Genomic DNA, 114,385 nt, shown 5'->3' with positions numbered 1-114,385 from the left:
TGCTGCCTATCGGCGATCAGATTGCCCATCACAGCGGCCCGGTGGTTATGGCTGGCGATTTCAATGCCTGGAGCCGTCCGCGAATGAATGCGCTTTATCGCTTTGCGCGTGAGATGTCGCTGCGCGAAGTACGTTTTACCGATGACCAGCGGCGCAAGGCCTTTGGTCGTCCGCTCGATTTTGTCTTCTATCGTGGTCTGAACGTGAGTGAAGCCTCTGTGCTGGTCACTCGCGCATCCGATCACAATCCGCTACTCGTTGAATTCAGTCCCGGCAAACCTGAAAGATAGAGGTGCGTCAGGTCTGCCGTGGGGCAGGCCTGTACGGGTGCTGCCCTTTATTTTTCATCAACCGAAGGACAGCAAAATGACAACACAGTCCCATCATGACAACGTAGAAAAACAGTTTGGCTCTCAGGCTAAGGCCTACCTCACCAGTGCGGTTCACGCATCGGGGCGCGATTTGCAGCGTCTGGCTGAACGTCTGGCCGATTTTCCGAAAGCCAGCGTCCTGGATTTAGGCTGCGGGGCAGGTCATGCCAGCTTTGTGGCAGCGCAGCAGGTGGCTCAGGTGACGGCATATGACTTATCCAGCCAGATGCTGGAGGTGGTTGCCGCCGCAGCCAGCGAGAAGGGGCTGAGTAATATTGCCACCCGTCAGGGCTATGCAGAATCATTACCCTTTGACGATGAAATGTTTGATATTGTGATCAGCCGCTACTCGGCGCACCACTGGCATGATGTCGGCCAGGCGTTGCGCGAAGTTAAGCGGGTGCTGAAGCCGGGTGGGCTGGTTATCATCATGGATATCATGTCGCCGGGGCATCCGGTACGTGATATCTGGTTACAGACGGTAGAAGCGTTGCGAGATACCTCGCATGTCCGCAACTATTCCAGCGGCGAGTGGTTGTCCATGTTTACCGATGCCGGGCTGATCTCACGGTCGCTGCAGACAGACAGATTAAGGCTGGAGTTTTCTTCGTGGATTGCGCGTATGCGCACACCAGAGGCGTTGAGCCAGGCGATCCGGCTGTATCAGGAGAGTGCCTCGGCCGAGGTTAAAGCCTACTTTGAGCTGCAGGAAGAGGGCTCCTTTACCAGTGATACCCTCCTGGCTGAAGCCCAAAAGGCGGGATAAACAAAAAAGGCACCGAGGGGAATCGGTGCCTTTTTACATCAGGTCTCTGAAATCAGGAATCCGGTGTGGCGTTGTTTTTCACAAACAACGTTATCCGGTCGCCAGGCTGCAGATTGTCCGTATCGCTGTTCCAGCGCATCACATCTTTGATGTTCACGCCGTGACGCTTGGCAATACTGGAAAGCGAATCGCCTTTTTGTACGCGATAGGTAATGCTATCGCTATTATTGGCGAGACGCTGTGCGCTGTTACCCGCACCAATCGTCAGGTTCTGGCCCACTTTCAGGGTAGAGCCACGCAGCTTGTTCCACTGCTGCAGATCTTTCGTGCTCACGCCAAGGCGTGAAGCAATGCCTGAAAGCGTATCGCCTGTACGTACCCGATAGCTACGGCTATTTAGCGGAGTGTTATCCGCAATAAGCGTAGACTGAACCGCTGCAATCTCACCCGACGCTAACGATACCCGTAACTGTTCAGCGTGTTTCTGCGGCACCAGAACGTATTTTGGTCCGCTGCTACCCAACGTAGAGCCCTTCACACCTGCGTTGAAGGCTTTCAGTTTGGTCACCGAGATACCTGCCATATCCGCAACCTGTTTCAGTTCAACAGGGTTGTTGATACGCACTCTCGCCAGCGCGCGACTTTCGTCCGAAGTCGGCAGCTTCACGCCATACTGTTTGCTGTTTTTGAAGATTTCACTCAAAGCCAGCATTTTAGGTACGTATAATTTGGTTTCCCGTGGCAGTGGAAGCGACCAAAAGTCGGTAGGTTTACCCCGTGCTTTATTCGCTTTCATTGCCTTCAGTACACGACCCTCACCGCTGTTGTACGCAGCGACAGTCAGCAGCCAGTCACCGTCGAACATCTTGTTCAGACGTTGCATCATATCGAGAGCGGCAGTCGTCGAGGCGACCACATCACGACGCGCATCGTAGTTGCGGGTCTGTTTTAAACCATAATTGCGCCCTGTGCTCGGTATGATCTGCCAAAGACCTGCGGCCTTGGCGCCAGACGTTGCGTGTGGGTCAAAAGCGCTCTCCACTATGGGTAGTAGTACCAGTTCCATGGGCATGTTACGTTTCTTAACTTGCCCTGCTATCCAGTACATATACGGCTCTGCCCGTAAAGTTACATCGTGGAGATAGCTCTTATTGCTTAAATACTTCTGTTTCTGTTCGCGAATCCGGCTGTTTTCCGGAATTCCCATCTTTAGCTCGTCACCAATAGAGACCCACAAGTCTTGATCCTGTGCGAAGGACGTCCCATCGTCTGCCCATCGCGATTGACTTGTGAACTTCCCTGCTTCCCCTTGACCAGCTGCAGAAAGGCTCTGTGCGTGCTGTTGTACGTTGCCAGTGTTCTGTGACGACTGGCAACCCACAAGCAGGACAGAGGCGAGTAATATCGCTTTTGCCTTCATGTGTGTGTCAATAGTTGCTTAAAAGACGAGCGATGATAACGACGAATAGTTAAAAAGGCAACATGCAATTGTCAGAAGTCATCTTTCTTTGCCCTTAACCACGCGAAACAATCCTCAGGTTGTAACATATTTGTTTCTTCTTTAATTTTATTAACTAAATCAATGTCATTTGTTCTAAGAAATAAATTAATTTTACGTTCATTTTTCAGAATTACGGGCAGTGTTTTTTGGTTTTTTGCACGTAACTCATTCACTTTGCGGTAATAATCCTGAATCGCGCTATCCTCAGGCAGAACGTGCATCGCAAACTTCATATTCGCTAAAGTGTATTCGTGTGCGCAACAAATAAGGGTGTCGTCGGGGAGATCGTTAATTTTCTGGAAGGACTGGTACATCTGGGCTGGAGTGCCTTCGAAGAGCCTTCCGCAGCCGCCAGAAAACATTGTGTCTCCACAGAAAAGATAAGGGAATCTAAAGTACGAAATATGTCCAGAAGTGTGACCCGGTGTGGCAATTACAGAAAATTCCAACGCAAGAATGAGGATCTTTTCGCCATCTTTTACTACGCGCGTAGCCCCCTTATCTTGTGTCTCAGCAGGACCGTATACCACAAGATGAGGAAATTTTGCGCAGAGTGCCGCCACGCCGCCCACATGGTCATGATGATGGTGCGTGAGCAGAATGGCTTCCGGCTGCCACTGGTTTTGCTCGATGGCGTTTAACACCGGCTCCGCCTCGCCAGGATCGACGATCACGCAACGACCCTCATCATTGCTTAAAACCCAGATGTAATTGTCCTGAAAAGCAGAAATACTGTTAAGATTCATACATTACCTCTCATAGCGTGGCGGGTGTTTTGATGAAACCGGCAAGGATACCTCAGATTGTTACCGCACCGAAACACTGGGCAGAGTTGCCCTGGGGTGAATACTATCGTGAAGCGCTCGAGTTACAGCTTAAGCCCTGGTTTGCGAAAATGTATGGTTTTCACCTGCTTAAGATTGGCAATCTGAGCGCGGAAATCAACTCTGAAAGCTGCGCCATCTCGCATCAGGTCAATGTTTCGCTGGGCGGGGAACCCGTTCAGGTGAAGGCCAATCCGCTGCAGCTCCCTTTTGCCGAGAAGTCCGTTGATGCGTGCCTGTTGGCACATTCGCTGCCCTGGTGCGATGACCCGCACCGTTTGCTGCGGGAAGCCGATCGGGTTTTGATTGATGATGGCTGGCTGGTGATCAGTGGCTTTAATCCGATGAGTCTGATGGGGCTAAGAAAGCTGGTGCCGGTGCTGCGTCGCACCCCGCCGTATAACAGCCGCATGTTCACCCTGATGCGCCAGCTGGACTGGCTCTCGCTGCTCAATTTTGAGGTGATGCACCAGAGCGGTTTTCAGGTGATACCCTGGACGCGGCAGGGCGGGAAAATGCTCAGCACCCATTTTCCGGCGCTGGGCTGCATGCAGCTGATTGTGGCGCGCAAAAGAACCATCCCCCTGACGCTCAATCCGATGAAGCCAGGCAAAGCCAAGACCCAGTTGCGCCCCGCTGTAGGTGCCACGCGGCAGTACCGAAAGCCCTGATCAGGCTTCCGGTTTATACCCGACATCGTCATGCTGCGGATTGAGCGCAGCCGCGCGCGCCAGTTCGTCGCAGCGTTCGTTTTCGGGATGTCCGGCGTGGCCTTTCACCCATTCCCACTGAATTTTATGCTGGCTGAGCGCCGCATCCAGGCGTTGCCAGAGATCGACATTCTTCACCGGTTTTTTGTCCGCGGTTTTCCAGCCGCGTTTTTTCCAGTTATGGATCCACTGGGTGATCCCCTGGCGGACATACTGGCTGTCGGTACTCAGCACAATGTCGCAATGCTCTTTCAGTGCCTCAAGGGCCACAATCGCGGCCATCAACTCCATGCGGTTGTTGGTGGTCAGGCGAAAGCCTTCATTGAAGGTTTTTTCGTGCTGTCGATACCGCAAAATGGCGCCGTAACCCCCTGGGCCCGGATTGCCGAGGCACGAGCCATCAGTGTAAATCTCTACCTGTTTACGCATCCTGGCAGACATCCTGTAATCAAAACGGTAAGTCTGACATAAACGGTCTCCAGCAGCACGGCAAAATAAAGTCCGTGTGAATTAGCCTTTGAACGCCAGGTCAGGTTGATTACAATGTCGTCGTTAATAAGAACAGGCTGACAGAATGAGTATTGCAGACACACATAACGCCGACAGGATCATCGTTCTCGATACCGAAACGACGGGTATGAACCAGATCGGTGCTCACTATGAAGGGCATAAGATCATCGAGATCGGTGCGGTAGAGGTGGTTAACCGCCGTCTTACCGGCAATAACTTTCACGTTTACCTGAAGCCAGATCGGCTGGTGGACCCGGAAGCCTTTGGCGTTCACGGGATTGCCGATGAATTCTTGCTGGATAAACCCACCTTTGCCGACGTCGCCGATGAATTCATCGACTACATCAAAGGCGCCGAGCTTGTTATTCATAACGCCTCGTTCGATATCGGCTTTATGGATTACGAATTCAGCAAGCTCAACCGCGGCCTGCCGAAAACAGACGCCTTCTGCAAGGTTACAGATAGCCTGGCGATGGCAAGGAAGATGTTCCCCGGCAAACGGAACAGTCTTGATGCGTTGTGCTCGCGCTATGAAATAGATAACAGCAAACGAACGCTGCACGGGGCGCTGCTCGATGCCCAGATCCTGGCGGATGTTTATCTGATCATGACGGGTGGCCAGACCGCCCTGGCATTTAACGCCGATAACGAGACGCAGCAAGAGTCCGGCGAGAGTGAAATCCAGCGCATTATTCGTAAGTCCAGCGCGCTGCGCGTTATACTTGCCAGTGATGAAGAGTTAATGGCGCATGAATCCCGTCTGGATCTGGTGCAGAAGAAGGGCGGAAGCTGCCTCTGGCGAGGCTAAAAGCGGCTGAAATGCCGGTAAAATAACCGTTTGGATCGTTTTTGCAGCAAACGATTCAAAAGGTGAGAAAAAGCATTGACGGGATCGAGGGTAAACCGTAATATCTGCCTCGTTCCCAAGGGAACACAGCGGAGCGGTAGTTCAGTCGGTTAGAATACCTGCCTGTCACGCAGGGGGTCGCGGGTTCGAGTCCCGTCCGTTCCGCCACATTCAGGCCCATGTTAGCAATAACATGGGCCTTTTTTCGATCTCTTTTCTTGTGCAACAATTCCTCCCAGCATCATCTTCCGTCTGGCTTACGCCGTTAAGTCTGAAAATGTCCAGGGTCCGTTACTCTCATCCCGTACATTCGCACCAATAACTTCCCCCGTATCCTTATTCCGGCCAGCATAAAAAATCAATTCAACAACGCTCCAGTCGCCCAACCGGTTAACGGGAAAAAAGAAGAGGTTAAAAATGGTCTGCGTTCTTCTATTAAGGGGCAGGGCAATATCCTATTTTGCGGGGCAGAATTTCATTGTTAAACCCGGCGCAGGATTAAAGCGGGGCAGGACGAATGATTTCTGGACGCATGGCTTCAAAGGACGCCAGGTTATTACGTTTTAGAGGACAAGGATTATGCAAACTTCTTCCATTATTCCCGCACGTTACGATCGCTTTTCACGCCTTTTGCACTGGGTGGTTGCAGTCGTCATTATCTACGCCATGTGCACGGGCTACATTCTTCACGCGCTGGAAGGGACCCGTTGGTTTACCTTTTTTTCTGTGTTGAATATGTCGCTTGGCACCATTGCAACGCCAATCATGCTGGTGCGTTTTGTCTGGCGCTTCTTTCGCCCTTCAGTGCCTTATCCGGCAACAGTGGCGGGGCGGAAAAAGCAGATGGTGGTTTTTATCCATGAGCTGTTTTATCTGACCATTATGTTGGTGCTGGTCAGCGGCTTCCTGATGCTGCACAAAGATTACAGCCTGTTTGGGCTGCTGCCGATTACTCATCCGATTAACACGATTGAAGTTAATGAATTCTTCTTTAAAGTGCATCGCGTTAGCTGCATTTTACTGGGCCTGATTCTGCTAGGGCATGTCGCGGCGGTAATCAAATATACCTTCAAGGGACAGCGCGAAATCCTGCAACGCATGCTGTAAGAAAAAGGCTGACGCCTTTCATTAGATGAAGTAACAAACAGCAGAGCCGCACCGCTCCTGTCCCTTTATGCCGATGAGGTGAGGGGACTGGGACAGTGCGGCTTTACCCTTCAGCCAATACTAAACGGATCCGCATCCTGCCATGCAGGAAACTTCTCCCGATACTCCCTCAGCGCCGTCAGCGACAGCTCGGCATCAATCCGGGTTGCATGATGCGGCTCAGCGGTGGCAATAATCTCACCCTGCGGGTTGATCACCCGGCTGTCGCCCCGGTAGTGATGCCCGTTGCCGTCAGTACCGACCCGGTTGCAGCCAGCGACATAGGCCTGATTCTCAATCGCACGTGCCGTCAGCAGCGCCTGCCAGTGGAGAGAGCGGGGCGCTGGCCAATTGGCGACGTAGATCGCCAGGTCGTAATCATCGCGGTTGCGCGACCAGACCGGGAAGCGCAGGTCGTAACAGACCAACGGCAAAATGCGCCAGCCACGCCACTCAAAGACAACCCGCTCGTTACCCGCTTCATAATGCTGGTGCTCGTCCGCCATGCGGAACAGATGGCGCTTATCGTAGAAGTGCACCTTGCCCTCGGGCTCCACCAGCAGAAAACGGTTCACCGGTCCGCGTTCGGTCTGCAACGCTGCGCTGCCAGCGATTAACGCCTGGGTTTGTTGCGCTCTGGCCTGCATCCAGACAACCAGCTCGTCCTGCGGCAGGGACTGTTTAGCCGCCTCCATGGCGAAGCCAGTGGTGAACATTTCGGGCAGGATAATAATATCCCGTCCGGCGATCCCTTCCAGCTGACGATCAAAATGACGCAGGTTGGCCGGACCATCCATCCACACCAGCGGTTGTTGCAAAAGCGTAATCTTCAAACCAGGCACAGTTAAGACTCCTCGAATAACCCCATTTTGACACTGTAGCACGACAAGCAGAGAAACGGGTGGCAATAAAAAACCCCGCACGAGGCGGGGTTTTGGCGGGTTGAAACGGCTTATGCAGCTTCAGGTTTACGCACGATCTCTTTCAGCTTTACCGGCTGTGTCGCCAGCTCTTCTGCGTCAAAATCATCAACGTTAATACTGCGCAGACGACTCTCTTCGGCTTTGATCAGCAGGTCCGCTTCATCCTTATTGATGATGCCGCCCGCCAGCGCCTCTTTAGCCAGCTCATTCAGGCGGGTGAAGGGCAGGTTTTTACCCAGCTGCTTGCAGATCTTCTGGTGAATCGGGTCGGCCGCCATCACATCCAGCAGCGCCTCTTCCAGCAGACCGACCGGGTTATGCTCGCTTGGGGTCAGATACTGACCGCGGCCGATACGGGAGCGGGTTGCGCTTGGTATCTGCAGGATCTTCGCCACTTTATGATCCAGCTTATCGGACGGCGCCAGATAGTGGCGACCGGTCGGGAAAATCACCACGCGCAGAGCGCCTGCCACAAAGCGGTTCGGGAAGTTCACCAGTAGATCGTCGATGGCCTGTTCCGCCTGATACAGCGCATCCTGAACGCCCCAGTGAACCAGCGGCAGGTCCGCTTCATGACGGCCTTCATCGTCGTAGCGTTTTAGTACCGCCGAGGCGAGGAAAATCTGGCTCAGCACATCACCCAGACGGGCGGAGATGCGTTCCCGGCGTTTCAGGCTACCGCCCAGCACCGCCATCGACACGTCAGAGAGCAGCGCAAGGTTGGCACTCAGACGGTTCAGATGCTGGTAGTAACGACGGGTCGCGTCGCCGGTTGGCGTGGCGCTGGTCAGGCCGCGGGTCAGGCCCAGCCACAGGCTGCGCATTTTATTACTGCCGACATGGCCAATGTGTTTAAACAGCAGTTTATCGAAGGCGTCCACGTCGTTGTTCTGCGCGGCGGCCATCTCTTCCAGCACGTATGGATGACAGCGAATTGCCCCCTGACCGAAGATCATCATGCTGCGGGTCAGAATGTTCGCCCCTTCAACGGTGATGGCAATCGGTGCGCCCTGATAGCCACGCGCCAGGAAGTTACCTTCACCCAGCATAATGCCTTTACCGCCTGCAATATCCATCGCATCGATGATCGACTGCTGGGCACGGTGGGTACAGTGGTACTTCACAATCGCGGACAGCACGGCCGGTTTTTCACCCAGCATGATGCCATAGGTAATTAAGGAAGCGGCGGCATCCATTACGTAGGCGTTACCTGCGATACGGGCCAGCGGCTCCTCAATCCCTTCCATCTTACCGATAGAGATTTTGAACTGACGGCGGATGTGGGCGTAAGCGCCAATCCCCATTGCCACCGATTTCAGACCGCCGGTTGAGTTCGACGGCAGGGTAATACCACGGCCAACAGACAGACACTCAACCAGCATGCGCCAGCCCTGACCGGCCATTTTCGGGCCACCGATGATGTAATCGATCGGCACAAAGATATCCTGACCGCGGGTCGGACCGTTCTGGAACGGTACGTTCAGCGGGAAGTGGCGACGACCAATCTCCACGCCAGGCGTGGTGGTAGGGATCAGCGCGCAGGTGATGCCCAGATCCTCTTCGCCGCCTAACAGCTTGTCCGGGTCGGAGAGTTTAAAGGCCAGGCCCAGCACGGTGGCGATAGGCGCCAGCGTAATGTAGCGTTTGTTCCAGGTCAGACGCATACCCAGAACCTGCTCACCCTGCCACTCGCCCATGCAGACTACGCCGGTGTCCGGAATAGCGCCTGCATCGGAACCCGCTTCCGGGCTGGTGAGTGCGAAGCAAGGGATTTCCAGACCACGGGCCAGGCGCGGCAGATAGTGATTTTTTTGCTCTTCAGTACCGTAATGTTGCAGCAGTTCGCCCGGGCCTAATGAGTTAGGTACGCCGACGGTGATCGCCAGGATCCCGGAGACGCCGGACAGTTTTTGCAGCACCCGAGCCTGGGCATACGCAGAGAATTCCAGCCCGCCGTACTCTTTCTTGATGATCATCGCGAAGAAGCGATGCTCTTTTAAAAATGCCCACAGTTCCGGCGGCAGATCGGCCATCTCATGGGTGATCTGGAAATCGTTCGCCATCCGGCAGGCTTCTTCAACCGGACCGTCAATAAACGCCTGCTCTTCAGCAGTCAGGCGCGGCTGCGGATAGTTATGCAGCTTTTTCCAGTCAGGGTTGCCCTGGAACAGCTCGCCTTCCCACCAGGTGGTGCCCGCGTCGATCGCCTCTTTTTCGGTACGCGACATCGGCGGCATCACCTTGCGGAAACCACGAAAGACCGGTGCAGAAATCAGGGATTTACGCATTGAGCGCACGTTGAACGGCACCAGGATAATTGCCAGCGGAACCAGCACCCAGATGTTCCAGATGCCAGTCACGCCAAGGGCAGCGGTCCAGGCCAGTAAGATAAGACTGCTCAGCATTAAGCTGACCCGGTGATAGAACAACACCCCGAGCAGAACAACGGTTAACAGAATACTTAAAATCATCATAAAGAATTGCTCCCTGTCTTGTAGGAGGTCTGACCACTTGTGATGATATGGTTGTAGTGGATGTTATTTCTTTTAGCAATGCATTCACAAAATAATTACAACCTGGTTCACATTGTTCAGGTTTTACTCGGCACAAAAACGCAAAACGCCCGACGATTCCCATGGCTTTAGCTTCTCGCTTTTACCGCTATCCGGTAAACTTGCTCTGTTATTTCATCAATACTGAAGGATTATCCTCATGTACCAGGATCTTATTCGTAACGAACTGAACGAAGCGGCGGAAACGCTGGCCAACTTTCTGAAAGATGAAGCCAATATCCACGCTATTCAGCGCGCGGCGGTCCTGCTGGCCGACAGCTTTAAAGCGGGCGGTAAAGTGCTCTCCTGCGGCAATGGTGGTTCACATTGTGATGCCATGCACTTTGCCGAAGAGCTGACGGGGCGTTATCGTGAAAACCGTCCGGGCTACCCGGCGATCGCGATCTCTGACGTCAGTCACATCTCCTGCGTGAGCAACGACTTTGGTTACGATTATGTCTTCTCCCGCTATGTTGAAGCGGTAGGGCGTGAAGGGGATGTCCTGCTGGGGGTCTCCACCTCCGGCAACTCCGGCAACGTCATCAAAGCCATTGAAGCGGCGCGTGAAAAGGGGATGAAAGTCATCACCCTCACCGGCAAAGATGGCGGCAAAATGGCAGGCACCGCAGATATCGAAATTCGTGTGCCTCACTTCGGTTACGCTGACCGTATTCAGGAAATTCACATCAAAGTGATCCATATCCTGATCCAGCTGATTGAAAAAGAGATGGTTAAGTAAGACTTCGCTGGGGGGTAAATGCCCCCCGCTGTTGTGGAGGTGAGATATGTGCGAACTGCTCGGGATGAGCGCCAATGTGCCAACCGATATCTGCTTTAGTTTCACCGGGCTGGTGCAGCGCGGTGGAGGAACCGGGCCGCATAAAGACGGCTGGGGTATCACCTTCTATGAAGGAAAAGGCTGTCGCACGTTCAAGGACCCACAACCCAGCTTCAACTCCCCTATTGCCAAACTGGTGCAGGACTATCCGATTAAATCCTGCTCGGTGGTGGCGCATATTCGCCAGGCCAACCGCGGTGAAGTGGCGCTGGAAAATACCCACCCGTTTACTCGTGAGCTGTGGGGACGCAACTGGACTTACGCCCACAACGGCCAGCTGAGCGGCTATAAGTCGCTGGAGACCGGCAACTTCCGCCCGGTGGGCGAAACTGACAGCGAAAAGGCCTTCTGCTGGCTGCTGCATAAGCTGACCGAGCGCTACCCGCGTACACCGGGCAACATGACTGCGGTCTTTAAATACGTGGCCTCGCTGGCGACGGAGCTGCGGGAGAAAGGGGTCTTTAATATGCTGCTGTCGGACGGGCGGTATGTGATGGCGTTCTGTTCGACGAACCTGTTCTGGATCACCCGGCGGGCGCCGTTCGGCGTGGCAAAGCTGCTGGATCAGGATGTGGAAATCGATTTTCAGACCGAAACCACACCCAACGATGTGGTCACGGTCATCGCCACTCAGCCGCTGACGGGCAATGAAGCCTGGCAAAGAATCATGCCAGGCGAGTGGATCTTATTTTGTCTGGGGGAGCGCGTAGTTTGACGCCAGCTGTGGCTGGACGACTTCGTGGCTCAGCGGCTTGCTGACCACGTAACGTCCATCCACCACCGAAACGGTCGGCGGCTTGTGCGTCTGCTGGAAGTAGTCATAACCCGGCTTCAGCTGTTTCCAGAAATCGGCGTAGTATGAGCTCTTGTGACGCTGCATATTGGCATCGGTCATGCGGAACGGATAGATGCTAACCTGCACCGCAGACTGGCCAAAGACCAACGCGCCGGTTACAAACTGGAAGATCTCATCAATACCGCTGTCGGTCATGGCGTAACAACCGACCGACACACAGGCACCATGAATCATCAGATATTTACCGTCATAGCCGTGCGCACGGTCAAAGGCATTCGGGAAACCGATGTTGATCGCTTTATAGAAGCGGCTGTCAGGTTTTAGCTGGTTACGCTGAACGCTGTAGAACCCCTCCGGGCTTTTGAAATCGCCCTGACGCTGTTTCGGGCCAAGGCCGCCGGAGTAGTTGCAGATTTTATAGCTGTCGAGCAGCTGATACGTCTCACCCATCTTCACGAACAGGTCTAACGTGCGCTCTTCCTTATAGATCTGGATATAGACCGGAGAGCCCATCAACTGTTGTTTGTATTCTTTGCTAATCGGCGTTGTTGAGCTGTTGCTGCTGAGCAGCCCGGCAAACGAAACGCACGGAATAAGAAGCATCGCAATGAACAATGCGATTTTACGCATACTACATGTTCCTTGATAAAACCTAACCAACTTGCCAGGACGGCAAAAGAGACCCGAAATCAGATTAATCTGCATTAGGAGCGCTCACATTAGCACCACTGCATTTTTTCGCAAGCGTCAGCGCGTCGGTTTACAAAATAGTTTTCCTTATAACCTGGATTGGCCGTGCTGGCATTGAGAACTTTGCGTAATCGGTCGCATTTTAGCACCCGCCGCTGCGTTATCGCTGCCGCCTGATTGGCAGAAATGGTACACTCCCCGCGTCTTACGACCGAAGGTGAAGAAAGGATGCTTTTATCAGGGTCAGCCACGATCCTGCAAGTAATATGAGTGAGCATTCACCGCCTTTCTTCTCCTGTGAAACGACTTCTGACTCGTCCGGTTAACTGGCCGGAACGATATTTCATGGATAACAACTAACACTATGATTAGAATCAGAAAAGGACTTGATTTGCCGATTTCTGGCATTCCCGATCAGCAGATTTCGCCCTGTCCGATGCCTCGCCATGTTGCGCTTCTGGGGGACGACTACGTGGGCATGCGCCCCACCATGCTGGTACAGGAAGGCGACAGCGTCATCAAGGGGCAGCCGCTATTCGAGGACAAAAAAAATCCTGGGGTCTTCTTTACCGCACCTGCCAGCGGGACGGTGGTCGCCATCAATCGTGGCGAACGCCGGGTACTACAATCGGTGGTAATCCGCATCGAAGGGGAGGGTGAACGCGAATTTACCCGTCACGATGCGACGGCGCTCGCCACCCTCACCCGTGAGGCTGTGCAATCTCAACTGCTGGAGTCGGGACTGTGGACGGCATTTCGTACCCGCCCCTTCAGCAAAACCCCGGTGCCTGGCACCGTCCCGGCAGCCATTTTTGTCACCGCCATGGACACCAACCCGCTCTGCGCCGACCCGCAGCCGCTCATTCTGGCGCAGCGTCAGGCATTTGATGCCGGGCTGACCCTGCTCACGCGTCTGACGGAGGGCAAGGTGCATGTCTGCCAGGCAAGCGGCGGCAAACTGGGCGGACACCCGCAGGGGCAAGTCACCTTTAATACCTTTGCCGGGCCGCATCCGGCAGGGCTTGTGGGCACGCACATCCATTTCCTGGAGGCGGTCAGCCTGACCAAACAGGTCTGGCATCTGAACTACCAGGACGTTATCGCCATCGGCAAGCTGTTCACGACCGGCCAGCTTTGTACCGAGCGGGTTATCGCTCTGGGCGGCCCGCAGATGCGCAATCCGCGTCTGGTACGCACCTGCCTGGGCGCAGACATCAACGAGCTGCTGGTGGACGAAACCCTGGAAGGTGAAAACCGTCATATTTCGGGTTCTGTGCTGAGCGGCAGGCATGCCGTCGGAGTGCAGGCGTACCTCGGGCGCTTCCATTTGCAGGTCAGCGTGGTGAAGGAGGGGCGTGATAAAGAGCTCTTTGGCTGGGTGATGCCAGGTAAAGAGAAGTTCTCCATTACCCGTACGACGCTGGGCCATTTCCTGCGTAACAAGCTGTTCAACTTCTCCACCGATACCAACGGCGGCGAGCGGGCGATGGTGCCTATCGGCAACTACGAACGGGTGATGCCGCTCGACATCCTGCCGACCGTGCTGCTGCGCGATCTGCTGGCGGGTGATACTGACGGTGCTCAAGCGCTGGGCTGTCTGGAGCTGGATGAAGAAGATCTGGCGCTCTGCACCTACGTTTGCCCCGGCAAATATGAATACGGACCGGTGTTGCGCGAGGTGTTAACCCGCATTGAGCAGGAAGGATAACTGATGGGCCTGAAACATCTCATTGAAAAAGTGGAGCCGCATTTTACTCACGGCGGCAAGCTGGAAAAGTACTACCCGCTGTTTGAAGCGACCGCGACGCTCCTGTATACGCAAGGGCAGGTGACGAAAGGGGCCGCGCACGTGCGCGACGCCATCGATCTCAAACGTATGATGATCCTCGTCTGGTTCGCTGTGTTCCCGGCAATGTTCTGGGGCATGTACAACGTCGGTCTGCAAACCATCCCCGCGCTTAACCATCTGTACGATGCGCAGCAGCTTCAGCAGGTCATCGCTGGCGACTGGCACTACCGGGTGGCGCAGATGCTGGGCGTGAGCTTTGCGCCTGATGCCGGCTGGATCAGCATGATGACGCTGGGGGCGGTCTACTTCCTGCCCATTTACATGACGGTCTTTCTGGTCGGTGGCTTCTGGGAAGTGCTGTTTGCCATCGTGCGCAAACACGAAATCAACGAAGGTTTCTTTGTCACCTCCATTCTGTTTGCCCTGATTGTGCCGCCGACGTTACCACTGTGGCAGGCGGCGCTGGGGATCACCTTTGGTGTGGTGATGGCGAAGGAGATCTTCGGCGGTACCGGGCGCAACTTCCTTAACCCGGCCCTTGCCGGGCGCGCGTTCCTGTTCTTTGCTTATCCGGCGCAAATCTCCGGCGATCTGGTCTGGACGGCGGCGGACGGCTTTTCCGGCGCAACGCCACTCTCCCAGTGGGCCGCTCGCGGCGGTGAGGCGCTGGTCAACAACGCCACCGGACAGCCGGTTAGCTGGTTCGATGCCTTTATCGGTACCATTCCGGGATCAGTCGGCGAAGTTTCCACGCTGATGATCCTGATTGGCGGGGCCATCATTCTCTTTGGCCGTGTCGCCTCCTGGCGCATCGTGGCAGGCGTCATGCTTGGCATGATCCTCACCGCGACGCTGTTCAACCTGATCGGTTCGGCGACGAATCCAATGTTCGCCATGCCGTGGTACTGGCATCTGGTGCTGGGCGGGTTCGCCTTCGGCATGATGTTTATGGCGACAGACCCGGTTTCGGCGTCCTTTACCAATAAAGGAAAATGGTATTACGGGGCGCTTATTGGTGCGATGTGCGTCCTTATCCGCGTGGTGAACCCGGCCTATCCGGAAGGGATGATGCTGGCGATCCTGTTCGCCAACCTGTTTGCGCCGCTGTTCGATTACCTGGTGGTGCGTGCCAACATCAAACGGAGGAAGGCGCGTGGCTGAGATTAAAAATAATGACACTATCGGCAAGACGCTGATGGTGGTGGTGGTGCTCTGCCTGGTCTGCTCCATTGTGGTTGCAGGATCTGCGGTGGGCCTTAAGTCCCGTCAGCAGGAGCAACGCGCCCTGGATAAACAACGTAACATTCTGGCCGTCGCCGGGCTGATGAACGGCGAAATGAGCGCTGAGGATGTGGCGCAGACCTTTGCTTCACGCATCACGCCACGTCTGGTGGATCTCAATACTGGCGAGCTGCTGGAGACCGATCCGTCCACTTACAATCAGGCCCAGGCGCTGAAAGATCCGCAGCGCAGCACCGAACTGGACGCCAGCCAGGACCCGGCAGGCATTAAACGCCGCAGCAATACGGCGGAAATTTACCTGGTGCGCGATGAACAAAACCGTGTCCAGGAGCTGGTTCTGCCGGTCTATGGCAATGGTCTGTGGTCGATGATGTATGCCTTCGTGGCTCTCAACACCGATGGACGCACCGTCAAGGGCATCACCTACTACGATCAGGGCGAAACCCCGGGGCTGGGCGGCGAAGTCGAAAACCCAGCCTGGCGGGCGCAGTTTGTCGGCAAAAAAGTGCTGGATGATAACGGCCAGCCAGCGCTGAAAGTGGTGAAAGGGGGCGCGCGTCCGGGTGATGAGTACGCCGTCGATGGCCTGTCGGGCGCCACGCTGACCTCAAACGGTGTGCAGCATAGCTTTGATTTCTGGATGGGCGAGATGGGTTTTGGTCCTTTTCTTAAAAAGGTACGTGAAGGAGAGCTGAACAATGGCTGATGTGGGCGAACTGAAAGAAGTTAAACGGGTGCTTATTGGGCCGCTCATCGCCAACAACCCGATTACCCTGCAGGTGCTGGGAGTCTGTTCGGCGCTGGCGGTTACCACAAAACTGGAGACCGCCGTGGTGATGACCCTGGCCGTGACGCTGGTGACGGCGTTTTCCAGCTTGTTTATCTCAATGATCCGCCACCACATCCCGAACAGCGTGCGCATTATTGTGCAGATGGCGATCATCGCCTCGCTGGTCATTGTGGTGGATCAGCTGCTGCGGGCATTTGCCTACGAAATCTCAAAACAGCTGTCGGTCTTTGTTGGCCTGATCATCACCAACTGCATCGTGATGGGACGTGCAGAAGCCTATGCGATGAAAATGCCGCCGCTGGCCAGCTTTATGGATGGTATTGGTAACGGTCTTGGCTATGGCGTGATCCTGCTGACGGTCGGTTTCCTGCGCGAGCTTCTTGGCAGCGGCAAACTGTTTGGTATTCCTGTCCTTGAAACCGTACAAAACGGTGGCTGGTATCTGCCAAACGGCCTGTTCCTGCTGGCGCCCAGCGCGTTCTTCATTATCGGTTTGTTGATCTGGGCGGTGAGAACCTGGCGCCCTGAACAGCAGGAAAAGGAGTAACCGACAATGGCTCATTACATTAGCTTGTTTGTGCGCGCGGTGTTTGTCGAAAACATGGCGCTCGCGTTTTTCCTCGGGATGTGTACTTTCCTCGCGGTCTCCAAAAAGGTATCGACCGCCTTCGGGCTGGGCATTGCCGTCACGGTGGTGCTGGGGCTGTCGGTCCCGATCAACAATCTGGTATTTAACCTGGTGCTACGCGACAGCGCGCTGGTTGAGGGGATTGACCTGAGCTTCCTCAACTTTATCACCTTCATTGGGGTGATTGCGGCACTGGTTCAGATCCTCGAGATGATCCTCGATAAATACTTCCCGTCACTGTATACGGCGCTGGGCATCTTCCTGCCGCTGATTGCGGTGAACTGCGCCATCTTCGGTGGCGTATCGTTTATGGTTCAGCGTGATTACAACTTTACCGAGTCGATAGTGTACGGTTTCGGCTCTGGTATTGGCTGGATGCTGGCTATCGTGGCGTTGGCGGGTCTGCGTGAAAAAATGAAGTATGCCAACGTGCCGGCCGGTCTGCGCGGCTTAGGGATCACCTTTATCACCACTGGTCTGATGGCGCTGGGCTTTATGTCCTTCTCCGGTGTGCAGCTGTAAGGGCAAAATCTATGGAAATTATTCTTGGCGTAGTGATGTTCACGCTGATCGTGCTGGTGCTCTCGGGGCTGATTCTGGTGGCGCGCTCAAAGCTGGTCAATTCCGGCGATGTGATCATTGAGATTAACGATGAGGCAGATAAGCAGATCCTGACGCCTGCGGGCGACAAGCTGCTGAACACCCTTTCTGGCAATGGCATTTTTATCTCCTCTGCCTGCGGTGGCGGCGGTTCATGCGGACAATGTCGTGTGACCGTTAAAGAGGGCGGCGGCGATATTCTGCCGACCGAGCTGTCGCACATCAGCAAGCGCGAGGCGAAAGAGGGCTGTCGTCTGGCTTGTCAGGTGGCGGTTCGCCAGAACATGAAGATCGAACTGCCGGAGGAGATCTTCGGCATTAAGAAGTGGCAGTGTGAAGTTATCTCTAACGATAACAAAGCCACCTTCATTAAAGAGCTGAAGCTGCGGGTTCCCGACGGGGAAGATGTGCCGTTCCGTGCGGGCGGTTACATTCAGATTGAGTGCCCGGAACATACTGTCGCGTATAAAGATTTTGATGTGCCTGAGAAGTACCGCGGTGACTGGGATAAATTCAACCTGTTCCGCTTTGTCTCTGAGGTCAAAGAGCCGACGCTGCGCGCCTATTCAATGGCCAACTACCCGGAAGAGAAGGGCATCATCATGCTCAACGTGCGTATTGCCACGCCGCCACCAAACGTGCCGGATGCACCGCCGGGGATCATGTCTTCTTATATCTGGTCGCTGAAAGCGGGGGATAAGGTCACTATCTCCGGTCCGTTTGGTGAGTTCTTTGCTAAAGATACCGACGCCGAAATGGTCTTTATCGGCGGGGGCGCTGGCATGGCGCCGATGCGCTCGCACATTTTCGACCAGCTTAAGCGCCTCGGCAGTAAGCGTAAGATCAGCTTCTGGTATGGCGCCCGTTCGCTGCGCGAAATGTTCTATCAGGATGAGTTTGAACAGCTTGCGCGGGATAACCCGAACTTTACCTTCCACATTGCGCTTTCCGATCCGCAGCCGGAAGACAACTGGACCGGCTATACCGGCTTTATTCATAACGTCCTGTATGAAAACTATCTGAAGCACCATGCCGCGCCGGAAGACTGTGAGTTCTACATGTGTGGTCCGCCGATGATGAACGCCGCAGTCATTAAAATGCTGCAGGAGCTGGGCGTGGAAGATGAGAACATCATGCTGGATGATTTTGGAGGCTGATGATGATGACCTTCGTGCTGACCTTTGCCGTTTTTGTGCTGGTGATCTTCAGCATGTCCCTCGGCTGGTTGATTAAGCGCAAAAGCATTCAGGGCAGCTGTGGTGGCATCTCTTCCCTGGGTATGGAGAAAGTTTGCGATTGCCCTGAGCCATGCGATGCGCGTAAAAAGCGTATGGCGCGTGAGGCACAGCGCCAGCAAAACCGGATCCTCTAATAAACAGGCCGCATAAAGCGGCCTTTTTTTTACTTAAGCCACTCCCGCGCCTGGGCTGGGGAATCGACCATCACCCCATCGGCCCCCAGCGCTTTTGCTTTCTGGTAATCCTCCGCGGAATTTACCCCCAGCAGGATAATGTGACCATTACCCTGTGAGCGGAAACAGTCCATCGCCTCTTTGTCCCATGTCAGGGTTGCCGGAGAGATCCCCTCGCCCAGGGTAAATTTTTCCACCACCTCGACCTTGCGGTTCAGCTCCAGCCCGTACCAGTATGCATCCATTGTATTTGCTGGGGCCTGACACACGTGGTTCAGCGAGATGTTTGCCAGTCGGGTACGCGTTTCACTGCGGGTGACAAAACGCGGTATTTCTGCAGGCAGCGCATCCAGATAGCGATCTTCGGTAGAGTACACGCGCACACGGTTCAGGCTGTTGGTCTCTTTCAGCACGGTAAGCAACTGCTTGCCCATCCCGGCCGCATCAGCATCCGGGGATTTGATATCAATATAGAAGCGGGTCTCAGGCCAGCGTTCAAGCACGGCTTTCAGCGTTGGAATAGTGGCGCCGGTAACGCTCTCTTTCCATTTCGCACCTGCGTTAAATGTCGCCAGCTCTGCCTGAGTATACTGGGACACTTTTCCCTTCGCGGGGGTTAACGCGCTCAAATCGCTGGGACGATACAGAACGGGAACGCCGTCACGGCTGAGCTGCACGGTTATCCAGATAGCCTGAGCATGATTTTCCAGCGCCAACGAGATGGCCGGAAGCGTGTTCTCCGGCGCGTCGGCGGTTCCGCCGCGGTGAGCAATAATCTGCGGGTCAGCCCAGGCGTTAGAGGCGAGCAGCAGTGAGGCGATAATCATCTTTTTCATGAATAAATTTCCATTTTAAATGCATTAACTTGATGAATTTAAAGCGTTTATTGGCTCTATCTTGTACCACGGTTTAATGACAGAAGTGAGACAGTAAAACTGCTGACGCATTTTTTGTACTTTGTTATACTGGATGTAATTACAGGTGTGGTGAAGACGATGCGCAAAATCATCCATGTCGATATGGACTGTTTTTTTGCTGCGGTGGAGATGCGGGATAACCCGGCGCTGCGGGATATCCCCATTGCCATTGGCGGCAGTCGCGAGCGGCGTGGCGTGATCAGTACCGCTAACTATCCGGCGCGTAAGTTTGGCGTGCGCAGCGCCATGCCAACCGCCATGGCGTTAAAACTCTGCCCGCATCTCACCTTACTACCGGGGCGTTTCGATGCCTACAAAGAAGCCTCCAGCCATATCCGCGACATCTTTTCCCGCTACACCTCCCTGATTGAACCGCTGTCGCTGGATGAAGCCTATCTGGATGTCACCGACAGCCTGCACTGTCACGGCTCCGCCACGCTGATGGCGCAGGAGATCCGCCAGACGATTTTCAATGAACTGCAGCTCACCGCCTCGGCGGGCGTCGCCCCGGTAAAATTTCTCGCCAAAATTGCCTCAGATCTCAATAAGCCCAACGGTCAGTATGTGATCACCCCTGACGAGGTTCCGGCGTTTATCAAAACGCTGCCGCTCAGCAAGATCCCCGGCGTGGGTAAAGTCTCTGCGGCAAAGCTGGAGAAGATGGGACTGCGCACCTGCGAGGATGTGCAGAACAGCGATCTGGGCATGTTACTTAAGCGCTTTGGTAAGTTTGGCCGGGTGCTTTGGGAGAGAAGCCAGGGCATTGACGAGCGCAACGTTAACAGCGAGCGGCTGCGTAAATCGGTCGGTGTGGAACGGACCCTGGCGGAGGATATCCACGAGTGGGCAGCCTGTGAAACCATCATTGTCGAACAGCTTTATCCGGAACTGGAACGGCGGCTGGCGAAGGTTAAACCGGATCTGCTGATTGCCCGGCAGGGGGTAAAACTGAAGTTCAACGACTTTCAGCAAACCACGCAGGAGCACGTCTGGCCGCGGCTCAACAAGGACGATCTGATCGCCACCGCGAAGAAAACCTGGGAAGAGCGTCGGGCAGGGCGCGGGGTGAGGCTGGTGGGATTACATGTCACGCTGCTGGACCCGCAGCTGGAGCGGCAGCTGGTGCTGGGGCTGTAAAAAAGCCCGGTGGCGCTCGCGCTTACCGGGCCTACAAACTACTGCCCGGTGGCGCTTTGCTTACCGGGCCTACAAATGACAAACGACGTTGACCTTGTAGGCCCGGCAAACGCAGTGCCGCCGGGCATCAGTCGGCTGATTACTTCGCCGGGATCGCTTTCAGCAGTTCCGTCAGCAGGGTCCAGTAATGGCCCACGCTTTCGATATGAACCTGCTCATCCGGAGAGTGCGGACCGGTAATGGTTGGTCCGATGGACACCATATCCATATCCGGGTACGGTTTTTTGAACAGACCGCACTCCAGACCAGCGTGGATCACCTGAATGTTCGGCGTGCTGTTGAACAGACGCTGATAGGTTTCACGCACCAGCGCCATCACCGGCGAGCTCGCATCTGGCTGCCAGCCCGGGTAGCTGCCCTTGGCGACGGTCTGCGCGCCAGAGAGTTTGCCCAGAGATTCCAGCATGCTCACCACGTAATCTTTCCCGCTGTCGATCAGGGAGCGGATCAGGCAGATGATCTCTGCGCTGTCGTCAGCCATGGTCACCACACCGACGTTCAGGGAGGTTTCCACCACGCCTTTCGCCACGTCAGAGTTGCGGATCACGCCGTTTGGCGTGGCGTTCAGCAGCTGAATAAAGCGGTCGCGGGACTGTTCAGTCAGCGCGGCTTTATCGCTGGTGCTCGCTTCCAGAACCACGGTCAGGTTCTTCTCTTTGGCGTCCAGTTCGTTTTTCAGGATATCCAGATAAACGGCGGAGAGCTTTTTCAGCGCATCGGCTTTGTCTGCGGCAACCGCCACGGTCGCGAACGCTTCACGTGGGATAGCGTTACGCAGCGTACCGCCGTTAAAATCCACCAGACGCAGATCCAGCTCGGCAGCATGACCGGCCAGGAAACGGGCCAGCAGTTTGTTGGCGTTGCCTAAACCTAAGTGGATGTCACCGCCGGAGTGGCCGCCTTTCAGCCCTTTCAGCGTCAGCTTAAAGGTCTGGAACCCTGCCGGGATCGCTTCACGGGTCAGTGGCAGCGTGGAGATAAAATCGATACCGCCTGCGCAACCCATATAGATTTCGCCCTCCTCTTCGGAGTCGGTATTGATCAGGATATCCGCCTGCAGCCAGTTCGGTTGCAGTCCAAACGCGCCATCCATACCGGCTTCTTCGGTCATGGTCAGCAGCACTTCCAGCGGACCATGCTCAACGCTATCGTCAGCCAGCACCGCCAGCGCAGAGGCCATACCGATGCCGTTATCCGCACCCAGGGTGGTGCCGCGGGCTTTAACCCACTCGCCGTCGATGTAAGGCTGAATCGGATCTTTGGTGAAGTCGTGAACGGTGTCGTTGTTCTTCTGTGGCACCATGTCCAGGTGCGCCTGCAGCACAACCGGTTTACGGTTTTCCATGCCTGCGGTTGCAGGTTTGCGGATCAGAATGTTGCCAACCTGGTCGCGTTCGGCGTGCAGCCCTTTTTCCTTCGCCCAGCCCATGATGTGTTCGGCAAGCTGTTCTTCGTGATAGGACGGGTGAGGAATGGAGCAAATTTTGGCAAAAATATCCCACAGCGGTTGTGGCGATAGTTGAGACAGTTCAGACACAGTAAGTCTCCTTGTCGATCTCCTGCAGACAATCTTGCAGGTCACGGGGTTAGCAGGTTTAGAATTACCACAAGTCAGACTTGCGAGGTGGGTTTGAGAATACCACTTTCTCTGTCGGCTGGTAGGGGTAAGCAAGTAAAAACTCCCGCTGTAACCGCTTAGCACTGGTTTTTAGTGCTTCAGATCTCTATAATCTCGCGCAACCATTTTCCCCCTCGAACACTTTTTAAGCCGTATAAACACAGGCTGGGACAATTCACATGAGCGAAAAATACATCGTCACCTGGGACATGTTGCAGATTCATGCACGTAAACTGGCTGCACGCCTGATGCCATCCGAACAGTGGAAAGGCATCATCGCTGTCAGCCGCGGCGGCCTGGTACCAGGGGCACTGCTGGCACGTGAGCTGGGTATTCGTCATGTCGATACCGTGTGCATCTCCAGCTATGACCATGACAACCAGCGTGAGCTGAAAGTGCTGAAACGCGCTGAAGGCGATGGTGAAGGTTTCATCGTGATTGACGATCTGGTTGATACCGGCGGTACGGCAGTGGCTATCCGCGAAATGTATCCAAAAGCGCATTTCGTCACTATCTTCGCGAAACCGGCCGGTAAGCCGCTGGTTGACGATTATGTTATTGATATCCCACAGGATACCTGGATCGAACAGCCATGGGATATGGGCGTCGTATTCGTCCCACCTATTTCTGGCCGCTAATCCAGATTTTTTAACGCCCGGTGATGCCGGGCGTTATTGTTTTCGCCACTGGCGCGTTACAATGACCCTCTCTGACGTATTTATAGAGGCAGCGCGCAATGTCCCAGGCGAATCTCAGCGAAATTCTCTTCAAGCCCAAATTCAAGCACCCGGAAACGTCGACGCTGGTTCGTCGTTTTAACAGCGGTGTACAGCCGTCAGTGCAGTCGGCGCTGGATGGCAAAAATGTCCCGCACTGGTATCGCATGGTTAACCGCCTGATGTGGATCTGGCGCGGTGTTGATCCCCGCGAAATTCTCGACGTGCAGGCGCGTATCGTCATGAGCCAGGCCGAGCGCACCGACAGCGAACTGTACGACACGGTGGTAGGCTATCGCGGCGGCAACTGGATCTACGAATGGGCAAAACAGGCGATGATCTGGCAGCAAAAGGCGAGCCAGGAGGAGGATCCTCTGTTAAGCGGCCAGCACTGGCTGCACGCCTCTAATCTCTACAGCATTGCGGCTTACCCGCACCTGAAAGGCGATGAACTGGCAGAGCAGGCCCAGGCGCTGGCAAACCGCGCCTATCAGGAGGCGGCCCAGCACCTGCCAGGCCGGATGCGCGAAATCAGCTTTACCATCCCCGGTGGCCCGGCGGTCACCGGCTTCCTGCATATGCCCGCGGGCGACGGTCCCTTCCCGACGGTGATGATGTGCGGCGGCCTCGACTCCCTGCAGACCGATTACTACAGCCTGTATGAGCGCTACTTTGCGCCAAAAGGGCTGGCGATGTTGACCCTCGACATGCCTTCTATTGGCTTCTCGTCAAAATGGAAACTGACCCAGGATTCCAGCTTGCTCCACCAGCATGCCCTGAAAGCGCTGGAGCAAAACCCGTGGGTGGATCACACCCGCGTAGCGGCGTTTGGTTTCCGCTTTGGCGCCAATGTCGCTGTCCGTCTGGCTTATCTCGAATCTTCACGTCTCAAGGCGGTGGCCTGTCTGGGGCCGGTGGTTCACGCCCTGTTAAGTGAACCAGCCCGGCAGGGCAGCGTGCCGGAAATGTATCTTGATGTGCTGGCCAGCCGGCTGGGTATGCACGATGCCTCGGACGAGGCGCTGCGCGTAGAGCTCAACCGCTACTCTTTGAAAATGCAGGGGCTGCTGGGACGCCGTTGCCCTACGCCAATGCTCTCTGGTTTCTGGAAAAACGATCCCTTCAGCCCGGAAGAGGAGTCCCGCTTAATCACCTCGTCATCTGTGGATGGCAAGCTGCTGGAGGTGCCGTTCAGCCCGGTGTATGAAAATTTTGACAAGGCACTGCAGCAGATCACGCGCTGGATCCATCAGAGATTGAGTTAAGAGATTGCTAATTTTTTTGGGTTTGGTAAAACAGTGGCTTCACAAAAGGAGATCGCAATGACGTTACCGAGTGGACATCCGAAAAGTAGGATGATCAAGAAGTTTATGGCTCTTGGCCCCTACATCCGCGAAGAGCAGTGCGAAGAGAATCGCTTCTTTTTCGATTGCCTGGCTGTTTGCGTTAACGTAAAGCCAGCGCCGGAGAAGCGCGAATTCTGGGGATGGTGGATGGAAATGGAAGCAGAAGAGTCACGCTTCACCTACAACTATCAGTTTGGCCTGTTCAATAAAGAGGGTCACTGGCAGGCGATGGCCATTAAGGATCCGGAAGTGATCCAGCGCCTTGAGCACACCTTGCGTGAATTCCACGAAAAAGCCCGTACGCTGCTGGCAACGTTCGAACTGAAACTTGAGCCTGCTGATGATTTCACCAATGAACCGGTGAAGCTGACGGCATAAGCCCGGCGTAAAAAAGACAATAAAAAAACCCGGCGCTTAGCCGGGTTTTTTATCGGAATAAATCAGAACTGGTAGGTCATACCCAGTGCGACGATATCATCGCTGCTCACGCCCAGTTTATTATCGTCATCAATCTGGTTGATTTTATAATCAACAAACGCGGACATATTTTTGTTGAAATAATAGGTCGCGCCGACGTCGATATATTTCACGATATCTTCATCACCGATGCCTTCAATATCCTTGCCTTTTGACTGGACATAACCCAGGGATGGACGCAGACCAAAGTCAAACTGATATTGCGCAACAGCTTCGAAGTTTTGCGCTTTATTGGCAAAGCCACCGGAGATTGGCGTCATATTACGCGTTTCGGTGTACATGGTTGCCAGATAAATATTGTTTGCGTCATATTTCAGACCGGTACCCCAGGCTTCGGCTTTTTTACCTTCGCCGCGCGCCAGCAGGTTCTGGGCATTGGTACGGTCAGAGTTGGTGTAGGCGCCGCTGATGGCGAAATCACTGCCGCCGAAATCATAGGTCAGAGCGGTACCGAAACCATCGCCGTTCTGTTTTTTGGCTTCGCGGCCTTCGTTTTTACCCTGATATTGCAGGGTCAGATCCAGGCCATCGATGGCGCCGAAGAAGTCGGTATTACGGTAAGTTGCCAGGCCACTGGAGCGCTTGGTCATGAAGTTGTCGGTCTGCGCAGAAGAGTCGCCGCCAAATTCCGGGAACATATCGGTCCAGGCTTCAACGTCATACAGCGCACCGAGGTTACGACCGTAATCGAATGAGCCGAAATCCTTCAGCTTAATACCGGCAAAGGCCAGACGGGTTTTCTGCGTAGCGTCGCTTTCAGCTTTATTGCCGGAGAACTCAGCTTCCCAGCGGCCATAACCGGTGAGCTGATCGTTAATCTGAGTTTCGCCCTTAAAGCCGAAACGCACGTAAGTCTGGTCGCCATCTTTAGCATCATCATCACTGATATAACGCATCGCTTTCACTTTTCCGTACACGTCCAGTTTATTGCCGTTTTTATTAAACACTTCGGCTGCCTGTACAGATGAAGTTGCTACAACGCCCATTACCACTAATGCCAGAGTACTCTTTTTCATTTTCAATCCTGGTTTCTTATAAACGCGCTAATATTCGCTGAACAGTAAGCTCATGCTTTTGTTCCGTGAAAAAACAGGAAGGGTTTTAACGTGATGAAATGAACGTTTTATGACAAATACAGAATAAGTTTAAAAAAGGGTATTTTTTTATTTCAGTAATAAAACCGTCAAATTCTGCCGCTACGCTTCCTGATCCCGCGCAACAAAGTGGTTACCTCTGCGTTATGGCGGTTGGCAACGGGCCCCAGTCCTGATAAAAAGTCTGATTGATATCATTTCCCTTATTGTTAAATGGCAGAGAATCATGAGTGACAGCCAGACGCTGGTGGTAAAACTCGGTACCAGTGTGTTAACAGGCGGATCGCGCCGCCTTAATCGCGCCCATATCGTTGAGCTGGTGCGCCAGTGCGCGCAGTTGCACGCCGCAGGGCACCGTATTGTGATTGTCACCTCCGGGGCGATTGCCGCCGGGCGTGAGCACCTGGGTTACCCCGAACTCCCGGCCACCATTGCCTCCAAGCAGTTGCTGGCGGCGGTAGGACAAAGCCGCCTGATTCAGCTCTGGGAACAGCTGTTCTCCATCTATGGCATTCACGTCGGGCAGATGCTGTTGACCCGCGCCGATATGGAAGATCGGGAGCGTTTCCTGAACGCCCGCGACACCCTGCGCGCGCTGCTGGATAACAACATCGTGCCGGTCATTAACGAGAACGATGCGGTCGCCACCGCAGAAATCAAAGTCGGCGATAACGATAACCTTTCGGCGCTGGCCGCCATTCTGGCGGGCGCAGACAAGCTACTGCTGCTCACCGACCAGCAGGGGCTCTTCACCGCCGATCCGCGTACCAACCCGCAGGCGGAACTGATCACCGATGTAAAAGGTATCGACGATGCGCTGCGCGCCATCGCGGGCGACAGCGTCTCTGGCCTCGGCACCGGCGGCATGGGGACCAAACTGCAGGCCGCCGATGTGGCCTGCCGCGCGGGCATCGACACCATCATCGCCGCGGGCAGCCGTCCGGGCGTGATTGGTGACGTCATGGAGGGCATTTCGGTGGGTACCCGTTTCCATGCTGAAGCCACGCCGCTGGAAAACCGCAAACGCTGGATCTTCGGCGCGCCGCCCGCCGGGCAGCTCACCGTGGATGAGGGCGCCACCGCCGCTATTCTGGAAAGAGGCAGCTCATTGCTTCCAAAAGGAATTAAAAGCGTGACAGGCAACTTCTCCCGTGGTGAAGTGATTCGTATCTGCAATCTGGAAGGGCGCGACATTGCCCACGGCGTCTGCCGCTACAACAGCGACGCGCTGCGCCGTATTGCAGGCCACCATTCACAGCAGATCGATGCCATTCTCGGCTATGAGTACGGCCCGGTTGCTGTCCATCGCGACGATATGATCACCCGTTAAGGAGCAGGACATGCTGGAACAAATGGGCGCCGCCGCCAAAGCCGCCTCGTACAAACTGGCGCTCCTTTCCAGCCGCGAGAAAAACCGCGTGCTGGAAAAAATCGCAGAGTATCTGGAAGCCCAGTCCCACGAGATTTTGCTCGCCAATGAACAGGATCTTTTAGAAGCCCGCCGTAACGGCCTGAGCGAGGCGATGCTCGATCGCCTGGCATTAAACCCCGCGCGTCTGAAAAGCATTGCTGACGATGTGCGTCAGGTATGCAGTCTGGCCGATCCGGTAGGGCAGGTGATTGACGGCGGACTGCTGGACAGCGGCCTGCGAATCGAACGTCGCCGCGTGCCGCTGGGGGTGATCGGTGTGATCTACGAAGCCCGCCCGAACGTCACCGTAGATGTCGCCTCGCTGTGCCTGAAAACCGGCAATGCCGCCATCCTGCGCGGCGGGAAAGAGACCTGGCGTACCAACGCCGCCACGGTAAAGGTGATCCAGCAGGCGCTGGAAGAGTGCGGCCTGCCAGCCGGGGCGGTACAGGCGATTGAAAGCCCGGATCGTGCCCTGGTCAACGAGATGCTGCGTATGGACAAATACATCGACATGCTGATCCCCCGCGGTGGCGCAGGTTTGCATAAGCTGTGCCGCGAGCAGTCGACGATCCCGGTGATCACCGGTGGTATCGGCGTGTGCCATATTTTTGTAGATGACACTGCCGAGTTCGATCCTGCCCTGAAGATCATCGTCAACGCCAAAACCCAGCGTCCGAGCACCTGTAACACGGTGGAGACGCTGCTGGTACACCAGGGCATCGCTGATACCTTCCTGCCGGCACTGAGCAAGCAGATGGCGGAAAGCGGCGTGACTTTGCATGCCGATGCCAACGCGCTGATGCAACTGCAGAACGGCCCGGCGAAGGTTGAACCGGTGAAAGCGGAGCAGTACAACGACGAGTTTCTGTCGCTGGACCTGAACGTGAAGGTGGTGGCCGATCTCGACGATGCTATCGCGCACATCCGTGAACACGGCACCCAGCATTCAGATGCAATCCTGACTCGCACCCTGAGCAATGCCGGTCGCTTTATCAACGAGGTGGATTCGTCTGCGGTTTACGTCAACGCCTCTACCCGCTTCACCGACGGCGGTCAGTTTGGCCTCGGCGCCGAAGTGGCGGTCAGTACCCAGAAGCTGCATGCCCGCGGCCCGATGGGTCTTGAAGCGCTCACCACCTACAAGTGGATTGGCTTCGGCGACGATACCGTTCGCGCCTGATTGCCCTCGCGGGCAGCCTCAGCTGCTGCCCGCGCTATTCCTGATGTTATGACCTGCCCGTTCCTGTGCCGCCGAGTCCAGCGCGGCGATTTGCTGTTGTAGCGCTGTCAGGCTGAGCGGCCTGCTGATTAAATAGCCCTGGGTTTCATCGCACTCCATCATCATCAGTTTTTGCAGTTGTCCTTCGGTCTCCACTCCTTCAGCCGTAATACTCAGCGAGAACGCTTTACCCAGACCGATAATATTTTCGACGATGGTATTGGCGCTGTCGCTCTCTGGCATGCCGTCAATAAACGATTTATCCAGCTTGATGCCATCGAACGGGAAATTGCGCAGGTAACTCAGGGAAGAGTAGCCGGTGCCGAAGTCGTCCATCAGCAGCTTCACGCCCAGTTTCTTCAGTGCCAGCATGATTTCAAGGCTGTTTTCTGGATTCCACAGGGTGGCGTTTTCGGTGATTTCAATCTCCAGCCGGGAAGGATCTAACTGCGACATCTGGAGCGCGTCTTTGATGCGCTCCACGACCTGCCAGGACTGGAACTCGACGGCAGAGATATTCACCGACACGGAGAGACCGTGCAGTGACTGCTGTGCGTCCCGACAGGCGGTTTTCAGCACCCAGTCGCTCAGCGGAATGATCAGCCCGGTCTCTTCGGCCAGGGAGATAAACTGATCCGGCATGATCAGACCAAGCTCAGGGTGATCCCAGCGGACCAGCGCTTCCACGGCAATGATGCGCGAGGAGTCGTGACCATAGCGCGGCTGATAGACCAGACGGAACTGCTCTTTTTTAATCCCTTCGCGCAGACTCTCTTCCATCTCGCGACGCTGTACCATCTGTTCGGCCATTTCGGGCGTATAAAACATCCACTTGTTACGCCCGGTACTTTTCGCTTTGTACAATGCGATGTCTGAGAAGCGCAGAAGCTCGCTCGCGTCGACAGCATCGTGCGGTGCGATAGCCACGCCAATACTGGCGCCGATGACGATCTCATGCCCGTTAATCAGGAAGGGGCGCGTAATCTCGGCAATGATACGTTCGCACAGGGTATCAATGTACTTCCTGTCACGAATGTCGGAGATAATGAGGATAAACTCGTCTCCGCCCTGGCGCGCCACCAGATCGTAATCGCGGATACAGGCCCGTAGCCTGGTCGAGACTTCATGCAGTACGCTATCGCCGGCACTGTGACCAAACAGATCATTGACCGGTTTGAACTTATCGAGATCGAGGCTGAGCATCGCCAGCGGATGCATCTGCGTAGGCTGCGCCCGCAGCTTGCCCTCCAGGAACTCGCGCATCCGCACCCGGTTGGGCAGTCCGGTGAGATCGTCGTGCCGGGAGAGGTACTCCACGCGCGCCTGGGCCTCCACTTCGAGAGTGACATCCGTGGCGGTGCCGCGGTAGCCGGTGATCCCTTCCGGCGCGATAACCGGTTTAATCGCAATATGGCAGTAGCGCTGGTGGCCCATCGCCGAAAGATAACGGCAGTGCAGCAGGCGGCGATGGCCCGTCTGGCCGGGAAGGGTGATCCAATCCGCCAGCGACTGGTTTTCGGCCTCCATCAGCTCGCTGAGCGGGCGGCCAATCCAGGCCGATATGCTGTGCCCGGTGATCCCCGGAAAACGCTCTGAAAGCCAGGTAAAGCGCAGCTCGGTGTCCGTCTCCCAGATCCAGTCCGTGGTCGCCTCGGCAACGTCACGAAAACGCCGTTCGCTGGCAGTGAGCGCCAGACGGTTCTGCGCCAGCAGATAGGTGTTTTCATCATACATGCGCGCCTTTTTGAGCGCGTTACGTCCCAGCATCACGCCGGGAATCGCGGTGCAGAGCGCCAGCAGGATCAGCAGCGGCAGAATATAGCGCAGCAGTTCCCGCCCCGGATTTTCGCTTTTCCATTCAAATGTAACCTGCTGACCATCAACAGGAAGGGTGGCTACCCCGCGTCGTCCTTCCAGCTTTGGGGCGCCCGTATGCTGCACGCGGGTCTGGGCGATACCGTATTCTTCACCCAGCGCGGCGAGCTTGTGCTCATCCAGCACGTCTACAAACACCAGTACCGAGGCCGGACCAAGGGCAGCCGTGATGCTTGAGTCGTCACCCGTAGTGATGTTTGCCGCCGCCACCAGCGCCGGATAGCCTCCTTTCATCACCACCGTACTGGACACGGGCATAGCGTCCGGCTTGTTTATTTTCTGCATCAGCTCGGGCAGGGGATCGTCGCCCAGCCAGGCTTGCAGAGAGCGGGTCACCAGCTTGCCGTTGATGACGCTGTAGCGGGTCTGCCCACTGCTATCCAGTACGAACACCCCTTCGTACTCAAAATCGCGCCAGAGGGTCGCGCCCATATTCTGACGGGTGTACGCCCAGTCGGTATCCACCTTCGGGTGCAGATGCTGGTAGGCTTCGCCCCACCAGGCGTAATCTTTGATGTGGGTCGTGAGGGTATCGACGCGGTTATGGATGGCCTTTTGCAGCAGCATGGCGCTGTGCTTATCGCTGTCTTCATTGATATTTCGCACGATCGTCAGCAACGCGATGATGGCGATAATAAACAGCATTGCCAGCAGGGAAAACATCAGCAGCAGGGCGCGTTTGATAAAGCTGGCAGTTCTTTTCGGCTCAAGGTCCGTGCCGGCTATGTCATCGGTGACAAAAAATTTATTCATTATGTACCCACTCTCTCAGGCATTTCTGTGTTCCGATTAGAATTAGTATCGACCTGTTCTGGCGGGGCTTGATGTCAAAATGTAAAACTCAAGATAGCCGATTCTGAAGGGAAACGGGGAAAGATGGCATTTCCGATGGGGGCCAATAGCCGCAAAATGTGAAGAAAGACGAAAATAGCCCTTTTAGTTGCATGGTTTTTGCGCGGGTTGGTGTAAAAATCAACGACTAAAAGAGGAGGGGTTGACGAGGTGGGCACTTTTTCTTACCCTTTTACACCGCAGTACCTCTCCTGAAAGCCGATATAGCTCAGTTGGTAGAGCAGCGCATTCGTAATGCGAAGGTCGTAGGTTCGACTCCTATTATCGGCACCATTTAAATCAATAAGTTACCTCGCATTTAAGTAAACTACGTTCTCCTCTTGTGCCGTATTTGTGCCATTGCGACTTATAATCGCATCGATTTTGCTCGCGTGCTCGGTGAGATGCCCGGCTGAAAGGTGGGCGTATCTTTGAACCATTTCGAGAGTTTCCCATCCTCCCATCTCTTTAAGTGCAAGAAGAGAGACACCGGACTGAACCAGCCAGCTTGCCCAGGTATGCCTCAGGTCATGGAAGCGGAAGTTGCTAATGCCTGCCCGCTTTAACGCTCCCTTCCATGCCTTGTTGCTGTCGGTTCTCATCTTCCTTACCGCTGCTGTTTTTGTTCCGTCGTTTCGGTAGGCAGGTTTGGTGTGGACAAATACCCATCTCTTATGGAGCCCCTGCTGTTTTCTTAATATCTGGCATGCGGTTTCGTTAAGAGGAACTCCGATCGCATTGCCAGCTTTTGTTTCATCAGGGTGCATCCATGCCATTTTCTTATCCAGATCGACCTGTGACCACTCAAGGTCTGTAACGTTGGAACGGCGAAGGCCTGTCGTGATTGCAAACATGACCACAGGGAAGAAGTGAGGAGCAATTTCTGCAAACAGGCGCTTCGATTCCTCCTCTGTAAGCCATCTGATGCGTCCATTCTTAACGCGTGGTGTTGATATTTTGGGTGCCCTGTCAAGCCATCCCCATTCAACAGCCATATTGAGAATGGCGCGAAGTATTGCCAGATGCCTCGTCTTCGTTCCTTTGCTTGCCAGCTTTGGTTTATACTCCGGCACCGGATTGCCAAGTCGCAAACACCTGTCCCGGCTCATCTCCCAGTTCAGGCGATGGCGGCGGTTTTCCATCCCGTCTACCGCCTCCATTATTTTTTCTGTTGTTATGTCAGAGAGAATGGCTTCTCTGAAGTGCAACATCCAGAACGATATAATGCTCTTGTCATCATCAATGGACTTCTTATCCGATTTCTCACGCAGCCACCGTATGCAGGCTTCCTTGAATAGCTTTTTCGGTGATTCCCCGAGATTTTTTACTCTCCACGCTTCTGCTTTCAGACGATCGTGAAGTTCTTGCGCTTGCCTTTTGTCCGATGTTTCAAGAGAGCGTCTAACTCTTGATCCATCTGGCGCGACGAAATCGCAGTGCCACGTGCCACCGCGTAGTTTGATTGACATGCTTTAACCTCCTGCACATCAACCGCATTCACCGCGCTATTGTGTCTCACAGACTTAAGCGCCGCAATGCAGTCTGACTTGCAAATGCGATATGGGCTTTTAGGTTTATCTGGATTTATCTTTGCGGCCTGAAGTCGTCCACTTCGTATCCACTGCGTGATAGTGCCTTTGTCTACCTTCAGATACGACGCTGCCTCTTCACGAGTGAAGATTTCTTCTTCCACCTGGAATCTCCATTTATTGAATTGGTATTATTGCGGTAGGTCTGGATATCTTGATAAATGAAAATGCCTCATCGAGTGTGAGGTGGGTTAGTCCTTGCGTAGCTCGCTTGACCTGCTCCCCGTTGATTAGTACACCCCGATGTTAGTAATGTCTTCATAAGCCACATGAGGACATCCCCATGAAGAAGCGTTTTTCCGACGAACAGATCATCAGTATTCTCCGCGAAGCCGAAGCTGGGGTACCCGCCCGTGAACTCTGCCGCAAGCATGCCATTTCCGATGCCACGTTTTACACCTGGCGTAAGAAGTATGGCGGTATGGAGGTGCCTGAAGTTAAGCGCCTGAAGTCGCTTGAGGAAGAGAACGCCAGACTCAAGAAGCTGCTTGCCGAAGCCATGCTGGATAAAGAGGCGCTTCAGGTGGCTCTTGGGCGAAAGTACTGACGACAGACCAGAAGCGGGAAGCCGTGATGTTGATGTGTGATGCGACCGGTCTGTCGCAACGTCGTGCCTGCAGGCTTACAGGTTTATCCCTGTCGACCTGCCGCTATGAGGCTCACCGTCCGGCTGCTGATGCGCATTTATCAGGGCGCATCACTGAGCTGGCACTGGAGCGCAGGCGTTTTGGCTACCGTCGTATTTGGCAGTTGCTGCGCCGTGAAGGGCTTCATGTTAATCATAAGCGCGTGTACCGGCTTTATCACCTCAGTGGCCTGGGCGTAAAACGCAGAAGACGTCGTAAAGGGCTGGCAACAGAACGTCTGCCGCTGCTCCGTCCGGCGGCGCCCAATCTGACCTGGTCGATGGATTTCGTCATGGACGCACTTTCCACCGGTCGCAGGATCAAGTGTCTTACCTGCGTCGATGATTTCACAAAGGAATGCCTGACGGTCACTGTTGCCTTTGGGATTTCAGGCGTTCAGGTCACGCGTATTCTGGACAGCATTGCACTGTTTCGAGGCTATCCGGCGACGATAAGAACTGACCAGGGGCCGGAGTTCACTTGCCGTGCACTGGATCAATGGGCCTTTGAGCATGGTGTTGAGTTGCGCTTAATCCAGCCGGGCAAGCCAACGCAGAACGGATTTATTGAGAGCTTTAACGGACGATTTCGCGATGAATGTTTGAATGAGCACTGGTTCAGCGATATCGTTCATGCTAGGAAAATTATTAATGACTGGCGGCAGGATTATAACGAATGCCGCCCGCACTCCACGCTGAATTATCAGACACCGTCTGAATTTGCAGCGGGCTGGAGAAAGGGTCATTCTGAGAATGAAGATTCCGACGTTACTAACTGAGTGTTGTATCTAATCGTGGGGGCAGGTCAGTGGCGCAGCCAATAGTTATCAACGCTGCTGGTTACCCTGTATATAACGGACAGATTGCCAAGTTCGTAACTGTACAGAATCACTCCATGGCTGTATATGATGCGTATGGCGCACAACAATTCTATTATCCTGATCTACTGAAATATTCTCCAGATCAGTTAAGGGCTGAGCTTTCTGGCCCTGATGGCGCATCTCTGGTTGGTTATGGAGATGAAACTGTCAAAGATGCTCTTGACAATAATGCCCATAAAATAGACACATTGAGAAGTGACTTGGCTGCTGATGATGGCTTTCGCCACATAGGCAACTTTCTCAATTTAGAGGCGCTGAGGGATTCAATGCCATTAGTTGCTGGAGAAATTGTTTATGTAGCTTCAGCAGCAAGTGCTACAGCAACTGAAAAACATTATGGTGGTGGGTATTTCCAGTCTTTCGACAATAGCACATCACAGATTGCCGATGATGGAGGGATTGTTATTGTTCCATCAACTGGAACGTTGGCATGGCGTCGCATTAATTTCACGGCCTACGATATGCAGTTCTGGGGGGTGAAACCTGACGGAGTCACAGATAACGCTGAGGCTATTACTAAAGCGTGTGGTTATGCAAAGAACAATCATGTAGAACTAGTATTTCCTTCTGGAAACGTCAAGTCATCAGAAGCATTTCCATTCCATTCTAAAATGTCAGTTCGTGGTGCAGGGCGTGAGAGTTCATTTTTTAGTAAAACTACCAACAACAAGTATTTTGTTGATGCTTCATTACAAGTTGATGCTCTTTTAGTGATGCTGCCGGATGTTTACAATCCAGCAGGCCATGAGATGGATACCTTTTGTTTTAAACCAAAGATTGAGGGTATTACATTTCAACGAGATTCTCTTACGGTAGATAATCTTTGTAACTATGGGATGTGGGGGCAAAAACTTGCAGCACCTATAATTAGAGATGCCAATTTCTATGGTGCTTATATAGGGCTCTATGGAGAGACATGGTTTCTTTTCGAGGCTAAATCAGTGCAATGTTTTGGTGTTCCAGGTCGTTCCTATGCAGGTGTCAGTATTGCCAAATCTGTGAATGGGAAATATGTTTCATCTGGTACGTCACTTAATTTTGATTTAGTTAACGTTGTAGGTTTTGCAAATGCTTTCATTATAGCGAATATGAGCTATTCCTCATTAAGGAATTGTACTGGAGAGTATATATCAAGGCTAAATAGTGAACCTGGTGCATGTGTTTTCAGTTTTATTAATCCATATGGTATCAATATGACTGCATGCTCTTCTGAAGGTGCGGATGCAATTATTATACGGGTCATTGTAGCGGATAATATCAGCGGATCTGCAACGCTAGTTGTTGATAGTTATCAAATGGTTAACGATACTAATCCCGCTGTACCAACTAGACCATTTTATGTTGATTCCGCAAATGCAGGTGTAGTGAATGTTACATTTGTTGGTGGGGATATAAGAACTGGAGGTAGCAATTATTTACCACCTTTGGCGTCAGGATCAAACTGCAATATAAAGGTTGTTGGTGCGTCAACTAATGCGTGGGATATTTTGTCTGGTGCAACGTATAGAGAGCTTTGACCCATCTCCCGCCCTATGGCGGGAGTATTATTTGCGGTTGAAGAATGTATTGTATCCTACCTATTTGAGCAATCCCTAAATGAGAATGAAACCACAAGATCTCCATTGCTGAAATATGTTTTGTATAACCCTGCATCAGTTATAAGTTGCATGTTACATAATTGTGATATTATTTCAACTTGTCTGGATGGTATTGGTTGTTCTCTGCCTGAATAGATTTCAGTCATCTTTACAATACCCCAAGCAAGATACCCATCAAAATATGATGGTATCATTTGTCTGTATAATGGAGACTTTTGAATAGCTTTATCCGCTATAGGCGTATAGAGAGCTTTCCCATCTATAGTGATCGTTTTTACGTCCTTAAATCCAATCTTTACGATATCATTTGTTACACCAATAATTATTCTTTCTGCCAACCTATCTTGAGATTTCATCGCATTAGCAAATGTTCCTATATAAGAAAAAGATGAAATAAGAACAACGCAGTAAATAATATTTAATTTAGCTTGATGCTTTGTTGATATAAATGAAATCAATGCAAATGTAGATGACATAAAAAAACCGAATCCTATGAATACACGAGGTCCTATAGGCATCGATTTAAGCGCTAGCCCAGGGCCAGGGATGCAAAATATAAGAATTAGCAGGCACGATGGGATAAGTATGTAACTAATAGACGTTTTAAAATTAATTTTTCTGTACTGATATACACGCAGTATTAGTGAAATCAAGCCTAATGATGCTAATAAAAATACTACATTGTAAATTTTAGCAATATTTCCTGTGTAAAAAGTACTTAATACATCAGAAGTAATCTTGACGTTTTTTTGCAATTCACCAAAACTATCTATAATTTGATTATAGCCATTAGCATAGTCACTGGTCACAAATAAAGGGACAATTATCTTTGCATATGCTAAGTAACCTACAACCATTCCAAAAGATGCAATCGCGACTTTCACCACTAAAGAGTATGGCTCTTCATTGTTTCTGATCGCAAAGAGTACATATAAGCATATCACTGATATAAAGACACTTAGTGACGCTTGGTACAAAGAAAGTGAAATGAAAACACATAAAAAGGATGCAAAGAAAATTTTTCCTCTTCCTGTCCTCATATAAAAAAGTGGAACTGCTGCTATTGCGGCAGATAGCGCCATGGTTAGAGAGTCGAAACGAAACGATAAGTTTTGTATAAAGAATGGACTAAGAAATATTGGTGTGAAAACTAACCATCCATATTTATGTGATGGGTTAAGATAGATGTGCATTAAATAACACAAGCTACTCATTATTAAAATTGAAATAATTTGCGGGAAAGGTGATATATCTGTAGCAGGAGAGCCAAGGTCTAGCGTCTTAAATATAAAATCAGAAAGTGGCCTGCCATCGATACCCCATGAAAAATACCCATATACAGATCTACCTATATCATCATAATACGGGCTGTTATTAATAAGCAATGGAAGAATGTAAAAAATGCCAATTACCCATAGTGGTATTAGTGATCTATAATTTATTTTATTATACATCTTTTGTTTCCTTTAATAGGTATTTTGGCCTTTGCTTTGTCTCAATGTAAATTCGTCCAATGTACTCACCAAGAACACCAATACCAATGAGTTGGATACCACCAAGGAAAAGTATAGATACTAGCAGGGATGGATAACCTCTAACCGGGTTTCCAAACGCCAGAGTGTCCAGAATCATCCATGCGCCATATGTAAATGCTAAGCCAGCGACGAGAAGGCCGATGTAAGTCCACATACGTAGCGGAAAAGTCGAGAAGCTCGTAATTCCCTCAAGAGCAAGATTCCACAACTTCCATCCGTTGAACTTGGTACTGCCAGCAACACGTTCTGCGCGGGCATAATCAACGATATCAGTGCGACCACCAACCCAACTCAAAACACCCTTCATGAAAAGGTTGCGTTCTGGCATGAGCTTAATGTTCTCTACGACTTCACGAGACATCAGACGGAAATCACCAACATTTTCCTCGATCTGCGGATTGCTGATTTTATTGTGAAGCTTATAGAACCACTCGGCGGTTTTCCTCTTCAGTCTGCCATCCGTTGAGCGGTCAGATCGTTTAGCAAGCACCATATCAGCGCCTGCCTGCCACTTTTCAATCAGATGAGGAATAACCTCAATCGGATCTTGCAGGTCAACATCAATTGGAATTACAGCATCTCCTGTTGCATGGTCTAACCCTGCAAATAATGCTGGTTCTTTACCAAAGTTGCGTGTAAATGACAGCGGAACAACTAGCGGATCAGAAACAGCCAGAGCGTTAATGATTGACTCCGTAGCGTCTTTGCTTCCGTCATTTATGAAAACAATTTCCACTTCATATGACTTCAACTCTTCGAATTCACGTACCGTTTTATAAAAAATTGGTATTGCTTCTTCTTCATTGAAGACAGGAACTACAAGAGATATCTTCATTTCGCATCCCTAAAGACAATGAACTTTGAATAGACGAAACCGCACACCAGGCTGATGGCGGAGAAGGTGACAAGAGTGACAATTGGAGGAAGTGAACATCTATCAGCAGCCCATCCAACAGTTGCACTCAGTGTTCCCATGAACCCGACATATAACATGTAGCGCATCGTTGTAGTCGATGCTTTGAATGTGAATTTTGCATTCGCGAAGAAGCTAAAACTCACAGCCACAACGAAACCTGCGAAGTTTGCCAGAGCCTGATTGGTATGCGCGGCATAGATACATACACCAAAAACCACCCAGTGTATAAGTGTGTTCAGCACACCAATCGAGGTGTACTTTGCAAATAGCTTTAACATTTATTTAATCAATGAGTTCTGAAAGGCATGAAGTCTATCATCCAAGTCTCAATCGATCGATACTTGCTGTGGTTGATAAGACAAAACTGAGACAAACAAAGCTTTGCACTGGATTGCAAGGCTTTGTGCTCTTCTGTGAATGTGTGGCTATATGTTTGAAGATCGTTGTGCCGTATTTGTGACATATATATGGCAACATCATGCATCAACTTTCTGTTTGTGCCATCAACTATAGCTTAGTGAATGCGGTTAATGCTTGCTAAAACAGATAGTTATGATTGGTGCTACAGATTCGTAATGCGAAGGTCGTAGGTTCGACTCCTATTATCGGCACCATCTCAACTTTCTCAAATGTCCGTATTTATCCATAAACACCTTGGTTTATAACGAATTTACTGCTTTTTAGTCCATCGTCGTCCGTAACCATCCAGTAGAATCCGATACGGAATGTGTATAGAATTGTGTATATGTTCCTGTTCGGTCCTGGATTCCTATACATATGCCTTTAAACGATATGCAGATTCGCCGCGCTAAGCCTGAAGATAAACCCTATACGCTTGGGGATGGGCAAGGCTTGTCATTGCTTATAGAACCTAATGGAAGCAAGAGCTGGCGGTTCCGCTATCGCTATGCCGGTAAACCCAAGATGATCTCGCTTGGCGTTTACCCAACGATCACCCTTGCCGATGCTCGTTCCCGTCGTGATGAAGCTCGAAAACTTGTGGCAGAAGGAAAGAACCCTAGTGAGGTTCGAAAAGAGCAAAAGCTGGCTCTGCAAACAGAGTCAGAGAACGCGTTCGAAAAGATAGCCAGAGAGTGGCATCAACTTAAATCTGCTAAATGGTCAGCGGGATATGCATCAGACATCATGGAAGCGTTTAAGAACGACATTTTTCCTTATGTTGGAACAAGGCCTGTGGGAGAGATTAAACCGCTAGAGCTGTTGAACGTACTGCGTAAAATTGAGAAACGTGGTGCGTTGGAGAAAATGCGTAAAGTGCGGCAGCGTTGCTCCGAAGTGTTTCGCTACGCAATTGCAACGGGTAGGGCGGAGTACAATCCTGCGGCTGATCTCTCCAGCGCTCTCGAAGTACATCAATCAAATCATTTCCCGTTCCTTAAAGCTGATGAGATACCCGAATTTCTGCGTGCCTTAGAGAGTTACACCGGGAGTAAGCTTGTCCAAATAGCAACGAAATTACTGATGATTACGGGCGTGAGAACCATCGAATTACGCGCGGCATTATGGCAAGAATTTGATCTGGATAACGCTATTTGGGAAATTCCTGCTGAAAGGATGAAAATGCGCAGGCCGCATCTTGTGCCATTGTCGACCCAAGCGTTAGATTTACTCCATGAACTCAAGATCATGACAGGGAACTATCGTTATGTTTTTCCAGGACGGAACGATCCGAACAAACCGATGAGTGAAGCGAGTATTAATCAGGTTATCAAACGTATCGGGTATGGCGGGAAACTTACCGGTCATGGATTTCGACATTCCTTATCTACTATCCTCCATGAAAAAGGATACGATTCGGCTTGGATAGAAATACAGCTTGCTCATGTAGATAAGAATACTATTCGAGGAACTTATAACCACGCCCTGTATATTGAAAATCGGCGAGTTATGATGCAGTGGTATGCAACATTTCTTTACTCATAAAATTAGCATTAATTTGAAGCTAACCACCAAATATCATTGAGGTATAGCATGGATTTGAAGGATAAAATTGAAATATACAAAATCTGCATTGATATGGCGGATAAAACAAGCGAGAGAAGATTAAAAAGCAATGGCCTAATAATTACTCTTAATACAGGGTTGATTTCACTGAATAGCTATCTATCATTGTCAGGAGTAGGACAAACGGCATGGAATATAGTAATTTGCACAGTTTGTATAATAATAAATATTTATTGGGTGTTTTTGATATCAACGTATAAAAAAATCAATGAGGCAAAGTTTGCAACTATTAATAGGATTGAAATAGATAATAAATTCCCTTTTAAACCATTTAATGAAGAGCATGATTTCTTAGAATCCAGTAAATATTTCCACCTTAGTACAATAGAACGACTTATACCATACACATTAATATTATTGAATGTCGCCATAATTATTATAGTGTTAGTCTCCGAAGCCAAAGTCTTACCTTCAACTACAATAATAAATATCGTGCCTTCAAAATTTTAATTATGTTTAGTAATGGAGTTGAGTGTCTCAGCTCCATATTTTTTATTCATCGATGAAACAAAATTGATATCAATGTGCTTTGCGTATGAAATATATCCTTTCAACTTAAGGATGTCATCGTTATTTAACTGGTTGAGTGTGTAACGATGTATCAGACTGCTAATCATTCTTTTTTTATGACGTCCTAAGGATAAATCACCATTATTATTAATTATAATGCCAGTTACTCTACGGCTCACAGCACGAGACGCGTAGATGGTTTTTTTATCATTTATTTTAAGCTTAGGGGACTTCATCTTACGTAAAATGCGTACAATTTCTTTTTGAAATCCAATCAGCTTTCCCTTTTCATTACATGAAAAAGTTAAATCATCTGCATATCTTGTGTAAATTATATCTTGCCGCTCACATAATTCCGTTACTTTTATGTCAAAGTCGTATAATACTGCATTTGATATTAATGGTGAACTAGGAGCTCCGACACTTAATGATAAACCACTTTTTTTTGTTTTCTTATAGAAAAAGAGTTTGTCTATTAAATTTAAATTGACTGGAATAGTTTCAAAGCCATTGTCAGTCAATGTGTTTCGTAAATCTAACGGTTTAATGCTGTTAAAAAAATCAGAAAAATCCATTTTGAGAAAATACTCATTTTTATGATGCATTAAAGCATTTCGCTTTATACTTTTCCCCTCAACATATGCGAAAGCATTTTCATGTACAGGTAGGTATGGAACTAAAAGTTCTAAGATTAATTTTTGCATTATTTTTAGTTCACGTGAAGGCTGGGCTATTTCACGCACGCCACCGCTATTTTTCTTCAAATAATATTTTTTGTATCTATAAGGGGCCGTGTGAATAAAAGTAATCACATTAGAGGAGGAAAGCATTGTTTTTTTTGAAATTATCTCAATTATGTTCATTAATGATCTCCTTAATGCTTCTTAGTGCAAGTCTTCTTTTCTTATCGTCACTTCTGGTCTCATCGTTAATGAAGAACAACAAATCAGTTTTTATACCAACTTCATCAACAGTTACGCCATGCTTATTTTTCCCCATACGAACACTCCCTCTTGAATTTTTTGTATAATAATACTTAGTACCACCATACTCATATATTTCAATGTGGAAAAATGTCTCAAGAAGAAAAAGCATCCTTTCGACTTCGCTTTGTAGCGTCTCATTTATACCTATTTCTTTTAAACACATCATGATTTCTTTTAATCGGATAGGCATAGATATAGATATTATATGTGTGATTAAAAAAGCTAAATGCCCTGCGTTATTAGCATCGAACTTATAATCCTTACCTTCAGAAGGGGCCATCCCGTTGACGTCACTGAGTATAAACTCTAAGTGTTCATTATAATCTTGACCTTCTGCAGGTCCGGGGTAAATACGATAGGAGTTTTTGTTTATTTTTTCTCTAAGATAAGATAAAGGTCCCAGGAATATAAATGATTCCTTTTTATCACCTTTCACTTCATGTTCAGGAACAATAACTAAAAGTTTCTTGTTTATATCCACTAGATTACAAAACAATCCTAACTCTGCAATTGAGCCACTGCTTTCTAGGAATATTACAATTAGCGAGGAAATATTGGCAATATCTTTTTCGAAGGAAATTAAATCGGGGTAGTGACTATCTTTCAAATAATTCTTGAATGCTTCAGCCAAAAGAAGTTTATTAAACAATCTAGAATCATTATCTTTGCAGTACTTATAAAACATGCCTCTCATTGAGGTCTGAGCCTCATCTAAAGGAGCAACTTTCGCACCGCACAAAAATATTATCTGCTCATCATAGCAAACGCGGAAATTTTTAAGCTCCCACTTCGAGACGTGGCCCTTTAGTTTTTCCTCATATTTTTCTTTCTGCTTTTTTTCCATGAGTCAGGGGCTTTTTATCAACTATATAAAAGAAGCTTACGCCACATTGTGGCGTAAGCTTTCGAGCAGCTCTTACCTAGAGGAAGCGCTTGGTGTTCCTCTGGATTGCGCGACGACGTGCAGCTAGGAGTGCAATCCAGAGGCACACCAAGCGCAACCCTAATGCCGTTCAATATGAAAGTGTCTGGCTAAGCGCCCGACAAGCATAACTAAATATGCCACACACGTTTAGAGCTCACTGATTTATAACTGATCATATATTGATAGTCCAGACCTAAAACACTGACTTTGCGCGCAATGCTATCCCCTCCACACCTGCCCGCTTAAGAGGTTGCTTTTAATGCAGGGCGGGCTAAGGCCGTGTCGGAACTAGCGCTGGTCGGGAGTGTAGGAAAAGGAAAGCACATGCAAAAGCAAGCACCTTTTGGATGGATGCTTTAATGCGGGGAAAATGACGTGATTTATGTGTTTTTTTGGACAATCTACGCACAACAAGTTCAGCGCGTTGATGGAGGACAATTACATTCTCTTAAGCGGTGAGTTTTTCAAAATTATTCATCCAATCTGCAGCGCCAACCCTGTAACACTCCTACCGCGTAGTTCTGCCCCAGGCTTGCATCTCTTCGCCCTTGTTCCTTGCGTTTCAACAGTATACCAAATGGGGAGAATTAACCCCGTATTGACCCTGCCAGCTCCTCAAGATTTGCATGATCAGCACCATTTAATCCCACAGCGCGCGCTCGTATCCCCGCCACGCCTGCCCGCTTTATGTAGTAGTTTTCATGCAGGTGCATGATCGGCTCTCACCCATGCCGTATGCGGTCTTAGCGATAAAAATACCAGTGCATAAAGTCATGCGTTTTCATGCGGCATAGGCATGCACTCTCAACATCAACGGAAAATTCAGAAAGTTGGGGTAAAAAAAACCGGCATATAAGCCGGTTCTCGGATCGCATTGAGTCGTCAAACAGGAATTTGCTGACGGTTGGATAGCCTGGAGGCCGCGCCATATTTTCCGAGCGTGTGTGCTGACTTCTCTGATTGCTCGCTTGCGGTTTGATCTTTGGTCTCAACCTTGTTAGGCCGGGCAATAATCGTGTCCACGCTCTCCAGTGCGGTGAACGTGCATGAGCACTCCAGGTTTTTGCACTGATAGTAGGTTCGCTTTATGGAGGGGGCCTCATAAAAGCTGGAACGGGCATGTGAGATTGCGCCGCACTCAGGACACTGTAAAGCCATAGGCTTCCTCCGCAAGTTTCAGGCGTTTGAGCCTGTTCTGAAAAGTTTTATGCTTCGCCGGAGTGAATATCCTTGATGCATCCATGCGCATTGATGCATCAGGCGACAAACCTGATTCATCAAGGATTTCACAGCAGGACTCAAGCAGCTCTGGAGCATTTAGTTCCGCATGATGTGCTAGTGCCGAACGCAGCACACGTGCAGCAACATCAAGGCCAAAGGGGCCGTTCAGATAAGGCGCTAGTGCTGAGGTCAGAGCCTTGCCCGAATTTTCCATAAAGTCGCTTAAGGCATTATCAACACAGGCATCCACAACACTTCTTTGCGCGTAAAGGCCATCATTTGCCGCACAGCTGATCTGCCACTCAAGGACCTCGAGCTTTTCTCTGAGAGTTTCCACCTGCCAGGCATAATTGGAAGGCTTATCTGAAGACTGTAATAGTGCCTGCAGCCGCAGTTGGGCTGTGCTTTGTTCATTGCGAAGGGATAGCCAGCTCTGAGAAGCTTCCCGGTAGTGCTGCAGCGCTTCCTGAGGTGTAATTGTGATGTTCATAAGCTTTGATCCTTCTTCGCTTTTTCACGCTGTTTTTGTATGCGAATTTGGGCTGCTGGGCTGGGGGCGTTTTGAATATCCTGATAGGCACTATTATCAGCAAGTACACCAATTTTATTAAGGAAGGGGTCATTCTGCAGAGAGGCATTCTGTTTCAATGCCGGGTTAGTGATTGAAGAGGTAACGAAATCCCGTAATAGCGTTTCAGGATCATTCACAGAATGGACAACACCGATTACAGAGCTGGCACTTCTCCCTTTTGTCACTTTGAGAAGGCTTAAAAGCTGGATAAGGGTTTGACCATGCTGCTTCATAAAATCATGCCAAAGCTGTGTAACATGGGTTTCGATAAGATTGTCATGCGCCTGAATGTAACTACGGGCCAGTTCCGCCGTTTTCCAGGGGAGATATTCATTCTCTCCGGCATGGGCCGCAAGCAGATCATCAAACTCGTCAAGTGTTTCACGCCCCAGGGCAATCTCAGCCCTTAGCTTTTTCATTTTCGGCGTTACCTGTCCCTGGTTTTCATGAAACATCTGACGCCATTCTTCATTCTGCGCCTTTGCCTCCGTTTCCGTTTCTACACGGCGTTTACGGATTGTTGCGAGCATCGCAGCAGCATCAGTTTGTTTGCGACGGGCTTCCGTCCAGGCTGATTTGGCAGCATTCACTTTTTCAAGCGCCTGTTGCGTCGCAGCGGGGATAGAAAAATCAGCAGTCGATTTATTGCTCTGGTCTGGGATAGTCATGTCAGCACCTTGTTGTTTGTCTTGGTGTCAATTGTGCTGTGATGCATACAAAGCTGCCATTGAACGCCATTGTGCGAGCCACAAGACAAAGACCTCTTTTGGCTAGCCAGAAAAGGCCTCGTTTAACTAAGGCTGTTTCAGACTTGCTTTAACTATTCACTACTATTCACTTAAGTAAAAAAATAGATAATACAGTAGGTTATAAGGTGAAGGGTTGGCATGGCAGTATTCATCGACTGTTCATAACAGTTCACATGGGAATAAAATTATTTATGGTATTTTTTCATAATGGATGGTTTTTTTATTCCTCGTAGCTATTTGTTTTTTGCTCCTCACCACTATTCACCCTTATTCAGTACTATTCAACAGGCACATAAATAGACTGCATGTTTTTGCCGGGAAATAACATTTTCGCCTCTGGCCATGGTGTTGCATTTCATACTGATTTTTATAAAACTAGATCTGTCCGGTTCTTTATGGATTCATTCGTATATATTTTAAGATTTAAGGTGAGGTTATTTAATATCAAGGTTTTTATGCAGGCCCAATATTTATAAGTTGGATGCGATTCAAAAATATGCCCGGAAATTAGGGCCTGCAATGCAAGGCCTCTACAAAAGTTGTGAAGCCTTGCTGTGTGGACTCTGGAGGCAGCACCATTACGTGTAATGACTCATAGGGTAATAAATATTCTGATGAATGTTAGTTCCTATTAATACTCCTGTATTTATAGTTCTCTGGTATGGTGTTTATTATGTCGTTTTATATGGTTTTACCGGATTTTAAGTTCCATAAAATCAATATTTGACGCTAAATAAATAATGCGTGCGCAAGCGAGTTATATATACATAATAAGGAACTACCTGAATCCGGATGAATTTATCCGGACTGTTGTGGATATTAAAGAGGGTAGGTGATGCACAATATTTCTGTTTCTGCGCCAGCTCCGGCTGCGCCATTATTTCCTGTACCGAACCAGCATGAACGATTTTTACGCCTGCCTGAGGTGATGCACTTGTGCGGGTTGTCTCGCTCGACCATTTACGACCTGATCAGCCGCGATGCGTTTCCGAAGCAGATCCCGCTTGGCGGTAAAAATGTCGCCTGGGCACAGTCTGAGGTCAGCGCATGGATGGCGGACCGTATCAGCGCCCGTGGGCGGGGATGTGATGCATGATGATACCTGAATACAATAAATACCTTTTTTCTGGCTTGCTTACTGTCGTCATTTCCAGGTATAGTTTTTCCGCTGTCGCAAAATCGGCAGCCGGAATTGGCGTTCCGCGAAACTCAATGGCGACACCAGACGCGCCAGGCGTCTTTTTTTTCGTCGTAGCTCAGGCACACCCATTTTCCGGGCTGTGGTGTTTATGCTTACACCGTGGTTCTTTCGAGATAATGGCAGTCCGGGCGGGGCAGCCTTCGGGCTGGCCGGTATCCATTGAGGCCGGTTACGCCAACCCCGTTCGGGCTGCCACCAGTGAAATTGGCGTTTCCGGTGGTAGCAATAACCGCTACTCAATGGAGGCTGCCATCATGGCTACAATCCTCACCCCGTCATACCCGCAATATGTCTTTGTGTTTGCCGCAATCCGCCGTGCTGACACCCAACCCCGCATTTGTATGCTTCGTACTGTAGCCTGCGATGAGCGTTCCGCGCGTCTTTCGCTGGTCCGTGATTATGTGCTCTCCCTTTCTGCACGCCTGCCTGCCGGGGAGGTGACGCTATGAACCAGTTTGAGATTTCTTACGACGATGTTGTAAGGCTGAAACATTTACGCAATGTGGGTGAGTATGTAACTGGCATGGCAGCCCTGCAGGACTGTTATGAAAAGCCAGCAGGTGCCCAGTGCGAACAACTGGTTTCCCTCATTTATCTGATGACAGAGCAACTGAATGGAGTGGTGCAACGCTGCCATGACGACCTGATGAATGCGGAGGTGGCCTGATGAAATGCTGTGAATCTCATCTGGCACTTCGTGCCGCTCTGTATCGCCGTGCCGTTGCCTGTGCCTGGCTGGCTCTCAGCAATCATCAGGAACGTTATTCCGGCCTGACGCTCGCTGAACTTGAAGATGCCATAGCCCGCGAGCTGGAAGGGTTCTATCTGCGCCAGCATGGGCAGCAAAGAGGGCTGGAAATTGCCTGCGCGTTGCTTTCGGATCTGATGGAGTCGGGGCCGCTTAAAGCCTGTCCGGTTCTCTCACTGCTCGGAATGACGGTCATGGATGAACTTTGTTCCCGTCACCTCAACAAACCAGCGCTGCACTAAGGAGGGCCGCACAATGTCAGGAATGAAAGTTAGCCAGGCTGAGAAAGCAGCTCGTGGTCACTGGTCAAGAATTTTACCCGCGCTGGGCGTAAAAGTACTGAAAAATCGGCACCAGCCCTGCCCGGTCTGTGCCGGGAAAGACCGCTTTCGATTTGATGACCAGGAAGGGCGGGGAACGTGGTTCTGTAACCAGTGCGGGGCAGGTGATGGCCTGGCGCTTGTAAGTAAAGTACTGGATGTAGGCATTAGTGAAGCGGCAGACAGAATAAACGGCATTACCGGAAACCTGCCGCCAGTATCTCAGGGAATGCCTGAATCTGGTTCTCTTGAAAATGAGGACGGAAGAAAAGCTGCAGCAGTGCTGGCTGCCCGTTTGTTTGATAAATCCCGTCAGACCACTGGCAATGCCTATCTGACGGGTAAAGGGTTTCCTGCACTGCCTTGCCGGGAATTAACCGCCATGCATAAAGTCGGTGGTGTGGCATTTCGCGCGGGAGATCTTGTCGTTCCATTGTATGCAGATGGAGAGCTGGTAAATCTGCAGTTAATCAACGCTGATGGGGGCAAATGCTTCCTTAAAGGCGGTCAGGTTAAGAATGCCTTTTACCTGGTTGAAGGTACTGCCAAAGCAGCCAAACGGCTTTGGATAGCGGAAGGATATGCCACCGCACTCACTATCAACCATCTGACTGGCGATGCTGTCATGGTGGCTTTTTCTTCCGTCAATTTCCTTTCCCTGGCGAGCATTGCCTGCAGTCAGTACCCAACGCACCAGATAATTATTGCTGCTGACCGCGATCTCAACGGTGCAGGGCAAACAAGGGGCATATCTGCTGCCAGGGCGTGCAATTGCAAAATGGTACTCCCGCCAGTGTTTGGTGACTGGAACGATGCATTTACTCAGAATGGCGAAGAGGCAACCCGGCAGGCAATTTATGAAGCTATAAAACCAGTTATTGCCAGCCCCTTCGACACAATGAGCGAAGCTGAATTTACCGCGCTGAGCGTCAGCGAAAAAGCGCAGAGGGTAGTGGATCACTATAAAAACTCACTGGCAGTAGACCCGAACGGGCAGCTCCTTTCACGCTATGAGGCGGGGGCCTGGAAAGTTATCTATTACGCCGATTTTGCCCGTGATGTCGCTGCGCTGTTTCAGCGCCTCGACGCACCTTTTTCATCCGCGAAAATTGCGTCTCTCGTGGAAACCCTCAAACTGATCGTTCCGCAACAGCAGAATCCGGCGCGGCAACTTATCGGATTTCGCAACGGTGTGCTCGATACCCGAACGGGATTGTTCAACCTGCACGATAAGAAGCACTGGTTACGTACGCTGTGCGAGGTGGATTACACGCAGCCCGTTGACGGCGAGTCACTGGAAACCCATGCCCCGGCATTCTGGCGCTGGCTGGATCGTGCCGCAGGTTTTAAACCTGAAAAACGGGACATTATTCTGGCTGCATTGTTTATGGTGCTGGCTAACCGTTATGACTGGCAGCTGTTTCTGGAGGTCACAGGTCCTGGCGGAAGCGGAAAGAGTATTCTGGCTGAAATAGCAACCATGCTGGCAGGTGAGGATAATGCTACCTCCGCAACCATTGAAATGCTTGAGTCACCACGAGAACGAGCCGCATTAATTGGTTTCTCACTGATTCGACTTCCCGACCAGGAAAAGTGGAGCGGTGACGGGGCCGGACTAAAAGCCATCACTGGCGGCGATGCGGTATCCGTTGATCCCAAATACCAGAACGCCTATTCAACCCACATTCCTGCAGTTATTCTGGCTGTGAACAATAACCCGATGCGTTTCACTGATCGTAGTGGTGGAGTTTCACGCCGAAGGGTGATCCTGCATTTCCCTGACCAGATAGCCCCGGAGGAACGTGATACTCAGCTCAAAGAGAAGATTGCTAGCGAGCTGGCAGTGATTGTTCGCCAGCTTATGCAGCGTTTCAGTGACCCAATGAGTGCCAGGACATTACTTCAGTCGCAGCAGAACTCCGATGAAGCGCTCACCATCAAGCGTGATGCTGATTCTGCGTTTGATTTTTGCGGATACCTTGAAGTCCTGCCTGACACCACGGGAATGTTTATGGGGAACGCTAACATTGTCCCACGTCAGCCTCGTACATACCTTTACCATGCCTATCTGGTCTACATGGAAGCCAACGGCTATAAAAATACGCTCAGTCTGACCATGTTTGGCAAGGGGCTGCCGTTAATGCTGAAAGAGTATGGTTTGCAATACGAGAAGCGGCGGACCAATCAGGGAATGCAGACTAACCTGGCCCTAAAGGAGGAAAGCAATTCTGACTGGCTACCTAAGTGCGATGGCCCTATAGCAACTTAACGAATCATCGACCCGGCTAATGCCGGGTTTTTTATGCTCAACGGATAAATGTAGAGTTTGCTGTTCACTCTACACCATATTGTTAACTTCTATATTATTGATATTAAACGTAATAATATGGTGGTGAACAGTGTGCATGATTTTCCCAAGAAAAAGTATTTTGTTGGGTGTTGAGATGAGTGATTTTTGAACGCCTTCGCCAATGTGTATAGCCATGTGTATAGGATTGTTTTTCGATATTAATAAACCAATTAAAAACAATGAGTTGGTTGCTATTATTTATTCCTATTATCGCACCATCTCAATCCACGCGTTACCTCTGATATTCACCAGTCAGGAATGTTAGTCCCAGGTATTATCAACAGAACATATTCTTTGCATAATTTTTAGCCTGCACCGTTTACATAAGCCTGAGAAGGTGTTCGGGCAGCACCAGTAGCCTGGATACCGCCCAGCGAAACATAGAATGTTGCCAATCTACCCTGCGTGTTTTTACGTCCAGGCTTAGCTTATTTTGATGTCATCCAGATTAATATCTTCCTCTTCATCATCGTGGTTTATAACCACGTCGCGAGGAACATCCTTTTTGATGACGGCATAGACAGTAGCCGTGACAACGATATTCACCAGTAACGCCATAATACCCGCCATGGGGTGTGACATGGTTGGAATCATCAACACGCCGCCGAAAGGTACGGTTGCGTCAGCACCATATACCATGGTAACTGCACCACCACAGGCGCCACCGATTGCCGCAGCGGTGATACCACGAATGATATCGTTCATCACGATAGGTATAGAGCCTTCGACGATATTCACCACTCCCATCGGCACCGCAGATTTTAACATCTCGATCTCTTCGTTGTTATAGATGTTCTTGCGAAGAAGTTTGGCGATAAAAAATGCCAGCCCCAGGCCGATAGGGGTTGCGGTATTAACTAACTGAAGTGCAGTAATGGGCTCATTTATACCCTGCGCCTGGAGCGTTAAGACGAATGCGAAGCACGTTTTATTAATCGGCCCGCCAAAATCAACAATACACAATGCGCCAATCACAGCACCTAAGACTAAATTAGAGGAGGTACCCATACTTCTCAGGAAAGAGGTGAGAGCATCGGTAAAAATACCGATAGGCGTACCGATGATATAGACCATGATCAGGGCGCTGATGATAGAGGCAAAAAATGGCACAATCAGTGTAGGCATTAAGCCTCGAGCCCAGGCAGGAACCTTCACATTTTTAATGATGGCAAGCGCAATATACCCGGAAATGTAGCCGCCGATCATGCCGCCGATGAAACCTGCACCAATAGCATTAGCCGCCAGGCCCACAATAAAACCCGGCGCAATACCGGGTTTGCCAGCGATCGAGCCGGAAATCCCGATAGCGATAACGACGGGCAAAAGTCCGAGGGCCTTTGCGCCCATTGTTGCTAAGGCCTGCCACAGATCAAACTGGCCCGGCACTAAAGCGTCCTGAGCCGTACCCCCCAGGCCCATGCCGATGGCAATAATAAATCCAGCACCACAGACAATGGGAATTAAGAACGAGATAGCAGTAAGCAGATGACCTTTAGGGTTGGCTGCTTTCCATATTTCTTTTATATTCATAAGTTACGCCCTTTAATTTATAGGATACGCACAGGTAAAAGTTATGAATTCACTAATTCAGTGAGCTTTTCAATAAGCTTATTAGGAGATTTAACCGCCATTTCTGTTGGGACTTTAACTACTCTCTTTCCGGCGAAACGTTCTTCTCCAGATACCTTAACATCGGCGGCAAGCAGGACAATATCGGCCTGTGCAATTTCATCAGCGGTTAAGGCGTTCTCGATACCAATAGTGCCTTGCGTTTCAATTTTGACATTGTGACCCGCCTTTTTTGCTGCTGTTTCAATTTTCTTTTGCGCAATGTATGTATGCGCAATGCCTACAGTACAGGCTGTAATTCCAACGATATTCATGGGTACTCTCCATAATTTACTTTGAGATGTTCAAACTTATCAGGTAATAACAGGGATAATAATTTCCGGAATTAAACGGTCTGGTCTTCAGCTTCTGAGTTTAATAGTTCAATGATTCTTTGAGGATGAGTTTCTACCAGCAGCTTAGCGATAATATCCTCGTCGGCTAATGAGCCTGATACATGTGATAATAAACGGATGTGAGTTGTATTCTGATCTGCCAGACGAACGGCAAATAAAATAATACAGCGGACATCGCTACCATCCATCGTTTCCCAGGGAATATCATGTTGGGTACGTCCAATGGCCAATGCCGTATGGGCGACACCCGATGATTTACCGTGCGGGATTGCAATATGATTTTCGAATCCCGTTGATCCCTGTTCCTCGCGCAACCAGACATCCCGAATAAATTCATCTTTATTAATGACCGCGCCATCCTGCACCAATAAGTCCGTTAACTCTTCAATGGCTTCTTCCTTACTTTTCGCACTCATGTTTAACTTGATATTTTTTACGTTAAGAACTTCCCAAATATCCATAATTCACCTTCGATAATAAACAAGCACTGAAATAAGAGGGATACAAAATGCTTCTTGCTTTGGCAATTACGCGCTAAGAAGGTTACAGCGCCCTCAACCGTACTAATCAAGAGCGTGGATAAAGAGACAGACCGGTTAAATAGACCTTTACCCTGCGCGATGGCTTAATACGGCTGAGCGCACTGCAATTTTCAGGCAGCGACTTCGCGCTGGTAAATATCGACCATTTTATCCCAGGCATCACTCACATTATCCGCCAGGGAGAACAGGCCAGAGGTTCCGACAATAAAGACGTCAACACCGGACTGAGCGATTACATTAAAGGTTTTCTCGTTGCAGGAGCCGTCAATCTCGGTCAAATAGTGGTAACCATGCGCTTCACGCATCGCAATCAATTCTCTGATTTTGTTGAGTGATTCCGGAATAAACTTCTGTCCGGCGTAGCCTGGATCAACCGACATGACGGTCACTTTGTCCAGCAGATGCGCGTACTCTTTAATGGCATCAGCCGGGGTAGCCGGATTCAACACCACGCCACAGCGACGGCCCGCATCTTTAATCTGATTCAGCAGACGGAATATTTTGTTATTCGCCGTCTCCGGGTGGAAGCTGATAATATCGGCCCCTGCATCAATGCACATCGGAATAATATCTTCCGGGTGGTTCACCATCAGGTGCACATCGATTGGCACATCGGTGATTTTCTTCAGGTTTTCGATAAAGAACGGTGACAGCGTAATATTTTTCACATAGCTACCGTCCATAATATCAACGTGATAAAAATCAGCGCGTCCGTTCATTGCCGTAATTTGTTCTCTGAATTGCGTTAAATCCATACACATTAACGAGGGCGAAAATTTAGCCGCCATACTTACCTCCAAAAGAATCAATTAGTTAAACAGTGATACGACATGCCCAAGAATGATGCCCACCACCCCGAAGTCCGCATCGCCAAAGGTGGTGGATGCAAAGCCAAGGTCGCCCATCAGAGGCAGTAAAATTGCCGGCAAAAATGAAATCAGCAGACCGTGAGCAAATGCACCCACCACCGCGCCGCGACGACCACCGCAGATGTTGCCGTAAACGCCCGCCGTCGCGCCGCAGAAGAAGTGCGGCACCAGGCCCGGAACGATGACGCTTAAACCAAAGAGCGGGCACAGGAACATACTCACCAGACCGGCGGCAAAGCTTGACAGGAATCCGACGATCACCGCGTTTGGAGCGAATGGAAAGACGGTAGGGCAGTCGAGAGCCGGTTTGGCGTCTTTCACCAGTTTGTCGGCGATGCCTTTAAAGGCCGGAACAATTTCGGCAATAATCATGCGCACGCCTGCCAGGATGATCCACACGCCTGCCGCAAAGGTTAGCGACAGGATAATGGCGAAGATGATAAAGTTCTGACCGCCGCTGATACTGGTTTCGACAAACTCTTTGCCTGCTACCAGCACCAGAATCACGAACAGGATCATCATCGTCAGCGAGATGGCGACCGAGGAGTCACGCAGGAAGTTCAGTGACTTCGGTACCTTCAGCTCTTCAATCGACGGGCTGCCTTTACCGATCGCTTTTCCCACCAGTGCCGACAGCAGATAGCCGGTTGAACCAAAGTGGCCCAGTGCCAGGTCATCAGTACCTGTTATTTTGCGTGTGAACGGCTGCAGAATGGCCGGAGAGACCACCATCATAATGCCGAGGATCACCGCCCCCACCAGCACCACCCACAAGGGTGACAGACCGCCGACTGAGAGGATAACGGCCAGCATTGCCGACATATAGAGCGTGTGGTGCCCGGTCAGGAAGATGTACTTCAGCGGCGTAATACGGGCCAGGACAATGTTAAACAACATCCCCAGGACCATGATCATTGCCGTCGCGGTACCGTAGTTTTTCTGGGCCAGCGCCGCCATAGCATCCGTATTGGGCACTACCCCCTGAATATGGAATGAGTGCTCAAATAGCTGGCTAAAGGTCGTTAATGTCGTGGCGATAATCGCCGCCCCGGATGTTAATATCACAAAACCCATAATGGTTTTGAGGGTTCCGGAAATAACATCGGAAAACGCTTTTTTCTGCAATAATAAGCCGATCAGGGAAAACAGACCGACCAGTATTGCTGGTGTGCCCAACACATCATGAATAATAAACTGCAGCATAGAATAACTCCGTAAGGCCGCAAATAATTAATCAGAGATTTTCGGAAAGAATTTCTTTGATTTTATTGTTATCCAGCAGGTTAGATAAGCCAAAGACCTGGGCAGAATGGCTGGAAAGATGTTCGGCAATATCCCTGGCGCTAAGAATAATATCGGCAGTTTCACTTTTTGCCGAAGTCAGATCGGTATGAGAAACTTCTGCTTCTTTATTCAGCTCTTTAATTATTTTTTTTACGTTCATTTCGACGATAAAACTGCTGCCTAAACCGTTACCGCAAACAATCAGAACCTTTTTCATCTTCACCTCTTTATCCGTTGATAACAGTTTGAATTGTTTCCATTGTTGATGCTTTCAGCAGTGCTGAGAGTCGTTCATCATCGCTAAAAATCTCCGCCAGGGAGGTAATCATATTGATGTGCTCGTCTCCTGAAAGCGCGCACAACATAATCACAACGTAAATAGGGTCATTCTCTTCTGCGTTAAAAGAAACCCCTTGTTTAATATGTAAAAGCGACAGCCCGTTTTTAATTGCCCCTTGCTCCGGGCGAGCATGTGGCATCGCCAGGCCGGGAGCTAATACATAATAAGGACCCAGCTCCTGATGGCTGTTAAAAATGGCTTCAACATATTCTTCAGTAATCGTCTCTTTCGCTAATAAGGGCTGAGCCGATAACCTAATGGCCTGTTTCCAGTCGCTGACTGAATCCACAATCTGGATATTTTCTGCAGGTAGCCAGGTCGTAATCATAAATACCCCGATAGCATTGAAAGTGAACTTACTATAGTGGAATGACTTCGCGGCTTACCGTGATCTGTATCGCAAAGTTAGCGCTAACACGGCAATAATGTTAAAATCCTTGTTACCGCTAACTTTATTATCGATACTTGTAATTACTTTGCAGTTGGGCAATGCGAAAAACGCTAAACATCATTTACAATGGTTGCCCAGTCAGGCGAAAGGAGGAGATCAGTGCAGACGTTAGAAGCGGACGATAGCGCGAGAGAAAAACGCAGGAAAAACACCGGTAAAATTACGCTCGCTGAAGTTGCAAAACTGGTCGGCGTTAGCACGATGACCGTGTCGCGCGCGTTACGTATGCCTGAAAAAGTGAATCCTGAACTACGTAACCGCATCGAAGCGGCAGTGAGTGAGCTGGGCTATGTACCCAATCTCCAGGCCCGTAGCCTCGCCTCTGCTGATTCCAGCCTGGTGATGGGCGTGGTGCCCTCATTTTCTTCGCCGGGCTTTCTTGCCGTCTCCGAAACCCTGCAGACCGTGCTCGCGACTCAGGGCTATAGCATGATGTTTATTGAGTCCAGTCAGGGTGGACAGAGCGAAGAGCGCGCTTTTGCGCAAATGCTCGCCTACAATCCGGCGGCGATTGTTCAGTTCAACATTGATAACATCAGCAGTTGTTCGCAAATGATCAGTAACACCGGCGTGCCGGTGGTTGAGATTGGTGCCATCAATCGCGATGCAGGCTGGGTCAGTATTGGCGTTGACTACGCTGCCGCCATCAAAAAGTTGGTCACATCGATTGTCCAGGCCGGATATAAGAATATCGGCCTGCTTTGCACGGCGTCCAATAACATTATGTTTCGCCAGGTACTGAGCGGCTGGAACAGCGCCATGCTCTCCGTAAACCACTCTCCCCATCGCGTGGTGACCTCTCACTTGCCCGCAGGTATTACGACCGGTTTAAACCTGCTGGGCGATATTCGTATCACCTGGCCAGAGCTGGATGCGCTGATTTGCACCTCTGATGAAATTGCCTGCGGCTGCATTATGGCCTGCAACGGTGCGGGGCAAAAAGTGCCCGACGCACTGGCACTGGCAAGTTTGAGTGGAGGAACCCTTGCGGCAGTTTGCTCCCCGGCGCTGACGGCGGTCGAATTCCCCTGGAGTGAGACGGGAACGGTCGCAGGAAAAACGCTGCTTGATCTGCTGGCGGATAAATCGACAGATAAAGTCATTGAATTACCCTCAACGTTACAAGTTCGCGCCAGCACCAGAAAGCATTAGGGTCGGCACAAAATTGATTATGCCGCCACATACGGCAGGGTAACTGTTGGTCACTGACATTCCCGCCATGCTTACTCGCCACTCACGAACATTGCCAGGCGTACACGCCAGCAGCATCTGACGCCAGATGCCCGTAGTGGATCAAAGCGTGTGGGCCCTTACCGCCGCCACGTCCGCTACCACCGAAAGCGCCAGCGTATTCGCATCCCGCGCCCTGGGGAAGATCCCAATCGGGGCCTTAATCCGCGCGATATCCGCATCTTTCCAGCCCAGCTCACGCAGTTTGTCCACCCGCCGCTGGTGGGTGCGCTGGCTGCCGAGGGCACCGATATAAAACGGCGCCGCTTCCAGCGCAGCCTGTAACACCGGCAGCTCCTTGTGCTGATCGTGCCAGAGCAAAATCACCGCCGTGTCCGCATCCATCAGCTCAACCGTGGGGGGATTACAATGCACCTCGTATCCCGCCGCCTGCGCCACATTGGCTGTGGCCTGCGCCTCCACCGACCCGCCATAGATCAGTAGCCGCGGGCAGGGGCGATAGCCCTGCTCGAAGCGAGCATCCTTCCAGCCTGTCCTGGGTGTCCAGGGCGCCGACTGCAAGGATTGGGAAGAGGAGTGATAACGCAGTCCCACCGGTTTGCGCTGGGCGAGGCTGTTCAGCACCGCCAGCAGCGGCTGTACCGTGCGCACTTTATGGATGTTCAGCGTAATCCCGCCGCCGCAGGGCAGCACGATGTCGAACCACGGCGATCCCTCGCCATACTTCACCTGACGGTCTGTGCCGCAGGCGAGGGTCTCCAGCGCCTCGTACGCGGCAGCGGCCTCCACGCAGCCCCCCGAGACATAGCCGCAATAGAGGCCGTCCTCGCGAACGGCCATCTGCGCCCCCAGCGGCCTGGCGGCCCCGCCGCGGATCTCCACCAAGGTCACCAACGCTACCGCCATGCCTGCCGTAAACGCCTCTGCCGCGAAGCGCAGCACCGCCACGCTGTCGTCGGTAGCAAAAGCCTGCTCGGGGATTATCTGTTCACTTAGCGCAGCGCCTTGCAGCATGCTCTCTCCTTACACCACATCGGGTAGCGCATCGATCAGCTTATCCAGGGTGATGGGATACTCCCGCACCCGCACCCCCGTGGCGTTATAGATCGCATTGGCGATGGCCGCCCCGACGCCGCACAGCCCCAGTTCACCCACCCCTTTGGCCTTCATCGGCGAGGAGATGGGGTCGGTATCGTCGAGGAAAATCACCTTCTGTTCCGGGATATCGGCATGGACCGGGACTTCATACGCCGCCATATCGTGATTAACGAAGTAGCCAAGACGGGTATCCACCGCCAGCTCTTCCATCAGCGCCGCGCCGAGACCCATGGTCATCGCGCCGATTACCTGGCTGCGGGCGGTTTTCGGATTCAGGATCCGGCCTGCGGCACAGACCGCCAGCATGCGGCGGACCCGGACTTCACCTGTCGCCCTATCTACCGCCACTTCGATAAAGTGACCGGCAAAGGTCGACTGCTGATACTGCTTATCCAGATCGCCAAACTCGATATTGTCTTCGGCAGTCAGCGTGCCGTTGGCTGCGGCCTCGCGAATGTCCGCGCTGCGGGTATCAAGGGTGATTTTCCCGTCGCTAAACTGCGCCTGGTCCGGATCAAAACCGAGGTTCGTGGCAATGGTCTGGCGTAACTTCACGCAGGCGGCGTAAACCCCCGAAGTGGAGGTGTTCGCCCCCCACTGGCCGCCTGAACCGGCCGATACCGGGAAGTTCGAATCACCGAGATGCACCGTCACCTTGTCCAGCGGCACGCCCAGCATCTCCGCCGCCGTCTGGGCAATGATGGTATAGCTCCCGGTGCCGATGTCCGTCATGTCGGTTTCTACCGTCACGTTTCCGTCCGCGTCCAGATGCACCCGGGCGCCAGATTTTTCTAACAGGTTATTGCGAAAACCGGCCGCCATGCCGTAGCCCACCAGCCAGCGTCCGTCGCGAACCTGGCCGGGCGTTGCGTTGCGCTGCTGCCAGCCGAACGTCTCGGCCCCGGTACGCAGGCACTCGATAAGCTGACGGCGGGAGAAAGGGCGGTTGGGATCGGCCGGATCGACCTGAGTATCATTGAGAATGCGAAATTCGACAGGATCGATGCCCGCTTTCTCCGCCATCTCATCAATGGCGATTTCAAGCGCCATCATGCCCGGCGCTTCGCCGGGGGCGCGCATGGCGTTGCCCTCAGGCAGATCCAGTTTTGCCAGCCGCAGGCCGGTATGACGATTGGCGCCCGCATAAAGCAGTTCGGTCTGCTGCACCGCCGTCTCCGGCGTGCCGCCGGGCAGATTGCCGGACCAGCTGTCATGGGCGATGGCGGTAATTTTGCCCGCCTTGTCGGTCCCGATGCGAATATGCTGAATGGTCGCCGGGCGGTGGGTGGTGTTGTTGGGGATTGTCGGGCGCGACAGCATGACCTTTACAGGGCGCTTCAGGGTGCGGGCCGCCAGCGCGGCCAGCAGCGCATCGCTCCTAAGGAACAGCTTGCCGCCAAAGCCTCCGCCGATATAGGGGGAGATGATGCGCACGTTTTCCTCGGGGATCTTCAGCGTCGCCGCCAGATCGGTACGGCACCAGGCGACCATCTGATTGGAGGTCCAGACGGTCACCTTGTCGCCGTCCCAGACCGCCATAGAGGCATGCGGCTCCATCGCCATATGGCTCTGATCGGGGGTGGTATAGGTCACATCTATCTTTACCTCGGCGGCGGCAAAGGCCGCGTCAAAATCGCCGACGTTTTTGTCAGGGGTCTTCTCCGGGGGCTGGTTGACGGCGGGTTTTTCCTCCGCCAGCGACCAGGCACCCTTTTCACGTCGGTACTGGACCTGCACCAGCGACGCCGCGGCCCGGGCCTGTTCGAACGTCTCAGCCACCACCAGCGCAACGGCCTGATGGTAGTGCTCTATTTTCGGGCCGCCCAGCAGGGTGGCCGCGTTTCGCTCGCCTTTGCCGAGTTCGCCGGCACTGCTGGCCGTCACGACCGTTAGCACGCCCGGCGCGTTTTTCGCGGCCTGGGTGTCGATGGCGGCAATCTCGCCTTTGGCAATCGCCGAACCGACCACATAGCCATAGGCCGCATTCGGTGCGGTGTCGTGCCATTCGTAGGCATAGTGCGCCTTTCCGGTGGTTTTTAGCGGGCCGTCGATACGGTCATGGGGCTGTCCAACCACCTGTAACCGATCGATTGGGTTTTCCCCTGCCGGTTTCTCAAATTTCATACCTGAGCCCTCGCTTCTGTCAGCACGGAGGCAAGCGTTCGCTTCGCCAGGGTGAGTTTGAACCTGTTTTCAGCCGTCGGATGCGCGTCGGCAAACAGCGCGTCATACACCGCCTGTGCCCCCTGGGGGAGTTGCGCATCCGCCTGCGCCATCCGCCAGGGTTTATGGGCGACGCCGCCCAGCGCGACGCGGCCGGTGCCATCTGGCTGGACAATCGCAGCTACCGAGACCAGCGCAAAGGCGTAGGAGGCGCGATCGCGAACCTTACGGTAGATGTGTTGCCCACCCACCGGCGGCGGCAGGGTGACGGCGGTAATCAGCTCTCCCGGCGTCAGCACGGTCTCAATATGGGGCGTCTTCCCCGGGGCACGATAGAAGTCGGCGAGGGGGATGTTGCGCGTCTTTCCGTCCGCAGCGATGGTTTCGACCACTGCGTCCAGCAGCTGCATTGCGACGGGCATGTCGCCCGGGTGGGTGGCAATACAGGCTTCGCTCCCTCCGACGACCGCATGCTGACGACTAAAACCTTCCAGCGCCGCGCAACCGCTGCCGGGCAGACGCTTATTGCAGGGCTGGTTCGTATCGTAAAAATAGGGGCATCGCGTGCGCTGCAGAAGATTGCCCGCTGTGGTGGCTTGGTTGCGCAACTGACCAGACGCCCCGGCCAGCAGTGCTCTGGAAAGCACGGCATAGTCACGGCGCACGCGCTCATCTGCGGCCAGATCGGTGTTACGTACCAGGGCGCCGATGCGCAGCCCGCCTTCGTCAGTGGCGTCAATCTTATCCAGCCCCAGACCGTTCACGTCGATCAGATGTCCAGGGGTCTCGATCTCCAGCTTCATCAGATCCAGCAGATTGGTGCCGCCCGCGATAAATTTGGCGCCAGGCGTACGCTGGGCGCTGGCGGCGGCTTCAGCTGGGGTTTTTACCCGCTCATAGGTGAAGGCTTTCATGATTTTTGCCCTCCGGCGACATCTTCAATGGCAGCGAGAATATTGGCGTACGCGCCGCAGCGGCAGATGTTGCCGCTCATGCGCTCGCGGATCTCCTGGGCATTCATTTCGGGAGGGGAGACCAGATCGAGGGTCACATGGCTGGGGATGCCCTCTTCAATCTCTTTCAGCACCGCCACCGAGGAGCAGATTTGCCCGGGTGTGCAGTAGCCGCACTGATAGCTATCGTGTTTGACAAATGCGGCCTGCATGGGGTGCAGATTGTCAGGGGTGCCCAGCCCCTCAATGGTAGTGATATCGGCATTCTGGTGCATCACGGCCAGGGTGAGGCAGGAATTGATCCTGCGTCCATCAACGATGACGGTGCAGGCGCCGCACTGGCCGTGGTCGCAGCCTTTTTTGGTGCCGGTCAGGTGCAGGTTCTCGCGCAGGGCATCCAGCAGGGTGGTGCGGGTATCCACCTCCAGCTGCTGCTCCTCGCCGTTGACGCGAAACGTTACCGGCATCTTCTCCGGTGCAGGGGTAACAGCGGGTTCGCCCTCGGCCAGGGCGGAACAGGGATAGACCGCCGCGGTCGCCGCCGCTGCGGCGCTGGCTTTTATAAGGGCCCGTCGGGACAGGCTAAAATCGTGTTGTTCGTGCTTCCCGAACTCACCATCTTCGGGGTATTCGCCTTGGTTGCTCATGCCAGGCCTCCGGTATGCAAAGGGGGAAATAACGTTCAAAGAGGGCGCGACGTTGTCGTCTGTTTTTAAACGTTAAGCATAGACGGCGATGTCGGTGGGATTATTCTCAAAAGGTGAATGCAGTTATGAGGCGGTTTAATCAGTGATTTTGCGACCAGAGGGATCGTCTTTGACCTGGCCGTATGCCCTTACAACCCGTAAAGCTACCTGGCCATCTTCAAAAATTTTTTAACTTCAAAACTACTTTTTAATTTGATTTATGGAGCGTAATATCCATAACAATTAAGTTGATTAGGATGATTCTCAAGGATGAGCCGTTCAAATACACTCTTTATCGACGGACATAAAGCTCGGGTGACCTACGATCCGGTGGTTGATATGTTCCGTGGCGTATTTCTTAATACCAAAAGTGAAGCCCGTTTTATGGCGAGCAATGTCAAAGAGCTGAAAGTTGCCGCCCGGGATGCGCTGGATAGCTATCTGAACGCCTGCTCCATCACTGGCGTTAAACCCTTCCAGCAGCGAACCCTGCGGCCTTTAATGGCGCTGCAACGGCTGAAAGCCATTCTGCATTGATTCTGCTTGCCTTCATGCCTGCCTGATGGTCCGTCAGGCAGGCAATACTGTTTTGTACTTCGTCGGCCCGCGCTATTTATCCTGCCGGTGATCGCTGATGGCCTGCGCCGCGCAGATCAGCGCCAGATGGCTTAACCCCTGGGGCATATTGCCGACCCATTCGCCGGTGCGGGTATCGAACATCTCATTGAAGGTTTCGACATTGCCGCGGTGGCACAGAGTGTTGAGAATTTCATCCATGTTCGCTTCCGCCTGCGCCGGTTCGCCCATGGAGGCCCAGGCCTCAGCCAGCCAGAAGGCGCAGGCGATAAAGGTGCTCTCCTCCTGCTCAACGCCGCTGTAGCGGTAGATCATTGCGCTGTTATGGCCCAGCTCGCGATAGATTGCCTGATAGGTGAGCTTCATGCGCTTCGGGTTGACCTTCACACCGTAGCGTGACACCAGGGTGAGCGAGGCATCCAGCAGCCCGCCATCGCCGCTGTAAAAGCAGTAAGCCTGATGGGTTTCAGACCAGCAGTGCTCTTCAATCCAGTCGCGGATCCTGTCCCGCTCCCGCGCCCAGCGAGCTTTCCATGTGGGTTCGATATGGCTGCCCTCCGCCAGTACCACGGCGCAGTCCAGCGCCAGCCAGCAGGACATTTTTGAGTGGGTATAGTGCCGCTCTTCCGGCAGCTCCCAGATGCCGGAATCCTTCATGCGCCAGCGATCGGCGCACTGATTGGCAAGATGGCCTAAAAAGCGCGACGTGCCCGTATCCAGAATATGGCCCGCCTCGACGAACAGTTTTGCCACCCCCAGCATATCGCCATACATGCTCAGCTGGCGCTGGGTTCGGGCGTTATTGCCCAGGCGTACCGGCTGTGAATCCCGGTAGCCCTGGAGCTCCGCGTACTTCTCTTCCGGCACCAGCTCGCCGTCGAGGGTGTAGCAGGCCCGCATCTCCGGGCCGTGTTTGATGATGGTTTTCGACAGCCAGGAGAAGGCCGCCTTACACTCTTCAAGGGTGCCAAGATAGGTAAAGGCTTTGATGATCAGGCAGGCATCGCGCACCCAGGCAAATCGGTAATCATAGTTTTTGCTGCCACCGGGCCCCTCCGGCAGAGAGGTGGTGGCTGCCGCCGCCAGCGCGCCAGTAGGCGAATACCAGAGGAACTTCAGCGCCAGCGCGGAGCGGATAACGTGATCTTTATACAGGCCATCATATTTCAGCCCCTTCACCCAGTCCTGCCACGCGGTATGGCTGGTCTCAATGCGGTTATCAATCGCCTCGATATCGGGCACCGCCAGCGGCTCACTCTGCGTCACCAGCAGAGCAACCACCTCCCGGCTCCCTTTCTTCAGAACGATCTCCGCCTCGACCTCTTCATCATCAGCATGGGTAATGACCACGTTTTCGCTGGTGTGCAGCATCGCCATCAGATCGCCAATATGATAAACGCTGCCTTTGAAGGTATCTGAACGCCAGGGCGAGCGCGTTTCGATCATCGTTCCGAATCGCAGATGAAGCCTGAACGTCACGGTGCCGCGCAGGCCTTCCAGACGGCGTGCCAGCTCACTCCAGGGCAGGCGGCCTGCCAGGGTACTGTTAATGGACTCGGTTAACAGAACCGTGCCGGCTTTCGTCTCATAGCGGGTTTCCAGAATGTTGCTGTCATCGCGATAGGCGCGCGAGACGGTGTATTCATCCGCAGGTGTCAGGCTGAAAAAACCGCCGATGTTGGGATCCAGTAGCCGATCGAAGAGGGGCGGGGAATCGAGATTGGGCGCGCCCCACCAGTCGATTGAGCCATCCGGGGCGATAAGCGCTACCGAGCGTCCTTCACCGATAGCAGCATAGTCCCCGAGGCCAACGAACCCGTTATCACGCATCGGCATATCGTATTTCGCATTTTTCAAATGAGTGATCCCTTTTCTTTGATGAACATAAAGCCTGGCATAATGCGATGAATATCGCGCTTTCACCGATGCTGTATGTCTCTCTTTGCGTACACCTCTTTCACAAAGGCTGATCTATGGCCATCCGCATTTATCATTATTTTAATAATACTGGAGGCGCCATGCCGCCAAGATCAGCACTACGAGGTTAAGGATCACGCTGACCATAAAATACGTTTTGAAAGGCTGTTTTTGGGTTTTATGGCGAAACAGCTGCTGGCCGAAGATGGCGCCCGGCCACCCGCCGACTACCCCGCAGACCAGCAAGGTCGACTCCGGGACCCGGCGCCAGGCTTTGCGGGCCGCCATTTTGTCGGCGCCGTAGATCATAAACGTCAGCGCGCTGGCGAGCAGAAACCACATCGCAAAAGGGTGAGGGGACAAGGCGCTGCCCGCAGCGGCCAGGGCCAGAAGGGAGTAACAGATGAGCGTCAGGTTCATGGAGGCAGTATCAGTAATCAAACCGGACGAGGGATGATACGTGATTCTTCCAGCATCCCAAAGCTGACGATCCTTGAACGCCCCAGCTCTTTCGCCCGATAGAGCGCCACGTCGGCGGCGCGCAGCAGGTTATCGCCCTGAGCGTGCTGTGGATAGCTGGCAATGCCGATCGATACATCAACCGGGCCGATCTCCGAGAGCTCATAACGCAGCGTCAGGTTATGCACAGCGGTATGAATTTCACTGGCGCAGGTAAACGCCGTCTCTTCATCCGCCCCCGGCAGCAGGGCCAGAAACTCCTCGCCGCCATAGCGGAACGCCATGCCTTTGTCGCTTACCGCGCGCTGGACAATGGCCGCCACGCTTTTAATCACCTGGTCGCCTGCGTCGTGACCCAGTCTGTCGTTGATGGCTTTAAAGTAATCGATATCGATCATCAGGCAGCTTAACGGCGTACCGCTGTGCATCGCCTGGTTCATCTGGGTGCGCAGAGCATCTTCCAGATGATGGCGGTTGCGCAGGCCGGTCAGCGGATCGAACAGCGCTTTTTCCAGCAGGGCATCACGCAGCCGCTGGTTAGCCAGCGCCAGACCGAGCGCCTCGGCCATCAGCTCCAGATAGGCGCGGGACGGCGCCATCTCCGGGGTCAGGTTCTGGAACGAGAGCAGACCGATGGCTTCACCCTGGGCAATCAATGGCACACAGAGCGCGTGAGGGGCGCTGCTGTCCGGCAGATGGTAGCAGGCGATATCCGGCTCGCCGTTGACAGGCGGATGGCTCTGGCCGCGGCGCACCGCCCAGCACTGGTCCGGATGGAAGGGATCGGCGTCCCCCTGCGGATCGAGCCACTCGGCGACACAGCGCATCTGCCACGGATCGTGCTCAAGAAGCCAGATCCGCCCGGCGATACCCGGCGCAATACTGGGGGCGAACAGCCGCGCCACGTTCAGCACATCCTCAATGGACTCGCACCCCTGCAGCCGCTGCGTCATTCGCGCCAGCAGCTCGCGGATCGCCCAGTCGGCATCGCGCTCTTTTTCCAGCCGCTGCCGTGCCAGGCCGTTCTCGCGGAAGATCCGAATCGCCTGGGCCATATCGCCAATCTCATCGATCTGCCGGTAATCCGGGGCTTCGACCCCATAATCCTGCGAGGCCAGCCGGTTGACTACATCGCTCAGGCGCACCACCGGGCGCAGGACCCGGCGTTTGAGGATAAAACCGAGCACAAATAAAAACATCAGCGCAGTCAGGCCGACCATCACTTCGGAGAGGGTACGCAGCCCGCGGGATTTTACCGTGGCATCGTCAATGGCCGCGTCGGTACGCCTGTCCAGCATCTGACGAAAATGGTCGAGCTGGTTCTGGACCTGCTCCAGCTCGTTCTCATAACGCTCGCCATAAAGCAGCTCAATGGCCTGAGGCTGCTGCCCGACGCTGGCGATGGCGCTCTGTTGCTCATCCTGCAGCGCATCGGCCACCTGCAAACCTTCATGCAGCAGCGCCAGCTCTTCCTTACTGGCACCCGCGTCTTTCAGCTTTTGCAGGCGATGCTCAATTCTGACCATCGTTTCCGCTTTCTGGCGGTACTCCTCTGCCACCGCGGGATCCTGTTTTATAACGTACAACCGCGCCAGGTCGGAGAGCGCCCAGGCGTCCACCTCTACCTCTTCGGTGAGCTGATCGAAGACGTAGCGCTGTTCAACGGCCTGCCGCTCAACGCTTTCGGCGCTGGAGGCCATCAACATAGCCACGCCGGAAGCGATAGTCAGACAAACCGTGGCACCGTATGCCCAGTTAGTAATAGTGGCGATGCGCACGGTTTATTCCTTCTTCATAGATCAGGCGAATTTTTCCCTTCCTCGATAATCGCATCATCAATCTCTTCGGCATTACCGGCATGATCGCGACCCGAAAGCAGATTCCAGCAGGCGATAAACAGGGCGGCGATCAACGGACCAATCACAAAGCCGTTGATGCCGTAAATCTCCATCCCGCCGAGAGTGGTGATGAGGATAAGATAATCGGGCATTTTGGTGTCTTTACCCACCAGCAGCGGACGCAGCAGGTTATCCACCAGCCCCACCACCAGCACAAAGAAGCCGACGATAAACAGGCCCTGCCACAGCTGATGGGTGGCGAAGAGGAAAATGGCTGCCGGTACCCAGACGATAGCCGAGCCGACCGCCGGGATCAGCGACAGGAACGCAATTAGCGCGCCCCACAAGATGCTGCCATTAATATCGACTACCCAGAAGGCGATACCGCCCAGCACACCCTGGACCAGGGCCACCACGGCCGTGCCTTTTACCGTTGCTCGGGCGACGCCAGCAAATTTGGCAAACAGATGCTGTTTGGCGAAATTCGACAGCGGCAGGCTGTCGAGGATCTGGCGCACCAGCCACGGGCCATCTTTCAACAGGAAAAACAGCAGATAGACCATCACGCCAAAGCTAATGGCGAAGCCAAAGGTGCCTTTACCAATCAGGAAGGCGCTGCCGGCAAGGTATTGCCCGCCGCGTAACGCCGCTTCAGAGAGCTTTTGCTGGATCTGCGCGGCGGTATCCAGATCGTGTTCGATCATTAGCGCGCGCAGCCAGTCGGGCAGATGAGAGAAGAGACCAGCGAACACCCCGGAAAATTGGGTGTCGTTCTGCTGCAGGCGGGTATAAACAATATTGAGTTCAAAGGCTAATGAGGAAAAGATCACCATCAGCGGAATAAAGACGATAAGGCAAATAAGCAGCACGCTCAGCAGCGCCGCCAGCCCGTTGCGATCCCCCAGTTTGATACGCAGAGTGTTTTTGACCGGATAGAAAATCACCGCCAGGATAGCAGCCCACAGAATGGCCGAGAAGTAGGGCGACAGCACATCAAAAAACGCCCATGAAACCATCAGCAGTATCAGTATGAAGAAACCTTTGGTCAGTCCGTTAAATCGCATCAGCTCATCCTTTTTAAATGAAACACTACGACTATAGAGTGTTTTACGTAATTTAACATATTGCGGTCTGCTGCCGGGTGGCGGCTGCGCCTTACCCGGCCTACGTAGATGAGCAGGCCCGTGCAAGCGTAGCGCCGCCGGGCGACAGGCCGTACCACCCGCCAGTCCGTAGGCCCGTGCAAGCGCAGCGCCGCTGGGCATCAGGCCGCACCACCCGCCAGTTCGTAGGCCCGTGCAAGCGCAGCGCCGCCGGGCAACAGGCCGCACCACTCGCCAGTTTAGCGGCTAATAAACAGATCCCACTTTCGCCTGACCGACGCGGGGCCCGGCGCGGTACATGCTGTAAGTACCGGTTTGCAGAAGGTGTCCTATGGCATGGCGACCCTATCTCTACGTTATTTACACGATGCAGCCCCGACTGAGCGCCCGTCGCGCGCGTCTTCGTCTGGTACATGGCTAGCAATTTGTTAACAATCGCGGTATAAACACACCTTCTTTTGGATGTTTAGATGTCCATACGTATAGAAGGTGATATGCAAACACAACAAAATGGGCAGCTTCAGCGCACCATGAAGACTCGCCATCTGATCATGCTGTCCCTCGGCGGCGTGATCGGCACCGGGCTCTTTTTTAATACGGGTTACATTATTTCCACCACCGGGGCGGCGGGCACGCTTCTGGCCTATCTGATTGGCGCGCTGGTGGTCTGGCTGGTGATGCAGTGCCTCGGCGAACTCTCTGTGGCGATGCCGGAGACCGGCGCCTTTCACGTCTATGCCGCGCGCTATCTCGGTCCGGCAACCGGCTATACCGTGGCGTGGCTCTACTGGCTCACCTGGACGGTAGCGCTGGGATCGAGCTTTACCGCCGCCGGATTCTGCATGCAGTACTGGTTCCCGCAGGTGCCGGTCTGGGTGTGGTGCGTGGTCTTCTGCGCGGTCATTTTTGCCCTCAACGTCATCTCAACCCGCTTCTTTGCCGAAGGGGAGTTCTGGTTCTCGCTGGTGAAGGTCATCACCATCATCGCCTTTATTGTTCTGGGCGGCGCGGCCATCTTTGGCTTTATCCCGATGCAGGACGGTTCTCCCGCGCCGGGGCTGACGAATATCACCGCCGAAGGCTGGTTCCCGCATGGCGGGCTGCCGATCCTGATGACCATGGTGGCGGTTAACTTCGCCTTCTCCGGCACCGAGCTGATCGGCATTGCGGCGGGTGAAACCGAAAACCCGCACAAGGTGATTCCTGTTGCCATTCGCACCACCATTGCGCGGCTGATCATCTTCTTTATCGGCACCGTTTTTGTGCTGGCGGCGCTGATCCCGATGCAGCAGGCCGGGGTGGAAAAAAGCCCGTTCGTGCTGGTGTTTGAGAAGGTGGGCATTCCCTATGCTGCGGATATCGTTAACTTTGTCATCCTGACGGCGATCCTCTCGGCGGCCAACTCCGGACTCTACGCTTCCGGACGGATGTTGTGGTCCCTGTCGAATGAAAATACCCTGCCGCGCTGCTTTGCCCGGGTGAACAAAAACGGCGTGCCGCTGACGGCGCTGTCGGTGTCGATGCTCGGTGGCGTGCTGGCGCTCTTCTCAAGCGTCGTGGCTCCGGATACGGTATTTGTCGCGCTGTCGGCGATTTCCGGTTTTGCGGTGGTGGCGGTGTGGATCAGCATCTGCGCCTCGCACTTTGTCTTCCGCCGTCGCCATCTGCAGGCGGGTAAACCTTTAAGCGATCTACACTATCGCGCCCCGTGGTATCCGCTGGTGCCGGTGCTGGGCTTTATCCTCTGTCTGGTGGCCTGCGTCGGCCTGGCCTTTGACCCGAGCCAGCGCATTGCCCTTTACTGTGGTTTGCCGTTTGTGGCGCTCTGCTATGGCGCGTACTACCTTACTCAAAATCTGAAAACCCAGGAGCCAGAACATGTCGCAGAATAATCCGCTTACCGCCCTCCTTGAAACCCAGCCCTTTGTGGTGCTGGACGGGGCGATGGCAACGGAGCTGGAAGCGCGCGGCTGCAACCTGGCCGACAGCCTGTGGTCGGCGAAAGTATTAATGGAAAACCCGGAGCTGATCCGCGACGTGCACCTCGACTACTTCCGCGCCGGGGCGCAGGTGGCGATCACCGCCAGCTATCAGGCCACGCCGGACGGGTTTGCCGCTCGCGGGCTGGATGAGACACAGTCCCGGGCGCTAATTAGCAAAAGCGTTGAGCTGGCGCGCAAGGCGCGGGAAGCGTATCTGGCGGAAAATCCGCAGGCCGGTACGCTGCTGGTGGCCGGTTCGGTGGGGCCCTATGGCGCATATCTGGCGGACGGGTCGGAATACCGCGGCGACTATCTGCGCAGCGCAGAGGTTTTTACCGCCTTTCATCGTCCGCGGGTAGAGGCGTTGCTGGATGCCGGGGCTGACCTGCTGGCCTGCGAAACCCTGCCATCGTTTGCTGAAATTAAAGCCCTGGCGGATCTGCTGACAACATACCCGCGCACCCGGGCGTGGTTCTCGTTTACGCTGCGCGACAGCGAGCACCTGAGCGACGGCACGCCGCTGCGCGAGGTGGTGTCGGTGCTGGCGACTTACCCGCAAATAATTGCGCTGGGGATTAACTGTATCGCGCTGGAGAAGACCACCGCCGCGCTGCAGCATTTGCAAAGCCTGACCGCGCTGCCGCTGGTGGTCTATCCCAATTCAGGAGAGCATTACGATGCGGTGAGTAAGACCTGGCATCATCACGGGGAAGCGTGCGAGACGCTGGCGGGGTATTTGCCGCAGTGGTTAGCGGCAGGGGCGAAGCTGATTGGGGGATGTTGTCGCACCACGCCGAAAGACATTGCGGATTTGAACGCGCAGCGCTAAGTTTTTGCCGGGTGGCGGCTACGCCTTACCCGGCCTACGGTTCATGCGGTTTGTAGGCCCGGCAAGCGTAGCGCCGCCGGGCATCAATCAGGCCACCTCAGCCAGCACAAACATCCCGTACGGATGGATCTCCAGGAAATACTCTTCCCCCACGTCCGGCTGCAGCCGCGTGGCGTTCACCTGCAGTAAAATCTCCTGCCCGTGCCACTCCACAATCACCTCGTACTGCGGGCCCATATAGGCGACGTGGCGGATCACGCAGCGCTGGCTCGTCTCGCCGTGCTGGCTTAGGGTGATCGCCTCCGGGCGCACCCCAACGGTGCCAGCCCCCTGGGCGGCAAAGTGCAGCGGGCGCGGCAGGCGATAGCCGTGGATCGCCACGTAATCCTGGGTGAAGGTAGCCGGGAACAGGTTGGCATCGCCCATAAAGCTCGCCATAAAGCGCGACGCGGGCTGGCGATAGAGATCCTGCGGGGAGCCAATCTGCATGATGTTGCCCTTGTTCATCACCAGCACGGTGTCCGAGACCGCAAACGCCTCACTCTGGTCGTGGGTCACGTACAGCGAGGTGATGTTGAACTGCTTTTGCAGCTCGCGAATTTTATCGCGCATGCTGCGGCGCAGGTTGGCATCAAGGTTACTCAGCGGCTCATCAAACAGTAGCACTTTCGGTTTGAGGATCAGGGCGCGGGCGAGCGCCACGCGCTGCTGCTGGCCGCCGGAGATCTGATCCACATAGCGGTCCTCGAAGCCCTCCAGATCCACCATCGCCAGCGCCTCTTTGACGCGAGATTTGATCTCTGCGCGCGACACGCCGAGCATCTTCAGGCCGTAGCCGACGTTCTCCCCCAGCGACATGTGCGGAAAGAGGGCGTAAGACTGGAATACCATGCAGATATCACGCTGCTGAATGGAGCGGTGGGTCACATCTTCGCCGTCGATCAGGATCTGCCCGTCGGTGGGTTTTTCCAGCCCCGCCACCAGTCGCAGCACCGTGGTTTTGCCGCAGCCGGAGGGGCCGAGCAGGGTCACCATCTGCCCCTGCGGGATCGCCAGGTTGATGTTTTCAATCACCGTGTTGGCGCCAAAGCGCTTGGTCACGTTACGCAGTTCAACGAAATGTTTCTGAGTCATAGTGTTACGCCTGGTTTTTGGCTTTTGAACGGGAGATACGCGCCTCACCGATGAGCCAGTCAAAGAGGAAAATGATCGCCAGCATGACCACAATCAGGATCGAGCCGTAGGCGATCGCTACGCCGTATTCGCCGTCTTCCACGCGGTTCAGAATGTAGGCCGTTGCCACCCGGGTATCCGGCGTGACGAGGAACACAATGGCGCTGACGGTGGTAATGGCGCGCACAAAGCTGTAGATCAGCGCCGACAGAATGGCCGGGCGCAGCAGCGGCAGCAGAATGTGCGTAATGGTGCGCAGGCTCCCGGCGCGCAGGCTCAGCGAGGCTTCGTCCAGCGATTTGTCGATCTGGCCCAGCCCCGCGATCCCGGCGCGAATACCCACCGGCACATTACGCATCACCATCGAGATAATGACGATGGCGGCGGTGCCGGTCAGGTACACCGGGGCGCTGTTAAAGGCCAGGATATACGACACCCCCGCCACGGTGCCCGGTACCGCAAAGCAGAGCATGGTGGTGAACTCGATGGTCTTCTTGCCCCTGAACTGCTGGCGCACCACCACCCAGGCGATCAGCAACCCGAAGGCGGCAGTGATCGGCGCGGCGATCCCGGCGTAGAGCAGGGTATCGAGCAGCGAAGGCCACGCCCCGTCGCTCATCCCCTGGCCGAAGAGCTTGATAAAGTTATCCAGCGTCAGGGTGTAATCCACCCCCCAGTTGACGGTAAAGCTGCCGTAGAAAATGCTGCCGTAAAGCAGGGCGTTAAAGGCGATCCACACCGCCAGCAGGGCAACCACGCTCCACACCAGGGTGACCGGCAGGGGCTGGACGTCGCCGCGGTAGGACTTGCCGGAGACGGTGACGTAGGAGCGCTTGCCGATCCACATATACTGGATGCAGAACACCAGCAGGGAGAAGAGCAGCAGGAAGGCGCCGAGAGTGCTGGCCGCCTGATAGTCCAGCTGGGAGCCGGTGATGTAGAAGTAGATCTGCGTCGCCAGCACGTCGAAGTTGCCCCCCAGCACCAGTGGGTTACTGAAGTCGGCCAACGACTGCACGATGACGATCAGGAAGGCGTTAGCCAGCGCGGGCTTGAGCAGCGGGACAAAGACGCCGTTAAAGGTCTGCCAGCGGCTGGCGCGCAGGGTGTACGACGCCTCTTCCAGCGACGGATGAATGGTCTTGATCGCCCCGTCGAGGATCATAAAGGCCATCGGGGTGAAGGCCAGCACCTGCGCCAGCCAGATGCCGGTGAAGCCATACAGCCAGTTGGTATTGGTCAGCCCAAACCAGTCCACCATCAGCTCCGTAATATAGCCGGAGCGGCCCATCATCAGCGTCACGCCGAGGCCCACCACGAACGGTGGGGTAACAATCGGCAGGATGGAGAAAATACGGCCAATAATGGCGCTGCGTCTGGCGATGCGGGTAGTGTAGATCGCCAGCACCAGGCCGAAGAAGGTGCAGCCGATGCCGACGGCGATCGAGAGCAGGATCGAGTTAATGATCACCTGGATGATATGCGCCTGGGAGAGCACATTCATAAACGCCAGCGGGGCGAATTCCCCGGCGTCGTTGGTGAACATCGGAATAAAGATGGCGATGCTCGGCCAGACGATAAAGATGCCGATCAGGGCGACGATGGTAATCAGCGAGCCGATGACAAAGCGGTCGCCGCCCAGCCACTCGAGGCGGGTCAGGGCCAGGGTCATGATCGCCCCCAGCGCCACAAACAGCACGATGGTGGCGTAGCCCAGGCCGCGTCCTTCGAGGGTGGCGCTGATGACCACAAAGGCCATGCACAGCAGCGCCCAACCGGCGTCGAGATAGTGGCGGCTGCGCTGCTCGCGCTTCGCCTCGGTGAACGGGCGCACCAGCAGCAGGGTGGGGAGCAGATACCACAGCCAGCTAATGTTGAAGTGTGACCAGCTGTAGGCATCGAGGATCTCGTCGCCGGTGGACTCCAGCAGGCCGTAATCCAGGCTCCAGCTCGGCAGCAGGGCAAACGCCAGCCAGCTAACAAAAACCCAAAGGAAGACCGCATCCCGTTTTTTTACGGGATGGAGAGCGAGTGTCTGTGACATAGGTATTCCGGTGTTGTAGGCCGGGTAAGCGTAGCGCCACCCGGCAAAGGAGCAATAGCGGGCTTATTTACCCATCTTCACGTCGCTGACCCACTTGTTGATCAGCGCCTTACGCACATCCGTGGAGCCGTACTTATCCATGTCGTAGCTGATGAGCTTCAGGTCATCCAGCTTCAGCGAGTTCGGTGAGGTCTCTGCGGTGGTGTTGGTCAGGATCTGATAGGACTTGCCCTGCTTCCACGCCAGCTCCTGGGCCTCTTTCGACAGCACCCAGTCCACGAACAGCTTCGCGTTCTCTTCGTTGCGCGCGCCCTTCAGGATGCTGACGCCGCCGATTTCATACCCGGTGCCTTCGCACGGCGAGATCAGCTCCAGCGGCGCGCCCTGTTCTTTTTCCAGCGAGTAGTCGTGCAGGAAGCCGATGCCGATGGCTGTTTCACCGCGGGCAGCGTTACGCGCCGGGGCGATGCCCGATTTAGTGTACTGGGAGACGTTGCCGTTCAGCTGTTTGAGATAGTCGAAAGCCTGATCTTCTCCCCAGAGCTGGACGAAGGTCGCCAGCGCGGTGTAGGCGGTGCCGGAGCTTTGCGGATCGGCAATCTGGATCTCGCCCTTGTATTCCGGTTTGGTCAGATCTTTCCAGCACTGCGGCACCGGCAGGTTCTTCTCTTTCAGGCGCTGGGTATTAACGCCAAAGCCCAGAATGCCCACGTAAACCGCAGAAGAGAGGTTGCCTTTCACCTTGGCCGGATCGCGGAATTTCTCCATGATCTGCTCCAGGTTTTTCGATTTATATGGTTGCAGCAGCCCCATCTCACCGGCCTGAGACTGCGGGTCCAGGGTGCCGCCGTACCAGACGTCAGCCTGCGGGTTTTTCTTCTCGGCATCCACTTTCGCCAGCGTACTGCCGGAGCCGTTGCGGATAAACGAGGTTTTGACGTCGTACTTGTCGCCAAACGCTTTGGTTTCGGCCTCGCACATTTCGTTGGTGGCGCTGCAGTAGACCACCAGGCGGCCTTTGGCCTGTGCGGCACCGGTTAAGGTTGCCAGCGCGATCCCGGAAGCAATGAGGGTAGAGAGAAGCGTTGTTTTCATTATTCAGCCCTTTTTATGACGTTATGTGACTGCGAGAAGCGGTGATGCCCGCCATCAGCAGGGGCATCAGGAGTAAACCCATCAGCACGGCAGCAATCGAGAGCAAACTGAACATCCCCGACCAGCCGTAGCGTTCGATAACCTGCGACAGCGGCCACCCGGCCAGCGCCGCCCCAAGATAGGCAAACACGCCAAGAAAACCGGTAATCGAGCCTGCCGCCTGCTTGTGCCCGCACTCTACGGCGGCAAGGCCGATGAGCATCTGCGGACCAAAGACAAAAAATCCCACCGTAAAAAAGCACATCGCCAGCAGGGCGTAGTGGTGAACCGGGGCCAGCCACAGGGCGGCGACCGACACCATCAGCCCCAGTGTGAACAGCAAAATCATCGGTGCCCGCTGGCCGCTGAACAGCAGATCCGACCCCCATCCGGCAAACAGTGCCCCGAGCAGGCCGCCCACCTCGAACAGCATCACCGTGGCGTTGGCGCTCAGCAGGTTTACCCCGTGGCTCTCCGCCAGCCAGATGTTGCCCCAGTCGTTCAGGGCGATGCGGATCAGATAAACCAGCACATAGGAGGCCCCGAGCAGCCAGATCATCGGGTTTTGCAGCATGGTGGTGCGTAACATCTGCCACAGCCCCATCGGCGGACTCTGCTGCTCCTGGCGCAACTCCAGCGGATCGTTGCGCCACTCCCCGACCGACGGCAGACCCTCTTCCTGCGGTGTGCCCCGCAGTTGTGTGGTCAGCCACAGGCCGAGCACGATACTGATGATCCCCGGTGTCAGCATCGCCGCCTGCCAGCCCCAGCGATGGGCGGCGAAGGCGCAGATCAGCGGAATAATTGCCCCGCCGATGTTAATAGAGGTGTTCCAGCATCCCCACCAGAAGCCGCGCTCGTTGCGCGAATACCAGTGGGTGAGCAACCTGGCGCAGGGCGGCCATCCCCATCCCTGAAAGAAGCCGTTCAGCGTCCAGATAAACAGCAGCAAGGGCAGGGAGTCGCCGAAGGCGAACAGCACGTTCAGCACCCCGGTCGCCATCAGGCCGATGCCCATAAACGCCCGCTGGCCTTTACTGTCATGCCACAGTCCGGCGGCAAATTTCGACAGGCCGTAGCTGAGGTAGAACAGTGACCCGATCAGGCCGATATCGCTCTTGCTTAACCCCAGATCCAACTGCAATGCGGGCAGCACGTAGTTGAGGCTTTTACGCGTCAGGTAAAACGCGGCGTAGCCGGTGACCATGCAGAGCAGCAGTCGCGGGCGCAGCCTGCGGTAGCGTTGAGTAACCTGTTCAGCTGACAGTGCGGGCATGGCGTTCTCCATTTGCAATGACTGTATGAAAGGGCGAGGAAAAAGGGATGAGAGAAAGTCTGGCGTGACTAAGACTTTTTCCTGGTTAGCGGTGTGTTTGTTGCAAAACTGTGGGCAGGTTAACAATTACGCGCGTGCCGCCCTGGGACTCCAGGGTAAATTCGCCGCCCAGGGCATGCACCCGCTCGCGCATCCCCTGGATACCAAAACCGGGGATCTGCTGCGTAATGATACCGCTGCCGTTATCCCGAACCTCCAGGCGCAGCTGGTTATCCTGCTCACAGAGCAGAACGCTGACCTCGCTGGCGTTGGCATGTTTGCAGACGTTATTCAACAGCTCCTGGAGCAATCGATAGAGGGTAAAGACCAGGGTTTCACTCTGCGGCGGAGCGGTGAGCCGGTAGTCAAACCGACACTGAATGCCGCGCTCGGCAAAGGCGAACTCGTTCACCAGGTGGTGCAGGGCCTCGTTCAGGGAGAGCTCGTCCAGCACCGGGGGGCGAAGCTGGCGCAGCAGCTGGCGGGTGGAGTGGTGAATGCGGCGGGCCAGCTCGTTAATTTGCCCGGCGGCCTCCAGCGCCTGTGGATTATCTCCCGCCCGTTTCACCAGCTGGGACTGGATCTGAATGGCGGTGATGTTCTGCCCAATCTCGTCGTGCAGCTCCCGGGCCAGGTGCTTGCGGGTATCCTCTTCGGTATGGATCAGCTTTTCGGTCAGCTCGCGTCGGGCCTGCAATTCTGCCTCCAGCCGACGACGATAGTGATCGAGGTTCATCGCCAGATGTTGCTGGCGGCTGATAGCGATCCCCAGCCCAATCCCCAGCAGCGACTGGGTGGCGAGAAAAATTTCCAGCTCCAGCAGATCGCTGAACCCTACGCCGACCTGACGGGCAATGGTGATCATCATGCTGCCCAGCAGCCCGGAGAGCACGCCCCCCTGCCAGCCGAACTTCCACGCCATCACCACGTTGGGCAGAAACACCACAATCAGCAGCAGCCGCTCCAGGGACGGGGAAAGCACCATCTGGGTGCCGATACCGATAATAAAAAACAGGCTGCACCAGATGATAAGCGAGGTGCGCAGCGGCGGGTTGCTGGTATCGAGTCCCAGCAGATGGTAGCGATGCTGCTGGCGCAAAAACTCAAACACAAGGTAGACGAACGGCGTCAGTAGCACCCCGCCAGTAAAGGAGGCCAGCACCAGCAGCGTGGTCGGGCTTTCAAGGAACGGCGCCAGGATCAGGGTCTGGAGCAGGGCATTGAGGGTCACTGCCGCGATCAGCAGCGACAGGCGCTGCCAGTAGAGGGGATAGCGGTGCCAGTAGTGCTGCGCCAGCCACGCACTGACGGTGCCCACCAGCGGCACCACCAGCATCAGGTGATGGGTCAGCAACTGTTCCTCGTGCAGCCAGAACATCGCCGCCAGCGGAGGGACAATCAGCGCAGGCCAGAAGCGGCGCGAGAGCACGATCAGCAGCGCCAGATAGACGCCCTGAGGCAAAAACAGCGCCGCCTGCTGCCCGTTACGGGTGAGGTAAAAGCTCAGCGTCCACAGCATCAGCCAGCCGGTGCCCCAGGCCAGCATAATAAACAGCGAGAGGATGAGGTGCCGCAGGGAGCGCCGCATCAGTGGCCGGTCAGCAGCTGGTGATCGAGGGCAAAGTGCACCAGCTCGATAGTGCTGTTGCACTGCAGTTTGCCCAACACGTTGGCGCGATGGACATGGACGGTTTTGTGGCTGAGCTCAAGCTGGAAGGCAATCTCCTTCACGCTTTTGCCCTGGACAAGCAGCTCGAACACCTCTTTCTCGCGCGGGGTCAGCACCGCCAGCGCCTGGGAGACCGGCTCGCCGCCGCGCAGGGCTTTGACCGCATCGGCGCACAGATAGTGGCCGCCCATGCCCACGGAGCGGACCGCCTGGACCAGCTCTTCCGGGCCGCAGCGCTTGGTGAGATAGCCGCTGGCCCCGGCGTCCAGCGCGCTCTGCACAAAGGCGGGGGTGTCGTAGATGCTGAGGATAATGGCGCGAAAGCCCGGGCGCTGCTGGCGCAGGCGCTTAAGCAGGCTCAGGCCGTTCTCATCGGGCATGGCGACGTCGAGCACCGCCACGTCAATGGCCTCGCGGCTGAGGGTGGGCCAGGCCTCTGCGGCGCTGCTGTACTGGCCTTCCACCACCAGATCGTCTTCCAGATTTAACAGCTGGGCGAACCCGGAACGCACCACCACGTGATCGTCCACCAGCACCACTTTGATCATCTCAGATACCTTTGCGAAGTTATCCGCCTATGATGCCTGTCAACAGGTGTCTGGCAATTGTGCGGCTGCGGTTATGTAACGGATGTAACAAAATTGCAATATTGCCTGCAGTGCCTTATCCGGCCTACGGCTCTTGTAGGCCCGGCAAGCGCAGCGCCGCCGGGCAGGGCAGATCGCACAAAATTCACTATCTATTGCCGCTTTTTTTCTAAAAACGATTCGGCATTAACGATGCTTTTTAATTCCTTTATCAAAATACTCGCCGCGGAAATACTGCCTCCATAACAACAGAGGGGAGCAGACACCATGGCAATTTCATCGCGTTTTTCATTACTCGGCGCCCTGGCGCTGTGGGTATTCCAGGCGCAGGCGGTAGATGTCACCGTCGCGTATCAAACCTCCGCTGAGCCCGCAAAAGTGGCCCAGGCGGATAAAACCTTTGAGAAAACGAGCGGCGCCAACGTGGACTGGCGTAAGTTCGACAGCGGCGCGGCCATCGTCCGGGCGCTGGCCTCCGGCGACGTGCAGATTGGCAATCTCGGCTCCAGCCCGCTGGCGGTTGCCGCCAGTCAGCAGGTGCCGATTGAAGTCTTCCTGCTGGCCTCGCAGCTCGGTAATTCCGAAGCGCTGGTGGTGAAGAAAAACATCACGAAGCCAGACGATTTGATCGGCAAACGCATCGCGGTGCCCTTTATCTCCACTACCCATTACAGCCTGCTCGCGGCCCTGAAACACTGGGGGATCAAGCCGGGGCAGGTGGAGATCATCAACCTGCAACCCCCGGCGATCATCGCCGCCTGGCAGCGTGGCGATATCGAGGGAGCTTATGTCTGGTCCCCGGCGGTAAACGAACTGCAAAAGGACGGCAGCGTGCTGACCGACTCCGCCCAGGTGGGCCAGTGGGGATCGCCAACCCTGGACGTGTGGGTGGTGCGTAAAGACTTCGCCGAGAAACATCCGGAGGTGGTGAAAGCCTTCGCCAGAAGCGCCATCGACGCTCAGCAGCCCTACATTGCCAACCCGGATGAATGGCTGAAACAGCCCGCCAACCTGGAGAAACTTGCCCGCCTGAGCGGCGTGCCGGAGGCCGACGTGCCGGGTCTGGTAAAAGGCAATACCTACCTGACGCCTGCCCAGCAGTTGCAGCAGCTATCAGGCCCGGTGAATAAAGCGATTGTTGATACCGCAGGCTTCCTGAAAGAGCAGGGCAAAGTGCCCGCGGTGGCGGCGGACTACAGCCAGTACGTGACCGATCGCTTTGTGAAGTAAGGGGGACCGGATGCTGAATATTACAAATCTCTACGCCGATTACGCTGGCAAGCCTGCGCTGGAGGATATCAACCTGACGCTGGACAGCGGCGAGCTGCTGGTGGTGCTCGGTCCGTCCGGTTGCGGGAAGACCACGCTGCTGAATCTGATCGCCGGGTTTGTACCTTATCAGCATGGCGCTATCCAGCTGGCAGGGAAAAAGGTGGTGGGACCGGGTGCCGAGCGCGGTGTGGTCTTTCAGAACGAAGGGTTGCTGCCCTGGCGTAACGTGCAGGAGAACGTCGCCTTCGGCCTGCAGCTGGCGGGCGAATCACGGGAAGCACGGCTGGCGATTGCCCGCGACATGCTGAAAAAGGTGGGGCTGGAGGGAGCGGAAAAACGCTTTATCTGGCAGCTCTCCGGCGGGCAGCGTCAGCGCGTCGGCATCGCCCGGGCGCTGGCCGCCAACCCTCAGCTGTTGCTGCTGGATGAACCCTTCGGCGCGCTGGACGCCTTTACCCGTGAGCAGATGCAAACCCTGCTGCTGCGCCTGTGGCATGAAACTGGCAAGCAGGTGCTGCTCATCACTCACGACATCGAAGAAGCGGTGTTTATGGCCACCGAGCTGGTGCTGCTCTCGCCGGGGCCGGGCCGGGTGCTGGAGCGTCTGCCGCTCAACTTTGCCCGCCGCTTCGTGGCGGGAGAGCCGGTGCGCAGCATCAAGTCTGACCCCGATTTTATTGCCCGGCGCGAATATGTGCTGAGCCGCGTGTTTGAACAGCGGGAGGCCTTCTCATGAGCATTGTGGTGAATGACAAAACCGCGCGCAAACGGCTGACCCTGCGCTGGCCCTTTTCCCGCTCGTTGACGCTCAGCGTCACCACCCTGCTGATGCTGCTTGCGGTGTGGTGGGCAGTGGCGGCGGCGCAGTGGATAAGCCCGCTGTTCCTGCCGCCGCCGGGCCAGGTGCTGGTGAAACTCTTTACCATCGCCGGTCCGCAAGGGTTTATGGATGCCACTCTGTGGCAGCATCTGGCGGCCAGCCTGGGACGCATTCTGGTGGCCCTGCTGGCGGCGACGATCGTCGGGATCCCGGTGGGCATCGCGATGGGTTTAAGCCCGACGGTGCGGGGCATTCTCGATCCGCTGATTGAGCTTTATCGCCCGGTGCCGCCGCTGGCGTATTTACCGCTGATGGTGATCTGGTTTGGCATCGGCGAGACCTCAAAGATCCTGCTGATCTACCTGGCAATTTTCGCCCCGGTGGCGATGTCGGCGGTGGCGGGGGTCAAAAGCGCCCAGCAGGTGCGGATCCGCGCGGCGCAGTCGCTGGGGGCCAGCCGTGCCCAGGTGCTGTGGTTTGTGATTTTGCCCGGCGCGCTGCCGGAGATCCTGACCGGGCTGCGCATCGGCCTCGGCGTCGGCTGGTCAACGCTGGTGGCGGCTGAGCTGATCGCCGCCACGCGCGGATTAGGCTTTATGGTCCAGTCGGCGGGGGAGTTCCTGGCGACGGACGTGGTGCTGGCAGGGATCGCGGTGATCGCCGTGATCGCCTTCGGATTAGAACTGGGGCTGCGCGCGCTACAGCGCCGCCTGACGCCCTGGCATGGAGAGATACAATGAGTGAACGTCTGACCATTACCCCGCTGGGGCCGTACATTGGCGCACAGATTTCCGGCCTGGATGTGACCCGCCCATTAAGCGATAACCAGTTTGAGCAGCTCTATCACGCGGTGCTGCGCCATCAGGTGGTATTCCTGCGCGAGCAGGCGGTGACGCCCCAGCAGCAGCGCGCCCTGGCGCTGCGGTTTGGCGATCTGCATATTCACCCGGTCTATCCCCATGCCGAGGGCGTGGAGGAGATCATCGTGCTGGATACCCATAACGATAATCCACCGGATAACGACAACTGGCACACCGATGTCACCTTTATCGAGACCCCGCCCGCCGGGGCGATCCTCGCGGCGAAACGGTTGCCGGAGAGCGGAGGGGATACGCTGTGGGCCAGCGGAATTGCCGCCTTCGAGGCGTTATCCGCCCCGTTCCAACAGCTGCTGAGCGGCCTGCGGGCGGAGCATGATTTCAAAAAATCGTTCCCGGAGTATAAGTACCGTAAAACGGAAGAGGAGCACCAGCGCTGGCGGGAGGCCGTTGCAAAACACCCGCCGCTGCTGCACCCGGTGGTGCGCACCCATCCGGTGAGCGGCAAACAGGCGCTGTTTGTCAACGAAGGCTTCACCACGCGGATTGTTGACCTGAGCGAGAAAGAGAGCGAGGCGCTGCTGGGGTTCCTGTTTGCGCATATCACTAAGCCTGAGTTCCAGGTGCGCTGGCGCTGGCAGGAGAACGATCTGGCGATCTGGGATAACCGGGTGACCCAGCATTACGCCAATGCCGATTACCTGCCGCAGCGGCGGATAATGCATCGGGCAACGATTTTAGGGGATAAACCATTTTATCGTGCCCCATGACAGAGGCACCCGTAGGCCCGGTAAGGCGAAGCCGCCACCGGGCGCTACAAATGGGCTTCGATATACCGCTGATAACGGCTGGCTTTCAGATAACACAAATCCACAAGCACCAGCCCGTCCACGCAGTTGTTGAACGCCGGGTCGCTGCCAAAATCGATAAACTGCACGCCGCCGGGCTCGCACAGCTCGGAATATTGCTTGTACAGCGGCGGGATGCCGCACCCCAGATTGCCGAGCAGTGATTTCAGCCGGGTCAGATCCTCCACGTAATCTTCGCCCCCAAACTGCGCCAGCACGTCGGGCAATGAGGCGGGATACGGGCGGCGCGAGGTCGCCAGCGGATGAGTGGCCGGGAACCAGAGCCGGTAGAAAGCCACCAGCAGATCCCGCGCCGCGGGCGGTAATCCCCCGGAGATGGAGACCGGCCCGAACAGATAGCGGTAGTGCGGATAGCGCGCCAGATAAGCGCCAATGCCGGACCACAGGTAGTCGAGCCCGCGTCGTCCCCAGTAGCGCGGCTGAATAAAGCTGCGTCCCAGTTCAATCCCGTGCTCGAGGATCTCATCCATGTCGTCGCCGTAGTGAAACAGACTGTGGCTGTAGAGCGCATCCCGTCCCTGCAAGGCGGTCGGCATAAAGCGGTAGGCGCCGACAATCTCCAGATCGTCGTCATCCCATAAAATCAGGTGCAGATAGTCATCGTCATAGCGATCGGTATCGCGTCGTTTACCGCTGCCTTCGGCCACGGCGCGAAAAGCAATTTCCCGCAGGCGGCCCAGCTCGCGCAGGATCGGCGCCTCTTCCTGGCCGTTGCGCTGCCACAGATAGATGCTTTTGCCATCGGCGGTGGTGCCCAGACACTCCGCCTGCGCCAGCTCGCGCTTCAGGGTCGCCCGATCTTCCGGGCGGGCAATGGCGGACTCACTTTTGAACACGCCCGGCAGCCCTTTGCCGAGACGCAGCACGTGCTGGCGGCACTGCTCGGCCATCTCCCGGGCGGAGAGCGTAGGGCTGTACCAGTGGTGCCAGCCGATCTGCTGACCGATTTTCACCGGCAGGCGGCTGTGGCGACGGCGAAACATCTGCTGCATCAGCAGCAGCATCGACAGGTCTGGAGAGAGCAGGGTGCTCGCATAAAACAGCAGGCTGTTGCGGGCGTGGATATGGACCGGCAGCAGCGGGGCGCGGAATTTGCCCGCCAGCTTGATAAAGCCGGGTTGCCACTTTTTATCGCGGATCCCGGTGCGCGTGGGGCGGGAGACTTCCCCTGCCGGGAAGAAAATCAGCACCCCACCATTTTGCAGGTGCTGCTCCATCAGGGTGAACGAGGATTTTGCCGTCCGCCCGCCCATATTATCCACAGGGATAAACAGCGAGCTTAACGGCGCCAGATGCGTCAGCATCCGGTTGGTTACCACTTTCACATCCCGGCGCACCCGGGAAACGGCGTACAGCAGCGCCAGCCCGTCCAGCGTACCGGTGGGGTGGTTCGCGATAACAATCAGCGGGCCGTGGGCGGGGATCTGTTCGAGGTCGTGAGCCGGAATGGTACAGAGGATATCAAGATGGTCCAGAACCTGTTCCACCATATCGAGCCCTTTCAGGTGACGGTGGTCGGCGGCAAACTGCTGAAACTCCTCTTCGTGTAAGAGCTTCTTTAACAGGTTTTTTTGCCAGGGTGCAGGTTTTGCCTGCGGCCAAAGGTCATCGAGAACGCTGTCGAGACTAAACATGGTGGCTCCTCCTCCTGTTCTGCTGAGACAGTAGAAGCGCCAGATGTCGATTGTATTGCAGAGGAGTGAAGCTTGTGTTGTGGGCCCGTAGGCCGGGTAAGGCGAAGCCGCCACCCGGCAATACGGATTAACGCAGAATTTTCTTCTCGGCCAGATCCAGCGCGAAGTAGCTGAAGATCAGATCCGCGCCGGCGCGCTTGATCGCCCCCAGACTTTCGAGGATCACTTTCTCTTCGTCGATCGCCCCCGCCTGGGCGGCGAATTTGATCATCGCGTACTCGCCGCTCACCTGATAGGCGCCCAGCGGCAGCTCGGTGCGCTCGCGAATATCGCGCAGGATATCCAGATATGCGCCAGCCGGTTTCACCATCAGGCAGTCAGCACCCTGCGCTTCGTCGAGCAGCGATTCACGGATCGCTTCGCGGCGGTTCAGCGGGTTCATCTGGTAGGTTTTGCGATCGCCCTTCAGCGCGGTGCCCGCCGCTTCACGGAACGGACCGTAGAAGGAGGAGGCGAATTTGGTGGAGTAGGACATGATTGCGGTATCGGTGAAGCCCGCGGCGTCCAGCGCCTGACGAATGGCCTGCACCTGGCCGTCCATTGCGGCAGACGGCGCGATAAAGTCTGCGCCTGCGGCGGCAGCCACTACGGCCTGTTTGCCTAGGTTTTCCAGGGTGGCATCGTTATCCACGCCGTGATCGCACAGCACGCCGCAGTGACCGTGGGAGGTATATTCGCAGAAGCAGGTGTCGGACATGACGATCATCTCTGGCACCGCCTGTTTGGCGATGCGCGACATACGCGCCACCAGACCGTCCTCTTTCCAGGCATCGCTGCCGGTGGCATCAGTATGGTGGGAGATGCCGAAGGTCATGATTGAGCGGATGCCTGCGTTGGCAATGCGTTCGATTTCGCGCGCCAGATGCTTCTCAGGAATGCGCATCACGCCTGGCATGGCGTCGATGGCTTTGTAGTCGTCGATCTCTTCTTCAACAAAAATCGGCAACACCAGATCGTTCAGGGACAGGGTTGTCTCTTCAAATAATGCGCGCAACGCCGGGGTTTTGCGCAGGCGACGGGGACGAGCAATTAAATCGGTCATGATATGCCTGAGGTAGTGAATCGAAGAGGAACAGTGTACCTGAAATGCAGCCGGACTGTTTTACTAAAGTTGTCGTTTAGGTAGAGAATGCAGGGTGGTGGGAGCGGTATTATTTATGGCTTTATATTTTACACCTTGAAATAAGTTTACATTATAAAATCTCGCGATAATTACTGGAACCTGGATATAGGTATCCCTGGTAATATCCTAATCCTTCTCATTGTTTTTTATAATCGCTCTTATTATTTATATATTATATTTCTTATTCCCTTTTATTTAATAATTCCCGATGATCTTTCGCCTTGTGTTTCTTTTCTTTCGATTGAATTTAAGCTTCTGTTATTTATAGTTTTTATTATTATTTTTTATATTTTAAAAAGTGCCTGGCTTATATTGTCTGTTTTCGGACATAATTACTGCATTCATTGAACTATTTTCTTCAGGGACTGCATAATTCTCCTCGCAATATATTTGCACTGTATTTACGGACAAACTTGCTTACGTCCCTGAGGAGGGATGACCCAATGCAAACATGGAAAAAGAAATTTGTTGTATCTCAACTTGCATTAGCCTGCACGCTGGCTATCGCTTCTCAGGCCAATGCAAAAGATATTTCTGGTAGCACTTATAACACCTTTGGATATGATAATACGTCTACCTCCGCCTGGTATAACGGCTACACCGACTGGAATTACTCCAGTGCGACACATGACAACGATATCTATCCTGTCATTAACAAGTCGACAGTAAACGGCGTTATCTCAACGTATTACCTTGATGATGGTGCGGGCGGGCATGCCAATTCGCTGTCAATTTCCAACAGCACAGTCAACGGTATGATCACCTCCGGTTGCATGACCACCGAATGTGCTGGCGGTTTGAATGCAGATGGTACAACGCATAACCAGTACGATCGTTTTAGTCTGAATGTCGACAATTCAACCATCAATGATACCTACGAGCACTACGCGTATGACGTCGTTGAGGGTACCAACACAACCACCCGTTACTGGGATACTTACGCGCTGGGCAATGCCATTACCCTCGACGTAGAATCTGACATCGTTATTCAAAACAACTCCCGCGTGGCCGGTATCACCCTGACTCAGGGCTATCACCAGCTGGATAACACGCCGTATGATTCTGTGACCGGCATTGAAGACAACGGCCATGTCTTTACCAACACCCTGCAGGTTAAAGATTCGGTTGTCACCTCCGGCGCATACAGCGATCTGGGCACCAACGGTTTTTACGGTCAGTCGGCGAAACCAAGCGATTACGGCGAGAGCAACGCTACGGCTGCGGATGATGCAGCGCTGATCGTCAGTGCCAGCAGTGCAGATAACGCCATGCAGACTACGGCTAACTTCGATCACTCCACGCTGACCGGCGATGTGTTGTTCACCAGCACCTTCGACAACAACTTCTATCCAGATGGCGATCCGGCTACCGACACCACTGCTGACAACGTCTACAACCCGACCACTAACGGCTGGGATGGTACTGACAAACTGGATCTGACCCTTACCAACGGCAGCAAGTGGGTCGGCGCAGCCGTCTCCAGCGTCGAGGCGATTGGACCTTCTCAGATGTATGGTCTGGGCTACAGCAGCGTTGACTGGCGTAGCCTGGAGCCAAACAGCATCTGGCCTGGCTCCACCTTCAACAGCAATGGCCATCTGGTGGGCAATCAGGTTTATCAGAGCGGTCTGTTCAACGTCGCACTGGATAACGGTTCCGAATGGGATACCCGTAAGCAATCCAACATTGACAAGCTGACCGTCAACAACCGTTCACAGGTCAATGTAGAAAACTCCGGCTTACTGGCTGACAGCATCACTCTGACCAACGCGTCGACCATGAACATCGGCGATTCCGGTGCTGTGGCAACCGACAGCCTGTATCTCGACAGCGCAAGCCGGACCACCCTGACTCAGGAAACCGCGGAGCTGTATGCCAACACCATTACCGTGGATAACCATGCTGAACTGGCGCTGGGTCTGGGCCAGGTCGACACTCATAAAATGGTGCTGACCGATGGCGGTGTGCTGAATGTTGCCAGCCGTGATTATGTGTTCAATTCCGATCTGAACAATGCTCGCTATATCACCAATGATATCCACCAGGCCGATTACGATTACGGGGTGATCGCCCTGAACTCTGACGGTCATCTGGCGGTGAACGGTGAAGTGTCCGGTAACTATAAAGTGCGTCTGGATGACGCAACCGGCGCGGGTTCTGTCGCTGACTACAAGAATAAGGAAATTATTCGCGTCTACGATAATAACGCCGATACGCAGGCCAGCTTCACCGCAGCCAATAAAGCGGATCTTGGTGCTTACACCTATCAGGCACAGCAGCAGGGCGATACCGTGGTGCTGCGTCAGGAGCGTCTGACTGATTACGCCAACATGGCGCTGAGCATTCCATCTGCCAACACCAACATCTGGCACCTGCAGCAGGATGCGCTCGCTAACCGTCTGACCAACAGCCGTCATGGCCTGGCAGACAACGGTGGCGCATGGGTGAACGTCTTCGGCGTTAATTTTGACGGCGATAACGGCACTATCCATTACGATCAGGACGTTAGCGGCATCATGGTGGGCCTCGATACCCATATTGATGGCAATAACGCTGACTGGATCTTCGGTGCGGCAGCAGGCTTTGCGAAAGGCGATATGAGCGACCGCAGCGGTCAGGTGGATCAGGACAGCCAGACTGCAATGCTCTATTCCGCCGCGCGCTTTGCTAACGATGTCTTCATCGATAGCTCTCTGAGCTACTCGCGCTTCAATAACGATCTCTCAGCGAACATGAGCAATGGTGAATATGTCGATGGCAATACCACGAATGACGCCTGGGGCTTTGGGCTGAAACTGGGTTACGACTGGAAACCGAACACTGCCGGTTACCTGACCCCATATGCAGCCATCTCCGGTCTGTTCCAGTCTGGGGATGACTACCGCCTGAGCAACGACCTGCGTGTGGGAAGCCAGTCTTACGACAGCATGCGTTATGAAGCCGGTATCGATGCAGGTTATACCTTCGGTTATGGCGGCGATCAGGCGCTGACGCCGTTCTTCAAACTGGCCTACGTTTATGACGATGCCGGTGAAGATGCCAAAGTTAACGGCGACAACATCGATAATGGTGTGAAAGGCTCTGCGGTACGTGTAGGCCTGGGAACCCAGTTCAGCTTCACCAAAAACTTCAGTGCATACACTGATGCTACCTATCTGGGTGGTGGTGATGTCGATCAAAACTGGGGCGCAAATCTGGGTGTGAAATACACCTGGTAATATGTCTGATACGGGGAGGCTTGCCTCCCCGTTGTTATAGCGTCAGTTAAGGATGACTTGAGATCTCATGAACCGTTATGCAAAACCCATTTCTGAGTTCTCCCGACTTGAACAGTGCCTGGTGGCGCACAGCACGCCATTTACGCTTCCTGCAATGCATCCTGTCTTTGAGGATTGCGATAAAGAAAATGAAAACGCAGTAGTGCTGCAGTCGGGCACGCTCAGTATCCACCGTCAGCAGGACGATCTGCTGATAGAGATTGTCACCGCACCTTATATTTTCGGGCTTAATGCTGGCATGATGGGCTGCAGCACCGAATACCTGCTGGTGGCACAATCCCCCTGTACTGGTTTCTGGCTACCCGCATCCGGGGCCCGTCATCTGATCCAGCAGGCCGGTTTATGGTCAGATGCCTTCTGCTGGCTCTCCTGGCACCACCGGGTAATGGAGATCCGCGACAAACAGCTGGTGGGCAACAATTCGTACAGTCAAATCCGTTCCACGTTGCTGGATATGGCCCAGTGGGATGAGACGCTGCGTATGCGGGTGGGCGTAATGAATTATATCCAGCGCCGCACACGTATTTCGCGTTCCGTGGTGGCAGAAGTGCTTGCAGCGTTACGCCAGGGAAACTACATCACCATGGACAGGGGCAAACTGGTCAGAATCAACCACTTGCCCGCTGAATATTAGCGTCAGGATGCCGGGATAACCCGCGGTTTATTCTCGCTCAGCTCCACCACCAGTTGGTTAACGCCGTCGCTCATGTTGACGAAACGCGTGAGCGGCGAGCGCGTCACCACCACAAATACCCCCACGTTAGATTGCGGGATCATCGCCATATAGGTGATAAATCCGCCGCCACCGCCGGTTTTCTGAATGATGCCAGGACGCCCATTTTTAGGCGCCATATAGACCCAGCCAAGACCCAGCGCGTCCGCGCGGCCTGGTACATCCATCCCGATCACCCGGCTTAACTGGCTGCGTTGATAGATCAGGGTCTGCATTCTGTCGGCCTGATTGCTGCGCGCGTAGAAATCAGAGGAGAGGAACTGCTGCATCCAGCGCATCATGTCGCCAGGGGTGGAGTAAACTCCGCCGCTACCGACCGCCGCCAGCGTGTTATTACACGGGCTGGCCCCTTTTTCCGCCACCATCAGGCGTTTGCATTGATCGGGAGAAGGGGTAAAGGTGGTATCTTTCATCCCCAGCGGGCGGGTAATTTGCTCTTCGAACAGCTGCGCATAGGGCTTGCCCGCGGCATTGCCGAGCGCATCGGCCAGCAGATCGAACGCCAGGTTCGAGTAGGCGGCCTGCGAGCCCGGGGACGATTTCAGGGTGGCCGTCGACAGCCAGTTCCAGCGCTGCTCGCGGGTTGGCCAGACGAAGACCGGACGATGGGCCGCGCCGCCAGGCTGTTCGCGTGGCAGGGCGCTGGTGTGGGTAGCCAGGTTGACGAGCGTAATCGGCGCGCCCTGATATGTCGGCACCCGGGCGCCCGGCGGCGCGTATTTACTTAACGGATCGTTGAGCTTGACCACGCCCTGATCGAGCAGTTTCACCAGCATCTCACTGGTCATTAACTTGGTCAGGGAGGCGATGCGCACCACAGAATCAAGCTGTGGATGGATATTATTGCCCGGGCGCGTTTCGCCAAAGCTGCGGAATACGCGCTGGTTGCCGTCAATCGCCACCAGAGCCATCCCCGTTGCGCCACTTCCGTAAAAAATATGATTCGCGTAGCGATCAACCACATCGGAGGCAAAAGCCGGGTCGGCGATCGGCTCGACAGCCTGCGCGCTGGTGAGGCTGGTCGTAAACAGCGCGGCGGAGAGGAACAGACAACGTTTCAACGAAAGTATCCATGAAGTGAATGAAAAAGTATGCGTATTTATACTACTAAACACCATAATGCAAAGGCCATAACAGCATAACGATAGCGTGAAAAACGTAACCGCGGGTAAATACGAACAATTTCGTTATTACCCATCTCCTGTTTTGTGACATTGCGCTTATGATACCTGCCAGGTTCATTGGCTTTTCCGCTCGGGTGGCGGTTGACGGCGAACTAATACAGGGCCCACAGGTCTGATAATCCGTCGTCCACAGCAGTAGCGATAACTACAAGAAGGAAGCGTTATGTTTAAGTCGTTTTTCCCAAAACCGGGACCCTTTTTTCTCTCGGCCTTTATTTGGGCTCTGATCGCTGTCATTTTCTGGCAGGCGGGTGGCGGGGCCTGGTTTGAGCGTCTGGTTGGCGCTACGGGTGATGTGCCGATCAGCGCGGCACGTTTCTGGTCACGCAGCTATCTGATTTTCTATGCCTATTATGCGTTCTGCGTCGGGGTGTTTGCCCTGTTCTGGTTTGTCTACTCGTCGCACCGCTGGCAGTACTGGTCGATTCTCGGCACCGCGCTGATTATTTTCGTCACCTGGTTTCTGGTGGAGGTGGGCGTGGCGGTCAACGCCTGGTATGCCCCGTTCTATGATCTGATCCAGACCGCCCTCAGCGCGCCGCACAAAGTCTCTATCAATCAGTTTTATCATGAAGTTGGCGTGTTCCTCGGTATCGCGCTTATCGCCGTTGTTATCGGTGTGATGAATAACTTCTTCGTCAGCCACTACGTCTTCCGCTGGCGTACCGCGATGAACGAACACTATATGGCCCACTGGCAGCAGCTGCGCCATATTGAAGGTGCAGCCCAGCGTGTGCAGGAAGACACCATGCGCTTTGCCTCCACGCTTGAGGATATGGGGGTCAGCTTTATCAACGCCATTATGACCCTGATCGCCTTCCTGCCGGTGCTGGTCACGCTGTCGGCGCACGTGCCGGACCTGCCGATTGTGGGTCATCTGCCCTATGGCCTGGTGATCGCCGCGATTGTCTGGTCGCTGATGGGCACTGGTCTGCTGGCGGTGGTGGGGATCAAACTGCCGGGGCTGGAGTTCAAAAACCAGCGCGTTGAGGCCGCCTACCGTAAAGAGCTGGTTTACGGCGAAGACGATGCCAGCCGCGCCTCGCCGCCGACGGTGCGTGAGCTGTTTGGCGCGGTACGCCGGAACTACTTCCGCCTCTATTTCCACTACATGTATTTCAACATTGCCCGCATTCTGTATCTGCAGGTAGATAACGTTTTCGGTTTGTTCCTGCTGTTCCCGTCGATTGTAGCCGGTACGATTACGCTGGGTCTGATGACACAAATTACTAACGTGTTTGGTCAGGTACGCGGGTCGTTCCAGTATCTGATCAGTTCATGGACCACGCTGGTAGAGCTGATGTCCATCTATAAACGTTTACGCAGTTTTGAACGTGAGCTGGATGGTCAGGATCTTCAGGAAGTTACCCATACGTTGAGCTGAAACAGGGAGTTGTTATGTCTTTTACCGTACCGCGCGCATTACCTTTTTCCCTGCTTGCCGCTCTGGTGCTGGCCGGGTGTGCTGAGCAAGGGGCTGCGCCGCTGAAAAAGGGCGAAAAGCCCGTCGACGTGGCAAGCGTGGTGCGGCAAAAAATGCCCGCCACGGTAAAAGACCGGGACCAGTGGGCCTCGGCGCTGGCGAAAACCTTTGAGAGCCAGAAGATTGCCCCTACCGAGGAGAACATCTGCTCGGTGCTGGCGGTGGCACAGCAGGAGTCGCTGTATCAGTCCGATCCGGCGGTGCCGGGGCTGAATAAAATCGCCTGGAAGGAGATTGACCGTCGCGCCGAAAAGCTGCACATCCCGGTGTTTCTGGTCCATACGGCACTGAAAATCAAATCGCCAAATGGCAAGAGCTACAGCGAGCGGCTGGATACGGTAAAAACCGAGAAGCAACTCAGCGCCATCTTCGATGACTTTATCAATATGGTGCCGATGGGACAGACGCTGTTTGGCTCTCTCAATCCGGTGCATACCGGTGGCCCGATGCAGGTCAGTATCGCCTTTGCCGAAAAGCATACCGACGGCTATCCGTGGAAAATCGAAAACACGGTTCGCCAGGAGGTCTTCTCCCTGCGCGGCGGACTCTGGTTTGGCACCTACCATCTGCTGAACTACCCCGCTAGCTATACGGTGCCGCTCTACCGCTTTGCTGACTTTAACGCGGGCTGGTATGCGAGCCGCAATGCGGCGTTCCAGAATGCCGTCAGCCGCGCCAGCGGGGTGAAGCTGGCCCTGGATGGCGATCTGATCGCCTATGGCAGCAGTAACGCAGGGAAAACAGAGCTGGCGGTGCGCAAGCTTTCAGGCAAGTTGGACCTGAGCGACAGTGAGATCCGTCGGCAGCTGGAGAAGGGCGACAGCTTTGCATTTGAGAAAACCGAGCTCTATCAGCAGGTATTTAAACTGGCGGAGCAGAAGAGCGGTAAGGCGCTACCGAGAGCGATGCTGCCGGGGATCCAGCTTGAGAGCCCGAAAATCACCCGCAATCTGACGACAGCCTGGTTTGCCCAGCGCGTTGACGATCGCCGGGCAAAATGCATGGCGCTCAACTAGCGATAACGGCGCCAGCGCACGTAGAGGGCAACGGCGCCCAACACCATGAGCCCGACAAGGAAGGGGATCAACCCGAAGACGGTGCTGACGCCGAGCCCAATCTCAACGCGCGGGCGACCGCTCTCTTCAACCTGCATCAGGTGCTCATAGACGCCGGGAGCATGCACAAGAATATTCAGCAGCTGTGAGCCAGCCCAGAAGCAGAACAGCACAAACAGCGCGTATGCAATATTTCCTGCCGTGGAGGTTTTTGGTTGCCTGGTGTTGAAGATGGGCTTTGACATCGTAAAATCTGCCATACATACCTCCGAGTGTTCTGACTGGCTATGTGCCTGTTGTACACGTCAAGTTTGACAGCTCATGACCATTGTCAATATCGGAATGATGGTAATTTAGCCCGGAGAATTCTCCTGGTTTGCCGAATTCTGCCGCGCATCACAGATTTTTTACTTAAGTGAAATCCTGCCCGCTTTTCAGATTTTCCGCATAGGCCGCAGACCTGGGGACAAATCTGTGCGAGGATAGATTTTTTCTTCTGGAGCGACCATGAAACTGCCTGCCAAAATTCGCCGTGACTGGCATTTCTACGCCTTTGCTATTGGGCTTATCTTTATTCTGAATGGGGTGGTGGGGCTGCTGGGCTTCGAAGCGAAGGGCTGGCAGACTTATGCGGTGGGGCTGGTGACCTGGGTTGTCAGCTTCTGGCTGGCGGGGTTTATTATTCGCCGTCGCCCGGAAGAGACGACGGCGAACGACGCGGATTAACCGTTTACTGAAATCTGCAGGGCGCTGTCAGCGGCATGTCGCTCCAGCGCCAGCTCAATCAGGCGGGTGATCAGATCCGGGTAGCTGAGGCCACTGGCCTGCCACAGTTTCGGGTACATGCTGATGTTGGTGAAGCCGGGCAGGGTGTTGATCTCATTGATCACCACGCTGTTGTCCGCCGTTAAGAAGACGTCGACGCGCGCCATACCGCGACAGCCCAGCGCCTGATAGGCTTCGATGGCAATTGCGCGGATCGCGTCGTTAACGTCAGCATCCAGCGCCGCGGGTACCACCACCTGCGCACCCTTGTCATCAATGTACTTGGTGTCGTAGGAATAGAAGTCGCTGTTCAGTACCACTTCGCCGCAGGTACTGGCCTGCGGAAAATCATTGCCCAGCACCGCGCACTCAATCTCACGCCCTTTAATTCCCTGCTCAACCACCACTTTATGATCGAAGGTGAACGCCAGACGTACCGCTTCGCTGAACTGCGCTTCGCTGTTCACCTTGCTCACACCCACGGAAGAGCCCTGGTTCGCCGGTTTGACAAACAGCGGCAGGCCAAAGCGGGCACTCAGATCGGCAAAGGTGTGTTGCTCGCGGTTGGCGCGGGTCAGGGTAACAAAGGGCGCCACGTTCAGGCCGGCGTCACGCAGCAGGCGTTTAGTGACATCTTTATCCATGCAGGCGGCGGAACCGAGGACATCGGAGCCGACGAACGGCAGGTTCGCCATGCGCAGCATCCCCTGCAGGGAGCCATCTTCACCCAGCGTGCCGTGGACAATCGGGAAAATGACATCGAGCTGTGAAAGCGACTGTCCGGTACCGGCATCGATAAGCTGGCCCTGCGTCACGCCCGGCACGGTGGCAACGCTGACCTCAGACGGATTCAGCGCAATATGCGCCGGATCGTCGGCGTTAAGCAGATAGCCCTGCTCGTCGTTAATGTGCCATTGACCCTGTTTATCAATGCCCAGCAGCACGACCTCAAAGCGGCTCTTATCAATCGCGTTAACGATATTTTTGGCCGATTGCAGCGACACTTCGTGCTCTGCTGATTTTCCCCCAAAGACAATACCTACCCGCAACTTCGCCATCACGTACACTCATCCACTCTGACTCAAAACCCCTACCATATCACGATGCCCGGCGGGATTCGCCGCCTTCTGCCATAATGTTTTGACACATTGCGAAGGGGGGTGAGTGAAAGGAAAAAGCCTGATTATCTGTCTAATCCTCATTGCTGCGGCTATTGCGGGCTACCGCTGGCTGCCGTCTTATTACAACCCGTTTGCACCGCTCACGCTTGACGATCCCCCCGGCACCCTGACTCAGTTTAAGCTCCGTCGCCTGACGCCTGAGCATTGTGATGTGCTGCTGGCGCAGGCCAATGCGCGTCAGCTGATCCGCACCCAGGCGGTGGCCGACAGTACGGGAGAGTGTCCGCTGAGTGATGTGGTGCGCGTGCGCAGTTTTGGCCCCGTCAGTCTTAGCAGCAGTTTTCTTGCCAGCTGCCCGCTGGCACTCAGCTCGGCGCTCTTCGTCAACCAGCAGGCCCGGCCCATCACCGAAACCATGATGGGCAGCGGTCTGTCGCGCATTGACCATTTCGGCAGCTTTGCCTGCCGCAATATCTATCACCGCGCCAACGCCCGGCGCAGCGAGCATGCCACCGCCGAGGCGCTGGATATCAGCGGCTTTACCCTGGAAAACGGTCAGCGAATTTCGGTTCTGCGCGGCTGGAAGAGTGCCTCCACCGAACCCTGGCTGCGTGCGCTACTGAGTGCCAGCTGCGGCTATTTTGGTAACGCCCTCGGCCCGGACTATAACGCCGCCCATGCTAACCACTTTCACTTAGGGATGCGGGGATTTGGCTACTGCCCGCAAAGCATAAATCACCAGCAAAAAGGCGAAAATATGTGACATGTTTCACAAATATGATGACTGGGAAGATAAAACCCCAAAGAGACGCGGGGCGCATCTCTGACAACGTCTGGTGAAAGGTAACTTGCTAATCTGATAACGAATTTACGTAATATGAAGACAGTGCTCGCCTATGGAATCGTGGAAGGTTAACCTTATTTCGGTCTGGTTTGGTTGTTTTTTCACCGGTCTTGCCATCAGCCAGATTTTGCCGTTTTTGCCGCTGTATGTCTCCCAGCTTGGCGTCTCGTCGCACGAAGCGTTGTCGATGTGGTCAGGGCTCACCTTCAGCGTCACCTTTCTGGTTTCGGCCATCGTCTCGCCCATGTGGGGCAGCCTTGCGGACCGCAAAGGGCGCAAGCTGATGCTGCTGCGCGCCTCGCTCGGCATGGCGATTGCGATCCTGCTCCAGGCCTTTGCCACCAACGTCTGGCAGCTGTTCCTGCTGCGCGCCCTGATGGGGCTGACCTCCGGCTATATTCCTAACGCGATGGCGCTGGTGGCATCCCAGGTGCCCCGGGATCGCAGCGGCTGGGCCATCAGTACCCTGTCGACAGCGCAAATCAGCGGCGTGATCGGCGGCCCGCTGATGGGCGGTTTTCTGGCAGACCATGTAGGTCTGCGCGCGGTGTTCCTGATCACGGCGGTCCTGCTGATGGTAAGTTTTCTGGTAACGCTGTTTCTGATTAAAGAGGGGGCTCGCCCCACCGTCAGCAAGGCGGAGCGGCTGAGCGGCAAGGCGGTATTTGCCTCGCTCCCTTATCCGGGGCTGATGATCAGCCTGTTCATCACCACCATGGTTATCCAGCTTTGCAACGGCTCGGTGGGGCCGATTCTCGCGCTCTTTATTCAGTCGATGGCACCCGAGAGCAATAACATCGCCTTCCTCAGCGGGATGATTGCTGCGGTGCCGGGCATCTCCGCATTGATGTCCGCCCCACGTCTGGGCAAGCTCGGGGACCGCATCGGCACCGGGCGCATTCTGATGGCGACGCTTATCGTGGCGGTGGTGCTCTTTTTCGCCATGTCCTTTGTCACCACTCCGTTGCAGTTGGGCGTGCTGCGCTTTTTACTCGGCTTTGCGGATGGCGCCATGCTGCCCGCCGTGCAGACCCTGCTGATTAAGTACTCCAGCGATCGGGTCACCGGGCGGATCTTCGGTTATAACCAGTCGTTTATGTATCTGGGGAATGTTGCCGGTCCGTTGATGGGTGCCGCGGTCTCGGCGATGGCTGGTTTCCGCTGGGTATTTGCCGCCACCGCCGTGGTGGTGCTAGTAAACATCCTGCAACTGGCGTGGGCAATGCGCCAGCGCCGCCTGCAGGAAGTCCGCCGCTCTTAATGTCGCTATATAATATATTATGATCTGGCCGCCATTATCATTTATGTGAAATGGCGGTTCTTGTTTTTAATTCAGGCTACACAGGAAAAGCAAAATTTAATTTAAGTCTCATTTTTCCCGGTCGTATGGAAACTAATTTATGAGCGGTGTGGGGTTTGCTTAAAAATAGTACTTTTACCCACTTTGCAAGTCTCAATCATAATGATAACGTCGGAAAAAACTTGATAAGGAAATAGCACTGTGAAAAATCTTATTGCAGAGTTGTTAGTTAAGCTGGCAGAAAAGGAAGAAGAGTCAAAAGAGCTGGTGGTTCAGGTTGAGGCGCTGGAAATAGTGGTTACCGCCCTGCTAAGGCAGATGGCGCAAAGCGATCAACAGGCGCTGATTGCAAGCGTTGAAGGCGCGCTGGATGAGGCGAGGCCAGATGCTCAGGTTCCGGCCGAGGACAGCGAGATGCTGCAGCAATACGTAAAAAAGCTGCTACGGCACCCGCGCAGTTGACCGGTTATTTGACCTGAGTTGTTGTCAAAGAACCGTCACCCCGGTTGCCTGTCATCGCTCTGTTTTATTTTTATCTATTCCGGCCTGGAAAAAATAAGTGAAACAGAGCGTACTTTATATTGCATGACTTCCCGCCTGCTGTTTATCCCCACAATCTATGCTGAAAATGGCACATCGACCGCGCTACAGGGATATCACCCAGCCACTGGTCCAACATATTATTCTGCTTATTAGCGACGGAATGGGCGACGCCGAAATAAACGCCGTGCGAAATTATCCCAAAGGTGCGGGTGGTTTTTTTAGCAGTACGAACCAGACTTAAGGAGATCATTCACAGAAGGAAAGTGCTATGAAAATCACACTACTGGCGACCCTGCTCCTTGGCCTGTTCTCACTTGCTCCGGCGGGGGCGCAAGATCAGCCGCTCACACCGCAACAGCAACGTATGACCACCTGTAATCAGCAGGCGACCGCCCAGGACCTGAAGGGCGACTCCCGTAAGACCTACATGAGCGATTGCCTGAAAAACGCCTCCTCTAAACCCAACGAAAAAAGCCTGACGCCGCAACAACAAAGGATGCGTGAATGCAACTCCCAGGCGACCCAACAATCCCTCAAAGGGGACGATCGGAGTAAGTTCATGAGCGCCTGCCTGAAGAAAACCGGCTAGTTCAAAAGGGTGAGCGTTCCGTTTGGCTCACCCGAAATATCATACTTAGCGCCAGATAAGCCTTTCTATAATTTGGGAAAATGCTTTTGAGTGTTCCCAATGACCATGAATGATGAAAACATTTACAACAAAGTCTATGCCCGGGAAGGAATAAATCTGGCGCTTTCGGCGGATGAGCATCATCGCTCAGGAATTCGTCTGGCCCGTCGTTTACGGCTCCCGCGTGCGGCGGGTCTGGCTTTTCTGTTTTTCCCTGTTGCCAGCGTGCTGACCACGCAATCGGTCAACGGCGTCTGGTGGCTTTTGCTGGTTGGCTGGGTCTTTGTCTGGCCCCATCTGGCCTGGCAACTGGCGATGCGTTCTGCCGATCCCTACCACAATGAGATGTTTAACCTCAAAGTCGATGCCATTATGGCCGGGGTGTGGATTGGGCTGATGGGCGTTAATGCCATGCCCACCGCGGCACTGGTTATGATGATGAGCATGAACCTGATGGGCGTGGGGGGGCTGAGGCTCTATGGCACAGGGGCATTGATGACCGCGCTGGCGGCGCTGGTTACCCTGCAACTGATGCACATTCCGGCAGGCTTCCTCAGCACCCCGCTTGAGATTTGGCTCGCGCTGCCAGGGATCATTGGTTATCCGATGCTGTTTGCCTGGGTCAGTTTCCGTACAACCAGCCGTCTGGTGGAACATAAGCGCCGTCTTGAGTTGATGAGTACCCTGGATGGGATGACAGGGGTATATAACCGCCGTCACTGGGAAGTGTTGCTGCGTACGGAATTTGAAAACTGTCGTCGTTATCACCGGAGCGCCACGATCCTGCTGATCGATATCGATCACTTCAAAGGCATTAATGACACCTGGGGCCATGATGTAGGCGATCAGGCGATTATCGCCGTGACCCGCCAGCTACAGTTGACGTTACGCGCCAGCGATATGATTGGCCGCTTTGGCGGCGATGAGTTCGCGGTGATCATGAGTGGGACGCCTGCGGAAAACGCCATTGCGGCGATGTCGCGGGTCCATGAACGGCTGGCGGAACTGCACCTGCCGGGTGCTCCGCAGGTAAAGCTCCGCATCAGCGTCGGTGTTGCGCCGCTCACGACGTCAATGGTGCATTATCAGGAATGGCTGAAAGCGGCGGATATTGCGCTCTATAAGGCAAAAAATGCCGGACGTAACCGTACCGAAGTGGCCGCCTGACGTCCGGCTGTCGATCAGGATTTGCTCAGCAGCTCTGACTTTTCCATGCACTTGTTCATGGCTTCAATGACCGCTGCCCGGAAACCGCGCTCCTCCAGCACCCGCACCGCTTCAATGGTTGTGCCGCCCGGAGAGCAGACCATATCTTTCAGCTCGCCCGGATGTTTGCCGGTTTCCAGCACCATTTTGGCAGAGCCCATTACCGCCTGCGCTGCAAATTTATAGGCCTGCGCGCGCGGCATCCCGCCCAGTACCGCGGCATCGGCCATCGCTTCGATAAACATAAACACGTAGGCGGGTGCTGAACCGCTGACGCCCACCACCGGGTGGATCATCGCCTCGGCAATCACTTCCGCTTCGCCGAAACAACGGAAAATATTGACGACATCGGCAACCTCTTCGGAGGTCACCAGCGCGTTAGGGGTGATGGAGGTCATGCCCGCTTTTACCAGCGACGGCGTGTTAGGCATGGCGCGGACGATTTTACGGTCATGGCCCAGCGCGCGCGCCAGCTGATCGAGGGTGATGCCTGCCGCGATAGAGACCACCAGCGTCTCTTTATTGAGGCTGGAGGTGATGTCGCTCAGGACTTTCACCATCATGTTCGGCTTCACCGCGCCGAAGACGATATCGGCCACCTGGGCCACTTCCTGGGCGCTTTGCGCGGCGTTGATCCCGTACTGGTCGTGCAGGGCAGCTACCTTGTCCGGTGATGGGGTATAGACCCAAATCTGGCCAGGCTGCACCTGACCGCTGGCAATCAGACCGCCGAGAATGGCTTTGCCCATATTACCGCAGCCGATAAAACCGATTTTCTTCTCCATCACGTCCCTCTCTTAGGCTTTGTTATGATTGTGGAACTTTAGCCTATCGCGGTTTTTTACGCAGCATTAAAGCGTCGGCACCATCTGCGACTTTGCCTGGGGCGAAAAGCAGGCGACAATAGCCGACTGTTCTATGCCGGAGAGAGAAGATGGCGATTTGGGTGGATGCCGATGCGTGTCCGAATGTGATTAAAGAGATCCTGTTTCGTGCTGCCGAGCGCGTACAGATGCCGCTGACGCTGGTGGCGAATCAGAACCTGCGCGTGCCGCCGTCCCGTTTTATCCGTTCCTTACGCGTACCGGCCGGCTTTGATGTGGCCGATAATGAGATCGTACGCCTGTGCAGCGCGGACGATCTGGTGATCACCGCCGATATTCCGCTGGCGGCGGAGGTGCTGGAGAAAGGGGCCGCAGCGCTCAATCCGCGCGGCGAGCGTTATTCGCCAGCCACTATCCGTGAAAAGCTGACGATGCGTGATTTTATGGACACGATGCGTGCCAGCGGCGTGCAGACCGGCGGGCCGGACAGCCTCTCCCAGCGCGACAGGCAGCAGTTCGCCGCTGAACTGGATAAATGGCTGTTGGAAGTGAAGCGCCGCCAGGGATAATCATCACTGCGTTAGTGGTTTTGGCCATTATTACCGCAATCCGGGGTTGTCAACGGCAGGTGGGTTCAGGTAAGGTGAGCGCACCGTTTAGTGCAATGATTTCTTTACAGAGTTTCCCCTTTTATCTCTGGGGTTGCCGGAAATGTCAGTTAAAAGTCACGCCTTCTGTAATAATTTTTTTACAGTAACGCGTGTACTAGCTTAATGGTATCATTGCACTCTTTTCGACTTCACGCACCGCATGCGCGCGGCATCAAAGGGAACACCTGGTCATGACCCAGCCTATTTTTTTAATTGGCCCCCGCGGCTGTGGCAAAACCACCGTCGGTCTTGAACTGGCTCGTCTGTGTCAGAGTGAATTTGTCGATACCGATCACTGGCTACAGACCCATGCCGGGCAAAGCATCGCCGAGATTGTTGAGCAGGAAGGGTGGGAGAGTTTTCGCGCCCGTGAAACAGCGACCCTCGAGGCGGTGACCGCAGGCTCCGGCATTATCGCCACCGGCGGCGGCATTATTTTGTCCGCTTACAACCGTCAGTTTATGCGTGAAAAGGGCCGGGTGATCTATCTTTGTGCCCCGGTTCCGGTGCTGGTCGGGCGTCTCGAAGCCTCTCCGGAAGAGGGACAGCGCCCAACCCTTACCGGCAAACCTATCAGCGAAGAGGTGAGCGCAGTGCTGGCAGAGCGTGACGCGCTCTATCGCGAGGCCGCTCACCACGTGGTGGATGCCTCCCTTCCCCCCGCGCAGGTGGTGCAAAATATCGTCGCTGCGCTTCATCTGGCATGCGCCAGCTAACTGATGTCTATACTGATAGTTCAGCCAACCTAATAAAATAAAGGATGAACTATGCCAACCAGACCTCCCTATCCGCGTGAAGCCCGTATTGTTGCCGTTGAGAAAGGCGCAACGGGCAAGACTGTCACCTGGTATCAGCTGCGTGCTGACCACCCTAAACCGGATTCACTGATCAGTGAGCATGAAACGGAGCAAGAAGCGAAGGACGCGAAAGTGCGTTACGAAGATCCCGACAAAGCCTGAATTAAATCCGAATACGCTCAAAACCGTACCGTAATCACACTATTTAAAAAGCGTAAACATTAAACGGAGGGTAATGTTCAAGATTAACAGACACATTCTGTCAGGCACGTGAATCTTTACATTCCAGCCGTTGAATCTGCTGCTACGCTTTTCAGCACTTTTTTCTGAACAGCGTAGTGTGCCTGTATCTGTGTCACGGTAGTGAGTGTATAGAAAGGCGAGAACGATGAAGGCGACATTGGCGATCCTCACGATTGGGGTAGTCCCGGTAAGCGAAGTACTACCGCTCTTAACGGAGCATATTTCTGCGCAACAAATTACGCATCACAGTTTGCTCGGTACGCTGAGCCGGGAAGAGGTCATGGAAGACTACGCCCCTGAACCGGGCGAGGCGCAGTTGCCTACCCTGCTCAGTGACGGCGAGCTGGGAAACGTCTCGTTGCCGAAGATCGCGTGCGCCCTGCAAGGCGTGATCGAAGTGCTCGATAACCAGGGCTATGAGGTGATCCTGCTGATGAGCACCGCGCCCATCACTGGCCTCGTCGCCCGTAATGCGATTTTGCTTGAGCCGACGCGGATCATCCCGCCGCTGGTTGGATCGATTGTCGATGGCCATCAGGTGGGGGTGATCGTGCCGATCCCTGAGCTGATGGAGAATCAGTCCCGCAAATGGCAGTGCCTGGTTAAGGCGCCGCTGCTCGCTGTAGCCAATCCTTTCTGGGACAGCGAAGAGAAACTGATCGACGCCGGGCGCGATCTGCTGGCCCGCGGCGCAGATGTCCTGATGCTTGATTGTCTTGGTTTTCATCAACATCACCGTGATTTACTGCAAAAACACCTGGACGTGCCGGTGCTGTTATCAAACGTGCTGGTGGCCCGGCTGGCCTCGGAATTGCTGGTCTGATGATTTTGCGTGACAGGTACGGAGTGTCACCCCTATATTGGATTGACAATCAACGACAATAAGGACCAGTCCATGCTTCAGACTAATGAATACTTTTCCGGTAAAGTGAAGTCCATCGGTTTTACCAGCAGCATTACTGGCCGCGCCAGTGTTGGCGTAATGGAAGAGGGGGAGTACGCCTTCGGTACCGCGCAGCATGAAGAGATGACCGTGGTGAGCGGCTCGCTCAAAGTGTTACTGCCGGGGGAAACGGAGTGGAAAGTCTATAACCCGGGCGATGTTTTCAACGTGCCAGGCCACAGCGAATTCCATCTGCAGGTTGCTGAACCTGCCTCTTATCTGTGTCGTTATCTGTAAAAAAAGAGCCGGGTTAACCCGGCTCCTGTTTTGGCATAAAGCCTGGCATGAAGCATTAACGCTGTGCTTCGCCGCCCAATCCTTCTACTACGCTCTTAATCAACGCCGCCAGCTCACCCGTCATCAGAATGAAATCAGCATCAAAACGCTGGGCATAGTCGTCCCGGTCGATATCGTCGTTCTGATCGCGCAGTTCGTCGGAAAACTTCAGGCGCTTGATCGAGCCATCGTCACACATCATGAACTGAATGCGCTGCTGCCAGTCGAGGGCCAGTTTGGTCACCAGTTTGCCGGCTTCGATATGTACGGCGATCTCATCGCTGACCAGCTCCTGCTTCTTGGCGCGGATCACGCCCCCATCTTCCAGGATCGCTTTCAGCTCGGCTTCGTCGAGCAGCTGGAAGCCCTGCGGGACGTTGTTGCCCCGTACCCACTCGGTGAGGGTCAGCTCGATCGGGTTTTCCATCGTCAGCGGCACCACCGGCAGCGAACCGAGGCTTTTACGCAGCAACGCCAGAGTATCTTCTGCTTTTTTGGCGCTGGCGCAGTCGACCATAATCAGGCCGTTAACGGTGTCGATCCACATCATTGTCTGGCTGAAGCGGCTAAAGGCGCGCGGCAGCAGGGAGTGCAGCACTTCGTCTTTCAGCGAATCTTTCTCGGTTTTTTTCAGCTTACGGCCCTGTTCGGCTTCCAGCTTAAAAATTTTGGCTTCCAGCGCCTGCTTCACCACTGGCGTCGGCAGGATCTTCTCTTCCTTACGCGCGCAGATGATGATTTGACCATTGGTGGTGTGGGTCAGCGCATCGCTCTGTGATCCCATAGGCGGAACCCATCCGGTTTTGGCCATATCCTGGCTGCCACACGGGGTAAATGCGTAAAGGTCTAACTGTTTTTCCATCTCGTCTGCACGCAGTTCGATATCGCGGCTGAGACGGTAAACCATCAAATTTTTGAACCACAGCATGATAATTTCCACGGTCTTGTCGTTTAATTCAGCGGGCATGATAGCGAATTGTCGCATCGCTTGCATTGCTAATCGGGTAGCAGGCTTCTACTCTGTTGATAATCAAAATAATGAGGAACGTTCTGTGCGAATTGGTATTGATCTCGGCGGCACGAAAACAGAAGTCATTGCCCTGGGCGAGCAGGGGGAGCAGCTGTTCCGCCATCGCCTGCCTACCCCGCGTGACGACTACCGGCAGACCATTGAAACCATCGCTACTCTGGTGGAGATGGCCGAAAAGGCCACCGGCCAGACCGGCACGGTCGGTATGGGGATCCCGGGGTCGATTTCACCCTATACCGGCGTGGTAAAAAACGCGAACTCGACCTGGCTTAACGGCCAGCCTTTTGACCGCGATTTAAGCCAGCGCCTGAACCGTGAAGTCCGGTTGGCGAACGACGCCAACTGCCTGGCGGTGTCAGAGGCTATTGACGGCGCCGCGGCGGGGGCACAGACCGTATTTGCGGTGATCATCGGTACCGGCTGCGGCGCAGGCGTGGCCTTTGGCGGCCGCGCCCATATTGGCGGCAACGGCACGGCTGGCGAGTGGGGGCACAATCCGCTGCCGTGGATGGATGAAGACGAACTGAAGTACCGCGCTGAAGTGCCGTGCTACTGCGGCAAACAGGGCTGTATCGAGACCTTTATCTCCGGCACCGGCTTCGCCACCGATTACCGTCGTCTGAGTGGGCATCCGCTAAAAGGCAACGAGATCATGCGGCTGGTGGAAGAGCAGGACGCCGTCGCGGAGCTGGCGCTCAGCCGCTATGAAATGCGGCTGGCGAAGTCGCTGGCGCACGTGGTGAACATTCTCGACCCGGATGTGATCGTCCTGGGCGGCGGCATGAGCAATGTTGACCGTCTCTATAGCACTGTTCCCCAGCTGGTGAAGCAGTGGGTGTTTGGCGGCGAATGCGAAACCCCGATCCGTAAAGCGGTGCACGGCGACTCCAGCGGTGTGCGCGGCGCGGCCTGGCTGTGGCCAAACTGACAGGGCAAAAGCCGGGTGACGCGTAGCGAGCCCGGCTTATAAAACAGCAAACTCTTTATCCAGCCTGCTGTACCCCAGCCCGTTAATCTTTTTCACTTTGATCTGCACCGGGATGCGCTCCTTCATCGCCTCGACGTGGCTGATCACGCCAATGGTTTTGCCGCTGGCATTCAGCGCATCCAGCGCATCCAGGGCGGTATCCAGCGTTTCGCTGTCCAGGGTGCCGAAGCCCTCGTCGAGGAACAGCGAGTCAATTTGCGTTTTGTGGCTCACCAGGTCGGAAAGCGCTAGCGCCAGTGCCAGGCTTACCAGGAAACTTTCCCCGCCGGAAAGGGTGCGGGTATCGCGCACGGCATCCGCCTGCCAGGTATCCATCACCTCCAGCTCCAGCGCGTCGCTGGCCTTGCGTTGCAGCAGATAGCGGCCATGCAGACGCATCAGCTGCTGGTTGGCGAGCCATACCAGGTTGTCGAGGGTTAAGCCCTGGGCAAACTTACGGAAGCGATCCCCCTCTTTGGAACCGATCAGCGCGTTAAGATACCCCCAGTCATCCGCCAGACGGGCCGCCTCCTCAATTTGCTGCATCAGTACCTGCTGGTGCTGGCGATTGTCGCTGTCCTGCTTAAGCTGCTGGCGGATCTCTCCCTGGCGGGTGGTATTTTCCCGCAGTTTCAGGCCGAGCTGCTGAAGCTGTTCCTGCAGAGCCGGCGCGTCCGTCGTCAGGCCCGCCGGACGTTGTTCCAGATGTTCGTTCAGTCGTTGTCCGGCCTGCTGAAGCAGGGCCGTGGTCTGCTGGATCTGATTCTCCAGCGTCTGTTTCAACTGCTCCAGACGCCGAACCGTATCGCCATCCAGCAGGGCCGCCAGAAACGCCTCCCGATCGCTAAAGATGCTGGCAGCCAGCGCGGCGGCAAACTGCGCCTGCGATTGTTGTAAACGTTCGCTTTCCAGCGTGTACTGCTGCTGTAGCGTGGCGAGCTGGCTTTGCAGGGAGACGCACTCGGTATGGATTTCACGCCAGTTATCCGGGATCGCACTTTCCGCCTGGGTGGAATCCGTTGCCGGAAGGGTATCCAGCAGCGGTGCCAGGGCGGTAATGCGCTCCCGCAGGGCGCTGTGCTGAGACTGCCGCTCTTGCCAGGCCTGCGACTCTTTTTCCCGTTCCGCAAGCCAGGCCGACTCGGCACCGTCCTCCGGCGCCGCCAGCGACAGGGCATGAAGCGTTTGCGCCATAGCCGTGCGCGTCGCCAGAAGCTGCTGCTGATAAAGCTGGAGCTGGGCTTCCTCTTCGCTCAGCTGGCTTTGCAGGGTCAGGCGCTGGCTCAGCTGGTAAAGCTGCTGTTCGTACTGCTCCTGTTTAGCCAGCCACGGGGCGATATCGTCCTGAATGTTCAACTGCACAGAGAGGGTTGCACACACCGCATTCCACTCTTTAGTGAGCGCTTGCTCATCCTGATAGAGCGTCTGCGCTTCGCTTGTTTCGCGCTGAAGCTGGCTGTTTAGCGCATTCACTTGCCCCAGAACCAGCAGGCCTTCCTCTTTGAGTGCGGCGACCTCCTTTTCCATCGCATCCCGGCGGCGCTGGTTTCCGGTGAGCGCCAGGGCCTGATACTGGGCAATGGCCGGATGTTCGGTAGAGCCGCAGAGCAGGCAGGGCTTTCCGGCCTCCAGTTCCGCCCGGTAGCTCTCCAGCTTCTTAATCTTCTCTTCCTGCTCACATAAGGTTTTGAGATCGAGATAGTGCTGGTTTTTCTCTTTGTACTGCTGGCGGCGCAATGTCAGGGTTTCGTTCAGTTTTGCCAGCTCGGCCTGGGCCTTTTGCACGCTTTCGCTATTCTGCCGCAATCGCTGTTGCAGGGGTTGATAGCGGGCATGCAGGGTGGTCAGGCGCTGACGTGCCGTGCGGGACTGTGTCTGCTGTGCCATCTCGGTGGCGGTCTGTTCCGCGGTAAGCGTCAGGGCGCTCTCCGGTAATCCCGCCAGCTTCTGGCGTAACGCCGTGATACGGCCAGTCAGCGTCGCGATCTGGGTTTTATCGCGATTAAGCTGGGTGAAGTGGGCGCGCCAGCCTGCAATTTCCTGGCCCCACTGGCGGAAGCGGTCGTGGTCGGTAAGCCACTGGGTGAGTGCAGTCAGCTCGGTTTGCAGCCTGTCGTGCGTGCGTAGCGCCCCGTTACGAATACCTGAACGCAGCGCCGTCCTGGACTGTAAGCGAGTATTCACATCCAGCATCTGCTGTTCCGTCTGCGAAAGCTGGGCAAGCTGCTCCTGCTGCCGCTCCCAGTGCGGGCGCAGCAGGGCCGCAGGCTGGGCCAGATGCAGTTTTTCCAGCTCGGGCGTGGCGTCCGTCAGGGCCTGCTGCGCCTGCTGCTGCGCGGCCTTCGACCGCTGTTGCTCCTGCACCAGCTCATCGTGGCGGGTAAGCCATTGATAATCTTTCTGGAGTTCCTGCTGCTGTGCCAGCAGTTGCGCTTCTTCGTCAGTAAGTACCTGCAAACCTTGCTGAAGCTGCTGTAGCTGCTCTTCGCTGAGCAACACCACGCCAGCAGCCTGGGCCTGGCGTTTCTCCAGCTCGCTGCGCGCCGCCTTATGTTTTTCAAACACCATGGCGGAGATCTGGCCGTAGATTTCGGTGCCGGTCAGCTCCTCCAGCAGTTCGGCGCGCTCTTTCGGTTTGGCGTTCAGGAAGGCGGCGAATTGCCCCTGGGATAAGAGCATCGAGCGGGTAAAGCGGTCATAGTCCAGCCCGGTCAGAGAGGCAACCAGCTCCAGCTTGTCCTTCACTTTATCTGCGAGGATCTTACCGTCCTTGCACTGGGCGAGCTCCACGCGGGGCACCTGCAGGTTGCCGTCCGGCTGGTTGCGCGCCCGGTTCTGGCTCCAGAATGCACGATAAGCTACCCCTTTGACTTCAAACTCGACCTCGGCGAGGCACTCGGCGGTGTCGCGGGTCATCAGATCGTTTTGCGATTGCGAGACGGTATTCAGACGCGGCGTCTCGTGGTAAAGCGCCAGGCAGATGGCATCCAGCAGGGTGGTTTTCCCGGCGCCGGTTGGGCCGGTGATAGCAAACAGGCCATTGCTGAGGAAGGGTTCGGCGGTAAAGTCGATTTTCCATTCGCCCTTGAGCGAGTTAAGGTTTTTCAGGCGCAGGCTGAGAATTTTCATGCCTCATCCTCCTCATTGCTGAGGGCGTGGATCGTGTGGCTGAACAGCTCGTTTAGCCGGGCCCGCTGGGTCTCATCCAGGGTTTCCTGGGCGAGTCGGCGCTCAAAAACCTCCTCAACCCGCAGCTCGCTGAGGGTTTCACGCAGGTTGCTGGCAAGGCTTCTCTCGCGCTGCTCGCGACTGCGCCGCACCAGCAGGACCTCTACCGGCAGATCGTCCGTCAGCTGCTGGATCTTACGCTGCATATCGTGCAGGTACTCCTCGGTGGTGAGTTCGATATCCAGCCAGACGGGAGGCGTCTGCTCCACGCCGCGCCACTGCTCAAGCTGGGCGGTGATCGCCGCCAGATCGCCCTTCAGCACCGCCAGCGGCTGGGTAATGGGCACCTCAAGCGATTCGACGCTGCTGAGCTTGCCCTGGTCGAAACTCACCAGATGGACGCATTTGCTTTTGCCGGTTTCATCAAAGCTGAGGGGAATAGGGGAGCCGCAGTAGCGGATATGTTCGCAACCGCCAATCATCTGCGCCCGGTGGATATGGCCCAGCGCTATATAGTCAGCGGCCGGGAAGTGCTGCGCGGGAAACGCATCCAGCGTACCGATATAGATGTCACGTACCGCGTCACTTTTACTGGCGCCGACGGTGGTGAGATGCCCCGTGGCGATAATCGGCAGTACGCTGTCGCCGCGAAGCGCGCAGGCCTGGGTATATTGCTCGGCATAATAGTGGGTAATGGCCTGCAACAGCTGCTGCTGTTTCTCAAGCCCGGAGAGGCCTGCCTGGCTTCGCACCACGTCCCGGGGGCGTAAAAACGGGATCGGGCAGAGTACCGCGCCGGGGGTGCCGTCGCGTCGGGTCAGAATTTGCGGCCCATGTCCGGCGCTGGCGACCACGGTGGTGTTGAGAAACGCCAGGATCTCGCGGGACTCATTCAGCGTGGCGACGGAATCATGGTTGCCGGCCACAATCACCAGATGGCAGCCGGTTTTTTGCAGATTGACTACGAAACGGTTATAGAGCTCGCGCGCGTAGCTGGGCGGCGAGCCGGTATCGAAAATATCCCCGGCCACGAGGATGGCATCCACGTCATGCGATTGCGCCATCTCAAGCAGCCAGTTGAGAAATGCTTCATGTTCGGCGGCGCGGCTTTTGCTGTAAAAATTTTGTCCCAGATGCCAGTCCGAGGTGTGAAGTATGCGCATAACAGATCCGTGGCAAAAAATGGTTAGCGGGATTATAAACTTTCAGGGGGAGGAAGATAACCGCTACAATCGGGGCTGCCATAAAACAACGGCTTGCCTTTATGAGCGGGCGCGTTTTTCATAAATCTGTCATAAATCTGACGCATAATGACGCCGTATTACAAACATGTAACCTTAATAAGACAGGGCTAAGTATGGCGAGACGTATTCTGGTCGTAGAAGATGAAGCACCCATTCGCGAAATGGTCTGTTTCGTGCTCGAACAAAATGGCTTTCAACCGATAGAGGCCGAAGATTACGACAGCGCGGTGAACCAGCTCAACGAACCCTGGCCCGATCTGATCCTGCTCGACTGGATGCTGCCTGGTGGCTCTGGTCTGCAATTCATCAAACATATTAAACGTGAAGCGTTAACCCGCGATATTCCGGTGATGATGTTAACGGCCCGCGGCGAAGAGGAAGATCGCGTTCGCGGTCTGGAGACCGGCGCGGATGACTACATTACCAAACCGTTTTCCCCGAAAGAGCTGGTGGCGCGCATTAAAGCCGTGATGCGCCGTATTTCACCGATGGCGGTGGAAGAGGTGATTGAGATGCAGGGGCTGAGTCTGGACCCTACCTCGCACCGCGTAATGACCGGTGAAAATCCCCTCGATATGGGACCAACGGAATTCAAACTGTTGCACTTTTTCATGACCCACCCGGAACGCGTCTATAGCCGCGAGCAGTTGCTCAACAATGTCTGGGGCACTAACGTCTATGTTGAAGATCGCACGGTTGATGTTCATATCCGCCGTTTGCGCAAGGCACTTGAAACCAGCGGTCACGATCGCATGGTGCAAACCGTCCGCGGCACGGGTTATCGTTTCTCAACCCGTTTCTGAACAATGACAGGAGTGTGACGCGTGCTGGAACGGCTGTCATGGAAAAGGCTCTGTTTTGAACTGATACTCTGCTGTATTCCGGCCCTGATCCTCGGGGCCGTAATCGGTTATTTACCCTGGTTTTTACTGGCGGCAGTCACCGGACTGCTCATCTGGCATTTCTGGAATTTGCTCCGCCTCTCATGGTGGCTATGGGTTGACAGAAGTATGACCCCGCCGCCAGGAAGCGGCAGCTGGGAACCCCTCCTGTATGGCCTGCACCAGATGCAGATGCGTAATAAAAAACGCCGACGCGAGCTGGGCAGCCTGATCAAACGCTTTCGCAGCGGCGCCGAATCGCTGCCGGATGCGGTGGTATTGACCACCGAAGAGGGGGCGATGTTCTGGTGTAACGGACTGGCGCAGCAGTTGCTGGGCCTGCGCTGGCCGGATGATAACGGGCAGAATATCCTCAACCTCCTGCGTTATCCGGAGTTCGCCCAGTATCTGAAAAAACGCGATTTTACCCGCCCGCACAATCTGGTCATGAACAACGGTCGCCATCTGGAGATCCGCGTGATGCCCTACAGCGACCAGCAGTGGCTGATGGTGGCGCGGGATGTGACGCAAATGCACCAGCTTGAAGGGGCGCGGCGCAATTTCTTCGCCAACGTCAGCCACGAGCTGCGCACCCCGCTGACGGTATTGCAGGGCTATCTGGAGATGATGCAGGAGCAGACGCTGGAAGGCGCGCCGCGGGAAAAAGCGCTGCACACCATGCGTGAGCAGACGCAGCGCATGGAAGGGCTGGTGAAGCAGCTGCTGACCCTCTCCCGCATTGAGGCGGCACCAACCCTGGCGCTGAATGAAACCATCGACGTGCCGATGATGCTGCGAATGCTGGAGCGCGAAGCGCAGACCTTAAGCCAGCAGCAGCATCAGCTCACCTTTGAGGTGGATAACAACCTGCAAGTACGCGGCAGTACCGACGAGCTGCGCAGCGCCATCTCTAATCTGGTCTATAACGCGGTGAATCATACCCCGCCAGGCACCCACATCACCGTGCGCTGGCAGCATGCGCCAACGGGAGCGGAGTTCAGCGTGGAAGACGATGGTCCCGGTATCGGCCCGGAGCATATTCCGCGTCTTACCGAGCGTTTTTATCGGGTGGATAAGGCGCGCTCCCGGCAGACGGGGGGCAGTGGCCTGGGGCTGGCGATCGTGAAACACGCCATTAATCACCACGACAGCCGCCTGGATATCGTCAGTACGCCGGGGAAAAGTACGCGTTTTAGCTTTGTGATCCCGGAACGTTTGATTGCCAGTAACAGCGCCTGACGGCGTCACTGTAATCAGAAATTGCCACAGGCCAGCCAATGCTGGCCTGTTTGCTTTGCAGTTCAGCGAAGCGCGAATAAATATTATACGCCTGTTGCTTTTTTGTTCGCATGATTAGCCATGAGTTTTTCTTATAAATGGTTTATTATCCCACTTCTAACTTTCGAGTTGGCATATTGTTCTGGTTTTGAGATCCCATATTGCCTTTAAACGTTATAAGCGTTTAAATTGCCACCCTGATATCGTCGGACAGACTGTATTTGCGTGGTAAATCGAAAAACTATTCTTCTCCACGCCGGTAGGGAAGCATTTCCCGCTGAGGTTGCACATTTTTTCCGCTGTTTTGTTCCGCAACGGATAGCGAAAAATTCAACGTTTTCAACACCACATCCACAGGCAGTAAGGTTTTATGACCCATCAATTGAAATCGCGCGACATCATCGCGCTGGGCTTTATGACATTTGCGCTGTTCGTTGGCGCTGGCAACATCATCTTTCCTCCCATGGTTGGCTTACAGGCGGGTGAACACGTCTGGACCGCTGCGATTGGCTTTTTAATTACCGCGGTTGGCCTGCCGGTGCTGACCGTCGTTGCGCTGGCGAAAGTTGGCGGCGGCGTGGATAGCCTGAGCACCCCTATCGGGAAAGTCGCAGGTATTCTGCTGGCAACCGTCTGCTATCTGGCCGTCGGCCCGCTGTTTGCCACCCCGCGCACCGCGACCGTCTCCTTTGAAGTGGGTATTGCTCCGCTGACCGGCGACGGCGCTATGCCGCTGTTGATCTATAGCCTCATCTACTTTGCTCTGGTGATTCTGGTCTCCCTCTATCCGGGCAAGCTGCTGGATACCGTGGGTAACTTCCTTGCGCCGCTGAAAATCGTGGCCCTGATTGTCCTGGCCGTGGCTGCCGTTATCTGGCCTGCTGGCCCGATCAGTGATGCAATGGACGCCTACAAAAATGCCGCGTTCTCTAACGGCTTTGTCAACGGCTACCTGACCATGGATACCCTGGGCGCGATGGTGTTTGGTATCGTCATTGTGAACGCCGCCCGTTCTCGCGGCGTGACCGAAGCGCGTCTGCTGACCCGCTACACCATCTGGGCGGGTCTGATTGCGGGCGTAGGCCTGACATTGCTCTATCTGGCGTTGTTCCGTCTGGGTTCTGACAGCGCGGCCCTGGTAGACCAGAGCGCAAACGGCGCGGCTATCCTGCATGCCTATGTTCAGAACACCTTCGGCGGTTCAGGGAGTTTCCTGCTGGCGATCCTGATCTTCCTGGCCTGTCTGGTGACGGCGGTGGGTCTGACCTGCGCCTGCGCCGAGTTCTTTGCCCAGTATCTGCCGCTCTCTTACCGTACGCTGGTGTTCATCCTCGGTATCTTCTCCATGGCGGTCTCTAACCTCGGTCTGAGCCACCTGATCCAGGTCTCCATTCCGGTGCTGACGGCCATCTACCCGCCGTGTATCGTGCTGGTGGTGCTGAGCTTCACCCGCGGTTGGTGGAATAATTCTTCCCGAATTATTGCCCCGGCCATGTTTATTAGCCTGCTTTTTGGTATCCTTGACGGCATCAAAGCATCGGCTATCGGCGATACGCTCCCTGCCTGGACACAGCGTCTGCCGCTGTCCGAACAGGGCCTGGCCTGGTTGATGCCTACCGTTGTTGCACTGGTTCTGGCCGTAATCTGGGATCGTGCTGCGGGGCGTCGGGTAACGTCGAACGCGCACTAATCAACGGATAAATGTTCAACCACGGGGCTTATGGCCCCGTGGTTTTTTGTTTTTTTTGTGTTGAATGGCAAGACGTAAATGGAAAGCTCTAACAAACTGAAGCGGGGCCTTACCGCCCGCCACATCCGCTTTATGGCGCTGGGTTCTGCGATCGGTACTGGTCTTTTTTATGGCTCGGCAGATGCCATCAAAATGGCCGGTCCCAGCGTTTTGCTGGCGTATCTTATCGGCGGTGTTGCCGCTTATATCATCATGCGCGCGCTGGGGGAGATGTCCGTTCATAACCCCTCAGCCAGCTCCTTCTCCCGCTATGCGCAGGAAAACTTAGGCCCACTGGCGGGCTATATCACCGGCTGGACCTACTGCTTCGAAATCCTGATTGTCGCCATTGCCGACGTAACGGCCTTCGGCATCTATATGGGCGTCTGGTTCCCGGCGGTGCCGCACTGGATCTGGGTGCTCAGCGTGGTGCTGATCATCTGCGCCATCAACCTGATGAGCGTGAAGGTGTTTGGCGAACTGGAGTTCTGGTTCTCCTTCTTTAAAGTGGCCACCATCATCATCATGATTGCCGCCGGTATTGGCATCATTATCTGGGGTATCGGCAACGGCGGCGAACCAACCGGCATCCATAACCTGTGGAGTAACGGCGGCTTCTTCAGTAACGGCTGGATAGGCATGGTGATGTCGCTGCAGATGGTGATGTTTGCCTACGGCGGGATCGAAATTATCGGTATCACCGCCGGGGAAGCGAAAGATCCGGAGAAGTCTATTCCGCGCGCCATTAACTCGGTGCCGATGCGTATCCTGGTCTTCTACGTGGGCACGCTGTTTGTGATCATGTCCATCTATCCGTGGAACCAGGTGGGCACGAACGGTAGCCCGTTTGTGCTGACGTTCCAGCATCTGGGGATCACCTTCGCCGCCAGTATTCTGAACTTCGTGGTGCTCACCGCGTCGCTCTCCGCCATCAATGCCGACGTATTCGGCGTGGGGCGTATGCTGCACGGCATGGCCGAGCAGGGCAGTGCGCCGAAGGCCTTCGCCAAAACCTCCAGCCGCGGCACGCCGTGGGTGACGGTGCTGGTGATGACCGTGGCGCT

Annotated in this window: 106 protein-coding genes, 2 tRNA genes and 2 pseudogenes (2 of these 110 cut by a window edge); 60 read left to right on the top strand and 50 right to left on the bottom strand. The window is 54.5% G+C overall.

Annotated features, from left to right (window positions below):
• Positions 1 to 290: the 3' portion of an endonuclease/exonuclease/phosphatase family protein gene (locus DVA43_RS13440; protein ID WP_039032074.1), read on the top strand. It extends 511 nt beyond the left edge of the window; only the last 290 of its 801 coding nucleotides appear in the window; the start codon falls outside the window, past its left edge; its stop codon occupies positions 288 to 290.
• Positions 291 to 366: 76 nt separating this feature from the next.
• Complete coding sequence (locus DVA43_RS13435) at positions 367 to 1,137, top strand: class I SAM-dependent methyltransferase (RefSeq protein WP_114315842.1); 771 nt, start codon at positions 367 to 369, stop codon at positions 1,135 to 1,137.
• Between the two features lie 52 nt (positions 1,138 to 1,189).
• Here DVA43_RS13435 and mltD read toward each other — a convergent pair whose 3' ends face one another.
• On the bottom strand, positions 1,190 to 2,557 hold the full coding sequence (gene mltD / locus DVA43_RS13430) for a murein transglycosylase D (protein WP_114315841.1): 1,368 nt from the start codon (positions 2,555 to 2,557) through the stop codon (positions 1,190 to 1,192).
• Positions 2,558 to 2,628: 71 nt separating this feature from the next.
• On the bottom strand, positions 2,629 to 3,384 hold the full coding sequence (gloB, locus tag DVA43_RS13425; protein ID WP_114315840.1) for a hydroxyacylglutathione hydrolase: 756 nt from the start codon (positions 3,382 to 3,384) through the stop codon (positions 2,629 to 2,631).
• Positions 3,385 to 3,416: 32 nt separating this feature from the next.
• On the opposite strand from gloB, the gene DVA43_RS13420 reads away from it, so the two are divergent.
• Positions 3,417 to 4,133: a class I SAM-dependent methyltransferase gene (locus DVA43_RS13420; RefSeq protein WP_114315839.1), complete on the top strand. Its 717-nt coding sequence runs from the start codon at positions 3,417 to 3,419 to the stop codon at positions 4,131 to 4,133.
• Here DVA43_RS13420 and rnhA read toward each other — a convergent pair whose 3' ends face one another.
• Positions 4,134 to 4,601: a ribonuclease HI gene (rnhA, locus tag DVA43_RS13415; RefSeq protein ID WP_103178368.1), complete on the bottom strand. Its 468-nt coding sequence runs from the start codon at positions 4,599 to 4,601 to the stop codon at positions 4,134 to 4,136. It lies immediately after the preceding gene.
• Positions 4,602 to 4,746: 145 nt separating this feature from the next.
• Here rnhA and dnaQ point away from each other — a divergent pair, with 145 nt between their 5' ends.
• The 3 genes from dnaQ (at position 4,747) to DVA43_RS13400 (ending at position 6,636) form a co-directional block, all read left to right on the top strand.
• Positions 4,747 to 5,490 carry a DNA polymerase III subunit epsilon gene (dnaQ, locus tag DVA43_RS13410; protein WP_103823939.1) on the top strand — a complete coding sequence of 248 codons (744 nt, stop codon included), beginning with the start codon at positions 4,747 to 4,749 and terminating at the stop codon, positions 5,488 to 5,490.
• A gap of 130 nt (positions 5,491 to 5,620) precedes the next feature.
• A tRNA-Asp gene (locus DVA43_RS13405) sits at positions 5,621 to 5,697 on the top strand.
• A gap of 411 nt (positions 5,698 to 6,108) precedes the next feature.
• Positions 6,109 to 6,636 (top strand): cytochrome b, encoded by a 528-nt coding sequence (locus DVA43_RS13400; protein ID WP_114315838.1) that lies wholly within the window; start codon positions 6,109 to 6,111, stop codon positions 6,634 to 6,636.
• Positions 6,637 to 6,746: 110 nt separating this feature from the next.
• Here the strand turns inward: DVA43_RS13400 and DVA43_RS13395 are convergent, their stop codons facing one another.
• Together DVA43_RS13395 and fadE are read right to left on the bottom strand one after the other, a co-directional pair.
• On the bottom strand, positions 6,747 to 7,517 hold the full coding sequence (locus tag DVA43_RS13395; protein ID WP_103823941.1) for an amidohydrolase: 771 nt from the start codon (positions 7,515 to 7,517) through the stop codon (positions 6,747 to 6,749).
• Positions 7,518 to 7,627: 110 nt separating this feature from the next.
• Positions 7,628 to 10,072, bottom strand: a complete 2,445-nt coding sequence (gene fadE, locus DVA43_RS13390) for an acyl-CoA dehydrogenase FadE (protein WP_114315837.1) — start codon at positions 10,070 to 10,072, stop codon at positions 7,628 to 7,630.
• 238 nt (positions 10,073 to 10,310) lie between these two features.
• Between fadE and lpcA the strand changes: the two genes are divergently transcribed.
• A complete protein-coding gene (gene lpcA, locus DVA43_RS13385; protein ID WP_114315836.1) occupies positions 10,311 to 10,889 on the top strand; it encodes a D-sedoheptulose 7-phosphate isomerase in 579 nt (192 codons plus the stop codon).
• A gap of 46 nt (positions 10,890 to 10,935) precedes the next feature.
• The gene (locus DVA43_RS13380; protein ID WP_103823943.1) at positions 10,936 to 11,703 is read left to right on the top strand and encodes a class II glutamine amidotransferase; all 768 of its coding nucleotides are present in this window, start codon (positions 10,936 to 10,938) and stop codon (positions 11,701 to 11,703) included.
• Here the strand turns inward: DVA43_RS13380 and dpaA are convergent.
• A complete protein-coding gene (dpaA, locus tag DVA43_RS13375; protein WP_103178375.1) occupies positions 11,674 to 12,414 on the bottom strand; it encodes a peptidoglycan meso-diaminopimelic acid protein amidase in 741 nt (246 codons plus the stop codon). The two genes, DVA43_RS13380 and dpaA, sit on opposite strands and share 30 nt — an antisense overlap.
• 424 nt (positions 12,415 to 12,838) lie before the next feature.
• Here dpaA and DVA43_RS13370 point away from each other — a divergent pair, with 424 nt between their 5' ends.
• The 7 genes from DVA43_RS13370 to nqrM are packed head-to-tail and all read left to right on the top strand — an operon-like array spanning position 12,839 to position 18,895.
• The gene (locus DVA43_RS13370) at positions 12,839 to 14,182 is read left to right on the top strand and encodes a Na(+)-translocating NADH-quinone reductase subunit A (RefSeq protein ID WP_114315835.1); all 1,344 of its coding nucleotides are present in this window, start codon (positions 12,839 to 12,841) and stop codon (positions 14,180 to 14,182) included.
• Between the two features lie 3 nt (positions 14,183 to 14,185).
• On the top strand, positions 14,186 to 15,424 hold the full coding sequence (locus DVA43_RS13365; protein ID WP_114315834.1) for an NADH:ubiquinone reductase (Na(+)-transporting) subunit B: 1,239 nt from the start codon (positions 14,186 to 14,188) through the stop codon (positions 15,422 to 15,424).
• Positions 15,417 to 16,211 carry a Na(+)-translocating NADH-quinone reductase subunit C gene (locus DVA43_RS13360; protein ID WP_103823946.1) on the top strand — a complete coding sequence of 265 codons (795 nt, stop codon included), beginning with the start codon at positions 15,417 to 15,419 and terminating at the stop codon, positions 16,209 to 16,211. The genes DVA43_RS13365 and DVA43_RS13360 overlap by 8 nt, the downstream gene beginning before the upstream one ends.
• On the top strand, positions 16,204 to 16,842 hold the full coding sequence (locus tag DVA43_RS13355; protein WP_103178379.1) for an NADH:ubiquinone reductase (Na(+)-transporting) subunit D: 639 nt from the start codon (positions 16,204 to 16,206) through the stop codon (positions 16,840 to 16,842). Before DVA43_RS13360 ends, DVA43_RS13355 begins: the two co-directional genes overlap by 8 nt.
• 6 nt (positions 16,843 to 16,848) lie before the next feature.
• The gene (nqrE, locus tag DVA43_RS13350; RefSeq protein WP_103178380.1) at positions 16,849 to 17,445 is read left to right on the top strand and encodes an NADH:ubiquinone reductase (Na(+)-transporting) subunit E; all 597 of its coding nucleotides are present in this window, start codon (positions 16,849 to 16,851) and stop codon (positions 17,443 to 17,445) included.
• A gap of 11 nt (positions 17,446 to 17,456) precedes the next feature.
• Positions 17,457 to 18,680: an NADH:ubiquinone reductase (Na(+)-transporting) subunit F gene (gene nqrF, locus DVA43_RS13345; RefSeq protein WP_103823949.1), complete on the top strand. Its 1,224-nt coding sequence runs from the start codon at positions 17,457 to 17,459 to the stop codon at positions 18,678 to 18,680.
• A complete protein-coding gene (gene nqrM / locus DVA43_RS13340; protein ID WP_168194660.1) occupies positions 18,680 to 18,895 on the top strand; it encodes a (Na+)-NQR maturation NqrM in 216 nt (71 codons plus the stop codon). Before nqrF ends, nqrM begins: the two co-directional genes overlap by 1 nt.
• Positions 18,896 to 18,924: 29 nt before the next feature.
• Here nqrM and DVA43_RS13335 read toward each other — a convergent pair whose 3' ends face one another.
• Positions 18,925 to 19,770 (bottom strand): glycerophosphodiester phosphodiesterase family protein, encoded by an 846-nt coding sequence (locus DVA43_RS13335; protein WP_114315832.1) that lies wholly within the window; start codon positions 19,768 to 19,770, stop codon positions 18,925 to 18,927.
• A 159-nt stretch (positions 19,771 to 19,929) separates the two neighbouring features.
• On the opposite strand from DVA43_RS13335, the gene dinB reads away from it, so the two are divergent.
• Complete coding sequence (gene dinB / locus DVA43_RS13330; protein ID WP_114315831.1) at positions 19,930 to 20,988, top strand: DNA polymerase IV; 1,059 nt, start codon at positions 19,930 to 19,932, stop codon at positions 20,986 to 20,988.
• A 139-nt stretch (positions 20,989 to 21,127) separates the two neighbouring features.
• Here the strand turns inward: dinB and pepD are convergent, their stop codons facing one another.
• Entirely contained in the window at positions 21,128 to 22,585 is a 1,458-nt protein-coding gene (gene pepD / locus DVA43_RS13325) for a cytosol nonspecific dipeptidase (protein ID WP_114315830.1), read from the bottom strand.
• A 260-nt stretch (positions 22,586 to 22,845) separates the two neighbouring features.
• On the opposite strand from pepD, the gene gpt reads away from it, so the two are divergent.
• The 3 genes from gpt (at position 22,846) to crl (ending at position 25,106) form a co-directional block, all read left to right on the top strand.
• Positions 22,846 to 23,304 carry a xanthine phosphoribosyltransferase gene (gene gpt / locus DVA43_RS13320; protein WP_032616685.1) on the top strand — a complete coding sequence of 153 codons (459 nt, stop codon included), beginning with the start codon at positions 22,846 to 22,848 and terminating at the stop codon, positions 23,302 to 23,304.
• A 98-nt stretch (positions 23,305 to 23,402) separates the two neighbouring features.
• Positions 23,403 to 24,647 (top strand): esterase FrsA, encoded by a 1,245-nt coding sequence (frsA, locus tag DVA43_RS13315; protein WP_103823953.1) that lies wholly within the window; start codon positions 23,403 to 23,405, stop codon positions 24,645 to 24,647.
• 57 nt (positions 24,648 to 24,704) lie between these two features.
• Entirely contained in the window at positions 24,705 to 25,106 is a 402-nt protein-coding gene (gene crl / locus DVA43_RS13310) for a sigma factor-binding protein Crl (protein WP_103823954.1), read from the top strand.
• 62 nt (positions 25,107 to 25,168) lie between these two features.
• Here crl and phoE read toward each other — a convergent pair whose 3' ends face one another.
• Positions 25,169 to 26,221 (bottom strand): phosphoporin PhoE, encoded by a 1,053-nt coding sequence (gene phoE / locus DVA43_RS13305; protein ID WP_114315829.1) that lies wholly within the window; start codon positions 26,219 to 26,221, stop codon positions 25,169 to 25,171.
• A gap of 304 nt (positions 26,222 to 26,525) precedes the next feature.
• On the opposite strand from phoE, the gene proB reads away from it, so the two are divergent.
• Together proB and proA are read left to right on the top strand one after the other, a co-directional pair.
• Complete coding sequence (gene proB / locus DVA43_RS13300; RefSeq protein ID WP_103823956.1) at positions 26,526 to 27,629, top strand: glutamate 5-kinase; 1,104 nt, start codon at positions 26,526 to 26,528, stop codon at positions 27,627 to 27,629.
• A 10-nt stretch (positions 27,630 to 27,639) separates the two neighbouring features.
• Positions 27,640 to 28,893 carry a glutamate-5-semialdehyde dehydrogenase gene (gene proA / locus DVA43_RS13295; protein WP_114315828.1) on the top strand — a complete coding sequence of 418 codons (1,254 nt, stop codon included), beginning with the start codon at positions 27,640 to 27,642 and terminating at the stop codon, positions 28,891 to 28,893.
• Positions 28,894 to 28,911: 18 nt separating this feature from the next.
• Here proA and DVA43_RS13290 read toward each other — a convergent pair whose 3' ends face one another.
• Positions 28,912 to 31,560 (bottom strand): EAL domain-containing protein, encoded by a 2,649-nt coding sequence (locus DVA43_RS13290; RefSeq protein WP_305773793.1) that lies wholly within the window; start codon positions 31,558 to 31,560, stop codon positions 28,912 to 28,914.
• Positions 31,561 to 31,856: 296 nt separating this feature from the next.
• On the opposite strand from DVA43_RS13290, the gene DVA43_RS13285 reads away from it, so the two are divergent.
• Positions 31,857 to 31,932: transfer RNA gene (locus DVA43_RS13285), tRNA-Thr, on the top strand.
• 14 nt (positions 31,933 to 31,946) lie between these two features.
• Here the strand turns inward: DVA43_RS13285 and DVA43_RS13280 are convergent.
• Together DVA43_RS13280 and DVA43_RS13275 are read right to left on the bottom strand one after the other, a co-directional pair.
• On the bottom strand, positions 31,947 to 33,101 hold the full coding sequence (locus DVA43_RS13280; protein ID WP_223410474.1) for a site-specific integrase: 1,155 nt from the start codon (positions 33,099 to 33,101) through the stop codon (positions 31,947 to 31,949).
• A complete protein-coding gene (locus DVA43_RS13275) occupies positions 32,984 to 33,331 on the bottom strand; it encodes a helix-turn-helix domain-containing protein (RefSeq protein ID WP_000390730.1) in 348 nt (115 codons plus the stop codon). The genes DVA43_RS13280 and DVA43_RS13275 overlap by 118 nt, the downstream gene beginning before the upstream one ends.
• A 179-nt stretch (positions 33,332 to 33,510) precedes the next feature.
• Here DVA43_RS13275 and DVA43_RS13270 point away from each other — a divergent pair.
• Together DVA43_RS13270 and DVA43_RS13265 are read left to right on the top strand one after the other, a co-directional pair.
• Positions 33,511 to 34,631 (top strand): IS3-like element ISSen4 family transposase gene (locus tag DVA43_RS13270; protein WP_087451024.1). Its coding sequence is split into 2 segments (ribosomal slippage): positions 33,511 to 33,769 and positions 33,769 to 34,631, totalling 1,122 coding nucleotides; the frame shifts between segments, so codons are not numbered across the junction.
• Between the two features lie 29 nt (positions 34,632 to 34,660).
• Positions 34,661 to 34,864, top strand: a pseudogene (locus tag DVA43_RS13265) (phage tailspike protein); the annotation flags it as partial.
• Between the two features lie 1,442 nt (positions 34,865 to 36,306).
• Here the strand turns inward: DVA43_RS13265 and DVA43_RS13260 are convergent.
• From DVA43_RS13260 to DVA43_RS13250, 3 genes are read right to left on the bottom strand one after another with little or no spacing between them, the layout of a single operon-like run.
• Positions 36,307 to 37,785: a glucosyltransferase domain-containing protein gene (locus DVA43_RS13260; RefSeq protein ID WP_007864809.1), complete on the bottom strand. Its 1,479-nt coding sequence runs from the start codon at positions 37,783 to 37,785 to the stop codon at positions 36,307 to 36,309.
• Positions 37,778 to 38,701 carry a glycosyltransferase family 2 protein gene (locus DVA43_RS13255; RefSeq protein ID WP_114315827.1) on the bottom strand — a complete coding sequence of 308 codons (924 nt, stop codon included), beginning with the start codon at positions 38,699 to 38,701 and terminating at the stop codon, positions 37,778 to 37,780. Before DVA43_RS13255 ends, DVA43_RS13260 begins: the two co-directional genes overlap by 8 nt.
• Positions 38,698 to 39,060: a bactoprenol glucosyl transferase gene (locus tag DVA43_RS13250; RefSeq protein WP_000915536.1), complete on the bottom strand. Its 363-nt coding sequence runs from the start codon at positions 39,058 to 39,060 to the stop codon at positions 38,698 to 38,700. Before DVA43_RS13250 ends, DVA43_RS13255 begins: the two co-directional genes overlap by 4 nt.
• Before the next feature lie 499 nt (positions 39,061 to 39,559).
• On the opposite strand from DVA43_RS13250, the gene DVA43_RS13245 reads away from it, so the two are divergent.
• Positions 39,560 to 40,726, top strand: a complete 1,167-nt coding sequence (locus tag DVA43_RS13245; protein ID WP_114315826.1) for an integrase arm-type DNA-binding domain-containing protein — start codon at positions 39,560 to 39,562, stop codon at positions 40,724 to 40,726.
• A gap of 48 nt (positions 40,727 to 40,774) precedes the next feature.
• On the top strand, positions 40,775 to 41,257 hold the full coding sequence (locus DVA43_RS13240; RefSeq protein WP_114315825.1) for a hypothetical protein: 483 nt from the start codon (positions 40,775 to 40,777) through the stop codon (positions 41,255 to 41,257).
• Here the strand turns inward: DVA43_RS13240 and DVA43_RS13235 are convergent.
• The 5 genes from DVA43_RS13235 to DVA43_RS13215 all read right to left on the bottom strand — a co-directional run bounded on the left by DVA43_RS13235 (position 41,254) and on the right by DVA43_RS13215 (position 45,688).
• Positions 41,254 to 42,180: a retron St85 family RNA-directed DNA polymerase gene (locus DVA43_RS13235; protein WP_114315824.1), complete on the bottom strand. Its 927-nt coding sequence runs from the start codon at positions 42,178 to 42,180 to the stop codon at positions 41,254 to 41,256. The two genes, DVA43_RS13240 and DVA43_RS13235, sit on opposite strands and share 4 nt — an antisense overlap.
• Complete coding sequence (locus DVA43_RS13230) at positions 42,167 to 43,147, bottom strand: retron St85 family effector protein (protein WP_114315823.1); 981 nt, start codon at positions 43,145 to 43,147, stop codon at positions 42,167 to 42,169. The genes DVA43_RS13235 and DVA43_RS13230 overlap by 14 nt, the downstream gene beginning before the upstream one ends.
• A gap of 963 nt (positions 43,148 to 44,110) precedes the next feature.
• Positions 44,111 to 44,386 (bottom strand): ogr/Delta-like zinc finger family protein, encoded by a 276-nt coding sequence (locus DVA43_RS13225; protein ID WP_114315822.1) that lies wholly within the window; start codon positions 44,384 to 44,386, stop codon positions 44,111 to 44,113.
• The gene (locus DVA43_RS13220; RefSeq protein WP_114315821.1) at positions 44,367 to 44,939 is read right to left on the bottom strand and encodes a phage polarity suppression protein; all 573 of its coding nucleotides are present in this window, start codon (positions 44,937 to 44,939) and stop codon (positions 44,367 to 44,369) included. The genes DVA43_RS13225 and DVA43_RS13220 overlap by 20 nt, the downstream gene beginning before the upstream one ends.
• Positions 44,936 to 45,688: a septation initiation protein gene (locus DVA43_RS13215; protein ID WP_114315820.1), complete on the bottom strand. Its 753-nt coding sequence runs from the start codon at positions 45,686 to 45,688 to the stop codon at positions 44,936 to 44,938. Before DVA43_RS13215 ends, DVA43_RS13220 begins: the two co-directional genes overlap by 4 nt.
• 916 nt (positions 45,689 to 46,604) lie before the next feature.
• Between DVA43_RS13215 and DVA43_RS13205 the strand changes: the two genes are divergently transcribed.
• The 5 genes from DVA43_RS13205 to DVA43_RS13185 are packed head-to-tail and all read left to right on the top strand — an operon-like array spanning position 46,605 to position 50,307.
• On the top strand, positions 46,605 to 46,865 hold the full coding sequence (locus DVA43_RS13205; RefSeq protein WP_001743146.1) for an AlpA family transcriptional regulator: 261 nt from the start codon (positions 46,605 to 46,607) through the stop codon (positions 46,863 to 46,865).
• Positions 46,862 to 47,419, top strand: a complete 558-nt coding sequence (locus DVA43_RS13200; RefSeq protein WP_109556465.1) for a host cell division inhibitor Icd-like protein — start codon at positions 46,862 to 46,864, stop codon at positions 47,417 to 47,419. The genes DVA43_RS13205 and DVA43_RS13200 overlap by 4 nt, the downstream gene beginning before the upstream one ends.
• Positions 47,416 to 47,637 (top strand): hypothetical protein, encoded by a 222-nt coding sequence (locus DVA43_RS13195; RefSeq protein WP_114315818.1) that lies wholly within the window; start codon positions 47,416 to 47,418, stop codon positions 47,635 to 47,637. Before DVA43_RS13200 ends, DVA43_RS13195 begins: the two co-directional genes overlap by 4 nt.
• On the top strand, positions 47,637 to 47,960 hold the full coding sequence (locus tag DVA43_RS13190) for a DUF5375 family protein (protein ID WP_005287802.1): 324 nt from the start codon (positions 47,637 to 47,639) through the stop codon (positions 47,958 to 47,960). Before DVA43_RS13195 ends, DVA43_RS13190 begins: the two co-directional genes overlap by 1 nt.
• A gap of 13 nt (positions 47,961 to 47,973) precedes the next feature.
• On the top strand, positions 47,974 to 50,307 hold the full coding sequence (locus DVA43_RS13185; RefSeq protein WP_114315817.1) for a primase-helicase zinc-binding domain-containing protein: 2,334 nt from the start codon (positions 47,974 to 47,976) through the stop codon (positions 50,305 to 50,307).
• Between the two features lie 504 nt (positions 50,308 to 50,811).
• Here DVA43_RS13185 and DVA43_RS13180 read toward each other — a convergent pair.
• The 7 genes from DVA43_RS13180 to DVA43_RS13150 all read right to left on the bottom strand — a co-directional run bounded on the left by DVA43_RS13180 (position 50,812) and on the right by DVA43_RS13150 (position 55,715).
• Positions 50,812 to 51,918, bottom strand: coding sequence for a PTS fructose transporter subunit IIC (locus DVA43_RS13180; RefSeq protein ID WP_114315816.1), 1,107 nt, complete (start codon positions 51,916 to 51,918; stop codon positions 50,812 to 50,814).
• 41 nt (positions 51,919 to 51,959) lie between these two features.
• The gene (locus tag DVA43_RS13175; RefSeq protein WP_114315815.1) at positions 51,960 to 52,271 is read right to left on the bottom strand and encodes a PTS fructose transporter subunit IIB; all 312 of its coding nucleotides are present in this window, start codon (positions 52,269 to 52,271) and stop codon (positions 51,960 to 51,962) included.
• A gap of 71 nt (positions 52,272 to 52,342) precedes the next feature.
• Positions 52,343 to 52,813 carry a PTS sugar transporter subunit IIA gene (locus tag DVA43_RS13170; protein ID WP_114315814.1) on the bottom strand — a complete coding sequence of 157 codons (471 nt, stop codon included), beginning with the start codon at positions 52,811 to 52,813 and terminating at the stop codon, positions 52,343 to 52,345.
• A gap of 191 nt (positions 52,814 to 53,004) precedes the next feature.
• On the bottom strand, positions 53,005 to 53,682 hold the full coding sequence (gene alsE, locus DVA43_RS13165) for a D-allulose 6-phosphate 3-epimerase (protein WP_103178394.1): 678 nt from the start codon (positions 53,680 to 53,682) through the stop codon (positions 53,005 to 53,007).
• 21 nt (positions 53,683 to 53,703) lie between these two features.
• Positions 53,704 to 54,966: a PTS ascorbate transporter subunit IIC gene (locus DVA43_RS13160; protein ID WP_114315813.1), complete on the bottom strand. Its 1,263-nt coding sequence runs from the start codon at positions 54,964 to 54,966 to the stop codon at positions 53,704 to 53,706.
• A gap of 31 nt (positions 54,967 to 54,997) precedes the next feature.
• A complete protein-coding gene (locus tag DVA43_RS13155; RefSeq protein ID WP_087859397.1) occupies positions 54,998 to 55,264 on the bottom strand; it encodes a PTS sugar transporter subunit IIB in 267 nt (88 codons plus the stop codon).
• A gap of 10 nt (positions 55,265 to 55,274) precedes the next feature.
• Positions 55,275 to 55,715: a PTS sugar transporter subunit IIA gene (locus DVA43_RS13150; RefSeq protein ID WP_114315812.1), complete on the bottom strand. Its 441-nt coding sequence runs from the start codon at positions 55,713 to 55,715 to the stop codon at positions 55,275 to 55,277.
• Between the two features lie 222 nt (positions 55,716 to 55,937).
• Between DVA43_RS13150 and DVA43_RS13145 the strand changes: the two genes are divergently transcribed.
• Positions 55,938 to 56,990, top strand: coding sequence for a LacI family DNA-binding transcriptional regulator (locus tag DVA43_RS13145; protein ID WP_114315811.1), 1,053 nt, complete (start codon positions 55,938 to 55,940; stop codon positions 56,988 to 56,990).
• A 141-nt stretch (positions 56,991 to 57,131) separates the two neighbouring features.
• Here the strand turns inward: DVA43_RS13145 and DVA43_RS13140 are convergent, their stop codons facing one another.
• From DVA43_RS13140 to paoA, 4 genes are read right to left on the bottom strand one after another with little or no spacing between them, the layout of a single operon-like run.
• Entirely contained in the window at positions 57,132 to 58,043 is a 912-nt protein-coding gene (locus DVA43_RS13140) for an XdhC family protein (RefSeq protein WP_114315810.1), read from the bottom strand.
• A gap of 9 nt (positions 58,044 to 58,052) precedes the next feature.
• Complete coding sequence (gene paoC / locus DVA43_RS13135) at positions 58,053 to 60,251, bottom strand: aldehyde oxidoreductase molybdenum-binding subunit PaoC (RefSeq protein WP_114315809.1); 2,199 nt, start codon at positions 60,249 to 60,251, stop codon at positions 58,053 to 58,055.
• Positions 60,248 to 61,204 carry a xanthine dehydrogenase family protein subunit M gene (locus DVA43_RS13130; protein WP_114315808.1) on the bottom strand — a complete coding sequence of 319 codons (957 nt, stop codon included), beginning with the start codon at positions 61,202 to 61,204 and terminating at the stop codon, positions 60,248 to 60,250. Before DVA43_RS13130 ends, paoC begins: the two co-directional genes overlap by 4 nt.
• A complete protein-coding gene (paoA, locus tag DVA43_RS13125; RefSeq protein ID WP_114315807.1) occupies positions 61,201 to 61,890 on the bottom strand; it encodes an aldehyde dehydrogenase iron-sulfur subunit PaoA in 690 nt (229 codons plus the stop codon). The genes DVA43_RS13130 and paoA overlap by 4 nt, the downstream gene beginning before the upstream one ends.
• Positions 61,891 to 62,199: 309 nt before the next feature.
• Between paoA and DVA43_RS13120 the strand changes: the two genes are divergently transcribed.
• A complete protein-coding gene (locus DVA43_RS13120; RefSeq protein WP_114315806.1) occupies positions 62,200 to 62,466 on the top strand; it encodes a type II toxin-antitoxin system HicB family antitoxin in 267 nt (88 codons plus the stop codon).
• 72 nt (positions 62,467 to 62,538) lie between these two features.
• On the opposite strand, the gene DVA43_RS13115 is transcribed toward DVA43_RS13120, so the two are convergent.
• The 4 genes from DVA43_RS13115 to DVA43_RS13100 form a co-directional block, all read right to left on the bottom strand.
• A complete protein-coding gene (locus DVA43_RS13115; RefSeq protein WP_114315805.1) occupies positions 62,539 to 64,362 on the bottom strand; it encodes a glycoside hydrolase family 15 protein in 1,824 nt (607 codons plus the stop codon).
• Between the two features lie 141 nt (positions 64,363 to 64,503).
• Positions 64,504 to 64,842, bottom strand: coding sequence for a DUF1294 domain-containing protein (locus DVA43_RS13110; RefSeq protein ID WP_114317143.1), 339 nt, complete (start codon positions 64,840 to 64,842; stop codon positions 64,504 to 64,506).
• A 17-nt stretch (positions 64,843 to 64,859) separates the two neighbouring features.
• The gene (locus tag DVA43_RS13105) at positions 64,860 to 66,659 is read right to left on the bottom strand and encodes a diguanylate cyclase (RefSeq protein WP_114315804.1); all 1,800 of its coding nucleotides are present in this window, start codon (positions 66,657 to 66,659) and stop codon (positions 64,860 to 64,862) included.
• A 14-nt stretch (positions 66,660 to 66,673) separates the two neighbouring features.
• Positions 66,674 to 67,783: an AI-2E family transporter gene (locus DVA43_RS13100; RefSeq protein WP_114315803.1), complete on the bottom strand. Its 1,110-nt coding sequence runs from the start codon at positions 67,781 to 67,783 to the stop codon at positions 66,674 to 66,676.
• Positions 67,784 to 68,316: 533 nt separating this feature from the next.
• Between DVA43_RS13100 and mmuP the strand changes: the two genes are divergently transcribed.
• Positions 68,317 to 69,714 carry an S-methylmethionine permease gene (mmuP, locus tag DVA43_RS13095; protein WP_114315802.1) on the top strand — a complete coding sequence of 466 codons (1,398 nt, stop codon included), beginning with the start codon at positions 68,317 to 68,319 and terminating at the stop codon, positions 69,712 to 69,714.
• Complete coding sequence (gene mmuM, locus DVA43_RS13090; protein ID WP_114315801.1) at positions 69,701 to 70,633, top strand: homocysteine S-methyltransferase; 933 nt, start codon at positions 69,701 to 69,703, stop codon at positions 70,631 to 70,633. The genes mmuP and mmuM overlap by 14 nt, the downstream gene beginning before the upstream one ends.
• 87 nt (positions 70,634 to 70,720) lie before the next feature.
• Here mmuM and fbpC read toward each other — a convergent pair whose 3' ends face one another.
• The 6 genes from fbpC to DVA43_RS13060 all read right to left on the bottom strand — a co-directional run bounded on the left by fbpC (position 70,721) and on the right by DVA43_RS13060 (position 78,516).
• Positions 70,721 to 71,767: a ferric ABC transporter ATP-binding protein gene (gene fbpC / locus DVA43_RS13085; RefSeq protein WP_114315800.1), complete on the bottom strand. Its 1,047-nt coding sequence runs from the start codon at positions 71,765 to 71,767 to the stop codon at positions 70,721 to 70,723.
• Positions 71,768 to 71,771: 4 nt separating this feature from the next.
• Complete coding sequence (locus DVA43_RS13080; RefSeq protein WP_103178416.1) at positions 71,772 to 73,850, bottom strand: iron ABC transporter permease; 2,079 nt, start codon at positions 73,848 to 73,850, stop codon at positions 71,772 to 71,774.
• A 63-nt stretch (positions 73,851 to 73,913) separates the two neighbouring features.
• Positions 73,914 to 74,945 (bottom strand): ABC transporter substrate-binding protein, encoded by a 1,032-nt coding sequence (locus tag DVA43_RS13075; RefSeq protein WP_032616757.1) that lies wholly within the window; start codon positions 74,943 to 74,945, stop codon positions 73,914 to 73,916.
• A gap of 13 nt (positions 74,946 to 74,958) precedes the next feature.
• Positions 74,959 to 76,260: an MFS transporter family glucose-6-phosphate receptor UhpC gene (gene uhpC, locus DVA43_RS13070; RefSeq protein ID WP_114315799.1), complete on the bottom strand. Its 1,302-nt coding sequence runs from the start codon at positions 76,258 to 76,260 to the stop codon at positions 74,959 to 74,961.
• Positions 76,261 to 76,345: 85 nt separating this feature from the next.
• A complete protein-coding gene (locus DVA43_RS13065; protein WP_114315798.1) occupies positions 76,346 to 77,887 on the bottom strand; it encodes an MASE1 domain-containing protein in 1,542 nt (513 codons plus the stop codon).
• Positions 77,887 to 78,516: a response regulator transcription factor gene (locus tag DVA43_RS13060; RefSeq protein WP_103823983.1), complete on the bottom strand. Its 630-nt coding sequence runs from the start codon at positions 78,514 to 78,516 to the stop codon at positions 77,887 to 77,889. Before DVA43_RS13060 ends, DVA43_RS13065 begins: the two co-directional genes overlap by 1 nt.
• Before the next feature lie 306 nt (positions 78,517 to 78,822).
• On the opposite strand from DVA43_RS13060, the gene tauA reads away from it, so the two are divergent.
• From tauA to tauD, 4 genes are read left to right on the top strand one after another with little or no spacing between them, the layout of a single operon-like run.
• Positions 78,823 to 79,785: a taurine ABC transporter substrate-binding protein gene (gene tauA / locus DVA43_RS13055; RefSeq protein WP_114315797.1), complete on the top strand. Its 963-nt coding sequence runs from the start codon at positions 78,823 to 78,825 to the stop codon at positions 79,783 to 79,785.
• Positions 79,786 to 79,795: 10 nt separating this feature from the next.
• Positions 79,796 to 80,563, top strand: a complete 768-nt coding sequence (gene tauB / locus DVA43_RS13050) for a taurine ABC transporter ATP-binding subunit (protein WP_114315796.1) — start codon at positions 79,796 to 79,798, stop codon at positions 80,561 to 80,563.
• Positions 80,560 to 81,387: a taurine ABC transporter permease TauC gene (gene tauC / locus DVA43_RS13045; RefSeq protein ID WP_114315795.1), complete on the top strand. Its 828-nt coding sequence runs from the start codon at positions 80,560 to 80,562 to the stop codon at positions 81,385 to 81,387. Before tauB ends, tauC begins: the two co-directional genes overlap by 4 nt.
• Complete coding sequence (gene tauD, locus DVA43_RS13040; protein ID WP_114315794.1) at positions 81,384 to 82,235, top strand: taurine dioxygenase; 852 nt, start codon at positions 81,384 to 81,386, stop codon at positions 82,233 to 82,235. Before tauC ends, tauD begins: the two co-directional genes overlap by 4 nt.
• A 44-nt stretch (positions 82,236 to 82,279) precedes the next feature.
• On the opposite strand, the gene DVA43_RS13035 is transcribed toward tauD, so the two are convergent.
• Together DVA43_RS13035 and hemB are read right to left on the bottom strand one after the other, a co-directional pair.
• On the bottom strand, positions 82,280 to 83,968 hold the full coding sequence (locus DVA43_RS13035) for a lysophospholipid acyltransferase family protein (RefSeq protein ID WP_114315793.1): 1,689 nt from the start codon (positions 83,966 to 83,968) through the stop codon (positions 82,280 to 82,282).
• A 127-nt stretch (positions 83,969 to 84,095) separates the two neighbouring features.
• A complete protein-coding gene (gene hemB, locus DVA43_RS13030; protein WP_103823997.1) occupies positions 84,096 to 85,070 on the bottom strand; it encodes a porphobilinogen synthase in 975 nt (324 codons plus the stop codon).
• Positions 85,071 to 85,594: 524 nt separating this feature from the next.
• On the opposite strand from hemB, the gene DVA43_RS13025 reads away from it, so the two are divergent.
• Together DVA43_RS13025 and DVA43_RS13020 are read left to right on the top strand one after the other, a co-directional pair.
• The gene (locus DVA43_RS13025) at positions 85,595 to 88,369 is read left to right on the top strand and encodes an autotransporter outer membrane beta-barrel domain-containing protein (RefSeq protein WP_114315792.1); all 2,775 of its coding nucleotides are present in this window, start codon (positions 85,595 to 85,597) and stop codon (positions 88,367 to 88,369) included.
• 67 nt (positions 88,370 to 88,436) lie between these two features.
• Entirely contained in the window at positions 88,437 to 89,063 is a 627-nt protein-coding gene (locus tag DVA43_RS13020) for a helix-turn-helix domain-containing protein (protein ID WP_103823999.1), read from the top strand.
• Between the two features lie 2 nt (positions 89,064 to 89,065).
• Here DVA43_RS13020 and ampH read toward each other — a convergent pair whose 3' ends face one another.
• On the bottom strand, positions 89,066 to 90,223 hold the full coding sequence (gene ampH / locus DVA43_RS13015) for a D-alanyl-D-alanine-carboxypeptidase/endopeptidase AmpH (RefSeq protein WP_114315791.1): 1,158 nt from the start codon (positions 90,221 to 90,223) through the stop codon (positions 89,066 to 89,068).
• Positions 90,224 to 90,509: 286 nt separating this feature from the next.
• Between ampH and sbmA the strand changes: the two genes are divergently transcribed.
• The gene (gene sbmA / locus DVA43_RS13010; RefSeq protein WP_114315790.1) at positions 90,510 to 91,730 is read left to right on the top strand and encodes a peptide antibiotic transporter SbmA; all 1,221 of its coding nucleotides are present in this window, start codon (positions 90,510 to 90,512) and stop codon (positions 91,728 to 91,730) included.
• A gap of 14 nt (positions 91,731 to 91,744) precedes the next feature.
• Positions 91,745 to 92,845, top strand: coding sequence for a DUF1615 domain-containing protein (locus DVA43_RS13005; protein WP_114315789.1), 1,101 nt, complete (start codon positions 91,745 to 91,747; stop codon positions 92,843 to 92,845).
• Here DVA43_RS13005 and DVA43_RS13000 read toward each other — a convergent pair.
• Complete coding sequence (locus DVA43_RS13000; RefSeq protein ID WP_103824002.1) at positions 92,842 to 93,144, bottom strand: DUF2755 family protein; 303 nt, start codon at positions 93,142 to 93,144, stop codon at positions 92,842 to 92,844. The two genes, DVA43_RS13005 and DVA43_RS13000, sit on opposite strands and share 4 nt — an antisense overlap.
• Positions 93,145 to 93,391: 247 nt before the next feature.
• On the opposite strand from DVA43_RS13000, the gene DVA43_RS12995 reads away from it, so the two are divergent.
• A complete protein-coding gene (locus DVA43_RS12995; protein ID WP_039031465.1) occupies positions 93,392 to 93,610 on the top strand; it encodes a DUF2754 domain-containing protein in 219 nt (72 codons plus the stop codon).
• Here DVA43_RS12995 and ddlA read toward each other — a convergent pair.
• Positions 93,607 to 94,707: a D-alanine--D-alanine ligase gene (gene ddlA, locus DVA43_RS12990; protein ID WP_114315788.1), complete on the bottom strand. Its 1,101-nt coding sequence runs from the start codon at positions 94,705 to 94,707 to the stop codon at positions 93,607 to 93,609. The genes DVA43_RS12995 and ddlA overlap by 4 nt on opposite strands.
• Positions 94,708 to 94,813: 106 nt before the next feature.
• Here ddlA and DVA43_RS12985 point away from each other — a divergent pair, with 106 nt between their 5' ends.
• From DVA43_RS12985 to adrA, 6 genes and pseudogenes are all read left to right on the top strand, one after another.
• Positions 94,814 to 95,533: an extensin family protein gene (locus DVA43_RS12985; protein WP_114315787.1), complete on the top strand. Its 720-nt coding sequence runs from the start codon at positions 94,814 to 94,816 to the stop codon at positions 95,531 to 95,533.
• Between the two features lie 133 nt (positions 95,534 to 95,666).
• Complete coding sequence (locus tag DVA43_RS12980) at positions 95,667 to 96,875, top strand: multidrug efflux MFS transporter (RefSeq protein ID WP_103824004.1); 1,209 nt, start codon at positions 95,667 to 95,669, stop codon at positions 96,873 to 96,875.
• A gap of 240 nt (positions 96,876 to 97,115) precedes the next feature.
• Positions 97,116 to 97,376 carry an anti-adapter protein IraP gene (iraP, locus tag DVA43_RS12975; RefSeq protein WP_103824005.1) on the top strand — a complete coding sequence of 87 codons (261 nt, stop codon included), beginning with the start codon at positions 97,116 to 97,118 and terminating at the stop codon, positions 97,374 to 97,376.
• A 211-nt stretch (positions 97,377 to 97,587) separates the two neighbouring features.
• Positions 97,588 to 97,677 (top strand): annotated as a pseudogene (locus DVA43_RS25130) (hypothetical protein); the annotation flags it as partial.
• Between the two features lie 48 nt (positions 97,678 to 97,725).
• Positions 97,726 to 98,046, top strand: coding sequence for a phosphate starvation-inducible protein PsiF (psiF, locus tag DVA43_RS12965; RefSeq protein ID WP_103824006.1), 321 nt, complete (start codon positions 97,726 to 97,728; stop codon positions 98,044 to 98,046).
• A gap of 105 nt (positions 98,047 to 98,151) precedes the next feature.
• Entirely contained in the window at positions 98,152 to 99,252 is a 1,101-nt protein-coding gene (gene adrA, locus DVA43_RS12960; protein WP_114317142.1) for a diguanylate cyclase AdrA, read from the top strand.
• Positions 99,253 to 99,266: 14 nt separating this feature from the next.
• On the opposite strand, the gene proC is transcribed toward adrA, so the two are convergent.
• Positions 99,267 to 100,076 (bottom strand): pyrroline-5-carboxylate reductase, encoded by an 810-nt coding sequence (gene proC, locus DVA43_RS12955; RefSeq protein ID WP_114315785.1) that lies wholly within the window; start codon positions 100,074 to 100,076, stop codon positions 99,267 to 99,269.
• A 149-nt stretch (positions 100,077 to 100,225) separates the two neighbouring features.
• Here proC and DVA43_RS12950 point away from each other — a divergent pair, with 149 nt between their 5' ends.
• The 5 genes from DVA43_RS12950 (at position 100,226) to ppnP (ending at position 102,985) form a co-directional block, all read left to right on the top strand.
• Positions 100,226 to 100,684 (top strand): YaiI/YqxD family protein, encoded by a 459-nt coding sequence (locus tag DVA43_RS12950; protein WP_103178438.1) that lies wholly within the window; start codon positions 100,226 to 100,228, stop codon positions 100,682 to 100,684.
• Positions 100,685 to 100,956: 272 nt separating this feature from the next.
• Entirely contained in the window at positions 100,957 to 101,481 is a 525-nt protein-coding gene (gene aroL, locus DVA43_RS12945; RefSeq protein WP_103178439.1) for a shikimate kinase AroL, read from the top strand.
• A gap of 51 nt (positions 101,482 to 101,532) precedes the next feature.
• Positions 101,533 to 101,724 (top strand): protein YaiA, encoded by a 192-nt coding sequence (gene yaiA, locus DVA43_RS12940; protein ID WP_103178440.1) that lies wholly within the window; start codon positions 101,533 to 101,535, stop codon positions 101,722 to 101,724.
• Positions 101,725 to 101,950: 226 nt separating this feature from the next.
• On the top strand, positions 101,951 to 102,628 hold the full coding sequence (locus DVA43_RS12935) for an AroM family protein (protein WP_103178441.1): 678 nt from the start codon (positions 101,951 to 101,953) through the stop codon (positions 102,626 to 102,628).
• Positions 102,629 to 102,700: 72 nt separating this feature from the next.
• The gene (gene ppnP / locus DVA43_RS12930) at positions 102,701 to 102,985 is read left to right on the top strand and encodes a pyrimidine/purine nucleoside phosphorylase (RefSeq protein ID WP_114315784.1); all 285 of its coding nucleotides are present in this window, start codon (positions 102,701 to 102,703) and stop codon (positions 102,983 to 102,985) included.
• Positions 102,986 to 103,040: 55 nt separating this feature from the next.
• Here the strand turns inward: ppnP and rdgC are convergent, their stop codons facing one another.
• A complete protein-coding gene (rdgC, locus tag DVA43_RS12925; protein ID WP_039031486.1) occupies positions 103,041 to 103,952 on the bottom strand; it encodes a recombination-associated protein RdgC in 912 nt (303 codons plus the stop codon).
• A gap of 124 nt (positions 103,953 to 104,076) precedes the next feature.
• Between rdgC and mak the strand changes: the two genes are divergently transcribed.
• Entirely contained in the window at positions 104,077 to 104,982 is a 906-nt protein-coding gene (gene mak / locus DVA43_RS12920) for a fructokinase (protein WP_168192002.1), read from the top strand.
• Positions 104,983 to 105,018: 36 nt separating this feature from the next.
• Here mak and sbcC read toward each other — a convergent pair whose 3' ends face one another.
• Positions 105,019 to 108,150, bottom strand: a complete 3,132-nt coding sequence (gene sbcC / locus DVA43_RS12915) for an exonuclease subunit SbcC (RefSeq protein ID WP_114315783.1) — start codon at positions 108,148 to 108,150, stop codon at positions 105,019 to 105,021.
• Positions 108,147 to 109,352, bottom strand: a complete 1,206-nt coding sequence (gene sbcD / locus DVA43_RS12910; protein ID WP_114315782.1) for an exonuclease subunit SbcD — start codon at positions 109,350 to 109,352, stop codon at positions 108,147 to 108,149. The genes sbcC and sbcD overlap by 4 nt, the downstream gene beginning before the upstream one ends.
• Positions 109,353 to 109,546: 194 nt before the next feature.
• On the opposite strand from sbcD, the gene phoB reads away from it, so the two are divergent.
• From phoB to proY, 4 genes are all read left to right on the top strand, one after another.
• Positions 109,547 to 110,236 (top strand): phosphate response regulator transcription factor PhoB, encoded by a 690-nt coding sequence (phoB, locus tag DVA43_RS12905; RefSeq protein WP_039031479.1) that lies wholly within the window; start codon positions 109,547 to 109,549, stop codon positions 110,234 to 110,236.
• Positions 110,237 to 110,257: 21 nt separating this feature from the next.
• Positions 110,258 to 111,553, top strand: a complete 1,296-nt coding sequence (phoR, locus tag DVA43_RS12900; RefSeq protein ID WP_114315781.1) for a phosphate regulon sensor histidine kinase PhoR — start codon at positions 110,258 to 110,260, stop codon at positions 111,551 to 111,553.
• Positions 111,554 to 111,962: 409 nt separating this feature from the next.
• Positions 111,963 to 113,282, top strand: coding sequence for a branched-chain amino acid transporter carrier protein BrnQ (gene brnQ / locus DVA43_RS12895; protein ID WP_103178447.1), 1,320 nt, complete (start codon positions 111,963 to 111,965; stop codon positions 113,280 to 113,282).
• A 78-nt stretch (positions 113,283 to 113,360) separates the two neighbouring features.
• On the top strand, positions 113,361 to 114,385 hold the 5' portion of the coding sequence (gene proY / locus DVA43_RS12890) for a proline-specific permease ProY (RefSeq protein WP_114315780.1). It continues 349 nt past the right edge of the window; 1,025 of the gene's 1,374 nt are visible here — the first part of the coding sequence; its start codon is at positions 113,361 to 113,363; the stop codon falls past the right edge of the window.

Origin of the sequence: Leclercia sp. W6, from assembly GCF_003336345.1 — a bacterium.
Classification (GTDB): domain Bacteria; phylum Pseudomonadota; class Gammaproteobacteria; order Enterobacterales; family Enterobacteriaceae; genus Enterobacter.
Note: the sequence above shows the minus strand (reverse complement) of the source record. Positions and strands in the feature narration are given on the sequence as shown.

Bases quoted from the DNA above. Each gene is read 5' to 3' on its own strand.
- mmuM (WP_114315801.1), top strand. From the start codon at position 69,701: ATGTCGCAGAATAATCCGCTTACCGCCCTCCTTGAAACCCAGCCCTTT.
- DVA43_RS13245 (WP_114315826.1), top strand. From the start codon at position 39,560: ATGCCTTTAAACGATATGCAGATTCGCCGCGCTAAGCCTGAAGATAAA.
- DVA43_RS13255 (WP_114315827.1), bottom strand. From the start codon at position 38,701: ATGAAGATATCTCTTGTAGTTCCTGTCTTCAATGAAGAAGAAGCAATA.
- proB (WP_103823956.1), top strand. From the start codon at position 26,526: ATGAGTGACAGCCAGACGCTGGTGGTAAAACTCGGTACCAGTGTGTTA.
- DVA43_RS13205 (WP_001743146.1), top strand. From the start codon at position 46,605: ATGCACAATATTTCTGTTTCTGCGCCAGCTCCGGCTGCGCCATTATTT.
- paoA (WP_114315807.1), bottom strand. From the start codon at position 61,890: ATGAGCAACCAAGGCGAATACCCCGAAGATGGTGAGTTCGGGAAGCAC.
- DVA43_RS13190 (WP_005287802.1), top strand. From the start codon at position 47,637: ATGAAATGCTGTGAATCTCATCTGGCACTTCGTGCCGCTCTGTATCGC.
- dinB (WP_114315831.1), top strand. From the start codon at position 19,930: ATGCGCAAAATCATCCATGTCGATATGGACTGTTTTTTTGCTGCGGTG.
- tauB (WP_114315796.1), top strand. From the start codon at position 79,796: ATGCTGAATATTACAAATCTCTACGCCGATTACGCTGGCAAGCCTGCG.
- uhpC (WP_114315799.1), bottom strand. From the start codon at position 76,260: ATGCCCGCACTGTCAGCTGAACAGGTTACTCAACGCTACCGCAGGCTG.
- DVA43_RS13370 (WP_114315835.1), top strand. From the start codon at position 12,839: ATGATTAGAATCAGAAAAGGACTTGATTTGCCGATTTCTGGCATTCCC.
- mltD (WP_114315841.1), bottom strand. From the start codon at position 2,557: ATGAAGGCAAAAGCGATATTACTCGCCTCTGTCCTGCTTGTGGGTTGC.
- phoB (WP_039031479.1), top strand. From the start codon at position 109,547: ATGGCGAGACGTATTCTGGTCGTAGAAGATGAAGCACCCATTCGCGAA.
- DVA43_RS12950 (WP_103178438.1), top strand. From the start codon at position 100,226: ATGGCGATTTGGGTGGATGCCGATGCGTGTCCGAATGTGATTAAAGAG.
- DVA43_RS13175 (WP_114315815.1), bottom strand. From the start codon at position 52,271: ATGAATATCGTTGGAATTACAGCCTGTACTGTAGGCATTGCGCATACA.
- DVA43_RS13130 (WP_114315808.1), bottom strand. From the start codon at position 61,204: ATGAAAGCCTTCACCTATGAGCGGGTAAAAACCCCAGCTGAAGCCGCC.
- DVA43_RS13380 (WP_103823943.1), top strand. From the start codon at position 10,936: ATGTGCGAACTGCTCGGGATGAGCGCCAATGTGCCAACCGATATCTGC.
- DVA43_RS13150 (WP_114315812.1), bottom strand. From the start codon at position 55,715: ATGATTACGACCTGGCTACCTGCAGAAAATATCCAGATTGTGGATTCA.
- DVA43_RS13110 (WP_114317143.1), bottom strand. From the start codon at position 64,842: ATGAACCTGACGCTCATCTGTTACTCCCTTCTGGCCCTGGCCGCTGCG.
- DVA43_RS13155 (WP_087859397.1), bottom strand. From the start codon at position 55,264: ATGAAAAAGGTTCTGATTGTTTGCGGTAACGGTTTAGGCAGCAGTTTT.
- fbpC (WP_114315800.1), bottom strand. From the start codon at position 71,767: ATGACTCAGAAACATTTCGTTGAACTGCGTAACGTGACCAAGCGCTTT.
- DVA43_RS13215 (WP_114315820.1), bottom strand. From the start codon at position 45,688: ATGACTATCCCAGACCAGAGCAATAAATCGACTGCTGATTTTTCTATC.
- tauC (WP_114315795.1), top strand. From the start codon at position 80,560: ATGAGCATTGTGGTGAATGACAAAACCGCGCGCAAACGGCTGACCCTG.
- DVA43_RS13260 (WP_007864809.1), bottom strand. From the start codon at position 37,785: ATGTATAATAAAATAAATTATAGATCACTAATACCACTATGGGTAATT.
- DVA43_RS13025 (WP_114315792.1), top strand. From the start codon at position 85,595: ATGCAAACATGGAAAAAGAAATTTGTTGTATCTCAACTTGCATTAGCC.
- rdgC (WP_039031486.1), bottom strand. From the start codon at position 103,952: ATGCTGTGGTTCAAAAATTTGATGGTTTACCGTCTCAGCCGCGATATC.
- DVA43_RS12995 (WP_039031465.1), top strand. From the start codon at position 93,392: ATGAAACTGCCTGCCAAAATTCGCCGTGACTGGCATTTCTACGCCTTT.
- gloB (WP_114315840.1), bottom strand. From the start codon at position 3,384: ATGAATCTTAACAGTATTTCTGCTTTTCAGGACAATTACATCTGGGTT.
- DVA43_RS13005 (WP_114315789.1), top strand. From the start codon at position 91,745: ATGTCTTTTACCGTACCGCGCGCATTACCTTTTTCCCTGCTTGCCGCT.
- mmuP (WP_114315802.1), top strand. From the start codon at position 68,317: ATGCAAACACAACAAAATGGGCAGCTTCAGCGCACCATGAAGACTCGC.
- proC (WP_114315785.1), bottom strand. From the start codon at position 100,076: ATGGAGAAGAAAATCGGTTTTATCGGCTGCGGTAATATGGGCAAAGCC.
- DVA43_RS13225 (WP_114315822.1), bottom strand. From the start codon at position 44,386: ATGGCTTTACAGTGTCCTGAGTGCGGCGCAATCTCACATGCCCGTTCC.
- sbmA (WP_114315790.1), top strand. From the start codon at position 90,510: ATGTTTAAGTCGTTTTTCCCAAAACCGGGACCCTTTTTTCTCTCGGCC.
- tauA (WP_114315797.1), top strand. From the start codon at position 78,823: ATGGCAATTTCATCGCGTTTTTCATTACTCGGCGCCCTGGCGCTGTGG.
- DVA43_RS13140 (WP_114315810.1), bottom strand. From the start codon at position 58,043: ATGCTGCAAGGCGCTGCGCTAAGTGAACAGATAATCCCCGAGCAGGCT.
- phoE (WP_114315829.1), bottom strand. From the start codon at position 26,221: ATGAAAAAGAGTACTCTGGCATTAGTGGTAATGGGCGTTGTAGCAACT.
- DVA43_RS13120 (WP_114315806.1), top strand. From the start codon at position 62,200: ATGAGCCGTTCAAATACACTCTTTATCGACGGACATAAAGCTCGGGTG.
- ppnP (WP_114315784.1), top strand. From the start codon at position 102,701: ATGCTTCAGACTAATGAATACTTTTCCGGTAAAGTGAAGTCCATCGGT.
- DVA43_RS13075 (WP_032616757.1), bottom strand. From the start codon at position 74,945: ATGAAAACAACGCTTCTCTCTACCCTCATTGCTTCCGGGATCGCGCTG.
- DVA43_RS13195 (WP_114315818.1), top strand. From the start codon at position 47,416: ATGAACCAGTTTGAGATTTCTTACGACGATGTTGTAAGGCTGAAACAT.
- DVA43_RS13170 (WP_114315814.1), bottom strand. From the start codon at position 52,813: ATGGATATTTGGGAAGTTCTTAACGTAAAAAATATCAAGTTAAACATG.
- alsE (WP_103178394.1), bottom strand. From the start codon at position 53,682: ATGGCGGCTAAATTTTCGCCCTCGTTAATGTGTATGGATTTAACGCAA.
- hemB (WP_103823997.1), bottom strand. From the start codon at position 85,070: ATGACCGATTTAATTGCTCGTCCCCGTCGCCTGCGCAAAACCCCGGCG.
- DVA43_RS13160 (WP_114315813.1), bottom strand. From the start codon at position 54,966: ATGCTGCAGTTTATTATTCATGATGTGTTGGGCACACCAGCAATACTG.
- DVA43_RS12980 (WP_103824004.1), top strand. From the start codon at position 95,667: ATGGAATCGTGGAAGGTTAACCTTATTTCGGTCTGGTTTGGTTGTTTT.
- DVA43_RS13355 (WP_103178379.1), top strand. From the start codon at position 16,204: ATGGCTGATGTGGGCGAACTGAAAGAAGTTAAACGGGTGCTTATTGGG.
- DVA43_RS13200 (WP_109556465.1), top strand. From the start codon at position 46,862: ATGATGATACCTGAATACAATAAATACCTTTTTTCTGGCTTGCTTACT.
- DVA43_RS13185 (WP_114315817.1), top strand. From the start codon at position 47,974: ATGTCAGGAATGAAAGTTAGCCAGGCTGAGAAAGCAGCTCGTGGTCAC.
- DVA43_RS13250 (WP_000915536.1), bottom strand. From the start codon at position 39,060: ATGTTAAAGCTATTTGCAAAGTACACCTCGATTGGTGTGCTGAACACA.
- sbcD (WP_114315782.1), bottom strand. From the start codon at position 109,352: ATGCGCATACTTCACACCTCGGACTGGCATCTGGGACAAAATTTTTAC.
- DVA43_RS12935 (WP_103178441.1), top strand. From the start codon at position 101,951: ATGAAGGCGACATTGGCGATCCTCACGATTGGGGTAGTCCCGGTAAGC.
- DVA43_RS13240 (WP_114315825.1), top strand. From the start codon at position 40,775: ATGGATTTGAAGGATAAAATTGAAATATACAAAATCTGCATTGATATG.
- dnaQ (WP_103823939.1), top strand. From the start codon at position 4,747: ATGAGTATTGCAGACACACATAACGCCGACAGGATCATCGTTCTCGAT.
- DVA43_RS13065 (WP_114315798.1), bottom strand. From the start codon at position 77,887: ATGCGGCGCTCCCTGCGGCACCTCATCCTCTCGCTGTTTATTATGCTG.
- DVA43_RS13180 (WP_114315816.1), bottom strand. From the start codon at position 51,918: ATGAATATAAAAGAAATATGGAAAGCAGCCAACCCTAAAGGTCATCTG.
- DVA43_RS13290 (WP_305773793.1), bottom strand. From the start codon at position 31,560: ATGAATAAATTTTTTGTCACCGATGACATAGCCGGCACGGACCTTGAG.
- paoC (WP_114315809.1), bottom strand. From the start codon at position 60,251: ATGAAATTTGAGAAACCGGCAGGGGAAAACCCAATCGATCGGTTACAG.
- ddlA (WP_114315788.1), bottom strand. From the start codon at position 94,707: ATGGCGAAGTTGCGGGTAGGTATTGTCTTTGGGGGAAAATCAGCAGAG.
- crl (WP_103823954.1), top strand. From the start codon at position 24,705: ATGACGTTACCGAGTGGACATCCGAAAAGTAGGATGATCAAGAAGTTT.
- aroL (WP_103178439.1), top strand. From the start codon at position 100,957: ATGACCCAGCCTATTTTTTTAATTGGCCCCCGCGGCTGTGGCAAAACC.
- fadE (WP_114315837.1), bottom strand. From the start codon at position 10,072: ATGATGATTTTAAGTATTCTGTTAACCGTTGTTCTGCTCGGGGTGTTG.
- DVA43_RS13100 (WP_114315803.1), bottom strand. From the start codon at position 67,783: ATGCGATTTAACGGACTGACCAAAGGTTTCTTCATACTGATACTGCTG.
- brnQ (WP_103178447.1), top strand. From the start codon at position 111,963: ATGACCCATCAATTGAAATCGCGCGACATCATCGCGCTGGGCTTTATG.
- nqrF (WP_103823949.1), top strand. From the start codon at position 17,457: ATGGAAATTATTCTTGGCGTAGTGATGTTCACGCTGATCGTGCTGGTG.
- proA (WP_114315828.1), top strand. From the start codon at position 27,640: ATGCTGGAACAAATGGGCGCCGCCGCCAAAGCCGCCTCGTACAAACTG.
- lpcA (WP_114315836.1), top strand. From the start codon at position 10,311: ATGTACCAGGATCTTATTCGTAACGAACTGAACGAAGCGGCGGAAACG.
- psiF (WP_103824006.1), top strand. From the start codon at position 97,726: ATGAAAATCACACTACTGGCGACCCTGCTCCTTGGCCTGTTCTCACTT.
- DVA43_RS13235 (WP_114315824.1), bottom strand. From the start codon at position 42,180: ATGAACATAATTGAGATAATTTCAAAAAAAACAATGCTTTCCTCCTCT.
- DVA43_RS13080 (WP_103178416.1), bottom strand. From the start codon at position 73,850: ATGTCACAGACACTCGCTCTCCATCCCGTAAAAAAACGGGATGCGGTC.
- DVA43_RS13420 (WP_114315839.1), top strand. From the start codon at position 3,417: ATGAAACCGGCAAGGATACCTCAGATTGTTACCGCACCGAAACACTGG.
- DVA43_RS13400 (WP_114315838.1), top strand. From the start codon at position 6,109: ATGCAAACTTCTTCCATTATTCCCGCACGTTACGATCGCTTTTCACGC.
- DVA43_RS13035 (WP_114315793.1), bottom strand. From the start codon at position 83,968: ATGTTTAGTCTCGACAGCGTTCTCGATGACCTTTGGCCGCAGGCAAAA.
- DVA43_RS13230 (WP_114315823.1), bottom strand. From the start codon at position 43,147: ATGGAAAAAAAGCAGAAAGAAAAATATGAGGAAAAACTAAAGGGCCAC.
- DVA43_RS13000 (WP_103824002.1), bottom strand. From the start codon at position 93,144: ATGGCAGATTTTACGATGTCAAAGCCCATCTTCAACACCAGGCAACCA.
- tauD (WP_114315794.1), top strand. From the start codon at position 81,384: ATGAGTGAACGTCTGACCATTACCCCGCTGGGGCCGTACATTGGCGCA.
- gpt (WP_032616685.1), top strand. From the start codon at position 22,846: ATGAGCGAAAAATACATCGTCACCTGGGACATGTTGCAGATTCATGCA.
- adrA (WP_114317142.1), top strand. From the start codon at position 98,152: ATGAATGATGAAAACATTTACAACAAAGTCTATGCCCGGGAAGGAATA.
- nqrE (WP_103178380.1), top strand. From the start codon at position 16,849: ATGGCTCATTACATTAGCTTGTTTGTGCGCGCGGTGTTTGTCGAAAAC.
- rnhA (WP_103178368.1), bottom strand. From the start codon at position 4,601: ATGCGTAAACAGGTAGAGATTTACACTGATGGCTCGTGCCTCGGCAAT.
- DVA43_RS13060 (WP_103823983.1), bottom strand. From the start codon at position 78,516: ATGATCAAAGTGGTGCTGGTGGACGATCACGTGGTGGTGCGTTCCGGG.
- DVA43_RS13020 (WP_103823999.1), top strand. From the start codon at position 88,437: ATGAACCGTTATGCAAAACCCATTTCTGAGTTCTCCCGACTTGAACAG.
- frsA (WP_103823953.1), top strand. From the start codon at position 23,403: ATGTCCCAGGCGAATCTCAGCGAAATTCTCTTCAAGCCCAAATTCAAG.
- DVA43_RS13335 (WP_114315832.1), bottom strand. From the start codon at position 19,770: ATGAAAAAGATGATTATCGCCTCACTGCTGCTCGCCTCTAACGCCTGG.
- nqrM (WP_168194660.1), top strand. From the start codon at position 18,680: ATGATGATGACCTTCGTGCTGACCTTTGCCGTTTTTGTGCTGGTGATC.
- sbcC (WP_114315783.1), bottom strand. From the start codon at position 108,150: ATGAAAATTCTCAGCCTGCGCCTGAAAAACCTTAACTCGCTCAAGGGC.
- dpaA (WP_103178375.1), bottom strand. From the start codon at position 12,414: ATGCGTAAAATCGCATTGTTCATTGCGATGCTTCTTATTCCGTGCGTT.
- DVA43_RS13220 (WP_114315821.1), bottom strand. From the start codon at position 44,939: ATGAACATCACAATTACACCTCAGGAAGCGCTGCAGCACTACCGGGAA.
- yaiA (WP_103178440.1), top strand. From the start codon at position 101,533: ATGCCAACCAGACCTCCCTATCCGCGTGAAGCCCGTATTGTTGCCGTT.
- DVA43_RS13365 (WP_114315834.1), top strand. From the start codon at position 14,186: ATGGGCCTGAAACATCTCATTGAAAAAGTGGAGCCGCATTTTACTCAC.
- DVA43_RS13435 (WP_114315842.1), top strand. From the start codon at position 367: ATGACAACACAGTCCCATCATGACAACGTAGAAAAACAGTTTGGCTCT.